We start from the raw sequence: 115343 nt of genomic DNA, 5'->3' as shown, positions 1-115343 counted from the left end.
CGTCCTGGCTCCGTGGATCGCCAGCTGGCGCGCATCAAGCAGTGGCGTGAGATCTGCCCGGATCTGACCCTGCGCTCCACCTTTATTGTCGGCTTCCCGGGTGAAACCGAAGAAGATTTCCAGATGCTGCTCGACTTCCTGAAAGAGGCGCGTCTGGATCGCGTCGGCTGCTTCAAGTACAGCCCGGTTGAAGGCGCAACGGCCAACGAGCTGGCGGACCAGGTACCGGAAGAGGTAAAAGAGGAGCGCTGGAACCGCTTTATGCAGCTGCAACAGCAGATCTCTGCTGAACGCTTGCAGGAGAAAGTGGGCCGCGAAATTCTGGTGATTATCGACGAAGTGGACGAAGAAGGCGCGATTGGCCGCAGCATGGCGGATGCGCCTGAAATCGACGGCGCGGTGTACCTGAACGGCGAAACACAGGTTAAGCCGGGTGATATTATTCGCGTGAAGGTTGAAAACGCGGATGAGTATGACCTGTGGGGTAGCCGGGTTTAAACACCCTGCTTCCCTTTTGTAGGCCGGGTAAGGCGTAGCCGCCACCCGGCACATTTCACTGCACTACCCCTTAATCCTCTGATCCAGCGCGTCGCGCAGCCCATCCCCCAGCAGGTTAAACGCCAGCACGGTCAGGAAAATCGCCAGGCTCGGGAAGATCGCCACGTGTGGCGCAATCACCATATCCGCCCGCGCCTCGTTCAGCATCGCCCCCCACTCCGGCGTCGGCGGCTGTGCCCCTAACCCCAGAAACGACAGGCTGGCCGCCGAGATAATCGACACGCCTATGCGCATGGTGAAATAGACCACGATAGACGAGACCGTTCCCGGCAGAATATGGCTGAACAGGATGGTGGCATCGCTGGCTCCCATGCTGCGCGCCGACTCGATAAAGGTCTGCTGCTTCAGCACCAGCGTGTTGCCACGTACCAGACGCGCGAAAGCGGGAATCGAGAATACCGCCACGGCGATAATGACGTTCGCCATGCCGCTGCCCATCACCGCCACCACGGCAATCGCCAGCAGAATACCGGGAAAGGCAAACAGCACGTCGCAGATACGCATGATGATGCGGTCCCACCAGCCTTCGTAGTACCCGGCCACCAGCCCCAGCACGGTGCCAATTGCTGCGCCCATCAGCACCGCGAAGACCCCGGCCGCCAGTGAGATCTGCGCCCCTACCAGCACGCGGCTGAATATATCGCGCCCGAGCGAGTCCACGCCAAACCAGTGCATCATCGACGGACCATCGTTCAGCCGGTCGTAGTCGAAGTAGTTTTCCGCATCAAACGGGGCTATCCAGGGGGCGATAATCGCCACCAGGATCAGCAGTAACACAAACAACCCGGCGACCATAGCGACGGGCTGACGACGGAATCGACGCCAGAACTCAACCCACGGGGTGCGAATATGGTCCGGCCTGATCCCCGGCATAGCGTTTAAAATGGCCTGGCGACGCCAGTTCAGTAATCGCATCTTACTTATACCTGATGGCCGGGTTAATGGCGGCGTAAAGCACATCCACCACTAAGTTGATAAGAATAAACTCCAGCGAGAAAAGCAGGACTTCAGCCTGAATAACCGGATAGTCACGCATATCGACCGAGTCGACCAGCAGGCGCCCCAGCCCCGGCCAGTTAAAGACCTTCTCAACCACGATAGAGCCCCCCAGCAGGAAGCCGAACTGTAGCCCCATCATCGTGACCACCGGGATCATCGCATTACGAAAACCATGCTTCAGAATGACCCATTTCTCACTCACCCCTTTTGCCCGCGCGGTGCGAATGTAATCTTCGCTCAGCACGTCGACAAACGAGGCGCGGGTAAACCGGGCCATAACCGCCGCAACGGCCGCGCCTAGCGTCATAGAGGGCAGAATGTAGTGCTTCCAGGTGTCGGCCCCGACGGTCGGCAACCAGCCCAGCTCGACGGAGAAAATCTGCATCAGCAGCATGCCCAGCGCAAACGCCGGGAAAGAGATGCCGGTGACCGCCAGCGCCATACCGAGCTTATCCGGCCAGCGGTTGCGCCAGACGGCGGCGACAATCCCCGCGCCCAGGCCAAAGACAACCGCCCAGCTCATACTGGCAATCGTTAACCAAAAGGTAGGCATAAAGCGGCTGGCAATCTCCTCCGACACCGGACGACGCGACACCATTGAGATGCCGAAATCGCCCTGAAGGACATTGCCAATGTAACGCAGAAATTGCCTGTACAGCGGCTGATCAAGACCGAGCTGTTTACGCACCAGTTCAATAACCGTCGCATCCGCTTCCGGTCCGGCAATCAAACGCGCCGGATCGCCGGGCAGCATATGGACAAACAAAAACACCAGCACGGCCACAATCAGCAGCGTCGGGATAAGCCCCAGCAGGCGTTTACACACATAATTCAGCATGAGTTTTATTTCAAATCCGCGTCATCAAAGCTAAAGCCCGTATCCGGCATGATGTAAAAACCGGTCAGCGCTTTGTTGTGGGCTGAGACCAGTTTTTCCACCACCAGCGGCACCCACGGCGACTCTTTCCAGATAATGTCCTGCGCCTCTTTGTACAGGCGTGCTTTCTCTTCCGGTTTGGTGGTTTTCAGGGCATCGGCCAGATCTTTATCCACCTGCGGATTACTGTAGAACGCGGTATTGAACAGCGTTGGCGGCCAGTTCTGGGAAGCAAACAGCGGCGACAGGGACCAGTCCGCTTCTCCGGTTGAAGCCGTCCAGCCGGTGTAGAACATCCGCACGCCGCTCTCTTTCTGTCCTTTGCCTTCCACTTCCGCCGCTCGCTGTCCGGCATCCATCGCCGTAACCCTGGCTTTAATGCCCACCTGCGCCAACTGCTGCTGGGTAAATTGCAGCACCTTCTGCGCGGTACTGTGGTTATGCGACGACCACAGCGTAGTGCTAAAGCCGTTCGGATAGCCCGCCTCTTTCAGCAGTTCCCGCGCTTTCGCCGGATCGTAAGGCCACGGCTGATAGCTTTGCGCGTACTCAATGGTTGGCGGCATCACGCCCGTCGCCGGGGTGGCGTAGCCGGCAAAGGCCACCTTCACCAGCGCCTGGCGGTTAATGGCGTAGTTGATGGCTTCACGCACCTTCGGGTTATCAAACGGTTTCTGCGTGACGTTCATGCTGATGTAGCGCTGCATAATCGACGGGCTGGCCACCAGTTCCAGCTTGCTGTTTTTCGCCAGCAGCGCCGCCTGTTCGTACGGGATCGGGAAGGCAAACTGCGCTTCGCCGGTTTGCAGCATTGCGGCGCGGGTGTTGTTGTCCACTACCGGCCGCCAGGTGATGGTATCCAGCTTCGGCAGCCCCTGCTGCCAGTATCCGGCGAATTTTTTCACCTTCACAAAATCGGTCTGGTTCCAGGTGAGCAGTTCGTACGGTCCGGTCCCCACCGGGTGGAATCCAATCTCTTTGCCGTATTTTTTCAGGGCGGCGGGGGAAATCATCGCCGTCGCGGGATGCGCCAGGATATTGATGAACGCCGAGAACGGCTCTTTGAGGGTGATCTTCACCGTCGCCGGATCAACCACCTCGGTTTGGGCGATATTTTTATACAGGTTGTAGCGTTTAAGACCGTTTTCCGGATTGCTGGCACGATCCAGGTTGACCTTAACCGCCTCGGCGTTGAAGTCGGTGCCATCCTGGAACTTCACGCCGGTACGGAGCTTAACGGTATAGACCAGCCCGTCGTCCGACACGGTATAGCCTTCCGCCAGCACGTTTTTCAGCTTCATTTTGCGGTCCAGGCCGAACAGCCCCTGGTAGAAGGATTTTGCCACCGCCTGAGAAAGAGTGTCGTTGGCATCATACGGATCCAGGGTCGTGAAGTTAGACCCCACAGCCACCACCACATCTTTCGCCGCGAACGCGGGGGCGGCGGCCAGCGCAGCCGCCACGCTCGCGGCCAGCAGCCATTTACGAGCAACAAAAGGAACCATTGTGTTCTCCTGCCTGTTGTAAGTTATAACCGCGAGAATGCATTGCCCTGACGCGGTGGTGCGACAAAATGACCGGGTCCCACCTCACGCAGCGCCACGCGCTCCAGGGTTTCGCCCCGTTTACGAATATTGCTCGGCATTTCGTCCTGCAACAGCACGCGCTGGGCGTGACGATGCTCAGGATCGGCAACCGGTACGGCAGCCATCAGCTTGCGGGTGTACGGGTGCTGCGGGTTTTCAAACACCGCCCGACGGGGGCCGATTTCAACAATTTGCCCCATGTACATCACCGCCACGCGATGGCTGATCCGCTCCACCACCGCCATATCGTGGGAGATAAACAGAAACGCAATGCCCAAATCCCGCTGTAAATCGAGCAGGAGATTGATAATTTGCGCGCGGATAGAGACATCCAGCGCTGACACGGACTCATCCGCAATCACCACTTTCGGATTGAGGGCCAATGCCCTCGCAATGCAGATACGCTGACGCTGACCGCCAGAAAATTCGTGCGGATAACGCCAGGCATGCTCCGGCTTCAGGCCCACGCGCTCCAGCAGCCATGCGACGCGGCGCTGCGCGGCTTCACCGTCGAGCAGGTTATGCACCCGCAGCGGCTCCATAATCGAGTACCCCACCGTATGGCGCGGATCGAGCGACGCATAAGGATCCTGGAATATAAACTGAATATCCCGGCGCACCGCCTGCAATTTACTGTTAGGGAGCGTGTCGATGCGCTCACCGTTGAAGGTGATGCTCCCCTCCTGCGACGCCACCAGCCTGAGCAGCGCCCGCCCGGTGGTGGATTTACCGCAGCCGGACTCCCCCACCAGCGCCAGCGTTTCGCCCGGCCAGAGATCAAAACTGACGTTTTCAACCGCATGCACTTCGCGCTTCACGCGATTGAGGATCCCGCTACGCAGCGGGAAACGGGTCACCAGGTCACGCACTTCGAGGATTGGCCTGCCGGGAACCACCGTATCCTGCTCGGTTTCGTCTTCCTGCTGGCCCTGTTCGGTCTGTGAGAACAGCGGAAAACGGCGCGGAAAATCACTGCCATTCATGGCCCCCAGACGCGGGACCGCCGCCAGTAGCGCTTTGGTATAAGGATGCACCGGCGCATGAAAGACCTGCTCCACCGTGCCGGTTTCCACGGCATTGCCCTGATGCATAACCAGCACCCGATCGGCAATATCCGCCACCACCCCCATATCGTGGGTGATGAAAATCACCCCCATCTCCATCTCCTGCTGCAACACCTTAATCAGTTGCAGGATCTGGGCCTGAATGGTGACATCCAGCGCCGTGGTGGGTTCGTCCGCAATGAGCACCGCCGGACGGCACGACAGCGCCATCGCAATCATCACCCGCTGGCGCATGCCGCCGGAAAGCTGATGCGGATAGCGGGACAAAATCGCGTGCGCCTCAGGGATACGCACCAGCTCCAGCATCCGTTTTGCTTCGTTGAGCGCCTCATCACCGCTCAGTCCCTGATGCAGGCGGATAGATTCGGCAATCTGCTCGCCCACCGGAAAAACCGGGTTCAGGGAGGTCATCGGCTCCTGAAAAATCATCGCAATATCTGCCCCGCGCACCCCCTGCATCTGGGACGCACTCAGCTCGTTGAGATCGATAACCTGACGGTTGCGACGGCGCAACAGCATCCGCTCGCTGGTGACCTGCCCGCCCGTCTGCTCAAGCAGACGCATCAGCGCCAGCGCGGTAACGGATTTACCGGAACCTGATTCGCCAACAATCGCCAGCGTCTCGCCGCGCCTGAGCGAAAACGATAAATTCTGTACTGCGGGGATGAACTGCCGCTCTTCCTGAAACGCAATATTCAGTTGGTGGACAGCCAGCACTTCGCAGTTGTCCAGCTCTTCACGGTGCGGCACGCAATGCCCCCTTATTCACGATAAATGCCTGTGCTGGGCGCATCGCCGGCATACCCCCACGCCCGGTACATCCCTTCACTGTTGAACGGCAGAGCCACGTTGCCCTCCCGATCCACCGCAATTAAGCCGCCAATCCCGCCCAGCGCCGGCAGTTTCTCCATCACTACCCGCTCGCAGGCCTCACTCAGGCTTAATCCGCCGTAATCCATTAGCGCGGTAATGTCGTAGGCCGCCAGCGCGCGGATAAACACTTCGCCGGTGCCGGTGCATGACACCGCCGCGGTGGCGTTATTGGCGTAACACCCGGCCCCCGGCAGCGGGCTGTCGCCGACGCGACCGGGAAGTTTGTTGGTCATACCGCCTGTCGACGTCGCGGCGGCGAGATTACCGGCTTTATCCAGCGCCACCGCGCCTACCGTGCCCATTTTACTGCGTTCATCGAGCGGCGCGGCATGGTCCAGCTGCGTCATCCCCGCTGTACGGGCCTCCAGCAGTTGCCGGTAACGCTCCTCGGTGGAAAAAAGATCGGGCGAGACCGTGTCCATCCCGTGCTCGACGGCAAATTTTTCCGCCCCCGCCCCGGCCAGCAGCACATGCGGGCTTTGTTCCATCACCAGACGCGCGGCCAGCACCGGATTACGCAGACGGCTGACGCCCGCTACCGCGCCCGCCTTCAGGGTGACGCCGTCCATCACGCAGGCATCCAGCTCGTGCGTTTCATCGCGCGTAAAGACCGAGCCAATACCGGCATTAAACAGCGGGCACTCCTCCAGCAGACGTACCGCCTCGGTCACCACGTCCAGCGCGCTGTCGCCCGCTTCCAGCATCCGCTGGCCTGTTTCCACAATGGCGTTCAGCGCATCAATATAACGCTTCTCCTGCTCGGGACTGAGCTGTGCACGGGTGATTGCCCCGGCACCGCCATGAATTGCGATAACCGCTTTACTCATTTCGCATCACCCATTAGCCTGGCTGGCTGCTTTTTCTATAAATATCATTATCGTCGACGAATCTTCAGATGATTTTTGAATATAGAAAGACGCAACTGTGATGTAAAGCGTACACCCATCGGGTCATACAGTTAGCCGCACTTTTCTGCCATAATGAGCGCTTTCGTTGTTACTCCGCAGGAGCCCACCATGGATTTTACCGCCGGACTGATGCCGCTTGAGACGGCACTCTCGCAGATGCTTGACCGCATTACTCCACTGCACGACGTTGAGACACTGCCGCTTGTGCGCTGTTTTGGCCGTATTGCCGCGCGCGATATCGTCTCGCCGCTGAACGTGCCGGGGTTCGATAACGCGGCGATGGACGGCTATGCCGTACGTCTGGCGGATCTGCAAACGGGTCAGCCGCTGCCGGTGGCAGGTAAAGCGTTTGCCGGGCAGCCGTTTAACGGTGAGTGGCCAGCGGGCACCTGCGTGCGCATTATGACCGGGGCACCGGTGCCAAAGGGCTGTGAAGCCGTGGTGATGCAGGAAGAGACCGAACAAACGGACGACGGCGTGCGCTTTACCGCCAGCGTCAAAGCGGGACAGAATATCCGCCACATCGGGGAAGACATTACCCTGGGCGCAACGGTCTTTGCCGCCGGGCAAAAGCTGACGGTCGCCGAACTGCCGGTGCTGGCATCGCTTGGCATCGCGGAGATTGACGTGGTCCGCAAAGTGCGCGTGGCGGTGTTCTCCACGGGAGATGAGCTACAGCTTCCGGGTCAGCCGCTGAACGAGGGGCAGATTTACGACACCAACCGTCTGGCGGTGCACCTGATGCTTGAGCAGTTGGGCTGCGAGGTGATTAACCTCGGTATCATTCCTGACGATCCGCAAAAACTGCGCGCGGCGTTTATCGACGCTGACGCCTCTGCCGACGTGGTGATCAGCTCCGGCGGCGTATCGGTTGGCGAAGCGGATTACACCAAAACCCTGCTTGAAGAGCTGGGTGAAATCGCCTTCTGGAAGCTGGCGATTAAACCGGGCAAACCGTTCGCGTTTGGCAAACTTCCGCACAGCTGGTTCTGTGGCCTGCCGGGTAACCCGGTCTCTGCCGCGCTGACCTTCTACCAGCTGGTGATCCCGCTGCTGGCGAAGCTTTCAGGCAACAATGCCAGCCCGCTGCCGGAGCGTGTGCGCGTGCGGGCGGCAACGCGCCTCAAAAAATCACCGGGCCGTCTCGATTTCCAGCGCGGCATTCTGGCGCGCAACGCCGACGGCGAGCTGGAGGTGAGCACCACCGGGCATCAGGGTTCGCACATCTTTAGCTCCTTCAGTCAGGGTAACTGCTTTATCGTGCTGGAGCGCGATCGCGGCCACGTTGAGGCGGGCGAATGGGTTGAAGTGGAACGCTTTAACCACCTGTTCGGAGGCTGACATGACGGTGGAACTGAGCGACCCGGAGATGATGCGCTATAACCGCCAGATCGTGCTACGCGGGTTTGATTTCGAGGGCCAGGAAGCGCTCAAGGCGGCCAGCGTGCTGGTTGTGGGCCTGGGCGGGCTGGGCTGCGCAGCGACGCAATACCTGGCTGCGGCGGGTGTCGGCCGCATGACGCTGCTGGATTTCGACACCGTGTCGGTGTCCAACCTGCAACGCCAGACGCTGCACAGCGACGCGACGGTCGGTCAGCCTAAAGTGGAATCAGCACGCACGGCGCTGGCGCGCATTAACCCCAACGTTCAGTTCACCCTGATTGACGCGATGCTGGATGACGACGCGCTGTTTGCCCAGATTGCACGGCATGACCTGGTGCTGGACTGCACCGATAACGTCGCCATTCGCAACCAGCTCAATGCGGGCTGCTTTGCCCGTAAAACGCCGCTGATTTCCGGCGCGGCCATCCGCATGGAGGGACATATCACCGTCTTCACCTACGCTGAAGGAGAGCCCTGCTACCGCTGCCTGAGCCGTCTGTTTGGCGAGAATGCGCTGACCTGCGTCGAGGCGGGCGTGATGGCGCCACTGGTTGGCGTTATCGGTTCCTTGCAGGCGATGGAGGCGATCAAAGTGCTGGCGCACTACGGCACGCCCGCAGCGGGTAAAATCGTGATGTATGACGCGATGACCTGCCAGTTCCGCGAGATGAAGCTGATGCGTAACCCGGGGTGTGAGGTGTGCAGCAAATAAAAAAGTCGGGTGGCGGCTTCGCCTTACCCGACCTACAACGGCCCGAGCGTAGGCCGGGTAAGCGTCAGCGCCACCCGGCAACCGCGATGCAAACGTAGGCCGGGTAAGCGTTAGCGCCACCCGGCAACAGCATCAGACAGACGTCCGCCCAAACGCCCCCTGCCAGTCCTGCTCAAACTTCACAATTGCCGCATCCACGGCCGGAGAGGTAATAAACTGCTGCGCCACGTCCAGCGGCAGCGTGATGGATTCGCACCCTGCCAGCAGGCAGTCCAGCGCCTGGCGCGGGGTTTTAAAGCTCGCCGCCAGCACTTTTGACTGCGGGGCATGCAGGGTCAGCAGCTGTTGCAGTTCGACTACCGTCTGGATCCCGTCCCCGCCCTGCGCGTCCACGCGGTTCACATAAGGAGCCACATACTCAGCCCCCGCCAGTGCGGAGAGCATCCCCTGTGCTGCGCCGTACACCGCCGTACCCAGCGTCGGGATCCCTTCTGCTTTCAGCATTTTGATCGCCGCCAGCCCTTCAGCGGTCACGGGCACTTTCACCACCAGGTCATTGATTATCGCGCGCAGCTTACGTGCGTCTTCCACCATTCCCTCGGCGGTCTTCGCCATCACCTGAGCGAACAGCCGGCCCTTGCCGCCCAGCGCGTCGTGCAGCGCGGGCAGCAGCTCTTCCAGAGGCGTTTTACCCGCCGCCACAATGCTTGGGTTAGTGGTCACGCCCGCCAGCGGGAAGATACGCGCCAGCTTTTTGACTGCCGCAACGTCAGATGTGTCGAGATAAAGTTCCATGATGTCACCCTCAAAATTAGCCTGCACTTACCCTATCACAGCAAAACCTGCTCAGGAATTGACCCATATCAAGATAACTTTCATTCGAAAGTAATTTAATCTTCATATGTAATTCGAGGGCAAGAAAATGATCTTCAATATACAGCGTTACTCCACCCACGACGGTCCCGGTATTCGAACCGTGGTATTCCTGAAAGGCTGCTCGCTGGGCTGTCGCTGGTGTCAGAACCCGGAAAGCCGCTCCCGCACGCGGGACGTCCTGTTTGATGCCCGCCTGTGCCTGGACGGCTGTGACCTGTGTCAGCAGGCCGCGCCGGGGTGTGTTGAACGCGCGCTGAACGGGCTGGTCATTCATCGTGAGAAGCTTAACGACGAGACGCTCACTGCCCTTACCGACTGCTGCCCGACCCAGGCGCTTACCGTCTGCGGTGAAGAGAAGCAGGTGGAGGAGATTATGGCCACCGTGCTGCGCGACAAGCCCTTCTACGACCGCAGCGGCGGCGGGATCACCCTCTCCGGCGGCGAGCCGTTCATGAACCCGGCGCTGGCACATGCCCTATTTAAAGCCAGCCATGAACAAGGCATTCATACCGCCGTTGAAACCTGCCTTCACGTCCCCTGGCATTATATCGAGCCGTCACTGCCGTATGTCGATCTGTTCCTGGCGGACCTGAAGCATGTGGACAGTGACGTATTCAAACAGTGGACCGATGGCTCAGCCAGACGGATCCTGGACAACCTGAAGCGCCTGGCTGCCGCCGGGAAAAAAATCACCATTCGCGTGCCGCTGATCCAGGGCTTTAACGCCGATGAAACGTCGGTTACCGCCATTACCAATTTCGCCGCCGACGAACTCGGCGTTCACGATATTCATTTTCTGCCGTATCACACGCTGGGCATGAACAAATACACCCTGCTCGGCCAACCCTACTCTGCCCCTGACAAACCGCTGGATAACCCTGCCCTGCTGGACTTTGCGCAGCAGTACGCCTGCCAGAAAGGGTTAACCGCGACCTTACGAGGATAAACCTATGACAACCCTGAATCTCAACACCCTCAGCGAGCGCATTAAGGCGCACAAAACGGCGCTGGTGCATATCGTTAAGCCGCCGGTCTGTACCGAGCGCGCACAGCATTATACCGAAATGTATCAGCAGCATCTGGACAAGCCGATCCCGGTACGTCGCGCACTGGCGCTGGCGCATCACCTGGCAAAACGCACCATCTGGATCAAACACGACGAGCTGATTATCGGTAACCAGGCAAGCGAAGTGCGCGCCGCGCCGATTTTCCCGGAATATACCGTCTCCTGGATTGAGAAAGAGATTGACGATCTGGCGGACCGTCCGGGTGCGGGCTTCGCGGTCAGCGAAGAGAACAAGCGCGTCCTGCATGCGATCTGCCCGTGGTGGCGCGGCCAGACGGTGCAGGATCGCTGCTACGGTATGTTTACCGACGAGCAGAAAGGCCTGCTGGAAACCGGCATCATCAAAGCCGAAGGCAACATGACCTCCGGCGACGCGCACCTGGCGGTGAATTTCCCGCTGGTGCTGGAGAAAGGGCTCGACGGCCTGCGCGCGAAAGTGGCCGAGCGCCGGTCGCGCATCAACCTGACGGTGCTGGACGATCTGCACGGCGATCAGTTCCTGAAAGCCATTGATATCGTGCTGGAAGCCGTAAGCCTGCACATCAAACGCTTTGCCGACCTGGCGCGTGAAATGGCCGCGACAGAAACCCGCGACAGCCGCCGCGACGAGCTGCTGGCCATGGCGGAAAACTGCGACGTGATTGCTCACGAGCCGCCAAAAACCTTCTGGCAGGCGCTACAGCTGTGCTACTTCATTCAGCTAATCCTGCAAATTGAGTCCAACGGTCACTCCGTCTCCTTTGCCCGTATGGACCAGTACCTTTACCCGTACTATCGCCGCGACGTGGAGCTGGACCAGAGTCTGGATCGCGAGCACGCCATTGAGCTGCTGCACAGCTGCTGGCTGAAGCTGCTGGAAGTGAACAAAATCCGCTCCGGCTCGCACTCCAAAGCCTCTGCGGGCAGCCCGCTGTATCAGAACGTCACCATCGGCGGCCAGAAGCTGGTCAACGGTGAACCGATGGACGCGGTCAACCCGCTCTCTTACGCCATTCTCGAATCCTGCGGCCGTCTGCGCTCCACCCAGCCGAACCTGAGCGTGCGCTACCACGCGGGCATGAGCAACGACTTCCTCGACGCCTGCGTGCAGGTGATCCGCTGCGGCTTCGGGATGCCGGCGTTTAACAACGATGAAATCGTCATCCCGGAATTTATCAAGCTCGGCGTGGAACGAGAGGACGCGTATGACTATGCGGCGATTGGCTGCATCGAAACCGCCGTCGGCGGCAAGTGGGGCTATCGCTGCACCGGCATGAGCTTTATCAACTTCGCCCGCGTGATGCTGGCGGCGCTGGAAGGCGGTCGCGACGCCACCAGCGGCCAGGTGTTCCTGCCGCAGGAAAAAGCGCTTTCTGCCGGTAACTTCGGGAATTTTGATGAGGTCATGGCGGCGTGGGATAACCAGATCCGCTACTACACCCGCAAATCCATTGAGATCGAGTACGTGGTGGACACCATGCTGGAAGAGAACGTCCACGATATTCTCTGCTCGGCGCTGGTGGACGACTGTATCGAACGCGCGAAAAGCATTAAGCAGGGCGGCGCGAAGTATGACTGGGTTTCCGGCCTACAGGTGGGGATCGCCAACCTCGGCAACAGCCTGGCAGCGGTGAAGAAGCTGGTGTTTGACCAGGGCGTTATCGGTCAGCAACAGCTGGCGGCGGCGCTGGCGGATGACTTCGAGGGGCTGACCCACGAGCAGCTGCGCCAGCGCCTGATCAACGGCGCGCCGAAGTACGGCAACGACGACGACAGCGTGGACCTGCTGCTGACCCGTGCCTACGAAACCTACATTGAAGAGCTGAAGCAGTACCATAACCCACGCTACGGCCACGGCCCGATTGGGGGTAACTACTATGCGGGCACGTCGTCTATCTCCGCAAACGTGCCGTTTGGCGCAGCAACCATGGCAACGCCGGACGGCCGTAAAGCCCACACCCCGCTGGCGGAAGGGGCAAGCCCGGCCTCCGGTACCGACCACCTCGGCCCGACGGCGGTGATTGGCTCCGTGGGTAAACTGCCGACGGAAGCGATTCTCGGCGGCGTGCTGCTAAACCAGAAGCTGAACCCCTCGACGCTGGAAAACGACAGCGATCGCCAGAAGCTGATGGTGCTGCTGCGCACCTTCTTCGAGGTGCATAAAGGCTGGCACATTCAGTACAACATCGTCTCCCGCGAAACGCTGCTGGAAGCGAAGAAACACCCGGATCAGTATCGTGACCTGGTGGTGCGCGTGGCGGGCTACTCGGCGTTCTTCACTGCCCTGTCGCCAGATGCGCAGGACGATATTATTGCCCGTACTGAGCATACGCTGTAAAAAAACGCCCGGTGGCGCTTCGCTTACCGGGCCTACATTGTCCCCCCGTAGGCCGGGTAAGGCGAAGCCGCCACCCGGCTTTCTGACTTTCATTCGAAATTAAATTTGTGCTCCCCGTCACCTTGTTATTAGAATGTTTCAAACGCAGTGACCCAGGAGCACAGTATGACCGTAAAAGTTATCGTCACCGATATGGACGGAACTTTCCTTGATGATGCCAAGCAGTACGATCGTGACCGCTTCCAGGCACAGTTTGAGCAGCTTAAAGCCCGCGACATTGAATTTGTTGTCGCCAGCGGCAACCAGTATTACCAGCTCATCTCCTTCTTCCCGGAGCTGAAAGATCAGATCTCCTTCGTCGCGGAAAACGGCGCGCTGGTCTTCGATCACGGCGAACAGATTTTCCACGGCGAACTGACGCGTCATGAGTCGCAAATCGTCATTGGCGAGTTGCTAAAAGACAAAGGGCTGAACTTTGTGGCCTGCGGGCTGGAGAGCGCGTACGTCAGCGATAAAGCACCAGAAGCGTTCGTGAAGCTGATGTCGAAACACTACCATCGCTTAAAACCCATCAGCGATTACCGCGAAATTGACGACGTGCTGTTTAAATTCTCCCTGAACCTGCCGGACAGCGATATCCCGAATCTGGTTGATAAACTGCATGTCTCCCTGGACGGCATCATGAAGCCGGTCACCAGCGGCTTCGGTTTTGTCGATTTGATTATCCCCGGCCTGCACAAGGCCAACGGCATCAGCCGCCTGCTTAAACGCTGGAAAGTCTCACCTCAGGCGTGCGTCGGCATTGGCGACAGCGGCAACGATGCGGAAATGCTGAAGCTGGTGAAATACTCCTTTGCGATGGGCAACGCGGCGGACAGCATTAAAGAGGTCAGCCGTTACACTACCGACGATAACAACCATCAGGGCGCGCTGAATGTGATTCAGGCCGTGCTCGACGCGCACTCCCTGTTCGACGCCTGATCCCCCTACCTGCCGGAGCCTCGCTCCGGCCTCTCACTCTTTTCCCATCCTGTGGCACCCGTCAAGGTTTTAAACTTGCATTAACTTTTTTTTAACTTAAAGTATCACTTGTAGACACCTTTACTTTCGAATGAAAGATGCGAGGCAGTTATGACCTTTACCAGCGAAACGTTGCCAGCGGACCATAAAGCGGCAATCCGTCAGATGAAACGTGAATTACGCGCGCAGATCGGCGACGTGCAGGCGCTGTTCGACCGGCTCAGCGATAAAATCGCCACCCGCGTGGCGGAAATCAACGCTCTCAAAAACAAAGGCGAAACCGTCTGGCCAGTGATCCCTTTTGCCGACGTGAAAAACGGCACGATCACCACCGAACAGCGCGAAGCCGTTAAACGTCGCGGCTGCGCGGTGATCAAAGGCCACTTCCCGCGCGAGCAGGCGCTGGCGTGGGATCAGTCGATGCTCGACTACCTCGATCTGAACAAATTTGACGAGGTGTACAAAGGACCCGGCGATAACTTCTTCGGCACCTTAACGGCCTCTCGTCCGGAGATTTATCCGATCTACTGGTCTCAGGCGCAAATGCAGGCGCGCCAGAGTGAAGAGATGGCGCAGGTACAGTCATTCCTGAACCGTTTATGGACATTTGAGAGCAACGGTAAACAGTGGTTCGACCCGGACGTGAGCGTGATTTACCCTGACCGCATCCGCCGCCGCCCGCCGGGAACCACCTCGAAAGGACTTGGCGCACACACCGATTCTGGCGCGCTGGAGCGCTGGCTGCTGCCCGCTTATCAGCAGGTGTTCGCCCGCGTGTTTGACGGCAACGTCGAGAAATACGATCCGTGGAATGCCGCGCATCGTACCGAAGTGGAAGAGTACACCGTCGATAACACCACCAAATGCTCGGTGTTCCGCACCTTCCAGGGCTGGACGGCGCTGTCGGATATGATCCCCGGCCAGGGGCTGCTGCACGTGGTGCCGATCCCGGAGGCAATGGCTTACATTCTGCTGCGTCCGCTGCTGGACGACGTGCCGGAAGACGAGCTGTGCGGCGTGGCGCCGGGGCGCGTGCTGCCGATTTCTGAGAAGTGGCATCCGCTGCTGATCGAAGCGTTAACCAGCATTCCGGCGCTGGAAGCCGGTGATTCCGTGTGGTGGCACTGCGATGTGATCCACTCCGTCGCGCCGGTGGAAAATCAGCAGGGCTGGGGCAACGTGATGTATATTCCTGCCGCGCCAATGTGCGAGAAGAATCTCGCCTATGCGAAAAAGGTCAAGGAAGCGCTGGAAACCGGCGCGTCACCGGGCGATTTCCCGCGCGAGGATTATGAGAAAAGCTGGCAGGGCCGCTTTACCGTGGCCGATCTCAACATCCACGGCAGGCGCGCGCTGGGCATGGCTTAACCGTCGTACAGCCCTTCCCGCTCTACGGCGGTACGTCGTTTCCCCTGACGTATCCGCCGGACCGACTCCCGCACGGTCAGCGTGCCGTTTAGCAGCAATGTTCCTACCGGCGCATCCGGGCGCATCAGCCGCTGCTGGAGCATATGCACCGCTTCCGTTCCCAGCTCATCGCGCGGGACATGCACCGCCGTTAAGGGCACATCCTGAATCGCGGCCAGATTAAACCCGTCAATGCTCATCACCGAGACATCCTGCGGCACGCGCAGACCGTGTTTTTGCAGCGCGCTGATGGTCCCCGCCGCCATAAAATCACCACCAACCAGAAACGCCGTCGGCAGGTCCTTCCCTTTCTGCTGGTGAAGCCACTCGCTCACCAGCTGCTCCGTCTCTCTGGCGCTGAAGCTGGACACCATCAGCAGGTCGCGCCTGTCGCTGAACCTGAGGTTATGACCGTGCCACGCGTCGCGGATCCCGGACAGGCGCAGCTCCATGGTGTAGCGACGCAGGCACAGCACGTTCATCACCTCCCGGTGCCCCATCTCGAACAGGTACTCTGCCGCCCGCTCGCCAATCGCGCGATGATCCGGCGCGACGGCGGGCAGGCGCATGTGGCGGTCCCGGCAGTTAATCAGCATACAGGGTTTGCCCACGTCTACCGCCAGATCGTGGATATGCGGATCGTCGATACCAAGGAGGATCGCCGCCTGGGTGTCCGCTTCGTTCATGCGGGCCAGAAACAGCTGGGCATCGCTGTCGTTCTCCTCCAGCGCACAGTAACGCAGACGCACCTCGTGCGAGGCCAGCCCTTTGCTCACGCTCTGGATGACGCGGTAGTAAAAGATGTCGGACCGCTCGTCAAACGCCCGCTGCGGGGCAAACACCACCAGGCTGTTAAGCAGCAGACGCCCCGCCGCCATGCCGTCCATTACCCCCAGCTCCCGCGCGCACGCCAGCACCTTTGCCCGTGCTTTTTCGCTGGTGTTTGCCTTCCCCGCCAGCACGCGAGAAACGGTGCTGATGGAGAGCTGCGTCCGGGCGGCGATTTCGGTGATTTTAAGCCTTTTGTCCATTTTGTGATCTGGCTCCGGATGTGAAATGAAAAAATTTTCACAACTTGTTTATCAGGTAATAACTTGCGAGAAGGCCATAATGCCGAAAATTAAACCTCGGTTATGAGAAAGTTTGCACAAAATCCACTATTCCCTGCCCAATTTCTTTCTTAAGGTGAACCTGTCACACAACTTCCATACTAGTTGTATAGCAGCTTAGCGCTCTAAAACAGATAACTTTCAAACGCCTGACGCTGTGTGACACCTGAACCTTTGTCCCCTTACCGTCCGTCTTGTGGAGAAGAAAATGAGTCAGGACATCAATAACACCGTTGCGACAAGCAAAACACGTCGCGTCATCAGGAACCTGCGCTGGTACGTACTGGTGCTGTTTCTTCTCGGCGTGACCGTTAACTACATCACCCGTAACTCGTTAGGTATTCTCGCCCCTGAGCTGAAAGAGAGCCTCGGGATCACCACCGAGCAGTACTCCTGGATCGTCGGCGCGTTCCAGATCGCCTACACCATTTTCCAGCCCCTGTGCGGCTGGCTGATTGACGTTATCGGCCTGAAAATCGGCTTTATGGTCTGCGCCGGGATCTGGGCGCTGATGTGTATCTTCCACGCGGGCGCCGGAAGCTGGCTGCACCTGGCGATTCTGCGCTTCTTTATGGGTGCGTCCGAAGCCGCCGCCACGCCAGCGAACGCCAAAACCATCGGCGAATGGTTCCCGAAATCAGAGCGCCCTGTTGCCGCAGGCTGGGCGGGGGTAGGCTTCTCCATTGGGGCCATGCTGGCCCCGCCTATCATCTACTTTGCCCACGCGTCGTTCGGCTGGCAGGGTGCGTTTATGTTTACCGGCGTGCTGGCGCTGCTGTGGGTGATCCTGTGGTGGGCGTTTTATCACAACCCGGAACAGCACCCGAACCTGAGCCGCGATGAGCTGGCGTTTATCAAGCAGGATAACGAACCTGCGCCGGTCAAACTGCCCTTCCTGACCGCGCTGAAAACCGTCTCGAAGAACAAACGGTTCTACGGCATCGCCATCCCGGCCTTTATGGCGGAACCGGCCTGGGCCGTGCTGAGCTTCTGGGTGCCGCTGTACCTCGCCAAAGAGCACGGCATGGATTTGAAACAGATCGCGATGTTCGCCTGGCTGCCGTTCCTGGCCGCCGACCTCGGCAGCGTCGCGAGCGGCTACCTGACCCGGCTCTACACCCGCTGGTTTGGCTGCACCCGCGTCAACTCGGTGGTAGCCAGCTCCGTCACCGGCGCGTTTCTGATGATTTCTCTGGCCGTCGTGGCCGTGACCCGCGACCCGTATATCACCATCGTGCTGATCTCTATCGGCGGCTTCGGGCACCAGATCATCTCCTGCATGCTGAGCGCCCTGGTCGTGGAGTCGTTCGACAAAGGCCAGATGGCGACCGTCAACGGCATGCGCGGCTCGGCGGCGTGGATCGCCAGCTTCCTGTTCTCACTGTTAATCGGTGTGACCGCCGACAAAATCGGCTTTAACCCGCTTTTTATTGCCATGGGCTTCTTTGACCTGATTGGCGCTGTCTTCCTGGTAGCATTTATTGCTGAACGTCGCGCCAAGCGCGCCTGATAGTGGATGTATTGCATATGAAAACCCTGAAAAACTGGACCGTAGATAAGCAGTCAGCAAACCATCTGGAACTGCTGGTCGATAATCAGCACCGCCTGTGTCTGTATGTGCTGGAAGAGAATCTGTTCCGTGTGCTGATCAAACGTAAAGGCGAACTGGCGCTGAACCGCACCTGGAGCATCGCGCCGGAACAAGATGTGCCGTGGGAAGGCCGCCGTCGTGACGATGTCAGCGGCTTCACCTGCCCTGCCTGGACGCTGACGCAGCAGGACGACACGTTAACCGTAGCGACTGAACAGCTGCGCGTCACCGTCCACCAGCCGCTGTGGCTGGAGTGGCACTACCGCAATGAGGCGGGCGAGTGGCAGCCGCTGGTCAATGACCGCCCGACCAGCGCCTACCTGCTGAACGCCCACGGTGACGGCGTGGCGCACTATCTTAGCCGTCGTAAGGATGAACGTTTTTACGGTCTGGGTGAGAAAGCGGGTGATTTACAGCGCAACGGCAAACGCTATGAGATGCGTAACCTGGACGCGATGGGCTATAACGCGGCCAGCACCGATCCGCTTTACAAGCACATCCCGTTCACCCTCACCCGTCGCGATGACGTGAGCTACGGTCTGTTCTACGATAACCTGAGCAGCTGCTGGCTGGATCTGGGTAACGAGATCGACAACTATCACACCGCCTACCGCCGCTGGCAGGCGGAAGCGGGCGATATTGATTACTACATCTTTACCGGCAAGCGTGCGCTGGACGTGACGAAAGCCTTCGTGCGCCTGACGGGGAAAACGCTGTTTGGACCGAAGTGGAGCCTGGGCTACAGCGGCTCGACCATGCACTACACCGACGCGCCGGATGCGCAAAACCAGCTGATGAACTTCATCCGCCTGTGCGATGAGCATGCCATTCCGTGCGACTCGTTCCAGCTCTCCTCCGGCTATACCTCGATTAACGGCAAGCGCTACGTCTTTAACTGGAACTACGACAAAGTGCCGCAGCCGAAGGTGATGAGCCAGGCGTTCCACGACGCGGGGCTGCGGCTTGCGGCCAACATCAAGCCGTGTCTGTTGCAGGATCATCCCCGCTACAGCGAAGTGGCGGAACGCGGCCTGTTCATTCGTGATTCAGAAACCGATGCGCCTGAACGTTCCAGCTTCTGGGATGACGAAGGATCGCACCTTGACTTTACTAACCCGCAGACGGTGCAGTGGTGGCAGAACGGCGTGACCACGCAGCTGCTGGAGATGGGCATCGACTCCACCTGGAACGACAACAACGAGTATGAAGTGTGGGACGGGGAAGCGCGCTGCTATGGCTTCGGTCAGGAGATCGCCATCAAGCACATTCGCCCGGTGATGCCGCTGCTGATGATGCGCGCCTCGCTGGAAGCACAGCAGCGTTTTGCGCCGGAAAAGCGCCCGTATCTCATCTCCCGCTCCGGCTGCGCCGGGATGCAGCGCTACGTCCAGACCTGGAGCGGCGATAACCGCACTAACTGGGACACCCTGCGCTATAACATCCGCATGGGGCTGGGCATGAGCCTGTCCGGACTGTTCAACGTCGGTCACGACGTCGGCGGTTTCTCCGGCGACAAGCCGGATGCCGAGCTGTTCGTGCGCTGGGTACAGAACGGCGTGATGCACCCGCGCTTTACCATCCATTCGTGGAACGATGACCATACCGTGAACGAGCCGTGGATGTACCCGGGCGTCACGCCTGCGATTCGCAGCGCCATTGAACTGCGCTACCGCCTGCTGCCGTATCTCTACACCCTGCTCTGGCAGGCGCACGCCGACGACGAGCCGATGCTGCGCCCGACCTTCCTCGATCATGAGCACGATGCACAGACCTTTGAAGAGTGCGACGACTTCCTGCTGGGCCGTGACCTGCTGGTGGCCAGCGTCGTCGAAGCCGGGCAGCGCGAGCGCCGCGTCTGGCTGCCGGATAACGAAACCGGCTGGTACGATTTTTACACCCACGCATGGTATGCGGGCGGCCAAGCGATCGTCCTTGATGCGCCGCTGGAAAAGCTGCCGCTGCTGGTGCGCGCCGGTGCCGGTTTGCCGCTCAGCGAACGCATCCGTCACGTGAGCGCCGATAAAGACGATACCCGTGAGCTGAAACTGTTCCCGGTGAAAGGCGTCGGCACCACCTCCGGGCTGCTGTTTGAGGATGACGGCGAAAGCTGGGGCTACCAGAACGGCAACGCGCTGTGGGTGGAATGGGAGATGGAGTGCGACGGCGCAAGTATCAACCTGAAGGTGAATGCGCGCGGCGACTATCGTCCGGCATGGAAGGCGCTGAAGGTGTCATTACCGGCGGGGGAAAAACGTACGCTGCGGGTGAACGGGGTTGAAGGGGGCGAGTGGGTGGTCTGAACAATGCCGGGTGGCGGCTTCGCCTTACCCGGCCTACAAACTGATCCGTAGGCCCGGTAAGCGAAGCGCCACCGGGCTTTTTTTTAGCCGTCGATACCTTTACTGCGCAGGTAATCTTCGTAGTTACCGGTGAAGTCCACCACGCGCTCTGGCGTAATTTCGATCACGCGGGTCGCCAGCGAGCTGACGAACTCCCGGTCGTGAGAGACGAAGATCAGGGTGCCCTGATACATCTCCAGCGCCATGTTCAGCGACTCAATAGATTCCATATCCAGGTGGTTAGTCGGTTCGTCCATCACCAGAATATTCGGTTTTTCCATCATCAGCTTGCCGAACAGCATACGGCCCTTTTCACCACCGGAGAGCACTTTGGCGGGCTTTTTGATGTCGTCCTGGCTGAACAGCAGACGCCCCAGAATGCTGCGTACCGCTTGTTCGTCGTCGCCTTCCTGCTTCCACTGGCTCATCCAGTCGAAGACGGTCAGATCGTTTTCAAACTCATATTCATGGTCCTGCGCGTAGTAACCAATCTGCGCGTTTTCAGACCATTTCACGGTACCGTTATCCGGTTGCAGTTCACCGACCAGGGTTTTCAGCATCGTGGATTTACCCACGCCGTTGGCGCCGAGGATGGCAATCTTCTCGCCCACTTCCAGCAGCAGGTTGAAGTTTTTGAACAGCGGGCCTTCATCGAAGCCTTTGGTGAGGGCTTCCACTTCCAGCGCGTTACGGAACAGCTTCTTGTCCTGCTCGAAGCGGATGAACGGGTTCTGACGGCTGGAGGCTTTAACCTCTTCCAGCTTGATTTTGTCGATCTGACGGGCACGCGACGTTGCCTGGCGCGATTTAGAGGCGTTGGCGCTGAAGCGGCTGACGAAGGATTGCAGGTCAGCAATCTGCGCTTTCTTCTTGGCGTTGTCGGCCAGCAGACGCTCGCGCGCCTGGGTTGCCGCCGTCATGTACTCATCGTAGTTGCCCGGATAAACGCGCAGCTCGCCGTAGTCCAGATCCGCCATGTGAGTACACACCATGTTCAGGAAGTGACGGTCGTGCGAGATGATGATCATGGTGCTGTCGCGATCGTTCAGCGTCTGCTCCAGCCAGCGGATGGTGTCGATGTCCAGGTTGTTCGTCGGTTCGTCGAGCAGCAGGATGTCCGGATTAGAGAACAGCGCCTGCGCCAGCAGCACACGCAGCTTCCAGCCTGGCGCGACTTCGCTCATCGGGCCGTAGTGCTGTTCAACCGGAATACCGACGCCCAGCAGCAGTTCGCCCGCACGCGCTTCCGCAGAGTAGCCGTCCATTTCGCCGTATTGCGTTTCCAGGTCGGCCACTTTGTAACCATCTTCTTCGCTCATCTCAGCGAGACCGTAGATACGATCGCGCTCCTGCTTCACTTCCCACAGCTCCGCGTGCCCCATGATCACGGTGTCGAGCACGGTGAACTCTTCGAAGGCGAACTGATCCTGACGCAGCTTACCGATGCGCTCGTTAGGGTCGAGCGACACGTTACCGAGCGTTGGCTCCAGGTCACCGCCGAGGATCTTCATAAAGGTGGATTTTCCGCTACCGTTGGCACCAATCAGGCCGTAACGGTTGCCGCCGCCAAATTTGACGGAAATGTTTTCGAACAGCGGCTTACTGCCAAACTGCATAGTGACGTTGCTGGTAACTAACACGGAGAGATTCCTGCGAAAAGTGTGATAAACGCGGCATTATGCCACAATTCCGAATTGAGATCCCGTGTTGCGGTAATCCACTAAACTTTAACAAAATCGAAAAAAATGTGATTTCGTACACATCTGAATTCCCAGTTAACGGGAATGCACATATAATGCGCTCCCATTACCGATTCAGACTTATCAACTCATCGCCAGAATGGCTTAGATACCTCGCATAACATGAACATGAAATTAACAACGCTTTTTGCGGCGGCGTTAGCCGTAGTAGGTTTTTGTAAGACCGCGTCTGCGGTGACGTATCCCCTGCCGACAGACGGAAGCCGTCTGGTGGGTGAAAACCAGGTGGTGACGGTGCCGGAAGGGAACTCTCAGCCGCTGGAATACTTCGCGGCGCAGTATCAGCTCGGTCTGTCGAACATGCTGGAGGCGAACCCGGGCGTTGACCCGTATCTGCCGAAAGCGGGTACCGTACTCAACATTCCACAGCAGCTGATCCTGCCGGATACCGTGCACGAAGGTATCGTGATTAACAGCGCCGAAATGCGTCTGTATTACTACCCGAAAGGCACCAACACCGTGATCGTGCTGCCTATCGGTATCGGTCAGCTGGGTAAAGACACTCCGCTGAACTGGACCACCAAAGTGGAGCGTAAGAAAGCGGGCCCAACCTGGACGCCGACCGCCAAAATGCACGCTGAGTACATTGCTGCCGGCGAACCGCTGCCAGCCGTTGTGCCTGCCGGCCCGGATAACCCGATGGGTCTGTACGCGCTGTACATTGGACGTCTGTATGCCATTCACGGTACTAACGCCAACTTCGGTATCGGCCTGCGCGTAAGCCACGGCTGCGTGCGTCTGCGTAATGAAGACATCAAATTCCTGTTCGATAACGTGCCGGTCGGTACGCGCGTGCAGTTCATTAACGAACCGGTGAAAGCGACGTCAGAGCCGGACGGCAGCCGTTACATTGAAGTGCATAACCCGCTGTCCACCAGCGAAGATCAGATCAACAACAACGAAATCGTACCGATTAAGCTGACCAGCGCGGTGCAGTCCGTCACCTCTCAGGCGGATGTTGACACGACCATCGTTGACCAGGCGATTCAGAACCGTTCCGGTATGCCGGTGCGTCTGAACTAATCGTGAGAATTAAAAAAGCGGGCCGCGGGGCCCGCTTTTTTTTATCCGTTATTCACGATAACGATGCCGCCATGGTCATAGCGATAGTGACAATGGGCGTACTCCAGCGGCGTACCATCTTCAAGATAGATCACCTGCTCTACCTCCAGCACCGGGTCGGTTGGCTCGCAGACAAGGTGTTGCATATCCAGCGCACTGGGCTTCAGCGCCCGCACCACCCGATACGATCCCATGATCTTCAGCCCCAGCGTCTCCTGTACATACCGGAATACCGAACTTTCAAGATGGGTTTTGTTCAGACCGGGCACCAGATTGAGCGGCATTACCGTAGCGTCCAGAGACATCGGCTCACCGTTCAGTAAACGCAGACGGATAAAGTCATAGATCGGCGTATCCGGATTTATCATCAGCGATGCCTGCTCTTTCTCGTTCGGGAAGCGCAGTTCGAAGTGCACCACCTGACTCGTCACCGTGCCTAAATGTTCCCAGGTTTTGGTCGCCCCGAAGTAGTCGCTGCCGGAGAGATCCCACTGGGAAAGCTGGAGGAAATTTTTGCGGATGAACGTGCCCTGCCCCTGTCGGGTATAAACCAGCCCTTCTACGATCAGCTGACGCATCGCCTGCTGAATGGTCATCCGGCTGGTGCTGAACTCCGCCGCCAGCGCAAACTGGTCCGGCAGAGGTTCATTGGCGGCGTACTGCTGGGTGATAATGCGTTTCTTAATTTCCCGCGCTATGGTGATGTACTTCGCCGCCATCGTCCTTCCTTAAATTAGTGTTCTGTCCCGCTGTTTTTCAACGCCACTCGCTCGGCAACTTTGAGGAAAGGCAGGTAGAAGAATACACCAAATACGATGATTGCCAACTGCACCACCACCGCCCGCCAGTCCCCCGCCGTCGCCAGCCAGGCGCTGAGGATCGGCGGGGTCGTCCACGGGATCATCACCACGCAGCGCGACATGAGCCCCAGCGTGGTACAGAGCCACGCAAAGTAAATCCCGATAGCGGGCAGCAGCACAAACGGGATCATTAGCGGCAGGTTAAAGACTATCGGCAGGCCGAAAATCACCGGCTCGTTGATGTTAAACAGACCCGGCGCCAGCGACAGACGCGCCACCTGCTTCGCTGATTTCTGTCTTGAGAAGATGAAGATAGCAATCAGCAATGAGATTGTGCTGCCCGTCCCGCCCACCATGCCAAAGGTCGGCACAAAGATGTTGTTGATGATGTGCGGGATCGGCTGGCCGTTGGCAAAGGCCAGCATATTCTCATTGGTATTGATCAGCAGGAATGGCTCCAGCACCACGCTGTTGACCACCGACTGATGAATACCGAGCGTGAACAGGAAGTTACCGAAGCTGTAAATGAAGATCGTCCCGGGCAGGCTGGTGTTGATCAGCCGCAGCGGCTGCTGAATAAATGTCGTAATGAGATGGATCAGATCCGTGTGCAGCACGTTCGCCAGTATAGCCGCCAGCACCGCAAACAGGGAGAGCGTGAGGATCGTCGGGATCAGCGCGGTAAAGGATTTGCTCACCGCTGGCGGTACGTTCTCCCCCAGCGAAATGTGCAGCGCCTTCAGCCGTGAAATGGCGATAAACAGCTCGGTTGAGAGCAGCCCAATCAGCACCCCGGCGAAAATCCCGGTGGAGCCGATATTGGCGAACGTCAGCACCTGGGTAACGTTTACCGTGGCGTCGCTGCCGACGGGGGTAATCTGTAAGCGCATCGGCATCATGATGATGAAACTGCTGACGGCGATAACCACTGCCGAGACCGGATTGTCGAAATCTTTGTTGCGCGCCAGCGACCAGGCGATCATCGGCGCCAGCAGCAGCGCGGCGATGTTCAGCGTGCCGTTGATGATCGCCTCGCCCCACACCTTAAACTGCGTGAGCGTGTCGCCCTCTAAGATCCAGGGGAACACCACGTTATTCACCAGCACAGCCAGACCGGCGAGGATGAAAATCGGCATTACCGTGGCGAAGGCATCGCGCAGGGAGCGAAGATGCACCTGGTTTGCCAGGCGCGCCGAGAACTCAACAAATTTATCGACAAAAGACTGCATGTGCGGTGTTATTTTTGTTTCAGACATAGCGGATAGTTCCCATCAATCAGTCACAAAAACGGCCCGGCAGCGTACGGCTTACATCTCGCGTCCGTTGGTATGGATAACCTGTTTTAACCACGCATAGCTCTTCTTCGGCACGCGCTTCAGGTCTTTCAGGTCGTGATTTTCACGGTTGACGTAGACCACGCCGTAGCGCTTGCGCATGTCACCCTGGGAGCTGAGAATGTCAATCAACCCCCAGCCGAGATAGCCCAATACCTCTGCCCCGTCCTCGAACATCGCCTCTTTCATGGCCTCGATATGCGCCCGGTGGTAGTCGATGCGGTAGGTATCCTCTATGGGGTTTACGCCATCCCAGGACTCAATCACCCCAATGCCGTTCTCAATCGGGAATACTGGCATCCGCCAGTCGTTGGCATAGCGGGTGATGATGGTGCGAAAGCCCAGCGGATCGATCTGCCAGTTCCACTCGGTGGCCTTCAGGTACGGATTGTTTTTCTCGCCGTGCAGCAGGTAATAGTTCACCGGCGTGCCTTCCGGGATGGCATCGCTGTCCAGCGTTTTGCTGGCGTAGTAGCTGAAGGCCATAAAGTCGTTCTTCGTTCGCGCAAACAGCGCGAGATCGTCTGCGCGGTAGATATCGCCGAAGCCTTCCTGCTCCACCACCGCCATCACCGCCGGGCTGTAGCCCTGGCCCGCGAAGACGCGCAGCAGGTTCTGGTTGAGGAATTCGTCGTACTGCTGGGCGCAGAAGATGTCACGCGGTTTGCAGGTGGCCGGATAAATCAGCTGGTGCGCCAGCATGCCGCCCATCAGCTTGCCCGGCTTAGTCTGGTGCAGGTACTCGGTCAGCGCCATGTGCGCCACCATGGTGTGATGCTGCACTTCGTACAGCTCGCGCAGGGTTTCCTCCCCCTTCATATAGCCGGAGATGCGGAAGGCTATCGGCATGTGGAAAATATTCTGCTCGTTAAAGGTCAGCCAGTACTTCACCCGGTCACCGTAGCAGTCGATCATCTTTTTGCCGTAGCGGATAAACGCCTCCACGACGCAACGATCATTAAATCCGTTGTACTCCTGCGCCAGCGCCAGCGGCATATCGAAGTGGTAGAGGCAGACCATCGGCTCGATACCGCGGGCGATCAGATCGTCGATAAAACGGTCATAAAACGCGATGCCTTCGGCGTTGAACTCGCCGTCACCCTGCGGGCAGACGCGGCTCCAGGAGATCTGGAAGCGGTAGCAGTTCATGCCCAGATCCTGCATCAGGTCGAAATCTTCCCGGTAGCGGTGGTAGGAGTCGGTGGCCACTTTCCAGTCAGAGATATTTTCACCGGCTTCGCGAATGTCGTACACCGACATCCCCTTTCCGCCCTCATTCCAGGCCCCTTCCGTCTGCATGCTCGACACCGAGTTGCCCCATAAGAAGTTGGCTGGCAGTGATTGATTCATGGTTGCCTCCTATATGACTAGTCATTTAAATGATATGACTAGTCATATACCCGGAGATGAAATTTCGATCAAAGGGGAGGAGCGATTTTTGTGAGATGGGTTTGAATAATGACGAGGGATGTCTTGCGAACTGCGCCCTGGCAGCAAGTCATATTGCTGCCAGACGTAAATGAGTCTGCGCAATTCAGGGGAAAGATACCGAACCGCCGAACTCCATATAGATTTTTGCCAGATTATTTAACTGGTTAAAGCGATTTTCATACAGTGCCAGTTCGGCCTGACGGCGTTTCTCCTGAGCATCAAGCCAGAAAGAAATTCGCACCGCGCCCTGGCGATAGCGAACTTCGTTTAACCTCTCTGATTTTTTCGCCAGTTCCAGGCCTTCACGTAGAAGCGTCTCCTGTTCCAGGAGTTGATGACGCAAAGCAAGCGCATCTTCTATGCTACTCATCGCCTTGTAAAGTTCCTGTTTAAACTCCAGAACCCGTTGCTCGTAGTCGTTGCGGGCAATCTTCACGTCCATGCCCCTTTCTCTCCATTCCAGGAACGGCAGGGTCAGGTTTGCTCCAACAGAGCCTACAGGATTTTCCAGGAAGGCCATAAGGCTGCTGCTGCTGGTGCCAAGCGAGCCGGTCAGACTAAACGCTGGATAAAATGCAGTACGCTGGACATCAACGGTGGCCAATGCTTCCCGTACCCGCCACTCTTTAGCGCTGATATCGGGTCGATGCCGCAGCACGTTGACCGGGATCTTTCCACTGACCTGCGGCAGTGGTCCCATTGGTAACGCTTTCGGTTCGACTATCGCGCTGCCCGGCGCGGTTCCAAGCAAAACGGCTTGCTGATTGAGCGCCTGTAAACGTTCATTCTTCAACGCCGCCAGCCTGTTTTCCTGCGAAAGCACGCCCTGCTGAGCATCCACAACATCCAGAGAGGAGGCACCGCCCGCGGCATAGCGCGCGTTAGCCAGGCGCAGCGTCTCTTTTGCATAGTCGATGCTTTGTTGCAGGACAGACAGCTGCTGGTTAATAAAGCCTAAGCGCCAGTAATTATTACTGGCATTTGAAAGCAGCGTCAGGCGTGCAGAACGCAGATCCTCTTCCGAGGCAAAACGTGCCCACGCCTTCGCATCGCGCTGCCGCGCTATTTTGCCCCACAGATCCAGCTCATAGCTGGTATTAATACTGGCAACGCTGCCCCTGCTCCAGTTGGCTGAGCTGTTCAGCTGTTTTTTACCGTCAAGCGCGAGCGAACCTTTTAGTCCCGGATCGTTTGTGATGCCAATCCGCTCTTCTTCCAGGCGGGCGCGATAAACACGCAATACTGCTCCAGCGACATCGTTATTGCGCACCATCACCTGCCGCAGCCAGCCGTCGAGGTCTGGATCGTTAAAGGCCTGCCAGTCGAACGGCATCCTCTCCTCCGCAGCATCCGCCTGATACCAGTTGGCAGGGTATTTCACCTCAGGAGGCTGATAGTCGCTTTTCAGAGAGTCGGCGCAGCCAGCACTAAGCAGGACAGCAAGGCATACCGTTAAAGGGGATAATATTTTCATGGGTTACTCGCTGGCCAGTGAAACGACCGGATCCATCCTTGCTGCCTTGCGGGCAGGGAGATAACCAAAGATCATGCCGATTAAAGTTGAGCAGAAGAATGCGGCAGCAGCGGCCTGCCACGAATAAATGGCGGTGAAAATGCCCCCTGCCAGCGCGGTGAACAGCGCTCCGGCGGCATACGACAGTGCAATACCTAACACTCCGCCTATTAGACATACCAGCACAGCCTCAATCATAAACTGCTGCATGATATCGCCCTGACGCGCACCGACCGCCATTCGCACGCCAATCTCATGGGTCCGTTCCGTAACCGACACCAGCATGATATTCATCACCCCAATGCTGCCGATCATCAGCGAGATGCAGGCCACCATCAGAATCAGGATGCTAAACGTCATTGAGGTCCGTTCGATTGATTGTCGAATCTGCTCGAAATTATAAAGCTGGAAGTCTTTCACGCCGTGGCGTTGAGTGAGAAGCTGAGAAATAGCGCTGACCGCTGCCTCGTTGGCAACATCATCCTTAAGCCTTACGCTGATGCTGGTCAACACCGGTTTTCCTGTCATTCGATACATCACCGTGCTGTAAGGCATCCAGACGTTAATGCGATTAGGCGCATAGCTTCGGCTGTTCCCTTTGGCGATGCCGACAACCCGTGCAGGCACGGAACCCAGAAAAACGATTTGCCCAAGTGCCTTGAGTCCCGCATCGTCAAATAACGCCTTGCGGGCGTTTTCATCAATGATGACTTCCTGCGAGGCATTTCGATCGTCCTGGAAAGTTGATCCCTGCAACAGTTCAATACCGTTCACGCGAAAATGATCGCGCCCAACGCCATTGATCGTGGCGGTAGCGGATTTACCCAGAAAGCGAATGTTGTCGGAAGCGTTAACTTCGGGGCTGACGCTGTCAACAAACCCCTGCTTTGCTAATGCTTCGGCGTCTGCCGGGACCAGTGTACGAATGGCTTCAGTGCTGTCGTCAAAGAAATCCCTTCCCGGGTAGATGCTCACCACGTTGGTTCCAAGCTCCTTGATATTATCAAGGGTTCGCTGTTTCGCGCCTTCTCCCAGTGCCACCACCGTAACAACCGCGGCGATACCAAAAATAATGCCCGTCATGGTTAACGTCGTGCGCAGGCGATGCGCATTCATCGCTTTTAACGCCATGTGCAGGGATTCACGGGTACGGTCAACAATACTTTGCCACCAGCTTTGCTGAACGCTGTCAGGTCGTTTAAGGGCAACCCCGGAGGTAACACGACTGCCGGTATCAGAAATAATTTCACCGTCACGCAGCTCAATAATACGGTTAGCATGCTGCGCTACCTTCATATCATGTGTCACCATAACCACGGTATGGCCACGCTGATTCAGTTCACTGAGTATTGACAGTACCTCCTGACCGGACTGCGTATCCAGCGCGCCGGTGGGTTCATCCGCCAGAATGATTTCACCGCCGTTAATCAGCGAGCGGGCAATACTCACACGCTGCTGCTGGCCGCCTGAAAGCTCTCCCGGTTTATGATGTTCACGACCTTCCAGCCCGAGTCTTCCAAGCAATGTCGCCGCGCGCAGACGGCGTTTTTCGCGCTCACTATTGGCATAAATCGCCGGAATTTCAACGTTACTTAACGCGCTCAGGTCGGGCATTAAATGATAACGCTGGAAGATAAAACCGATGTGCTCACGGCGGATCCTTGCCAGATCGTCAGGTGAAAGCTGGGCGGCATTTTGACCGCTGATAAAGTAATCGCCACAATCAGGGACATCGAGACAGCCCATAATATTCATCAGGGTTGACTTACCGGAACCGGAGGCGCCGATGATCGCGACCATCTCCCCAGCAGCGATAGTCAAATCAATCCCTTTAAGCACGGTGAGATCCTGTCCACCGTTCCTGTAGGTGCGGCTGATGCCCTTGAGTTCTATGATATTACTCAAGATACAAACCCTTCCCCGGGCGATTTTTCACCCGGCTGCGATAACACAACATGTTCCCCGACTTTTACACCGTCCAGGATCTGGATATCCACACTGTTAGTAATGCCGGTTTTGACCTCACGGGTTTCCAGCCGGTTATCACTGGTCAATATCTGCACCTGCTGTTTGTTGCCACTCACCTTGTGCACAGCCTGAATCGGCACCAGTAACGTATTTTTAGCTTCTCCAGCCAGCAAGGTCACCTGTGCTGTCATGGCAATTCGCAGCCGATTTTCTGGATTGGGGACATCCAGCAGCGCGTTGTAGTACACCGAAGCATTTGACGTGCCTGACCCTGAGGCTGAGCTACTGCTGGCAAGGCTATCATCTTTCATAACCGACTCAGGTGCCAGTTCAACGGTACGTAACGTGGCGTCATAATGCTTATCCGGCTCAGAGAAAATGGTGAATCTGGCTTTCTGTCCCGGTGAAATTCGCGTGATATCCGCCTCAGAGATCTGGGCTTTAATTGTCATCACGTCCAGACGTGCGAGTTTGATAATGGTCGGCGCACTTTGGCTGGAGTTAACCGTTTGGCCCTGTTGGGTGACAACGGCAATAACAATGCCGTCCATGGGAGCAACAACTTTTGTATAACCCAAATCGACCTTTTTCTTGTCGACATCAATTTGCGCCTGGACGAGTTTGGCATTCAGGGCCGATAGCTCAGCGCGGGTACTGGCCAGCGTGGTTTCAGCCGTTTCGAAATCTTCTCTCGAGCTGGCATCCTCATTTAACATCTGGCGCTGGCGCTTAAAACGCAATGAGGCTTGCTTCAACTGCGCCTGCTTAGCCTGAAGGTCCGCTTTTACCACGTTGAGAGCAGCTTCTGCGTTGCGTAAATCATTCCGCTGCGGCACGTCATCAATTTCAGCGATGAGCTGTCCTTTAGTGACACGATCGCCTAACTTCACCTTCAGCGACTTAACCTGGCCAGAAACCTGTGCCCCAACGTTGACCCGCTCAATCGCATCAATTCGACCGGTAGCAAGTACGGCGTTTTCAATATCGCCGATGCGTACTGGAGCGGTAACATACTCAGGAACCTCGGGGCTTCTCAGGAAAAAGAACAAGGCGATGCTAAAAATAATTAGCAGAGCCGCAGCACAGGTCATTACGCGTCGGACAGGGAATTTTGTTAACATTACGCAGGTTTTCCATAACGATAAACAGCAGTGAATCAGGCATCATAGTAACATCGCCAGTATTTACTGGAGGTAAACCCGCGCTATTTGGTGAAGTAGCGTCATCGTAGACCCCCGCCATCAATTACACAGAATCACCAGGTCCGCCTGTAAACCGCCGCAAGCGTGGGATTTTGTGCCTAAATCCACAGAGTCCCCTTTTGCTGAGCCCTACCTGCGATTTTTCCCATAATCGATTCATTGTGCATTAAGTGCTTAATTATAGTTGCAACCCACATATGATAATAGTAATTATTATCATTAGCATTTGCACTGATGGTTTATCTGGCAAGGTATACAGAGGTATCAGGAAACAAGCCTCTCCAGGTTTGTTGAACGGTCTCACACTCAACAAATGCATCTGAACACCGCGGCGTGGCAGCACGACGCCTGGGCTGTTCAAAAGGACAACGGCGCGTAAGCGTTAATGGAAGCCGGGACAAGGAATTCCCGATTCACCAGCCTACGTCACGGAATAGTCAGCGACAGGACCGTTCGTAAGGCTGGTGAAACTCAAAAAGGACGCAGCGTCTGTCAAAGCAGGCTTAACGAAAATTAACGTCCTGCTGCTGGCATATGACTGCGTCGACTTCCTGATTTAGTTCGTCAAGCGGAGAGGGATTTTCTCATGCGTATTTTGTTTGTAGGCCCGCCTCTCTATGGGCTGCTGTATCCTGTGCTGTCTCTGGCACAGGCGTTTCGCGTTAACGGCCATGAAGTGCTGATCGCCAGCGGAGGAAAATTCGCCCAAAAAGCGGCAGAAGCAGGGCTGGTGGTATTTGACGCCGCACCCGGTTTTGATTCTGAAGCTGACTATCGCCGCCGCGAGGCACAGCGAAAAGAAAGCAACATCGGCACAAAAATGGGCAACTTCTCATTCTTCAGCGAAGAGATGGCCGACCACCTGGTGGAGTTTGCCGGACACTGGCGGCCCGATCTCATCATCTACCCGCCGCTCGGCGTCATCGGGCCTCTGATTGCCGCCAAATACGATATACCGGTCGTAATGCAAACCGTCGGCTTCGGCCATACGCCCTGGCATATCAAAGGCGTAACGCGTTCGCTCGCGGACGCCTATCATCGCCACGGCGTTGGGGCCGCACCGCGCGATATGGCCTGGATCGACGTAACACCACCGAGCATGAGCATTCTTGAAAACGACGGAGAACCCATTATTCCCATGCAGTACGTCCCGTACAACGGCGGCGCGGTGTGGGAACCGTGGTGGGAGAGGACGCCCGACCGTAAACGTCTGCTGGTGAGTCTCGGTACCGTCAAACCGATGGTCGACGGCCTTGACCTGATCGCCTGGGTGATGGATTCCGCCAGTGAAGTCGATGCCGAGATCATCCTGCATCTTTCGGCCAATGCGCGGTCGGATCTGCGCTCACTGCCCTCAAATGTTCGCCTGGTCGACTGGATACCCATGGGAGCCTTCCTGAACGGCGCAGATGGCTTCATTCATCATGGTGGCGCGGGCAATACCCTGACGGCACTGCACGCCGGTATTCCACAGATCGTCTTCGGCCAGGGTGCCGATCGCCCGGTAAATGCCCGCGCTGTTGTCGAACGCGGCTGCGGGATCATCCCCGGCGACGACGGCCTGTCGAGCAGCATGATCAATGCTTTCCTCGACAATCGCGCGCTTCGCGACGCCTCTGAAGAGGTAGCGGCGGAAATGGCAGCGCAACCCTGTCCGAGCGAGGTGGCGAAAAGCCTGATCGCGAGGGTACTGAAAGGGTAGCCACTACGCCGTCATGACGATCATACGCCAGCACGCATCCAGGAGATACGCCCGTAACAATGCGGGACCGGATCGGGCTGGCGCTTTTTTTTGCACAGCGATCCGACTTGGATCCTATTGTTTACAGACGGAGGAGGCTTAATGCCTGCGACTCACTCTCCCACTCCTGCGCGGTCCTGGATAGTTCGCCTGGCACGCGTGTGCTGGGAACGTAAGAAACTTAGCATCATCGTAGTGGTAGCGTCGGTCTCGACCATTCTGCTGGCCGCGCTGACGCCGTTGCTGACAAGGCAAGCGGTGAACGACGCGCTGGCGGGCAATCCGACTCGTCTGCCGTGGCTGGCCTGCGGGCTATTGCTGATTGCCTTTTTTGATTTCATCGGTAACTACGTGCGCCGCGGTTATGCCGGGGAGCTCTCGCTCTGGGTGCAGCACACCCTGCGAGGACGGGCATTCGACAGTATTCAAAAACTTGACGGCGCAGGCCAGGACGCACTGCGCACCGGGCAGGTGATTTCACGGACCAACAGCGAACTGCAGCAGGTGCATACCCTGCTACAGATGTGCCCGGTGCCGCTGGCGGTGTTCACTTATTACATTGCCGGCATTGCCGTGATGCTGTGGATGTCACCCGCCATGACGCTCATCGTCGTGTGCGTACTGGCATGCCTGGCTATCACTGCGCTGCGCGCGCGTCGCCGGGTCTTTGCGCAAACCGGGCTGGCCTCGGACCGACTGGCAAATCTCACCGAACATATGCGCGAGGTGCTGGCGCAGATCTCAGTGGTAAAATCCTGCGTGGCGGAGCTGCGTGAAACGCGCTGGCTGGATCGCCAGTCGCGGCAGATGGTGCGGGTACGCATCGGCGCGGCCATCTCGCAGGCGATGCCAGGTGCCACCATGCTGGCGCTCCCGGTGCTCGGGCAAATCGTCCTGCTGTGCTACGGCGGCTGGTCGGTTATGCACGGGCGCATCGATCTCGGCACCTTCGTGGCGTTTGCCAGCTTCCTCGCGATGCTGACCGGGCCAACCCGTGTACTGGCATCGTTTCTGGTTATCGCCCAGCGCACCCAGGCGTCCGTGGAGCGCGTGTTTGCTCTGATCGACACCCGTTCGCAGATGGAAGACGGGACGGAGGCGGTTAACGGTCAGGTTATCGGGCTGCAACTGGAGAATATGAGCTTCGAGTACCGTGGCGGCAGACGCATCCTCAGCGATGTCTCCTTTTCCCTGCACGCCGGTGAAACGGTGGCGGTAGTGGGCGCATCGGGTTCCGGGAAATCCACGCTGCTGATGCTGCTGGCGCGTTTTTACGATCCCAGCGCCGGAGAGATATGGCTCAACACCAGCGCAGGCCGACAGAACCTCCGCGATCTCAGGTTGGAGGCGCTTCGTCGTCGGGTAGGCGTTGTGTTTGAGGATGCTTTTCTGTTTGCCGGTACGGTGGCGGAAAATATCGCCTACGGGCACCCTCAGGCAACGGCGGACGACATTCGCCTCGCGGCGAGGGCAGCAGGAGCCAGCGATTTTATCAACGCCCTGCCGAAAGGCTTCGATACCCAATTAACCGAACGCGGTACGAATCTTTCCGGCGGACAGAGGCAGCGAATCGCGCTGGCACGGGCGCTCATTACCGCGCCGGAAGTGTTGATCCTCGATGACACCACCTCGGCGGTCGATGCCGGTACTGAAGCGGAGATCAACACCGCGCTGAGTCGCTATGCTGACGAAAAGCATATGCTGCTGGTGATTGCCCGACGCCGTTCGACGCTTCAGTTAGCCAGCCGGATTGTGGTGCTGGATAAGGGCCGGGTGGTGGACACCGGAACCCAGGCAGAACTTGAAGCGCGCTGTCCGGCGTTCCGCGCGCTGATGACCGGCGACGGCGATTTCCTCGCGCCTTCCCACAGTGGGCCTAACGGATTGTGGCCGACCGTACCAGCGGCACAAGACGATGCGGCGCAGACGGGGGATAAAGGCTTTGTCGCCCGTATGACGCGCGTGCCGGAAAATGCAGTACAGCAGGCGCTGGCCGGTAAAGGCCGCAAAGTCACGTCGCTGCTGAAGCCCGTGGCGTGGATGTTCGTCATCGCCGCCCTGCTGATCGCCCTCGATTCGGCGGCAGGCGTCGGGGTACTTATACTGCTGCAGCGCGGCATTGACTCCGGCGTTGCCACAGGCGATATGTCGACTATCGGCCTCTGTGCCCTATTCGCCCTGTGCCTGGTGGCCGTGAGCTGGTGCTGTTATTCACTACAGACTGTCTTCGCCGCCAGAGCGGCAGAGTCAGTCCAGCATACGGTGCGCTTGCGCAGCTTCGGCCATATGCTGCGTCTTGGTCTCCCCTGGCATGAAAAGCATGTCGATTCACGTCTGACCCGCATGACCGTAGATGTGGACTCTCTCGCCCGCTTTCTGCAAAACGGCCTTGCCGGTGCAGCCACCAGCCTGGTGACAATGTTCGCCATCGCCGCCGCCATGTTCTGGCTCGACCCGCTCCTGGCGCTGACGGCATTAAGCGCGGTGCCAGTGGTCGCACTGGCAACCTGGATTTATCGCCGCCTCAGCTCCCCTGCTTATGCGCAGGCGCGGCTGGAAATAGGCAAAGTCAACAGCACCCTGCAGGAGAAAGTCTCCGGCTTGCGCGTTGTGCAATCGCATGGCCAGCAGGAACAGGAAGCCGCCCGGCTGCGCGCGTTATCGGATCGGTTCCGTGCGACCCGCGTACGTGCGCAAAAATACCTTGCCGTCTATTTCCCGTTCCTGACCTTCTGCACCGAGGCCTCCTATGCCGCCGTTCTTCTGGTGGGTGCATCGCGAGTCGCCGAAGGCGAAATGACCGCCGGGGTGCTGGCGGCTTTCTTCCTGCTGCTGGGGCAATTCTATGGGCCAGTGCAGCAGTTATCAGGAATTGTCGACGCCTGGCAGCAGGCGACGGCCAGCGGCAAACATATCAATGAACTGCTGGCGACCGAAGGCACAGAGAACATCGAGCCCTCTTCCGTACCGCCCGCCACCGGCGCGCTGCATCTTGATGAGGTCACGTTCAGTTATCCCGACAGTCCTGAACCCGCGCTGAACAAACTTACCCTGACAATCCCTGAGGGAAGGGTCGTCGCGGTCGTTGGTCGCAGCGGTGCGGGTAAGTCAACGCTGATTAAGCTGATCGCCGGATTGTATTCCCCCACCCACGGCAGGATCAGCATTGGCGATCGGATAATTGATGATGCCTCGCTTGCCGATTACCGTCGCCAGATTGGGCTGGTCGATCAGGATGTGGCGTTGTTTAGTGGTGATATTGCGGAAAACATTCGTTATTCACGGCCATCCAGTACCAATGACGACGTTGAGATTGCCTCTCAACGGGCAGGGCTGTATGAGACGGTGCGCAATCTGCCGCAGGGATTCCGCACACCGGTGAATAACGGCGGTGCCGATCTGTCCGCAGGTCAGCGCCAGCTGATTGCGCTGGCCCGCGCACAACTGGCGAATGCTCACATCCTGCTGCTCGATGAAGCCACGTCACGCCTGGATCGCACATCCGAAGAGCGATTGATGTCATCGTTAACAGACGTCGCGCACACCGGGAAGCACCTGGCGCTGATTGTGGCGCACCGTCTGACCACCGCGCAGCGCTGCGATCTGATTGCCGTTATCGATAAGGGGCAGCTTGCGGAATACGGCACCCACGAACAGCTGTTAGCGGCCGGCGGCCTCTACACCCGCTTGTGGCATGACAGCGTCGGCAGCTCTGTTCCCCATCGCCAGCACGACATCACGGGGGAAATCGTGGAAGAGTGATTGCGCACGTAAGACATTACAAAACACGCGCTAAAGCGGCTGTTCCCGGAATAGCCGCTTTAGCTATTTATACTGACACCCTTCATATTCAAAGAGAGTGAATGCTGAACATGCAACAACATCCCTCTGCTATCGCCAGGCTGCGCAGCCAGCTGGCAGCAGGTCACATTGCTAACCTTTCTGACTTCTGGCGAGACGCTGAGTCGCTAAATGTACCGCTGGTGACGCCAGTCGACGGAGCGAAAGACGAGCGTGATGTGACATTTCTGTGGCGCGCCAGGCACCCTCTACAGGGCGTTTATCTGCGTCTGAATCGGGTGACGGATAAAGAGCACGTGGCGAAAGGGATGATGACCGCCCTTCCCGCGACGGATATCTGGACTCTGACACTGCGTTTACCCGCAAGCTACTGCGGCTCCTATTCGCTGGTGGAAATCCCCCCCGGCACCCCGGCCGAGACGATTGCACAGTCCGGAGGCCGCTTTGCTACCCTCGTCGGGCACGCCGATCCGCTAAACAAAACGCCGGGGATCAACGTTCGGGGAAGCACACAGGAGTCGGTGCTGGCGCTTGATAAAGCCCCCGCCCAGTCCGAATGGCGCGGCGGGTCACCCAGCGGACAATTGCTTACCTCGGCGCGCACTCTCGCCGGGGAATCGCGCCGGGTTCGGCTCTATCTGCCGGACGTTGATGTTTCGCAGCCCCTCGGCCTGGTGGTACTGCCCGATGGTGAAACCTGGTTCGATCACCTTGGCGTATGCGCGGCAATTGACGCCGCCATAAACAACGGACGCATCGTGCCTGTGGCTGTACTTGGCATCGACAATATCGATGAACACGAGCGAACTGCGATACTCGGCGGGCGCAGCGAGCTGATAAAGGATATCGCCGGCCAGTTGTTGCCGACGATCCGCGCCGAACACCCACAGCGGCGGTGGGCAGACCGTTCGCGCACCGTGCTGGCCGGACAGAGCCTCGGCGGGGTCAGCGCGCTCATGGCCGCTCGTTACGCACCGGAAACGTTCGGGCTGGCGCTCAGCCACTCCCCTTCGATGTGGTGGACGCCAGAGGGTGCCAGCCGGCCAAACGTGTTCAGCGAAACCGATACGTCATGGGTGAGCGAACATCTGCTTTCTGCCCCGCCGCAGGGCGTGCGCATCCGCCTGTGCGTGGGATCGCTGGAAGGTTCGACGGTACCCCACGTTCAGCGGCTGCATCAGCAGTTGCTTACCGCTGGCGTCGACAGCCATTGCGCAATGTATACCGGGGGTCACGATTACGCATGGTGGCGCGGCGCACTGATTGACGGGCTTGGTTTACTCCAGGGTTGACTTGACCCGCGAACACTTTCAGGCAACTGTACAGGCTTCCTGAATAAAGAAAATGTCACCTGCGGAAAAGGAATAAACATCAGATGTATGCCCGCGAGTATCGCCCAACACGCTCACGCAAGGCGCTTGTCACTCTTCTTTCTGGTCTCACCCTTATCTGGAATGCGCACGCTTTCGCAAAGCCGGATATGCAGCCACTGGGGCCGAATATCGCCGATAAAGGCTCTGCGTTTTACCATTTCAGCGTCAACTCGTTCGACTCCGCCGATGGCAGCCGCCATTATCGGGTATGGACGGCCGTGCCAAATAAAGCCGCACCGGCGTCGGGCTACCCGATTTTATATATGCTCGACGGCAACGCAGTTATGGACCGCCTGAACGAAGACCTGCTCAAACAGCTGGCAGAAAAATCACCGCCGGTGATTGTGGCTGTCGGGTATCAGACCAACCTCCCCTTCGATCTCAACGGCAGGGCCTACGACTATACGCCAGCAGCAGAAAGCGGCAAAACGGATACCCGCAACGGGCGTTTTAGCCGTAAGAGTGGGGGTAGCAACGACTTTCGCCAGTTACTGGAAACGCGTATAGCGCCAAAGGTGGAACAGGGATTGAATATCGATCGGCAGCGTCGCGGCCTGTGGGGGCACTCCTACGGCGGCCTGTTCGTGCTGGATGCATGGCTGTCTTCCCCTTATTTCCGGACGTATTACAGCGCCAGCCCGTCGTTGGGCAGAGGCCATGATGCGCTACTGAGCCGCATCACGGCGGTTGAGCCGTCGCAATACTGCGCCAGGCGCCTGATGATAATGGAAGGTTCGGCGACACCGGGCGATAACCGGGAAACACATGCTGCCGGAGTGCTGACGAAAATTCATGCCACCCTCGCCACGCTGGAAGATAAAGGCGTCAATGCCGCCTTTTGGGATTTCCCAAACCTGGGACACGGGCCGATGTTCAACGCCTCCTTCCGCGGAGCGCTGTTAGATATCAGTGGTGAAAACGCAGGTAACACAGCAGGCTGTCATTCATTAAGCCGCTAAACACTGCCCGCCTTGACGCGGGCAGTACGCCTCTGGCACTACGATCAGAATGACGCGGTTACACCGGCATAATAAGCCCGACCAGGCTCGTTATAGGTATTCGCCCCTTCGGAAGATCGGTAAATCTGTTTATCTAAGATATTGCTGACACCAACGTTAAGACGCAGATTTTTATTAATATCGTAATTGAAGTTCGTCCCCACCAGCGAATAAGCGCCCAGCTCTTTACCTGACAGACCGCCAGTATCTTCACTACGAGTTTCCGAATGAGTACGCGGTTTTTGTCTGCCGTATAACGTCCAGTTGACGCTGGCAGAGAACGCCTGGGTGATGGTCCAGTCAAGCGAGTTATTAATGGTGTATTTCGGGATGATCGACAGCGGATTACCGGTGTCTTTTTGCTCCGAGGTGATCATCCAGGTGGCATTGGTATTCCAGTTCAGACGATCTTTCACCAGCGGGAACGCCATGCTGGCTTCGATACCGTCCACCAGCGCTTTCCCGCCGTTCTGCCACTGGAGAATATATGCGCCGGAAGCGGTTTGCCCGATAACATTATCCCCGGCCACGATCTTATTCTGGTAGTCATTGCGGAAGTAGGTCACGCTGGCATGGTAATCTTCCCAGGCGAACTCCAGCCCAATTTCTTTATTGATGCTAATTTCCGGATCGAGATCTTTATTACCGATCAGGTAGCAGCCGCCCGATGTAATATCTTTTGGACAACCGTTGCCTTTCGAGTAGAGCAGATAACCTTCGCTGGATTGATACAGGTTTGGTGCTTTAAAGGTTCGGGCAATCCCCGCTTTGACTTTGAAGTAATCCCCCAATTCCTGCGAGAGGTTCAGGCTGGGGCTGAAGTTACCGCCGGAATCGTTGAGATAATCAAAGCGCAGGCCGGGAATGATATTCGTGCCGGGAACCGGCTCATTATTATCTTCAATATACAGCGCACTGATTTGGGAATGGTTTTTACTGCTGCGATCCGCAGCCGAGCCAGAAATGCCGCCGATATCACTGTCATCCACGGTCAGGCTGGTAGAGGAAGGATCGTCGAGCTCATCGCGGCTCCACTCCGCACCCACGGTCAGCGTTTGATCGACCAGCGCATTCAGCGGAATATTAAGCTCGCCGCTGGTTCGCCAGGAGCTCAGGCGATTGGTCGTGAACTTTTCATCCGCCGAAATACGCCCTTCACCGCCACCGGATAATCCTTCATTCATGCGGGTGTTATTGGTTTTCTCGTAATAGACACCAAAACGGCTTTGACCCCAGTCCCAGATACCATTGTGCGTAACGCCATAATTCTGCCGGTAAAGGCGGTTCGTCTCCTCGCCGGATTTCGCCAGGCTTTCAGTGACGGCACTGGAAGAACTATTTTGCGTATCGCCCGCATAGATATTCCCCTGGCGGCTATATCCGGCTTCGAAATCGATAATTTGCTGCGGATTTAATTTCCACGAGACAACGCCGTTGATATCTTTGTTGCGCACCCCTTCATGCCCGGCCGCGTTTTTCGTACCGGCCGAGGAGTTAATATCCCAGCTGTCGGCATCGGTTTTATTCAGGTTTCCGTACAGGCGCATGGTCAGCGCATCGCCAGCCAGCGGCCCGCTAAGGCTGAAGTTGGCGCGACGCGTAGCGCCTTCGTCGCTGCTTTCCGGCTGGTTGGTGTATAACGACAGCGAACCGTGCCAGTCGTTGGTAGGGCGTTTGGTAATGATGTTCACCACCCCGCCCGCTGCGCCCGAACCGTAGCGTGCCGCCGCAGGGCCGCGGATCACTTCAATACGCTCAACCTGTTCCGGTGGCACCCAGTTGGTGTCGCCGCGGGTATCACGCTCTCCACGCCAGCTATAACGCACGGCGTTGCGCGACGTCACCGGCACACCATCAATTAAAATTAAGGTGTTCTCCGGCCCCATGCCGCGAATGTCGATCTGGCGGTTATTACCACGTGTACCCGAGGCGCTGTTGCCGGTCAGATTGACACCGGGCATTTTGCGAATAATATCGGAGAGATCGTTGACCGGAGGGTTCTTTTTAATATCTTCGCTGGTAATAATCGACACGCCCGGCTGCTGTTTGAGTACCTGCTCAGCGGTGGCTTCCACCACCAGGGTCTCGTCGTTATCATCGGAGGATTTTGCCAGTGATACCTGACTGTTCAACCCTGCCAGGAGCGCAGTGAGCGGCCAGAAGATCTTGATAATTCTCATACCCATTCCCTAATACATGCCTAACGTAAAAGTGATCGATCGTTAAGCTCACATCCTTGCCAGATATTTTAAACTGCCATTATTTTTATAATAAGAATGATAATTAATATCATTTGGAGAGGGTTAAGGCAATCCTTAATACACGGATGCGCGCATTAATGAAACGCACGCATTGGCCCGGAGTGATTCTTCCCGGGTACCGCCCTGTGCGTTCGTAAAGCTGGCATACTGAAACAGCGGAAGAAGAGAACAGCCCATTGGTATTTCGTGTAGTGAAATAACGTTAATATGTCATTACAAGGGAACGCAGCCCCGGTAAGCGCAAGCGCCACCGGGGAAAGAAAGGTTTTTGTTGCGCTAACTGATTGCGACGGTACTCGCCCTGGCGCTCCAGCATCCAGCCAGGATACTCGCGCGGCAGCGCGCTGACCGCATCCAGCTGTTTCAGCTCATCATCGCTCAGCTGAATGCCGGTTGCGGCAATGTTGTCATCCAACTGATCGACCCGTTTCGCCCCGATGATGACGCTGGTCACCGCCTTCTGGTGCAGCAGCCACGCCAGCGCGATTTGCGCCACGGAAACGCCTTTACTTTCGGCAATGGTACGCATCACGTCCACGCAGTCGAAGGCGCGATCTTTATTCACTGGCGGGAAGTCGAACGCCAGGCGACGACTACCGGCCGCGCTCTGCCCGTCGCGATCGTATTTTCCGCTCAGCAGACCACCCGCCAGCGGGCTCCATACCATCAACCCGACGCCTTCGCTCTGCATCATCGGCACCAGTTCGCGCTCAAGGTCGCGCCCGGCGATGGTGTAGTACGCCTGCAATGAGGCAAAACGCGCCAGCCCCAGACGCTCAGAGATGCCGAGCGCTTTGGCAATCTGCCATGCCGCCCAGTTCGAGACGCCGATATAGCGCACGTGACCGTGCTGCACAAGATTATCCAGCGCGTAAAGCGTCTCCTCGATGGGGGTCGCGGGGTCGAAACCGTGCAGCTGATAGAGATCGATATGATCCAGCTGCAAGCGACGCAGGCTCTCCTTCACGCCGCTGATGATGTGATAGCGCGAGCTACCGCGCGAGTTCACCCCCGCTGTGCCGGTTTCACCGAACACCTTGGTGGCAACGACCACGTTTTCGCGCGGAATTTTCAGGTTCTTCAGCGCCTGCCCGGTGATCTCCTCTGAACGCCCTTCCGAGTAGACATCTGCCGTGTCGATAAAATTGATCCCGGCGTCCAGCGCGCGGCCCACCAGCTGCTCGGCGTCGCTTTGCTGAAGCTGACCAATTTTGCCCCACATGCCGCCTTCACCGCCGAAGGTCATGGTGCCGAGGCAGAGTTCAGAAACAAACAGTCCGGTATTGCCCAGTTTTTGATAACGCATAACGCTTTCCTCGCATGTCGATTGGGTGTCTGTTAGTTATACCCGCCCCCCAGCCATCGCGAATGTGGCGTTCCTGTCCGTTTCTTGCCCAATCCTCTGAATCTATCCGCGTGGGGCGTCGCCAAAGACGCTGTAGTCTGGCAGCCGCACCTGCTGATACGGCTCCCAGCCGCCGCCGAGGGCTTTGTAGAGCGCCACCAGATCAAGCGCGCTCTGCACCTGCGCCTGCGCCCGCTGCTGTTCGGCCTGAGCGAGCTGACGCTGGGCGTCCAGCACGTCAATAAAGCTGGCGATCCCCTGCCGGTAGCTGTCGCTGGCGAGATCAAAGGCGTTTTGCAGCGCGTCGATGGTTTTCGCCAGGCCCGCTTCACGCTGCTGGTCGGTGCGATAGCTCACCAGCGCGTTTTCAACGTCGCCGAGCGCCGTCAGTACCGTCTGGCGATAGTCCAGCACTGCCGCCCCCTGCTGCGCGCGCGCCACCTTGACGCTGGAAACCAGCCGACCGCCCTGGAAAATCGGTATGGAAACCTGCGGGCCAAAGCTGTAGAAGTGGCTGCTCCAGTCGGTCAGCCAGTTAGATTCACTGTTGCGCAGGCCAAACTGTCCGGAGAGGGTAAAGCTCGGGAACAGTTCTGCCACCGAGACGCCAATCTGCGCCGTGGCGGCATGGAGATTCGCCTCGGCTTCGCGCACGTCCGGGCGACGGCGGGCCAGCGTCGACGGAATACCGGTCTGCACAATATCCGGCAGCGCGGGCATCGGCTGCACGGATTGCAGTTCGGCATCCAGCGCGCCCGGCGGTTTGCCGAGCAGGATCGCCAGCCCGTTCATCGCCTGGCGTTCCTGCGCCTGATACTGCGGCAGCTGCGCTTCAAGATTGCCCAGCTGCGCCCGGGCGTTCTCCACGTCCATCTGCGGCGACAGCCCGCCCCGCTGGCGGCTTTCGGTCAGATCCAGCGTCTGCTGTGCGCTTTCAATTTGCGTATTAAGCGTGGCAATGATGCTCTGCGCCCCACGCAGCTGTAGCCACGCCCGCGCCACTTCGGCTTCCAGCGAGACCAGCGCATCGTTACGCTGCTCGATCGCCGCCCGCTGCTGCGCCTCAGCCGCTTCTACCTGACGGCGCACCTTGCCCCACAGGTCGATTTCCCACTGGGCGTCGAAGCTGCCCTGATAGAGGTTTATCGGCTGCGTCAGCGGGCCTAACGCGCCCCGCAGTTCAGGATCGACATTATTCAACTGGTCATACACGCCGTGGGATTTCAGCTCCCCTTCCAGCCCAAGCTGCTGGCGCGTCGCCTGCACATTGCCATTCACCGACGGGAAAAACGCCCCGCCGGCCTGGTTAATCTGTTCGCGCGCGCCGGCAATGCGTAATACCGTTTGCTGTAGCGTCAGATTCCCGGCGATGGCGCGTTCAATCAGGCTGTCGAGCTGCGGCGAGCCGAAGGTTTTCCACCAGCGCGGGTTAGTGGCCGCGGAGGAAGTTTGCGATTTCACCGCGCTGTCGCCCTTATCGTTCCAGTGCGTGGTGGCGGGCGGTGCAGGCTGTTGGTAGTCCGGCCCGACGGCGCAGCCCACCAGCAGCATCATTATCATCAGGGGGTGTAAACGTCTGTGTATCATCAGTGTGCTCCTGCACTCCCCTCGCTCTTAACCGGCGAGAGCAACAAACAAAACGGAATCAGTAATAGGGCCACCGCGCTCAGAATGGTGAAGACGTCGATGTAGGCCAGAAAGCGCGACTGCTCGATCATCGTCTGGTACATCCGCCCGGTGGCAATGCCGGTCGGATCGCCCACCTGAGTGGTGAAGTTCTGGATCGCCTGGGCGCTTTCGCGAATCGCCAGCTGGAACTGCTCGTTAAACGGCGAAGCGTGGTAAGCCAGATGCGCGCTGTGCGCCTGCGAGCGCTCGGTGATCGCCGCCGTCGAGAGCGAAATCCCAATCGAGCCGGCCACGTTGCGGAACATGGTAAACAGCGCCGCCGCGTCGGCGTTAAGCCGCCTCGGGATCGAGATAAAGGCGATGGTGGTCAGCGGCACAAACAGGAACCCCAGCCCTATCGACTGCGCGCTGCGGAACAGCACCAGCGTTTCGAAGTCGATATCCGGCGTCAGCGTGCGGGACCAGAAGAACGACACCGCCAGGCAGGTAAAGCCGAAGGCGATGATCCAGCGCGTCTGCACCACCGGCATCAGCTTCAGCACCAGCGGGATGGTCAGCACAATCAGCACCGCGCCGGGCGAGAGCACCAGCCCGGACCAGGTGGCGGTATAGCCCAAATCCTGCTGCGCCAGCTGCGGAATAACCACCGAACTGCCGTACAGGATCATCGCCATCCCCGCCATCAGCAGGCTGGAGATCGCAAAGTTGCGGTCCTTCATACAGTGCAGATCCACCACCGGCTTTCTGGCATACATCAGCCAGTAGATCGCGCCGATAATGCCGACCAGCGTCAGTACTGCGAAGGTGCGGATAAAGTTCGAATAGAACCAGTCATCATCTTCGCCCCGGTCGAGCATCACCTGCAAACAGCCAAGACCGAGGGCGATCAGGCCGATCCCCGTCCAGTCGACGGTGAGCTTCTCTTCCGACTTTTTCTCCCACGGCGGATCTTCCAGCAGCTGATAGATGGCCAGCACCGTCACAATCCCTACCGGGATATTGATAAAGAACACCCAGCGCCAGGAGTAGTTATCGGTGATCCAGCCCCCCAGCGTAGGGCCGAGTACTGGCGCGACGATAATGGCAATGGATGAAAGGCCAAAGGCTTTACCCCTGTCCTCCGGCTTGAAGTAGTCGAGTAGCACCGACTGCTGGGTGGGCTGCAACCCGCCGCCAAAGAAGCCCTGCATCACGCGGAACAGGATGATTTGCCATAGCTCGGTGGCGATGCCGCACAGGAACGAGCAGATGGTGAACATCACAATGCAGATCAGGAAGAACTGCTTGCGACCAAACAGGCGGCTCAGAAAGGCCGAAATCGGCAGCACGATGCCGTTCGCCACCAGGTAGCTGGTGAGCACCCAGGTGGATTCGTCATAGCTGGCCGAGAGCGACCCCGCGACGTGGGGCAACGCTACGTTGACGATGGTGGTGTCCAGAATTTCCATAAACACCGCCAGGGTGACCACAATCGCCACCGCCCACGGGTTACTGGCGGGCTTCCAGTTATCGTGGCTGTGATCCGTCATTCCACGGTGACCTTCGGTTCAACCGACAGCCCCAGAGGCAGCGGCTTGTTCGGATCCAGCCCTTTATCAATGACGATTTTCACCGGCACGCGCTGAACGATCTTCACAAAGTTACCGGTGGCGTTTTCCGACGGGAAGGCGGAGAAGCGCGAGCCGCTGCCCTGCTGGATGCTGTCGATATGGCCTTCCAGCTCCATATCCGGCCAGGCATCGACGGACACGGTCACTTTGTCGCCCGGCTTCATGCGCTCAAGCTGCGACTCCTTGAAGTTCGCCACCACCCACACGTTCGGGGAAACCAGCGAGAACAGCGCCGTACCTGCCTGCACCAGCGTACCGGGCTGGACGTTGCGTTTGGTGACAAAACCGTCGAACGGGGCGCGGACTTCGGTGTAAGAGAGGTTCAGGTTGGCGGTTTCCAGCTGCGCTCTGGCCTGATCGACCTGCCGTTCGCGGGCTTCGACGTTGGTCTCCTGCTGGCGGATTTGCAGCTGAACCTGCTCCGCCACTTCCAGCTGCGCCTGCGCGCTGGCCAGACCCGCCTGGGCACTCCGCAGTTGAGCGTTCGCGGCATCGATACTTTGTTGCGTGGTCGCGCGCGGGTCAACGCCGCGCTGACGGCGGTACTCCGCCTGCGCGTTGGCCATATCCGCCTGAGCTTTCAGTACCTGGGCTTTGGCTTCATCGCGCTGGGCGGGATATTGCACCTTCGAGAGCGCCAGCTGCGCCTGCGCCTGGTGCAACTGCGCAACCGCCAGCCCAAGCTGGGCCTGGGCCTGATCGCGCTGGGCGGTGGTATCACGCGGATCGATCACCACCAGCACATCCCCTTTCTTCACGCGCTGGTTATCCCGCACGCGAAGTTCGGTGACGTAGCCTGCCGTTTTTGGGGCAATGGTCACTACGTCGCCGTCGGTGAAGGCGTCGTCGGTGGTCTCTTCGTTACGGGTTAAAAACCACCAGACCAGCGCCACAATCACCATCACGATGACCACGATGCCAAGGATAATTAACGGTTTTTTCCCCGGGCGCTTGCGCTCGTTATTGTTTTGATCCTGCTCGTCAGCAGGTGGGTTTTGATCTTCTGCCATAGTTCAGCAACGGTCCTGTCAGTGAGCGGCATCACACTATGCCGTTCACTAAAGCTAGGACGTTGCTATACATTTGCCAGGAAAAACTGACAAATTGCGCACTATATGAGAAGGAATAGTCCGAAACCGACCGCCGCTGACCAGAGCAGCATCGGGATTGACCATAAATGGAAGCGCCACCAGATGCGGCGATCGTTGGCCATCCGCAGGGCGATGAGGTTAGCCAGCGAGCCAGGCAGCAACCCAAAGCCGCCGACGTTGACCGCCCACGCCAGCAGTACCGTTGGGGGAACATAGTTAAGCAGCAAAATGGTGGACGGCACGTTACTGATCACCTGCGAGAGACCAATCGCCGTCAGCCATAATCCCGGCTGCGACAGAACGCTAACGCTATGGAGAACGTTCTGCAATACCGGGAGCTGGATCAGGAGATGGACGTCAATAAACATCGCCATAAACACCAGCAGCAGCGTCCAGTCAACGCTCACCAGCACCCGCCGGGCGAGGAACAGGAAGCCGCACGCCACCAGCAGCGCGCCCGCCAGCGCCTGGTTTAACTCCAGAGCGATAAGGAAAACGATATACAGCCCCAGGCAGCTCCAGACGAGACGCGGCTGCCACTGGGGGCCGGTTGTACCGCTGTGGTACTGCAACGATTTATTCGGGAAAGCAAACCAGCCCACCGCCAGCAGCGACGCCACGATCGCCAGCGCCAGCGGCGCCATCTGCCCGGTAAACGCGGTAAACGACAGGCCGGAGCGTCCCCACAGCAGAATGTTCTGCGGGTTACCGATCGGCGTGAGCAGCGAGCCCGCATTGACGGCCAGCGCTTCAAAGATAATCAGACGGGTAACCGGTATTTCGCACAACTTACGCAGCGTGAGCGTAAGCGGCACCACGATAAAAAGCGCCACGTCATTAGTGAGAAACGTCGACAACAGCGCCGCCGAAAAGACCATGAACAGGGCCAGCTTGCGCTCGGTGGCGAAGCGGCGCACCATTTTGCGCCCCAGCACGTCAAAATAGCCGCTCAGCTCCACGCCTTTGGTGAGCATCATCAAACCGCTCAGGGTAATAATGGTGCGCCAGTCTATGGCCGCCGGCCAGGTGTGCGGCGTGAAGGGCACAAAGACGCTGAGCCCAACGCCAGTGATCAGTAAAAGATGGAAAAAGCGATCGCGTTTCAGGGCCTGCAAACCGGGGATGTTCATTCAGCGGAGGGACCGTATTTGAGCGTAAACTCGCGGAACTTCAACAGCGTCTCCTCGCTGACGTGGTGTTCCATACCTTCGGCATCCCGACGGGCAATTTCCGGGCTGACGCCCAGCACCAGTAAAAAATTCTCGACGATCTGGTGTCGCTCGCGGCTCTCCTGCGCCAGCTTCTCGCCCTCAGCGGTGAGAAACACCCCGCGCCAGGGGAACATTTCGATCAGCCCGACCGACGCCAGACGTTTTAACATTTTGGCAACGGTTGGCTGCGACACCCCCAGGCGTGCGGCCATATCCACCTGGCGCGCTTCTCCAACCTCACGGATCAGATCAGAGATCAGTTCGACATAATCATCAATCAGCTCCCGGCGGTGCGCCTCACGCACCTGGCGGAAGCCTTCCACATGCTCTTCAACGTTCACCAGTTGCGTCGTTTTTTTTGTTGTTGGCTTACCTGCGCGACGGTTCATTGTGCTTCCTCAATGGGGTTGACGCTTCCAGCGCCCTGTAACGGAGCGCACATTGTAAACCATAGCTCTACAAGCACAAAAAATTAACGAATTAGCCATAGCTATACAATATAGCCTGTGCTATATCTGTATGTAATGCAGTCACCCTTCACGGATCGAAGGGATCATGAATCAGGAGGTCTTATGAATGAATTCAAGAGGTGTATGAACGTGTTTACCCACTCTCCTTTTAAAGTGCGCCTGATGCTGTTGAACATGCTGTGCGATATGTTTAACGCCAAACCGCAGCAGGACGACAATTCTTCCCACTAAGCGGCGTCGCGGTACGCCGCTTCATTTTCCCGTCACACTTACGTTGTAAACTGGCCTGTTCCCGATTATTTTTGCGGATTTGCAGCCCCCTTCGCAAAACATCTGTTTAGCAACTGTTGACCTTAATTCACGCTCGCACTATCTTCTTGCAGCCCTGCACAATTTGCGGCTCGCTGAAGCGGACCTCTCATTCCCTTTCCACGCACTGTCCGGCAGGCTTTGACCCTTGACGCCAGGGTGAGCACATGGCGTTTTCGTGATAGTGATCTATGAACGTAACCCTGATTGATACACTTGTTACCCGCAGCCGGGCCTTAAGCCCGTGGACGGGATTCTATTTTTTGCAATCGCTGTTGATTAACTTTGCTCTTGGCTACCCCTTTAGCCTGCTTTATGCCGTCGGATTCACCTGTATTCTTCACCTGCTCTGGCGAAGCGCACCGCGCGTGCAGAAAGTGCTTATCGGGATCTGTTCTCTGATTGCTGCCGCCTATTTCCCGTTTGGCCAGGCCTATGGCGCGCCGAACTTTAATACTCTGCTGGCGCTCCACTCCACCAATATGGAAGAGTCCACAGAGATCCTGACGATCTTTCCTTGGTACAACTACGTGGTTGGCCTTTTCATTTTTGCCCTCGGCGTGATTGCGGTTCGTCGTAAGCCCGTCGGGAAAAAGGCATGGGGTAAAATTGAAAGCCTGTGCCTGGCCTTTAGCGTGGTGACGTTTTTTGTTGCACCGGTACAAAATCTGGCCTGGGGCGGCGTGTTTAAGCTTAAAGATACCGGGTATCCGGTGTTTCGCTTCGTCAAAGACGTGGTGGTGAATAACGAGGAAGTGCTCGACGAGCAGGCGCGTATGGCCGAGCTTTCCACCATGAAAGATACCTGGAACGTGCTGGCGGTGAAACCGAAGTATCACACTTACGTGGTGGTGATCGGGGAAAGCGCGCGTCGCGATGCGCTCGGCGCGTTTGGCGGTCACTGGGATAACACGCCGTTTGCCAGCGCCGTTAACGGTACGCTGTTTACCGACTACGTGGCGGCCAGCGGCTCGACGCAGAAATCACTCGGTCTGACGCTCAACCGCGTGGTGGATGGAAAACCGCAGTTTCAGGATAATTTTGTCACCCTGGCCAACCGGGCAGGTTTTCAGACATGGTGGTTCTCTAACCAGGGACAGATCGGCGAGTATGATACCGCCATCGCCAGCATCGCGAAGCGTGCCGACGAGGTACAGTTCCTGAAAAGCGGTGATTTCGAAGCCGATAAAAACACAAAAGATGAAGCGTTGCTAAAAATGACGGCGCAGGTCTTTGCTACTCAGCGCACCCAGCCGCAGCTGATTGTCCTGCACCTGATGGGGTCACACCCGCAGGCATGCGATCGTACCGGGGGAAAATATGCGGAGTTTGTGCAATCCAAAGAGACCTCGTGTTATCTCTACACCATGACGCAAACCGACGATCTGCTCAGCAAGCTGTACGCACAGCTGCGCAACAGCGGCGACAGCTTCTCGATGGTCTATTTCTCTGACCACGGTCTGGCATTTAAGGAGCGCGGTAAACAGGTGCAGTATCTGGCACACGATGACAAGTTCCAGCAAAACTTCCAGGTACCGTTTATGGTGCTGTCGAGTGATGACAAAACGCATCGCATCATCAAAGCGCGCCGTTCCGCGAACGATTTCCTGAAATTCTTCTCACAATGGACGGGGATTAAGGCGAAAGAGATAAAAAATGATTACCCGTTTATCTCCGGGAAGAAGGGCCCGCCAGTTTACATTACCAACTTTAAGTTACAGAAAGTCGACTATAACCATCTTGGGACGGATATTTTCGATATTAAGAGTAAGTAATTTCTGCCGTTTCGTGCGGGCTGATGCCCTCACCGGCCCTCTCCCACGGGGAGAGGGTACAAACAAAAAAAATCCGCCACATTGGGCGGATTTTTTACTGGCTCACCGAAGTGATTAGAAGCGGTAACCTACGCCCGCGATCCAGGTGCCAACGTCAACGTTGCGGATACGGCTCTGCTCATAGGAGAAGTCCAGAGCAACGTTTTCGATTGGGTTGAACTGCATACCTGCGCCATAGGAGAAACCATAGTCGCTGTTGCTTGCAGTACGGTTCAGACCCTGGTTTTCGGTCTGCTGGAATTTACCGTAGCCAACACCTACAACACCGTAGATGCTTGCCCAGTCATTCAGGCGGTAAGCAGGACCCGCGGTGATGCCGTAGTACTGACCTTTATTGTAAGAGCCATTTTCAGTACGATCTTTCTCGGTGTAAGTGAAAGAACCGATCACACCCAGCGGGTTGTTGTCTTGCTCGTAACGGTACTTCAGGTTGAAACCGTTGGTTTTGTTCATCACGCCCTGCATATCGCTCTGAGCGTAACCACCGGTTACAGTAGAAGTTGCCGCTACAGCGGTACCTGCGGAAACAGCCAGAACAGCTGCCAGTGCTGAAAGACATGCAATTTTTTTCATAACCACCTCAAATGTGCTTCAAGTAAGTCCGTAAGTTTTAAATATATCAAAAAATTCTGTGAAACTCTTTGTCATTCACGATGTCTAATGCGACCTTTCCTGTAACAGAACATTTCCAGCACCAGCTATCTCGTTCAAATAACTCCAGATTTTCACCTGTAAATGCTAATAGTGCGCGTCATCGCCATTTAGTTCATCCAGATTATTCCTAATCTTTCAGGCGATAAAATCATCAACGTTTTCTCATTTTACGGATTTTCCCTGGATTTTTTTTCAACAGTAGCTCAACCGTTGCAGCTTATTTCCATTACACTGCGACTTTTACCTCATTTGACATAAATTGACAGGAGAAAGGATGCCAGGTTTACCTCGTAAATCGTCGGTCTGGATGCCGGTGGCAGTCATACTTATCGCGATGATGTCCATACAAAGCGGCGCGTCGCTGGCAAAATCGCTGTTTCCGCTGGTTGGTGCGCCCGGCGTCACGGCGCTGCGTATCGCATTAGGCACCCTGATCCTCGTGGTTGTTTTTAAACCCTGGCGGCTACGGTTTAAAAAGGAGCAGCGACTGCCACTGCTTTTTTATGGGCTGGCGCTGGGAGGGATGAACTACATGTTCTATCTCTCTATTCAGACGATCCCGCTGGGGATCGCGGTCGCGCTTGAATTTACCGGCCCGCTGGCGGTTGCCCTCTTCTCTTCTCGTCGTCCGGTAGACTTTATCTGGGTCGTACTGGCCGTGCTGGGGCTATGGTTCCTGCTGCCGCTCGGGCAAAGCGTTTCACAAATCGATCTGACAGGAGCAGCTCTGGCGCTGGGCGCGGGGGCATGCTGGGCGGTGTATATTCTCACTGGCCAGCGTGCGGGGGAAGAGCACGGCCCCGCGACGGTCGCCTTAGGCTCGCTGATTGCCGCCGTTATCTTTGTCCCGATTGGAATGGCACAAGCGACAGACTCAATATGGCAATGGTCAATCCTGCCGGTTGGGCTGGCGGTTGCCATTCTCTCCACGGCGCTGCCCTACTCTCTGGAGATGATCGCCCTGACGCGCCTGCCCACACGCATTTTTGGTACGCTCATGAGCATGGAGCCCGCGCTGGCCGCCATCTCAGGAATGATTTTCCTCGGTGAAACCCTGACCCTGGTACAAACGCTGGCGCTCTGTTCCATTATCGCGGCGTCTATGGGCTCCACCCTGACCATGCGTCCGGAACCTAAAGTGGAAAAAATAGACCTCAACTAAGCCTTAAATTCTGCATGGCTAACCCGCCATGCAGAATATACGCCACGTCAGTAGCTCAAATAATTTCTTACAAACTCTCTCATATTGCCAAAATATTTCACTTGCTCGCCTTCCGGGAAAGCGAATTAAGATTGATCTGTATCAATTTAAATAAACCACTTACTTTTCAAATATTTGATAATACAACCTTCCTTTCGCTATTAAACCGATAGGCAGAGCCAAACCGCAGAGAAAAAATCCGGTGCTATACTTAGTCCCGTAATTACCTGGGACACAAACATCAAGAGGATATGAGATTATGAGTACCGCTAAACTGGTGAAAACGAAAGCGTCTAATCTGCTTTATACCCGTAACGATGTATCGGATAGCGATAAAAAAGCGACCATCGAGTTGCTGAATCGCCAGGTGGTCCAGTTCATCGATCTTTCGCTGATCACCAAACAGGCCCACTGGAATATGCGCGGTGCAAACTTTATTGCCGTTCATGAAATGCTGGATGGCTTCCGCACAGCACTGGTGACTCACCTGGATACCATGGCCGAACGCGCCGTACAGCTGGGTGGCGTGGCACTGGGTACCACACAGGTGATCAACAGCAAAACGCCACTGAAAAGCTATCCGCTGGATATCCATACCGTTCAGGATCACCTGAAAGAGCTGGCGGATCGTTATGCGATTGTGGCGAACGATGTTCGTAAAGCGATTGGCGAAGCCAAAGATGAAGATACCGCTGATATCTTCACTGCCGCATCACGCGACCTGGATCAGTTCCTGTGGTTCATCGAGTCCAACATCGAATAATCCCTGCGGATTGTCCGAATAACCCTCGCCCCTGGCGGGGGTTTTGCACATTTATGGTGCGCACTTTTGCCCGCAACGGCCGCAAAAGTGAATAAAATGTAATAATCACCTCACACTACCGTTAACGGAAGATTGTTTTTTCGTCAGATTCTGCGCTAAATATCCCCCTGTCAGAAGACCTTAACGAAGCGCACCAAAACGGTGCTCCATTCTGGTGCAACCTGGCAAAATTGCCACGCTTTTTGTGCAATGCGTGACATCATCCCCTTTGCAAAACAACAGCTTGTAAAATTGGCACGATTTTTTCATTGTGCCTGAGGTTCTCGCAGGGGATCGCCCCGTGGATATAAAAGGAAATGCTATGAAGTCTGTATTAAAAGTTTCACTGGCTGCACTTACCCTGGCGTTTGCGGTGTCCTCGCAGGCTGCCGACAAACTGGTTGTGGCGACTGACACGGCGTTCGTACCGTTTGAATTCAAACAGGGTGATAAATACGTTGGTTTTGACGTGGATCTGTGGGCCGCTGTCGCAAAAGAACTCAAACTGGATTACACCCTGAAGCCAATGGATTTCAGCGGCATTATCCCGGCACTGCAAACCAAAAACGTTGACCTGGCGCTGGCAGGCATCACCATTACCGAAGAACGTAAAAAAGCCATCGACTTCTCTGACGGCTACTACAAAAGCGGCCTGCTGGTGATGGTGAAAGCGGATAACAACGACGTGAAAAGCGTGAAAGATCTCGACGGTAAAGTGGTCGCCGTGAAGAGCGGAACCGGCTCCGTTGATTACGCGAAAGCCAACATCAAAACCAAAGACCTGCGTCAGTTCCCGAACATCGACAACGCTTACATGGAACTGGGCACCAACCGCGCTGACGCGGTGCTGCACGACACGCCTAACATCCTTTACTTCATCAAAACCGCCGGTAATGGCAAGTTCAAAGCGGTAGGTGATTCCCTGGAAGCTCAGCAGTACGGTATTGCGTTCCCGAAAGGCAGCGACGACCTGCGTAACAAAGTTAACGGCGCGCTGAAAACCCTCAAAGAGAACGGCACCTATAACGAAATCTACAAAAAATGGTTCGGTACCGAGCCTAAATAATTTCACCTGACTTCAGGTTTGTAACGCCCGGTGGCGCTTCCGCTTACCGGGCCTACGTTTTTTGTTTTTCACCACGGTATACAGGAATACATCATGCAGTTTGACTGGAGCGCCATCTGGCCTGCCATTCCTCTCTTGCTTGAAGGCGCTAAAATGACCCTGTGGATTTCGGTCCTCGGTCTGGTTGGCGGGTTGATTATCGGTCTGGTGGCCGGTTTCGCCCGCACCTACGGCGGCTGGATTGCAAACCACATCGCACTGGTTTTCATCGAAGTGATCCGCGGCACCCCCATTGTGGTGCAGGTCATGTTCATCTACTTCGCCCTGCCGATGGCCTTCACCGACCTGCGCATCGACCCGTTCAGCGCCGCCGTTGTCACCATCATGATCAACTCCGGCGCCTACATTGCGGAAATTACCCGCGGTGCAGTGCTGTCGATTCATAAAGGCTTCAGCGAAGCCGGCCTGGCGTTAGGTCTTTCCCGTCGCGAAACCATTCGTCACGTGATCCTGCCGCTGGCGCTGCGCCGCATGCTGCCGCCGCTGGGTAACCAGTGGATCATCAGCATTAAAGACACCTCGCTGTTTATTGTTATCGGCGTGGCCGAACTGACCCGTCAGGGCCAGGAGATCATCGCGGGTAACTTCCGCGCTCTGGAAATCTGGAGTGCGGTCGCCATTGTCTATCTGATTATCACGCTTGTCCTGAGCTTTGTTCTGCGTCGTCTTGAAAGAAGGATGAAAATCCTGTGATTGAATTTAAAAACGTTTCCAAGCACTTTGGCCCAACCCAGGTGCTGCACAATATCGATTTGAACATCAGGCAGGGCGAAGTGGTGGTGATCATCGGGCCGTCCGGTTCCGGTAAATCCACCCTGCTGCGCTGCATTAACAAGCTTGAGGAGATCACCAGCGGCGATTTGATCGTCGATGGTCTGAAGGTTAACGATCCGAAAGTGGACGAGCGCCTGATCCGCCAGGAAGCGGGCATGGTGTTCCAGCAGTTCTACCTGTTCCCGCACCTCACGGCGCTGGAAAACGTGATGTTTGGTCCTCTGCGCGTGCGCGGGGCCAGCAAAGCGGCAGCGGAAGCGCTGGCAAGAGATCTGCTGGCGAAGGTTGGTCTGGCGGAGCGTGCCCACCACTATCCTTCCGAGCTGTCCGGCGGCCAGCAGCAGCGCGTGGCCATTGCCCGTGCGCTGGCGGTGAAGCCAAAGATGATGCTGTTCGATGAGCCAACGTCGGCACTCGACCCGGAGCTGCGTCACGAAGTGCTGAAAGTTATGCAGGATCTGGCGGAAGAAGGCATGACGATGGTGATCGTTACCCACGAAATCGGCTTTGCCGAAAAGGTGGCGTCCCGTCTGATCTTCATTGATAAGGGCCGTATCGCGGAGGACGGGAATCCGCAGGCGCTGATTGCGAACCCACCAAGCCAGCGCCTCCAGGAGTTCCTGCAACACGTCTCCTGATAGCCACACCCAGAGCCGGGCATGCCCGGCTTTTTTACGCCGGATTGTTCCCAAAAACTCCCCTCCGCTCCCCGCGCTCTATACTTATCATTTTGCACGATATTTTTGTCGGAGGACGCCGTGCCGTGGATCCTGTTGCTACTGTTTAGCCTGTTTAGCGCGCCATCACTTGCTGTAACCCTTCCCGGCGTTACCACCGGAGCCACCGCCACCCAGCAAAATGCGCCGCCAGAGCCAGACGCTGAAAAGAAAAAAGCCGCCTACGGCGCGCTGGCCGACGTGCTTGAGAACGACACGTCCCGACAGGAGCTGATCGATCAGCTGAGGAAGGTGGCCGCCACGCCGCCTCAGGATCCGGTTCCTGCTATTGCGCCGCCGGAAGCCGAAGAAGAAAAAACGGTGCTGGAAAACGTCACCGACATCAGTCGCCGCTACGGGGAAGCCCTGTCGTCGCGTTTTGCCCAGCTCTATCGCAACCTGGTTGGCACCTCACATAAGCCTTTTAATCCTCACACCTTTTCCGCAGCCGCCACCCAGTTTGCCATTCTGGCCGGCGCCGTCTTCATTTTTTACTGGCTGTTGCGCCTGTCTGTCTGGCCGCTTTACCGGAAAATGGGCCAGTGGGGGCGCAAAAAGAACCAGCATAAAAGCAGCTGGCTGCATCTTCCGGCAATGATTACCGGGGCGTTTGTCATCGATTTGCTGCTGCTGGCCCTGACGCTGTTTGTCGGCCAGATGCTGGCCGACCGACTTAATACCGGAAACAAAACCATCGCGTTTCAGCAGGGACTGTTCCTCAATGCATTTGCCCTGATTGAGTTCTTTAAAGCCCTCCTGCGGCTGATCTTCTGCCCGCGCGTGCCGGACCTTCGCCCCTTCGCCATTTCGGATCAGAGCGCCAAATACTGGGCGGTGCGGCTCAGCGTGCTGAGCGGGTTGATTGGTTATGGCCTGCTGGTTGCCGTGCCGATTATTTCCAACCAGGTTAACGTGCAGTTCGGCGCGCTGGCGAACGTGCTGATCATGCTGTGCATTACCGTCTGGGCGCTGTACCTCATCTTCCACAATAAAAAAGCGATCACCGACAGCCTGCTGCACCTGGCCGATCGCTCCCTCTCCTTTTTCAGCCTCTTTATTCGTGCCTTTGCACTGGTGTGGCACTGGCTGGCCAGCGCCTATTTTATTGTGCTCTGTTTCTTCTCCCTGTTCGATCCAGGCAATAGCCTGAAATTTATGATGGGGGCGACGTTCAAAAGCCTGGCGATTATCGGCATCGCGGCCTTTGTCTCTGGCCTGCTCTCCCGCTGGCTGTCGAAAACGATCACCCTGTCGCCGCAGGTTCAGCGTAACTACCCGGAACTGCAAAAGCGGGTAAATGGCTGGATGACGGTATCCCTGAAGGTGGCGCGTATTCTGACGGTCTGCGTGGCCATTATGCTGCTGCTGAACGCGTGGGGGCTGTTTGATTTCTGGAACTGGCTGCATAACGGCGCGGGGGAAAAGACCGTTGATATTCTTATTCGTATCGCGCTGATCCTGTTCTTCTCCGCCGTCGGCTGGACGCTGCTGGCAAGCCTTATCGAAAACCGTCTGGTGTCGGATGTCCACGGCAGGCCGCTGCCGAGCGCCCGCGCCCGCACGCTACTGACTCTGTGCCGCAACGCGCTGGCGGTTATCATCAGCACCATCACCATCATGATTGTGCTGTCGGAAATCGGCGTGAATATCGCCCCGCTGCTGGCGGGTGCCGGTGCGCTTGGGCTGGCGATCTCCTTTGGTTCGCAGACGCTGGTGAAGGATATTATCACCGGCATTTTTATCCAGTTTGAGAACGGGATGAACACCGGGGATCTGGTGACCATAGGACCGCTCACCGGCACGGTGGAACGAATGTCCATTCGCTCCGTCGGCGTACGTCAGGATACCGGCGCGTACCACATTATTCCGTGGTCATCGATCACCACCTTTGCCAACTTTGTGCGCGGCATTGGTTCGGTGGTGGCGAATTATGATGTCGATCGTCATGAGGATGCAGATAAGGCGAAGCAGGCGCTGCGGGATGCGGTGAGCGAACTGATGGAGATGGAGGATATTCGCGGGCTGGTGATTGGTGAACCGTCGTTCGCGGGTATCGTCGGGCTGACGAACACTGCCTTTACCCTGCGCGTGTCGTTCACCACCCAGCCCCTTAAGCAGTGGACGGTGCGCTTCGCCCTCGACAGCATGGTGAAAAAACACTTCGATCTGGCGAACGTGAGAGCGCCGGTGCAGACGTATCAGGTATTGTCGCCGCCCGCTTCGCCGCTGCCTCCGCAGGAGCCGACGCTGTAACCGAGCCGGGTGGCGGCTTCGCCTTACCCGGCCTGCGATGGGGGGCTATTTGCGGCGTTTGTTATCGTCCATAAAGGTCCAGGCGATAAAGCGGCTCTGCTTCTGGCCCTGCGCCATCTCTTTTTTGACTACCTTCACCGCGCCGACGTCGGTCAGCGCGCGGTAAAGCGGCGGCAGGTTATCGCCGCGGGAGACCAGCGTGGTAAACCATTTCACCTGACGACCGAAGCCCTTACTCTCGGCAATCATGCGCAAAATAAATGCCACTTCCCCGCCCTCGCACCACAGCTCCTGCTGCTGGCCGCCAAAGTTCAGCGCGCCGTCTTCAGCCTGGCCCAGGTTACGCCGCTTGCGTTCACTTCCCGCACGTGCGGAGGCGGCGGAGTCGTGGAAGGGCGGGTTGCACAGGGTGGCATCATATTGTTCGTTCTTGTGAATAATGCCGTTGAAAATAGCAGCGGGATCCTTTTGACGACGCAAACGAACGGCCCGGCTTAACCCTGGGTTAGCGTTGATAATGGCCTGTGCGCTGGCAAAGGCCTCGGCGCCGATCTCGCTGCCGGTAAACCGCCACTGGTACTCATGTGCGCCTATCAGGGGGTAGATCAGGTTCGCGCCCGTACCGATATCAAGCACGGTGGCCTGTTTCGGCACCACGCCGCCATTATCATCCGCCAGCAGATCGGCAAGATGATGGACATAATCCGCACGTCCTGGCACCGGTGGGCAGAGAAAGCCATCCGGGATGTCCCAGTGCGTAACGCCATAAAAATGGGCCAGCAGCGCTTTGTTCAGCGTCTTAACCGCCAGCGGATCGGCAAAGTTTACCGACGGTTCACCGGCTGGTGTCTGAACAATAAAATCCTGCAATTCCGGGCAGCTCAGGCACAGGGCTTTCATGTCGTAGCGGCTACGGTGGCGGTTACGCGGGTGCAATCCCGGCTTTTGGGAAGTCATGGCATTCTCCTTTAGACAGCCGCGTAAGATACCCTGTGACGGCGCGGGGGTAAATATCTGTCTGCGCTGCACAAAAAACCGACGAAAATCAGCAACCTGTATGTCTATGATCTGTCAGCAAATTGTCAGAATTTATCGTTCAAAAAATAAGCAGATCATCATCAAATTTTTGCGCTAAATCACGCGCGTCAGGCTTCTAAACTTAAGAGGAATCACCTGTTGTTTCCCCTGAGGATGTGATTATGAAAAAGTATCTGACCTTTATTATTGCGGGTGCGCTGGCAGGCGCATCGTTCTCAGCCTGGTCCGTTCAACCTCTGACCGACAGCAACGACACCAGCCAGCTACGTGCGGCCGGGACGGTCTCTGTCAGCCGGGCAAGCAACCTTGATGACCTTCAGGACAAGCTGGCCGAAAAAGCGCGTCAGGAAGGGGCTAAAGGCTTCGTGGTGAACGCCGCCGGTGGCGATAACCATATGTACGGCACCGCGACCATCTATAAATAACGCCCTCTTTTCCCACACTGCATCTGCCAGGCAGATGCAGTTCTCATTTCCTTCCTTCGCCTTGACTGTGCGTTTTTTAACCCCATATTAAGATAAATGGCTTAAACAGATCAGGAGAACATGATGGCTTCCGGCTGGGCGAATGACGACGCCGTTAACGAACAGATCAACAGTACCATTGAAGATGCGGTCGCGCGTGCTCGCGGTGAAATTCCGCGCGGCGAAAGTTTGACGGAATGCGAAGAATGCGGGGATCCGATTCCTGAAGCACGGCGTAAAGCCATTCCTGGCGTACGGCTATGCATTACCTGTCAGCAGGAGAAAGATTCAAAAAATGCGGCACATTCAGGATATAATCGTAGAGGATCGAAAGACAGCCAGTTACGTTGACTTTCCTTTACCGAAGTTAACCGCGCCAGCCGTTTACTTTACGCTCACGACTTTTAGCGAAACGCGTAGCAAAACGTGCCCTTCCGATGGCTTCTGTAAAGCGCATCCCCAAGAAATGTCAATTGCGCTTCTGAATTTATTAATAATCAATAAGTTATTTGTCATTCAATTTTTTTGAGTAACCACGTCAATTCTCTTCGATTTTATCTTCCACTAAAAACCGTGATACTTATCACATCGACGGAACATCGTCCCCTTAACAGAATAACCTGCGAGAATTGACCTATGAAAACCATCAAATATGCTGTTGCCGCTGTTGCCCTGTCCGCTCTGTCTTTCGGCGCTTTCGCCGTAGAGCCAGTCTCCTCTACTCAGGCACAGGATCTGAACAAAATCGGGGTGGTGAGTGCTGAAGGCGCGACCACGCTGGACGGTCTGGAAGCCAAACTGGCGGAAAAAGCTGCCGCTGCCGGCGCAAGTGGATACACCATCACCTCCACTAACGGTAATAACAAACTGAGCGGTACCGCGGTTATCTACAAGTAATCGAACGAATTATGCTCCACCCTCACCCTACCCTCTGGTGAGATGCTCCAACCCTCATTGACCCTGTTGTTGTTACCCTTGTTTGCCCGTCCGCCACTGGACGGGCTTTTTTTGCTTAAAACGACTGCGCCACGCGCTGCAACCCGGCTTCCACGGACGCCACTTCCCCTGCCGCCAGCAGACAGCAGGCCATTTGCAGCTTGATAGACTGCGGAACCGGCACCTTTCCGGCCAGACACTGTACGATCCAGTGCGCGGTGACTTGCGGATCTTTCGACTCAGGCAGGATCACATCGCTGTTCTCTTCCCCACGTTCGAGCACGACCCGCGTCCCGGCAGGCTCAATCAGCATCAGCTGTGGACAACGCTGCGGGTTGGCGTAAACCTCCCCTTCAGTCCCGTGCATCAGCAGCGCTCGCCCGCCGATTTCGGCAAAGAATTGACCGACCCGCGTCACGTACTCCGGATGGGAGACGCTGGAAAGACGCAGCGCGGCGTCTTCGGCAAACGGCGTCGCCAGCTTCGCCAGGGTGTGGGCGCTGTTACGCACCCCCATGCGCCAGCGCATGTCCAGCTGCTTTTCCAGCGGCGGGCAGAGCGCGCGCACGGGAATATAGACCGGCTGGTTCCCCTCCAGCTTTGCCTGCGCCTGGCCAGCATGGAGAGTGGGTTCGATGCCTAATAATTCCAGAATGGTTTCTGTCAGCACGCGCGTCGGATCTTCGCTCACGCCATGCACCACCACCGGGAAACCGAGTTTCTGCAACAGAATAGCCAGCAGCGGCGTGAGGTTTGCCTGCTTACGCGCGCCATTGTAGGTCGGGATCACAATCGGCATCGGCTTCGTGACGGGCGGGGTTAAACGCATCGTCTGCGACTGCATGGCCTCATAAAAACCGCGCATCTCCGCCTCACCTTCCCCTTTGATGCGCAGCGCAATCAGAATGCCGCCCATTTCCAGATCCGGCACGTCGCCATTCAGCATATGCGTGTACAACGCACGGGCCGTTTCCTGGTCCAGATCGCGAGCATGGTTTTTCCCACGCCCTACCTCTTTGATAATTTTGCGGTAATCCACGACATTTCTCCTGACAGCATCATCTTGTTAACAATATAGCCCGATGAACACGCACCCGATAGTGTTTTGTGATCATTATCAACCTGCTGTTTTCAGGTAAAAAAATAAACTCAAGCACTATTTGCATTATTTGTGATTGGAACTAAAGATTCGTACCTGCCCTTTTTTTGATTAAATAAACATCGGAAAGTTATTAAGGGTCAACGGTAAAAACGTCCAGGCAACGTTTTTGCCAGAAACACATTGGGATTTACTATGAACAAGGTTGCATTAGGGTTGTTTATCGCCACAACGGTGGGGTGTGCTGCATCCGCATTTGCGGAAACCAACGGTGAAGGGCAGATTAATTTCACCGGAGAAATTATCGATTCTGCTTGCCAGGTCGTGAATGGATTAAGTAATCCATTAGATGTTCAGTTAGGAAAAGTATCTAAAACGGTATTTACCGGCGCAGGCTCTACCAGCACACTCACGAAGTTTGATATTAAGTTAACCAATTGTCCGGAAACCGTAACCTCGGCTGCGATTAACTTCGGTGGTACCCCGGATGCGGATAATAATGCCACGCTGGCATTAACGCCCGATACCGATGCGGCTACTGGTGTAGCTATTCAGCTAATGGATGCTTCCGGGCAGCCTGTCACTCTGTATACCCCTTCGAAGCAATATCCTTTAGCCTCCGGAACGGAGGTTAACGACCTGGAGTTTGGTGCGCGTTATATTCAAACTCAGGCGGCAGTCACTGCGGGCCCTGCTAACTCTGTATCGACCTTCACCGTTATTTATAACTGATCTTATCAATCCTGAGATATTAATGCTCTTGCGGGCATTAATATCTCATCTTTTTATTGAGAAATCTTTATGCGCCACGGTTATTTACTGAGCACTCTTTTACTGGTAGCAGCCTCGGCACAGGCGGGTGTCGTGATCAATGGCACCCGTCTGGTCTATCAGGGAGATAAAAAGGAATCATCTCTTGGTCTTTCAAACCCAGATACCACGGATTATCTGGTGCAGTCCTGGGTCGATTCCGGTGGTAAAAACCTGGCCAAAGCACCGTTCCTGATCACCCCGCCGCTTTTCCGACTGGATGCGAAAGAAGATAACGTACTACGCGTGGTGCGTACGGGAGGAAATTTACCGGAAGACAGGGAATCTCTGTACTGGCTGAATATTAAAGCGATCCCGTCCTCAAAGCATGTTGAAGGCGTAAATACGCTGCAAATTGCCATTAACACCCGAATTAAATTGCTCTATCGCCCGTCAGCGGTAAAAGGCAAACCAGAAGATATGGCCGATAAACTTGAATGGCATCGTGAAGGGAATGATTTAGTGGTGAATAATCCCACGCCTTTCTATATGAATTTTCAGGCCGTCACCCTGAATGGTCAGAAAATCACGAAAGCCACCTGGGCTGTACCGAAAACTGAAACGCATTTTGCTTTACCTGGCAATGTCGGAGGCTCGACCGTCGTGTATTCCATTATTACGGATTACGGCAGCATCAGCCAGACATGGTCTAAACCCGTTCATTAATAATATTGCCCGGTAATAAAATCATCATGTACAGCCATAAAAAGCCGTTCACCTGCCGATTTTCGTCATTGCTGATGACTTTTTGTTGCCTGGCAATGGCGATCTTTGCGCAGCAGGTTTTGGCTGATGATTATTTTAACCCTGCCCTGCTGGACATTGATAACCCGCAGCAGGAAAAGACCGATCTGTCTGTCTATGAAAAAGGTCCCGGTCAGGCGCCAGGTAAATATCAGGTCGCGGTATTTATCAATAACAATAAAATTGATACCCGTGACGTGACCTTTAACGTAGTTAAAGATCCGCAGGGCACCAGCACGCTTCAGCCTTGTTTTACACTGGACGAATTAAAGAGCCTCGGGATCAAAACGCAAAAATATCCGCAGCTGAGGGCAGAAGGTCAATGCGCCGATCTACACGCCATCCCTTCGGCATCCGCGACCTTTCGCGTGCGCAATCAGCAGCTGCTGCTGAGCATTCCGCAAAAGGCGCTCGGACAGGTGCCACGCGGTTACATCGACCCGAAAGAGTTTGACGAAGGGATCAACGCGGGCCTGCTTAATTACAGCGTCAACGCCAGCCAGAGCCATGCGCGCCAGCAGGGTGAAGAGGATAGCAGCAGCCAGTACGTTAACCTGCGTCCCGGCTTCAACCTCGGGGCATGGCGCGTTCGTAACTACTCCACCTGGAATCGCAGCACCACGGGCCACGAGGAGAAACAGAAATTCACCTCCGTTTATACCTATGCGCAACGCGATATGGTGGCGATGAAAAGTGACGTGACGGTGGGCCAAAGCACCTCACCTTCCGACGTTTTTGACAGCGTCCCCTACACCGGCGTGGAGCTGAAATCCGACAACGACATGCTGCCGGACAGCGAAAAAGGCTATGCCCCTATTATTCGCGGCACCGCCCACAGTAACGCGCTGGTGATGGTCCGCCAGAACGGGTACGTGATTTATCAGAACACGGTCGCGCCGGGCGCATTCGAAATTAACGACCTCTACCCCACCGGCAGCAGCGGCGACCTCCAGGTCACGGTGAAAGAAACTGACGGCAGCGAAAGTCATTTCGTGGTGCCGTTTGCCTCCGTGCCGGTATTGCAGCGTGAAAAAAACCTGCGCTACAGCGTAACCGCCGGGCGTTATCGCTCTTATGACAAAGACGTTGAAAAGACCCCGTTTGCCCAGGGAAGCGCCATCTACGGTTTACCTCACGGCTTCACGGCCTACGGCGGCGTGCAGCAGAGCAGCCATTATCAGTCCCAGGCGCTCGGCGCCGGGAAAAACATGGGCGATTTGGGGGCGTTCTCCATTGACGTGACGCGCGCCAGAGCCCTGCTGAAAAAACAGCAGTCCAGCAAGGGCCAGTCGTGGCGCGTACGCTACAGCAAAGATTTCGCCGGTTCAGGCACTAACTTTTCGCTTGCGGGCTATCGCTATAACAGCAAGGGGTTTTACACCCTGGACGACACTATGGAATCGTATACCCGCGCCGACGACTGGTCTGCTCCCCAGCAGCGCCGCGCCCGTACAGAAGCCACCATTGACCAGACGCTGCCAGAAGGTTGGGGGTCGGTGACGCTGAGCATGGTGAAGGAAACTTACTGGAGCCAGAGCCAGAACATGACCTCCCTGAGCGTCAGCTACAACAACAGCTGGCACGGCGTGAGCTACAGCCTCAGCTACAGCATGAACAAAAACACCCACGACAGCGATGAAGACGGTAATGAGGTAACAAACGACAACCAGTTCTCGCTGAGCGTTTCGGTTCCGCTGGATCGCTGGATGCATAATACCTGGGCCACGTACAACCTGAACAACACCAAAGATGGCACCACGCAGAACATCGGTCTTAACGGTACGGCCCTGAAAGAAGACAACCTGAACTGGAATATCCAGGAAGGGCTGAGCAGCACCGGCAGCGGTAACTCCACCAGCATCAACACCGATTACAAAGCGACCTACGGCGAAGTGAGCGCAGGCGTCAGTCAGGATAAGTATCAGCAGACCCTGAACGTCGGTTTGCAGGGCGGCGTGGTGGCCCACGCTAACGGGATAACCCTGAGCCAGCCGCTCGGTGAAACCATCGCGCTGGTGAAAGCGCCAGGTACGCACGGCACCCATATCACCAACCAAACAGGCGTGGAGACTGACTTCCGTGGCTATACCGTCGTGCCGTTCGTGACCGCGTATCGCCATAACACCATCGCACTGGATACCGAAACGCTGCCGGAGGATGCCGACGTCACCCACGCGGCGCAAATTGTGACGCCGACCCGAGGGGCCGTGGTGCGCGCCAGCTTTACTACCCGCGTGGGTAATCGCGTCCTGATGACGCTTACACAAAATGGTAAACCGCTGCCCTTCGGCGCAACGGTCACCACCGGGGATAAGGACAGCGAATTTATTGTCGGAAATGACGGCCAGACTTACCTCTCGGGTCTGCCACAGCAAGGGCATCTCAGCGTTTCCTGGGGACAGGAGGCGAGCGAGCACTGCGTCGCTGACTATGCGCTAACGGATGAGAAAGAGAAAACCAGCATCATTAACGCTGCCGCGCAGTGCCATTGATTACCATTCAGGCTAACGATTATGCAAATGATTAAACAGTGCTTTTTATTACTGGTTCTGGGAACCGCCGCGTTATTTATGCCGCATGCGAAGGCGACCTGCACCACGCCGGATCTGCCCAAAATGATTAACGTGGCCTCCATCTCTGTCCCCACGACGCTGGCCGTTGGCGCAACTATCCCGGGTACAGAGCAAAGCGTTCATGTTGCCGGGCACTGCGATCAGAGTATCGACAGCGGTCTGGAAATTGTTTCCTGCTACTACGGCACCGGCGCGGAAATTCCTGGGCTCAGGGGCGTTTATGATTCCGGCGTACCGGGGATTGGGGTCGCACTAATGAACGATCAGGGTCAGCGAATCAGCGGAGCAGGCGGAGTACAGTGCGATTCACGCGGAACGCCTGTTGCCTATGTTTCTACCGATGGCACACAGTCGTTTAACTTTGACGTCACGCTTGAACTGGTGAAAACAAGCGACGCCGTGACATCCGGCACGCTGGTGCAGTCTCAGACCGAATTCGGCATTGGCGTTTTTGGCCATGAAGGGATCGGCAGCCCTAATCATATTGCGTATGCAGGTAACGTCATTTTGCATCAGGTCACCTGCTCTGTTTCGCCAAAAAATCTCACCGTTAATTTGGGCGATTTTCCCGTCAGTGATTTTATGAGCGTGGGGTTTTTATCCAGCCCCGCTCAGACGTTTAATATCACCGTTAACTGTGACACAACCGTTCAGCCTGAGCTAAAAATCACCAGTGCTAACGGGTACGAAACGGCATTTGAGGGAGTGATCAAACTGACGAAGCAGACGGGCATGGCAAGGGGCGTCGGGGTAAGAATGCTGTTTGATGACCATATCGCGACCTTTGACTCCTACGTCAACACCCAAAGCCAGGCCGTTGCCAATGAAACGCTGGATATCCCCTTTCAGGTTCGCTACGAGCAGACCAGCGATGTGGTGACGCCCGGCCCCGCCAACACCATAGCAACCATCACTCTCGCCTATAAGTGACAAATATGAAAAAGACAATCGCGTTTCTGGCGGTGGGCTTACTGGCCCAGGCTCACGCAGACGACATTCAGATCCAGATGACGGGAAATATTTACGCCAATACCTGCGTCATTGACAGCGCCAGCCGCAACCTGACGGTGGACTTAGGCCAGGCGGTGTCGGGCAGTTTTAGAGACGTGGGGGATACCGGCGAGTGGAAAGACTTTTCCCTGTCAGTATCGCACTGCCCAGCCACGCTGGCGCTTGCCACGGCCTTTTTCTATGGCCAGGCAGACAGCGTGCATCCGACCAAATTTGCCAATATCGGTAGCGCAAAGGGACTAGCGCTGGAGCTGGCAGACCGACAGGACAAAATACTGATTGCCCCGCAGGCCGCCTTTAACGCCGCCATCAATCCGAGCGACCACACGGCAACCTTTCCTCTGTCCGCACGCTACTACGCCACCTCAATGCCCGTCACTGCCGGGACGTTCAACAGCGTGATTCAGGTGACATTCACTTACCAGTAGGACCGCGCCTCTTTGCACGGATGCTTTTTGTACGCCCGGCAGAGGGTTTTGCCGGGCGTTTTTTTACCTCCGGCACTTCTGGCTGCTCAATCGGGAAGATCGGCAGCGCATTCAGCAGCCGCTGGCCATAGTTTTTGGTAAGCAGGCGTTTGTCATAAATCACCACCTCGCCCCAGCAGCCGTGGCTACGGATCAAGCGCCCGACCTGCTGGATCAGGTTAAACGACGCCGCAGGCAGGCTTTGCACTTCAAACGGATAACGGTTAAGGCTTTTCAGCCATTCGCCTTCGGTGATCACCACCGGGCTGTCGATGGGCGGGAAGGCAATTTTATGGATATGCACCTGCGTCAGGTAGTCGCCTTTTAAATCCAGCCCTTCCGCAAAGGACTGTAGCCCCACCAGCACGCTACGCTCGCCGTTATCAATGCGTTTACGGTGGGTTTCCACCAGCCGATAGCGCGGCTGATCGCCCTGCACCAGCAGGAGTAAGCGCAGATCGGTGACGTGCTCCAGGAAGCGTTGCATCGCGCGGCCGCTGGCAAACAGCACCAGCATACCGGGGTATTTTTTACTCTCAACCTGCTCGCGGAAGTAGGCCGCCATTTCCGCAATATGCTGCTCTTCGTTATCGATAAGCGGCTCATAGTTCATGCGCGGGATCACCAGCTTGCCCTGCTCACAGTGGTTGAACGGCGAGTCCAGGGCCACAAAACGGTCCCCCGCTTTCTCTTTCAGGCCGCTCATTTCCTGCAACCTTGAGAAGCTGTTCAGTGAACGCAGGGTTGCCGACGTCACTACCACGTGCGGCACGCTGCGCCAGATCAGCTTTTCCAGCTGATCGGCCACGCGGATGCCCACGCAGTGGAAGAACAGATGTACCTGTCCGTCTCGCACTTCGCGGGTGGCCCACTTTGTCACTGGCGCCCCGGACGCCTGCGCCATCGAGGCCAGCCGCCAGAGTTTGCTCTGCGCCTCAAACATGCCCAGCGCGCGGTTCATTTGCAGCAGAATGCGGTGCAAGCGCACCACGTCATGGGTACCGGTTTTCTCGCTGAGATCGTTTAAGAACATCTCCGCCAGCCCGCGCAGCTTTTCAAGGTGCTTCGCCAGCTGCTGGCAAATCTCCATCACTTCCTGTGGCAACTCCCCCATCGCAAAGCGGTGTTCCGCTTCCTGGGTGGCGGGAAGATACAGGTCAAGGATGTTATTCAGCGAGGCGATGAGGCCGTACACCTCTTCACAGTGCTCGCTCAACCGCTCCGGGACCGCCAGCGGCGGCGTGGTTTTCGGGCGGAACTGCTCCATGCAGGTTGCCACCAGCTTGCAGAACAGATCGAGTTGCAGGCGAAACCACGGGGCGGTAATTTCCGCACTCATCTCCAGCGCATCCCGCGCCACGTCGGGCAGATGATGACCTTCATCCAGCACCAGCAGCAGGTTTTTGGGCTCCGGCAGGACCGCTTCACTCTCCAGGGCAGCCATCACCAGCGCATGGTTGGCGACAACCACCTCCGCTTCCTGAATCTCACGCCGGGCGACAAAGAACGGGCACTCGCGATAGTAATGACAGTTGCGGTTCAGGCAGCTCGCTTTATCGGTGCTGAGCCTGCGCCACAGGTCGTCGCCGATCGCCTGGCTGGTGTGATCCCGCAGGCCGTCCCACCTGTAGCCGTCGAGATCGGCCTTTAGCTTTGCGCACTGCTCCTGCTCCGCCTTGTTGTTTGGCGTCAGCTCGTCATCAAGAAACGCGAGCAGATCCTGCTGGGAGGGTTCACTGCTGGCCAGCGCCGCCAGATTGCGCGGGCAGACGTAACGCCCGCGACCAAAGGCGGCGGTGAAGCGTAAATCCGGGATAATTTTGCGCAGCAGCGGCAAATCTTTGCTGAAGATCTGATCCTGCAAGGCCACGTTAGCGGTACTGACCACCAGCGTTTTGTCTTCTTCCCGCGCGATGGCAATGCCGGGAATGAGATACGACAGGGTTTTCCCGACGCCGGTCGGGGCTTCAATCGCCAGATGTCGTCCGTCGTCCCCGGCGAGCGTTTTTGCCACGTCGGCAATCATCTGCCGCTGCGGGGCTCGGGGGATAAAGTCGGGGATCTGCTGTTGTAGCGCCTTATACCATGCGCCAATTTGCGCCTTGAGCGCAGCGGTTAAAGCCATCGGAAAACCTGAAATACTGTATAAACAGCCACTATTGTGGCACTTTCTCTCCGCTGCCGCAAAAAGAAAAGCCCGGCTTTACGACCGGGCTTCCAGATTACTGCGGGTTAGCAGGTTTACGCGGGCGGCGTCGGCGCTGCCCCTCGCCTGCCGGTTTCCCTTCGCCGCTACGCCACGGGTTTTCACCGGCTGGTTTGCTGTCGTTATTACGACGCGGCGGTTTGCCCGAAGATTTCGGCGCGCCACCTTCGGCACGACGCGGCTGCTGGCCGCGACCACCGCCGCCCTGACCGCGCCCGCCACCCTGACGACCGTTCTGAATTGGCTCGGCTTTGATCGACGGGTCCACTTCATAACCCGGGGTTTCAATGCGCGGGATCTCTTTCTTCAGCAGGCGTTCGATGTCGCGCAGCAGCTTGTGTTCATCCACGCAAACCAGAGAGAGCGCTTCCCCGGTTGCCGCCGCGCGTCCGGTACGGCCGATACGGTGAACGTAATCTTCCGGCACGTTTGGCAGCTCGTAGTTCACCACGTGCGGCAGCTCTTCAATGTCCAGGCCACGAGCGGCGATGTCGGTTGCCACCAGCACGCGAATGTCGCCGGATTTAAAATCAGCCAGCGCGCGGGTACGCGCACCCTGACTCTTGTTGCCGTGGATCGCCGCGCTGCGAATACCGTCTTTATTGAGCTGTTCCGCCAGGTGGTTAGCGCCGTGCTTGGTGCGGGTAAAGACCAGCACCTGCTGCCAGTTGCCCTGGCCGATCATCTGGGAGAGCAGTTCCCGCTTGCGCTTCTTATCCACAAAGTGCACGTGCTGCGTCACCTGCTCGGAGGCGGTATTGCGGCGCGCGACTTCCACTTCCAGCGGGTTATGCAGCAGCTTTTCCGCCAGTGCCTTGATCTCGTCGGAGAAAGTCGCGGAGAAGAGCAGGTTCTGACGACGCGTCGGCAGCTTCGCCAGCACGCGGCGAATGTCGTGGATGAAGCCCATATCCAGCATACGGTCGGCTTCGTCCAGCACCAGAATTTCGATGTTATCGAGCTTCACCGCGTTCTGGTGTTCCAGATCCAGCAGACGCCCCGGCGTTGCCACCAGCACGTCCACGCCGCCGCGCAGCTTCATCATCTGTGGGTTAATGCTTACCCCGCCGAAAACCACCAGCGAACGAATGTTGAGGTAGCGGCTATATTCACGCACGTTCTCGCCAATCTGGGCCGCCAGTTCGCGGGTTGGGGTGAGGATCAGCGCACGCACCGGACGACGGCCTTTGGCGTGCGGCTGGTTTTTTACCAACAGCTCCAGCAGCGGCAGGGTAAAGCCTGCGGTCTTACCGGTACCGGTCTGCGCGCTTGCCATCAGGTCACGGCCCTGCAAAACGGCCGGAATGGCCTGCTGCTGGATAGGGGTTGGCTCAACGTAGCCCTGCTCTGCGATGGCGCGCAGAATTTCCGGGTTCAGACCAAGGGAATCAAAAGACATAAAAACTCCGAACCGCCCCGACCATCACAGGTGTAGTTTTCAGGGAGATATAACGAATAGAAGGACAAAAACCACAATGTCGCGAAGGAGCGGAGTGTAGCAGCTTTTGTGACGTGGCGCATAAAATATCCCCGGCGATGACTCGACGTTTGCGCAAATCAGGCATAATCTTAATCAATCGATTGATTAATTTTTAATGCTGCTATGAATACAACCCCAACGACAACCAAAGGCGAACAGGCGAAAAGTCAGCTTATCGCCGCCGCGCTAGCGCAGTTTGGCGAGTATGGTCTGCATGCCACCACGCGGGATATCGCCGCTCAGGCCGGGCAGAATATTGCGGCCATCACCTACTATTTTGGCTCAAAAGAGGATTTATACCTCGCTTGCGCCCAGTGGATCGCGGATTTTATCGGCACCAGCTTTCGCCCGCACGTGGAAGAAGCCACCGCGCTGTTCAGCCAGCCAGAGCCTGACCGGGCTGCCATCCGCCAGCTGATCCTTAACGCCTGTCACAACATGATCCGCCTGCTGACGCACGACGATACGCTGAACCTGAGCAAATTTATCTCCCGCGAGCAGCTCTCCCCCACTACAGCGTACCAGCTGGTGCACGATCAGGTGATCGCCCCGATGCACAGCCATCTGACCCGGCTGATCGCCGCCTATACCGGACGGGACGCCAGCGATACCGACACCATTTTGCATACCCACGCCCTGCTGGGCGAAGTGCTCGCCTTCCGTCTGGGGCGTGAGACCATCCTGTTACGTACGGGCTGGACACAATTCGATGAGGATAAAGCCGCGCAAATTAGCCAGGTCATTACCTGTCACGTTGATCTGATCCTGCAAGGCTTAACGCAAAGGAGCCAGAAGTCATGAAAAAACCTGTCGCCATCATTCTGGTGGTTGTTGTGTTACTTGCTGCGGGAATCGGTGGCTGGCTGTGGTATCAGAGCCAGCAGGATCGTGGCCTGACGCTGTACGGCAACGTGGATATCCGCACCGTGAACATGAGCTTCCGCGTCGGCGGACGGCTGGCCTCGCTGAACGTTGACGAAGGCGATGCCATCAAAGCCGGGCAGACGCTGGGAATGCTGGACAAAGCCCCGTTTGAGAACGCGCTGATGCAGGCAAAAGCAGGCGTCTCCGTCGCACAGGCGCAATACGACCTGATGCTGGCGGGCTACCGTGACGAAGAGATCTCCCAGGCGGCCGCTGCCGTTAAGCAGGCAAAAGCCGCCTATGACTATGCGCAGAATTTCTATAACCGTCAGCAAGGCTTATGGAAAAGCCGTACTATTTCCGCCAACGACCTGGAAAACGCGCGCTCATCCCGCGACCAGGCACAGGCGACGCTGAAATCTGCCCAGGATAAGCTAAGCCAGTACCGCACCGGTAACCGTGCGCAGGACATTGCCCAGGCGAAGGCCAGCCTTGAGCAGGCGCAGGCGCAGTTAGCCCAGGCGGAGCTGGATCTGCACGACACCACGTTAGTCGCCCCGTCTGACGGCACGCTGATGACCCGCGCCGTGGAGCCGGGCAGCATGCTCAGCGCGGGCAGCACCGTGTTAACGCTCTCCTTAACCCGTCCGGTGTGGGTGCGCGCTTACATTGATGAGCCAAATCTGGGCCAGATGCAGCCGGGCCGCGAACTGCTGCTCTATACCGACGGTCGCCCGGACAAGCCGTATCACGGCAAAGTGGGCTTCGTCTCCCCTACCGCCGAGTTCACGCCAAAAACCGTTGAAACCCCGGACCTGCGTACCGACCTGGTGTATCGCCTGCGCATCATCGTCACCGATGCGGACGACGCGCTGCGTCAGGGCATGCCTGTTACCGTGACCTTAAACGACGGGGAACGACATGAATGATGCGGTTATCCAGCTCAACAATCTGGTCAAACGCTTCCCGGGAATGGCTAAACCGGCGGTCGCGCCGCTGAATTGTACGATTCAGAAAGGCTATGTGACCGGGCTGGTGGGGCCGGACGGCGCGGGTAAAACCACGCTGATGCGGATGCTGGCGGGATTGCTGAAGCCGGATGAAGGCAGTGCCAGCGTGCTTGGCCTCGATCCGATCAAAGACGACGCGGCGCTCCACGGCATGCTCGGCTATATGCCGCAGAAGTTTGGTCTGTACGAAGATCTGACGGTAATGGAAAACCTCAACCTGTATGCCGATCTGCGCAGCGTTACCGGCGAAACCCGGCAGAAAACCTTCCAGCGTCTGCTGGCGTTTACCTCCCTCGGCCCGTTCACCGACCGGCTGGCGGGCAAACTTTCCGGCGGGATGAAGCAGAAGCTGGGGCTGGCCTGCACGCTGGTGGGCGAACCGAAGGTGCTATTGCTGGATGAACCCGGCGTGGGCGTGGACCCGATTTCCCGCCGCGAGCTGTGGCAGATGGTGCACGAGCTGGCGGGTGACGGCATGCTGATCCTCTGGAGTACCTCTTACCTTGATGAAGCAGAGCAGTGCCGCGACGTGCTGCTGATGAATGAAGGCGAACTGCTCTATCAGGGCGAACCCACCGAGCTGACGCAAACCATGGCCGGGCGCAGTTTTCTGCTGCACAGCGCGCAGGAGTCCAACCGCAAGCTGCTGCAACGGGTACTGAAGCTGCCGCAGGTGAGCGACGGGATGATTCAGGGCCGTTCGGTGCGCGTGATCCTCAAAAAAGAGACTACCGCCGACGATATCCGCCGTGCGCAGGGTATGCCTGAGATCGACATGACAGAGACCGCGCCGCGCTTTGAAGATGCGTTTATCGATCTGCTGGGCGGGGCGGGAACCTCAGAATCACCGCTTGGCGCCATCCTGCACACGGTGGAAGGCACGCCGGGCGAAACGGTCATTGAAGCGAAATCGCTCACCAAAAAATTCGGCGATTTCGCCGCCACCGATAACGTCAATTTTGCCGTGAAGCGCGGCGAGATATTTGGCCTGCTCGGGCCGAACGGCGCGGGGAAATCCACCACCTTTAAAATGATGTGCGGCCTGCTGGTACCGACCTCCGGCAAAGCGCTGGTGCTGAACATGGATCTCAAAGTCAGCTCCGGCAAGGCGCGCCAGCACCTGGGCTATATGGCGCAGAAGTTTTCGCTCTACGGCAACCTGACGGTGGAGCAAAATCTGCGATTTTTCTCCGGCGTCTATGGCCTGCGGGGACGGGCACAGAATGAGAAGATCGGCCGCATGTGCGACGCCTTCGGCCTGACCGATATCGCCTCACACGCTACCGACGCTCTGCCTCTTGGCTTCAAACAGCGGCTGGCGCTGGCCTGCTCACTGATGCACGAGCCGGATATCCTGTTTCTTGATGAACCGACTTCAGGCGTGGACCCCCTCACCCGCCGCGAATTCTGGCTGCATATCAATAGCATGGTGGAAAAAGGCGTGACCGTGATGGTCACCACCCACTTTATGGACGAGGCAGAGTATTGCGACCGCATCGGGCTGGTCTATCGCGGCAAGCTGATTGCCCACGGCACCCCGGATGACCTGAAAGCGCAGGCCGCCGACGACGCGCAGCCAGACCCGACCATGGAGCAGGCGTTTATCACCCTCATCCACGACTGGGATAAGGAGAATGCCCATGCACAGTAATGCGATTTCGTGGCGCAGGGTGCGCGCGCTATGCATTAAAGAGACGCGCCAGATCGTGCGTGACCCCAGCAGCTGGCTGATTGCGGTGGTGATCCCCCTGCTGCTGCTGTTTATTTTCGGCTACGGGATTAACCTCGACTCCAGCAAGCTGCGGGTCGGGATTTTGCTGGAGCAGCAGAGCGAAGAGGCGCTGGACTTCACCCACGCCATGACCGGCTCGCCCTACATCGATGCCGCCATCAGCGACAACCGGCAGGAACTGATCCAGAAAATGCAGGCCGGAAAAATTCGCGGTCTGATCGTCATTCCGGTCGATTTTGCCGCCAATATGGCACGCCCGGGCGCCGATGCGCCAATTCAGGTGATCACCGACGGCAGCGAGCCGAACACCGCCAACTTCGTGCAGGGCTACGCGGAGGGTATCTGGCAGCTCTGGCAGATGCAGCGCGCCGAAGACCGGGGGGAGGAGTTTGAACCGCTGATTGACGTGCAGACGCGCTACTGGTTTAACCCCGCCGCCATCAGCCAGCATTTTATTATTCCGGGGGCGGTCACCATCATCATGACGGTGATTGGCGCGATCCTCACCTCGCTGGTGATCGCCCGCGAATGGGAGCGCGGCACCATGGAGGCGCTGCTCTCGACCGAAGTGACGCGCGTCGAGCTGCTGCTCTGCAAGCTGATCCCCTACTACTTCCTCGGCATGCTGGCGATGCTGCTGTGTATGCTGGTCTCGGTATTTATTCTTGGCGTGCCGTACCGCGGCTCGCTGGTGCTGCTGTTCTTTATTACCAGCCTGTTTTTGCTCAGCACGCTGGGGATGGGACTGTTAATTTCCACCATCACCCGCAACCAGTTTAACGCCGCACAGGTGGCGCTTAATGCCGCCTTCCTGCCGTCGATTATGCTCTCCGGCTTTATCTTCCAGATAGACAGTATGCCGGCGGTGATCCGCGCCGTGACCTACATCATTCCGGCGCGCTACTTTGTGAGCACCCTGCAAAGCCTGTTCCTGGCGGGAAATATTCCGGTGGTGCTGATTATCAACACCCTGTTTTTGCTGGCGTCGGCGGTGATGTTTATCGGGCTGACGTGGATGAAAACGAAAAGAAGATTAGATTAGCCATCGGATTTTGTAGGTCGGGTAAGCGCAAGCGCCACCCGACAGGAGGACGACGCGATGTTTCACCGTTTATGGACATTGATCCGCAAAGAGCTGCAATCCTTGCTGCGCGAGCCGCAGACCCGCGCCATTCTGGTGCTGCCGGTGCTGCTTCAGGTTGTACTGTTTCCGTTTGCCGCCACGCTGGAGGTCACCAACGCCACCATCGCCATTTACAACGAAGACAACGGCAAGCATTCCGTCGAGTTGACGCAGCGTTTCGCCCGCGCCAAAGCCTTTACCCATGTCCTGCTTCTGGAAAGCCCGCAGGCGATCCAGCCCACCATCGACACGCAGAAAGCATTATTGCTGGTGCGCTTCCCGGCGGACTTCTCCCGCAACCTGGACACATTCCAGACCGCGCCGATGCAGCTGATCCTCGACGGACGTAACTCCAACAGCGCCCAGATTGCGGCGAACTATTTGCAACAGGTGGTGAAGGATTACCAGCAGGAGCTGATGGCAGGCAAACCCAAACCCAACAACAGCGAGCTGGTGGTGCGCAACTGGTACAACCCGAACCTGGACTATAAATGGTTTGTGGTGCCGTCATTAATCGCCATGATCACCACCATTGGCGTGATGATTGTCACCTCGCTGTCCGTGGCGCGCGAACGTGAGCAAGGTACGCTGGATCAGCTGCTGGTCTCACCGCTCGCCACCTGGCAGATATTTGTCGGCAAGGCGGTGCCGGCACTGATTGTCGCGACGTTCCAGGCCACCATCGTGCTGGGAGTGGGAATATGGGCGTACCAGATCCCGTTTGCCGGATCGCTGGCGCTGTTTTACTTCACGATGGTAATTTACGGCCTGTCGCTGGTGGGGTTTGGGCTGCTGATTTCCGCGCTCTGCTCAACGCAGCAGCAGGCGTTTATCGGGGTGTTTGTCTTTATGATGCCGGCGATCTTGCTTTCAGGGTACGTTTCGCCAGTGGAGAACATGCCGGTGTGGTTACAGGATTTGACGTGGATAAACCCGATTCGTCACTTCACGGATATCACCAAGCAAATCTATCTGAAGGATGCGAGTCTGGATATTGTGTGGGGAAGTTTGTGGCCGCTACTGGTCATCGCGGCCACAACGGGCTCAGTGGCCTATGCGATGTTTAGACGAAACATCGCGTAGTTTTTTCTCTTTGGTGAGCAATGACACCACCGCAGGCCCTGCGAGGATAGCCAGACCCGCCAGGGCCAGCAGCAGGTTGTTTTGCAGCACGCGTGACAACAGCCACAGGACGATCATTGCCGCACCAAAATACCAGGTGGTGGTGAGCTCTTCGAGCACATCACCCACTTCACGCCAGCGCGCGTCGTGGTGACGCTGTAAAAACAGCATCGACAGCACGGTCACGCCGTAAACCACGCATAACCCTAAGCCGACACGCACCAGCGTGCCGCTCATCCAGCCCATCACCAGTACGGCCACGACCAGTAAATGCAACATTATCTGCCAGCAACTCAAACCGGTTGCGACACGAACGCGTTGTTGCCACTTCATGGCTTCTCTCCTGAAGGATTTTTCTCTGCTAATTCAGACTACCGCACTTTACGGAAAATTCCGTAACGCCGCATCTTTTTGTGACGCCTACTACACTTTATTTTCATCGGGATAGTCACCCAGGAAGGTGTTTATGAGCAAAAAAACGCAGCATTTCTCGCTTAAGGTGCTGACGATAAACATTCATAAGGGCTTCACAGCATTTAACCGCCGCTTCATTTTACCGGAGCTGCGCGACGCGGTACGCACCGTCAGCGCCGATATTGTCTGCCTCCAGGAGGTCATGGGCGCGCACGAAGTGCACCCGATGCATTTCGAAAACTGGCCCGACACGCCCCACTACGAGTTTCTGGCGGATACCATGTGGAGCGACTACGCCTACGGGCGCAATGCGGTCTACCCGGAGGGGCATCACGGTAACGCGGTGCTGTCGCGTTTTCCTATCGAGCATTATGAGAACCGCGACGTCTCCGTTGGCGAGAGCGAAAAACGCGGGCTGTTATACTGTCGTATCACCCCCCCGGCGCTCGATTTTCCCATTCATGTGGGCTGTGTTCATCTTGGCCTGCGTGAAGCCCACCGTCAGGCCCAGCTACAGATGCTGGCAGACTGGACCAATGCGCTGCCGGAGGGCGAGCCCGTAGTAGTGGCCGGTGATTTCAACGACTGGCGACAGCGGGCCAACCATCCGCTGAAGGTGAAGGCGGGGCTGGAGGAGATCTTTACCCGCTCACGCGGTCGTCCCGCGCGGACGTTTCCGGTGCGCTTCCCCCTGCTGCGCCTTGACCGCATTTACGTAAAAAATGCCCACGCCAGCAGCCCGACGGCGCTGGCTTTACTCAACTGGCGACATCTCTCCGACCATGCCCCACTCAGCGCGGAGATCCACTTATGAAATGCACATGGCAGGAAGGTAACCGTATTACGCTGCTGGAAAATGGCGATAACTTTTATCCGGCGGTTTTTGAGGCGATTAGCCACGCACAGCAGAAAGTCTTTCTGGAAACGTTTATCTGGTTTGAAGACGACGTGGGCAGGCAGTTGCACAGCGCACTGCTGCATGCCGCCCGTCGCGGTGTAAAAATCGAGGTTCTGCTCGACGGATATGGTTCGCCGGATCTCAGCGACGAATTTGTTAACGAGCTCACCGCCGCAGGGGTGGTGTTCCGCTATTACGATCCCGGCCCGCGTCTGTTCGGCATGCGCACCAACCTGTTCCGTCGAATGCACCGCAAAATTGTGGTGGTGGATGAAACGGTGGCCTTCGTTGGCGGCATTAACTACTCCGCCGAGCATATGTCGGATTACGGTCCCGAAGCTAAACAGGACTACGCGATCCGTATCGAAGGACCGGTGGTTCAGGACATCCAGCTGTTCGTGCTGGAAAACTTACCCGGCAAAGAGGCCGCTCGCCGCTGGTGGCGACGCCGTCATCGCCCGGAAGAGAACCGCAAGCCCGGCGAGGCGCAGGCGCTGTTCGTCTGGCGGGATAACGAGGAGCACCGGGACGATATCGAGCGTCATTACCTGAAGATGCTGGCGAATGCGAAGCGCGAGGTGATTATCGCCAACGCCTATTTCTTCCCCGGTTACCGGATTTTGCACGCCATGCGCAACGCGGCCCGACGCGGCGTGAGCGTGAAGCTTATCGTGCAGGGTGAGCCCGATATGCCGATTGTGAAGGTGGGCGCGCGTCTGCTCTATCGCTATCTGGTCAAAAGCGGCGTGCAGATCTATGAATATCGCCGCCGCCCGCTGCACGGCAAAGTCGCCGTGATGGATGACCACTGGGCGACCGTTGGCTCCAGCAACCTCGATCCGCTGAGCTTATCGCTCAATCTGGAAGCGAACCTGATCATCCACGATCGCCAGTTTAATCAGACCCTGCGCGATAACCTTCAGGGACTTATCAATAAAGACTGCGTGCGTGTGGATGAGTCTATGGTGCCAAAACGGAGCTGGTGGAACGTGGGCATCGGCGTGGTGGTGTTCCACTTCCTGCGCCACTTCCCGGCCATGGTGGGCTGGCTGCCCGCGCATACGCCGAAACTGGCGCTGGTGGATCCGCCTGTGCAACCCGAAATGGAAACCCAGGACCGCGTAGAGGCGGAAGATGGAGGGAAAACCTGATGTCGAAATCTCATCCTCGCTGGCGGCTGGCGAAAAAAATCCTGACCTGGCTGTTCTTCATTGCCGTCGCGGTCCTGCTGGTGGTGTATGCCCAAAAGGTGGACTGGGAAGAGGTGTGGAAAGTTATTCGCAACTACAACCGGACAGTCCTGCTGGGGGCCGTTGGGCTGGTGATTGTGAGCTACTTGATGTACGGCTGCTATGACCTGCTGGGACGTGCCTACTGCGGACATAAGCTTGCCAAACGGCAGGTTATGCTGGTGTCATTCATCTGCTATGCCTTTAACCTGACGCTGAGCACCTGGGTGGGCGGGATTGGTATGCGCTATCGCCTGTACTCCCGCCTTGGCTTACCGGGCGGCACCATCACGCGTATTTTCTCCTTAAGCATCACCACCAACTGGCTGGGGTATATCCTGCTGGGCGGGGTGATTTTCACCATCGGCGTGGTGCAGCTGCCTGCGCACTGGTACATCGATGAGGCTACCCTGCGCATCCTGGGCATCGTACTGCTGCTGATCATCGCCGCCTACCTGTGGGCCTGCGCCTTTGCCAAACGTCGTCACATGACCATTAAAGGCCAGAAGCTGGTGCTGCCGTCATGGAAGTTTGCCGTCCTGCAAATGGTGGTTTCCAGCGCTAACTGGATGGCGATGGGGGCCATTATCTGGCTGTTGATTGGCGAAGATGTGAACTACTTCTTCGTGCTGGGCGTGCTGCTGGTAAGCAGTATTGCCGGGGTGATTGTGCATATTCCGGCGGGTATTGGCGTACTGGAAGCGGTGTTTATCGCGCTGCTTGCGGGGGAGCATGTGTCTCACGGGACGATTATCGCCGCCCTGCTCGCGTACCGCATGATCTACTACTTCCTGCCGCTGGCGCTGGCAACGGTCTGTTATCTGGTGCTGGAGAGTCGGGCGAAGAAGCTGCGCGCGAAGAATGAGAGGATGTTAGCGAAGTGAATAAGTCGGGTGGCGGCTTCGCCTTACCCGACCTACGGTTCGCCTTTCGTAGGCCGGGTAAGGCGAAGCCGCCACCCGGCATAACAATCCTAGCGACGGTTGCCAAAAATACGCAGCAGCATCAGGAACAGGTTGATGAAGTCCAGATAAAGCGTCAGCGCGCCCAGAATCGAGTATTTGCGCAGGTTTGAACTGTCGCGAACATCAATTTGTTCACCGATGTTTTTCAGCTTCTGGGTGTCATAGGCGGTTAAGCCCACGAAGATCACCACCCCGATATAGGTCACCGCCCACATCAGCGCGTCACTCTTCAGCCACAGGTTCACCAGCGACGCCAGCACGATCCCTATCAGCCCCATAAACAGCATGTTGCCGAAGCCGCTCAGGTCACGTTTGGTGGTGTACCCGTACAGGCTCATCACACCGAACATCCCGCCGGTCACCACAAAGGTGCTGGCGATGGAAGAGTAGGTGTAAACGATGAAAATACTGGAAAGCGTCAGCCCGGTCAGCGCCGAATAGAGCATAAACAGCGTGGTCGCCATACCCGCGCTGAGCTTGTGCACCAGCCCGGAGAGCACGAACACCAGCGCCAGTTGCGCAATAATCAGCCCAAAGAAGGTGATTTTGCTTGAGAAGATAAACATCATCAGTTCAGGCGTGTTTGCCGCATACCACGCGATAAACGCGGTAAGCAGCAGGCCAACCGTCATCCAGCCATACACCTGAGCCATGTAGGTTTGCAGCCCGCTACGGGTCTGCTGAACTATCGAATCGGAACGCGGAAATCGGTCCATGATTCACTCCTGATTAAGTAAACACACACGTTAAGAGTAACACATCCGCGTAAACCAACTACCAACGGCTGGCGGCATGTTTATCGCTGTCGCGTGATTCCACCCAGCGCTCACCTTCCGGCGTCGCTTCACGCTTCCAGAACGGCGCTTTGGTTTTAAGGTAATCCATGATGAACTCCCCCGCCGCAAAAGCACTCCCGCGATGGGCGCTGGTGACGCCGACAAACACAATCTCTTCGCCGGGCCACATTTCGCCGATGCGATGGATAACCGTAACGCGCCCTAGTGGCCAGCGGCCTCGCGCCTCTTCCACAATGGCCGCCAGCGATTTTTCGGTCATTCCCGGATAGTGCTCCAGCGTCAGCGCTTTTACGCTGTCGCCGAGATTATGATTACGCACTTTCCCGGTAAACGTCACGACCGCGCCGTCTTCGTCGCGCCCGGCCAGCCAGTCATATTCCGTGCCCACGTTAAAACGCTCATGGCCGACCAGAATTCGGGTTTCCGTCATCTTAACCCCCTGTGACCGGCGGGAAGAAGGCCACTTCGTCCCCATCGGCCAGCGGGTGGGTCAACTCCACCAGCGTCTGGTTCACGGCGGCCAGCAGTTTGCCTTCGTCCAGCGCCAGCGCCCAGCGGTCGCCTTGCGCCGCCAGATGCGCACGCAGGGCGGCGACATTTTCGAAAGAGCCGTCCAGCGTCAGGCTGTCGGTATTGACCAGCTCACGGACCTGGGCAAAAAAGAGCACCTTAATCATGGCTTTCCACCTTAAAATCACCGGATTTGCCGCCGCTTTTTGCCAGCAGACGCACCGGGCCAATCACCATATCTTTCTGTACCGCTTTACACATGTCGTAGATGGTCAGCGCCGCCACGGAGGCCGCCGTCAACGCCTCCATCTCCACGCCGGTTTTCCCGGTTAAGCGGCACAGGGACTCGATACGCACACGGTTATGCGCCGGCTGCGCCTGCAAATTTACCTCCACTTTGCTGAGCATCAGCGGATGGCAGAGCGGGATGAGGTCCCAGGTACGTTTAGCGGCCTGAATACCGGCGATGCGGGCGGTGGCAAACACGTCACCCTTGTGATGGCTGCCGTCGATAATCATCGCCAGCGTCTCCGGCAGCATGGTGACGAACGCTTCAGCACGCGCCTCGCGCACCGTTTCGGCTTTGGCGGAGACATCCACCATATGCGCTTCGCCAGCGGCGTTTATGTGGGTCAGTTGTGACATAGCTTATTTCTTTAAATGGGGATGAAAATTACACGGACGGGTACGGGCATCCAGCTGCGGGGCAATAATGTTTTCCCACGCGGTGCGGCAGGCTTTGGTCGACCCCGGCATGGCGAAGATCAGCGTCTTATTCGCCACCCCCGCGACGGCACGGGACTGAAGCGTAGAGGTGCCAATCTCTTCAAAGGAGAGCATGCGGAACACTTCGCCGAAGCCTTCCACTTCGCGATCGAACAGCGGGAGCAGCGCTTCCGGTGCCTGGTCGCCTGCGGTAAAGCCGGTGCCGCCAGTGATCAGCACCACCTGGACGTCATCACCCGCAATCCACTGTGAGACCTGAGCGCGAATGGCGTAACGGTTTTCTTTGACGATCGCTTTATCAACAATCTGGTGTCCGGCTTCGTGTGCCGCCTCGCGCAGCCAGTGGCCAGAGGTATCATCCTCTTCACCACGACGTTCGGAAACGGTAAGAATAGCAATGCGTGTCGGGATAAATTCCGCGCTTACCTGACTCATCTTCTGGTTCCTTCTAAAGCCTGATTACCCGCCGATATAGGACAGGTTCTGAGTAATGCCGGTGTTGCCCTGATGCAGGAAATGGGTCTGCTTTTTGTGCGTCAGCGCCTCGGAAATACGTGCTTCAAGCGCGTCCTGCTGGGCGTCATCTTCCAGCAAATCGCGTAGATCGACGCCGCCATCCCCGAACAGGCAAAGATGGAGCTTGCCGACGGAGGAGACGCGCAGGCGGTTGCAGCTGGCACAGAAGTCTTTTTCATAGGGCATGATCAGGCCGATTTCGCCTTCATAATCCGGATGACAAAAGACCTGCGCCGGGCCATCGCTGCGCTGGCGGATCTGGTGGATCCAGCCGCGTTTCAGCAGTTCGTCGCGCAGAACCATGCCGGAGATATGATGGCGACGGAACAGCTCGCTACCCTCCCCGGTCTCCATCAGCTCAATAAAACGCAGTTGAATGCGGCGCGGTTTGATCCACGCCAGGAAAGTGTCCAGCTGATGGTGGTTCACATCACGCATCAACACGGTATTGACTTTGACCTTGTCGAAACCGGCGGTGAACGCGGCATCGATGCCGTCCATCACCTGCTGGAACTTATCCTGGCCGGTAATGGCGTGGAACTGACGGGCGTCCAGGCTATCGACGCTGACGTTGATCGCCGTCAGCCCCGCATCGCGCCAGTTCGCCACGTCACGCGCCATGCGGTAACCGTTGGTGGTCACCGCGATCTGGCGGATACGTTCGTTTTCACGCACGGCGGCAATGATGTCAGGGAAATCACGGCGCAGGGAGGGCTCTCCCCCGGTAAGACGCACTTTTTCCGTGCCAAGTTCAGAGAACGCGCGCGTGACGCGGCGTACTTCATCCACGGAGAGAAAGCCATTATTGGTGACGCTGCCCGGCTTGTAGCCATCGGGCAGGCAGTAGGTGCAACGGAAGTTACACACGTCGGTAATCGACAAACGTAAGTAGAAAAACTTACGCGCGAAAGCATCAGTAAGTTGTGAAGCCATGTACACCTTTCCAGATCGGGAGGCACAGTCATTTCTTTCTGTACCCTGGTGGCAAATCCGCCACGGCCAGGGCGCCATATCTCTCGACACAGGCGCCAGGGCTAGAGTGTATGTTTTCAGTTTTGAAAACGGGGTTATGGCGATAGTAGCGTGGAAATCGCCACTTCGCCATTGTCGCTTTTCGCTATATAAATTTATATATAACGATGTTATTGTGCATTTTCACTACAGAATACGCAAAAACAGCGCTTTCGCATTGATATACGTCATTATGGTTTGTGAGAGGCATCGTCTTTTAGGAGTAGTTGCGTTACTGTGACGCAAGCTTAACAGGATAAGGAATAGGTATGCGCAATCGCACTTTTGCGGATCTGGACCGCGTGGTCGCTCTTGGCGGAGGTCACGGTCTGGGACGCGTGATGTCGTCGTTATCGTCACTGGGCTCGCGCCTGACGGGCATCGTGACAACAACGGACAACGGCGGCTCAACCGGGCGGATCCGACGCGCTGAAGGCGGGATTGCCTGGGGTGACATGCGCAATTGCCTCAACCAGCTTATCACGGAGCCTAGCGTGGCCTCGGCGATGTTTGAGTACCGTTTTGGCGGAAATGGTGAACTTTCAGGCCATAACCTTGGAAATCTGATGTTAAAGGCGTTGGATCACCTGAGCGTGCGCCCTCTGGAAGCGATCAATTTAATTCGTAACCTGTTAAAGGTGGATGCATTCCTGATCCCGATGTCCGAACAGCCGGTGGATTTAATGGCGATCGATGCCGACGATCACGAAGTGTATGGTGAAGTGAATATCGACCAGCTTCTTCTTCCGCCAAAAGAGCTAATGACCTACCCCAGCGTACCCGCAACGCGTGAAGCGGTAGAAGCGATTGCCGAGGCCGATCTGATCCTGATTGGGCCGGGAAGTTTTTATACCAGCCTGATGCCGATCCTGCTGGTGAAAGAGCTGGCGCAGGCGCTGCGCAGAACGCCTGCGCCCATGGTCTATATCGGTAATTTAGGCCGCGAACTCAGCCCGGCGGCGGCAAGCCTGTCGCTGGCGGATAAGCTGGACCTGATGGAACAGTACGTTGGTAAGAAAATTATCGATGGTGTCGTGGTCGGGCCAAAAGTGGATGTATCGGGGATTGGCGATCGCGTGGTGGTGCAGGAGCCGCTGGAAGCCAGCGATATTAAATATCGCCACGACCGCCATCTGCTGCGCGAGGCGCTGGAAAAGGCGATTCAGGCATTAGGTTAGGTTCGTTTTGTGCGGCCTGATGCCCTCACCCCGGCCCTCTCCCACAGGGAGAGGGAGAAAACGCCACCGGGCAAAAAACTACGATGCCGCAATAAACAGATCCCGCAGCTGATGCAACTGATCGCGGATTTGCGCGGCCTCTTCGAACTCCAGGTTCTGCGCATGCTGCATCATCTGCCCTTCCAGCTCGTGGATCTTCTGCTGCAACGCTTTCGGCGTCAGCGCGACGGTATCCTCTTCCACCACTGAACGGGCCTTGCTGCGGCCTTTCGCTTTGGTCTTCGCAATGTTCTGACCCAGCGCCAGGATATCCACCACCTTCTTGTTCAGCCCCTGCGGCGTGATGCCGTGCTCTTCGTTGTAGCGCTGCTGCTTCTCACGACGACGTTCCGTTTCGCCAATCGCTTTGGCCATCGACGGGGTGATTTTATCCCCGTACAGGATCGCCTTCCCGTTGACGTTACGCGCGGCGCGGCCAATGGTCTGGATCAGCGAGCGCTCGGAACGCAGGAAGCCCTCTTTGTCCGCGTCCAGAATCGCCACCAGCGACACCTCAGGCATATCCAGCCCTTCTCGCAGAAGGTTAATACCGACCAGCACGTCGAACTCGCCCAGACGCAGATCGCGGATGATCTCCATACGCTCCACGGTATCGATATCCGAGTGCAGATACCGCACCTTCTCGCCGTGTTCTTCCAGATACTCCGTCAAATCTTCCGCCATACGTTTGGTGAGCGTGGTAACCAGCACGCGCTCGTTGATGGCGGAGCGGGCACGTATTTCCGAGAGCAGATCGTCCACCTGCGTCGCCACCGGACGCACCTCGATAATCGGATCCAGCAGCCCGGTCGGACGCACCACCTGGTCCACCACGTCATCACCGGATTTTTCCAGCTCGTAGTTGCCCGGCGTGGCCGATACGTAGATGGTCTGCGGAGCAAGCGCCTCAAATTCTTCAAACTTCATCGGACGGTTGTCCAGCGCTGACGGCAGTCGGAACCCGTACTCCACCAGCGTCTCTTTACGCGCGCGGTCACCGCGGTACATCCCGCCGATCTGGGGGATCGTAACGTGGGATTCGTCGATCACCAGCAGGCCGTCCGCCGGAAGGTAGTCAAACAGCGTCGGCGGCGCTTCGCCCGGCCCGCGCCCGGAGAGGTAGCGCGAGTAGTTTTCGATGCCGGAGCAGTAGCCCAACTCGTTCATCATCTCCAGATCGAACTGGGTACGCTGGCTCAGGCGCTGCTCTTCCAGCAGCTTATTGTTCGCCAGTAGCACCTTGCGGCGGTCCGCCAGCTCGGTTTTGATCTCTTCCATCGCCTGCACAATACGCTCGCGCGGCGTTACATAGTGCGTTTTCGGGTAGATGGTGAAGCGCTGGATCACCGACTCGACGTGACCGGTCAACGGATCGAACAGCGACAGGCGTTCAACCTCTTCGTCGAACAGCTCCACGCGCAGCGCCATATCGTCCGACTCCGCCGGGAAGATATCAATCACCTCGCCGCGCACGCGGAAGGTCCCGCGCTGGAACGCCTGATCGTTACGGGTGTACTGCAACTCCGCCAGACGGCGCAAAATCGCACGCTGATCGATGATCATCCCCTGCGTCAGGTGCAGCATCATCTTGAGATAGAGATCCGGATCGCCCAGGCCGTAGATCGCCGACACCGAGGCCACCACCACCACATCACGACGCTCCAGCAGCGCCTTGGTCGCCGACAAACGCATCTGCTCGATATGTTCGTTCACCGAGGCATCTTTCTCGATAAACGTGTCGGAGCTGGGAACGTAGGCTTCCGGCTGGTAGTAGTCGTAGTAGGAGACGAAATACTCCACCGCGTTTTCCGGGAAGAACTCTTTCATCTCACCATACAGCTGCGCCGCCAGCGTTTTGTTCGGCGCGAGAACCATCGTTGGACGCTGGAGATCGGCAATGACGTTGGCAATGGTGAAGGTTTTGCCCGAACCGGTAACCCCCAGCAGGGTCTGGTGCGCCAGCCCGTCCTCCAGCCCCTCTTCCAGGCGACGAATAGCCTCGGGCTGATCCCCGGAAGGACGGAAAGCAGAATTCAGTTTAAACGGTTTACTCATGGGCGACGACCTGATGACAGAATAAGCGGCAGGTGAGTAATTTTACTCGTTGTGGCCAGGATTGCCAGTAAAAAACACTGGATGAAAAACCAGTAGCGTGTCAGGATATTTAGCGTAGCGCAGAGAGGATTAGTGCGTTCGCGAGCCAAATTTCGACTGTGACAAAATAAAACACCAGCCTCAGGGGGTTATCCCCAGAACTATTACTTTTTTAACATTTGTCAAGGGCGGTTATGAAAGTTTTATGGCAACAGGTCTCGCTGGCGTTGAGGGAATTGCTTTTATCTAATTCGTTAAAAAATAAAGACTAATTTATTAAGCCGCGTTTCGCATCAATTTGGTTGTAACCCGCGTATTCTCTCGCTTATCGCGGGTTTTCTAACTCTAATGCACAAGGTTATCCACAGGAATAGTGGATAACTGCCTCCAGCCCGTACAGCATGCACTCCAGCAAATTCCCGGTTTTTCCCACGAAGCGGCAGTAAAAAATTTTTATCACTCTTTTTTGCCTGGAAAACGTTCATTTTTTCATAAGCGACTGGCGAGATCTTAATCACAATTCTGTCATTTCTCCTGCACCACAATTCGACATACGCAGCACCGGGAGTGTGCAATTCGTATAAACGTTCAGCTTTTGATAGTGAGTTATTCCTAAAAATGGCCTTTTTTTAATCATTATGAAGTTCCTGGCAGGCGTTTTGCAGACATCACTCTGTGCATCACCCCACACATTTTTAAGGAGAGAAAGATGTTGAGTCTGCGTGCTGTAAATCAGTTTTACGGAAGCCAACATACGCTATGGAACGTGAATATCGATTTCCCGCAAGGCATCTGTACGGGCATTGTTGGCCTGCCTGGCATGGGCAAATCCACGCTTATGAACTGCATTACCGGAAAGGTGCCCGTCGAGAGCGGCACCATCATCTGGCATGAGGCTGGCGCGCCGCCGCATAACTTGCTCAGCCCTGCGTCCGCATTCCCGGCGCCGCCGACGATAGGCTACGTCCCGCAGGATCGGCGAATATTTTCCCAGCTGACCGTCGATGAAAATCTGCATATCGCTATGCGGGCGACGGGGAAACCCGATCCGGCATCAAAAAGTGACGTGTATGCCCTGTTTCCGGAGCTCTATCCGCTGCGACAGAGCCGTGCCTCTGCGCTGTCCCCTGACGACCAGTATCAGCTGGCCCTCGCCAGTGCGCTGGTTAATCGTCCGCGCGTGTTGATTCTGGATGAGCCCATGCATGGCGCAGGGCACGGTTTCGCGCGCAGGCTGGGGCAGTTGCTGGTGCGGTTGAATCGGGAGCTGGGAATGACGGTGCTGTTAGCGGAGCAACAGCTGTCGTTTATCCGCCGGGTAGCGGATCGTTTCTGCATGCTCTATCGCGGACGTAACGTGGCACAGGGCCACGTTAACGAGCTGGATGACGACCTTATTGCGCACTGGATGGCGCGGGACATAAGGCGCTGAGGTCGAGATAGCGTCCGGTTTCCGCCTGCTCTGCGCCGTCGGCAAGCCACGGGATCTCGCCGAGAAACGGCGCAGGCAGCACCCGCTTCAGCGTCGCCAGATACTCAGCATGACGTTTACCCGGCGCTACCACGTCATTGGCAATCCACCCTGCCAGACGCAACCCGGCCTGCTGCACGGCCTGGGCGGTCAGCATGGCGTGATTGATACAGCCAAGCTTCACGCCAACCACCAGAATGACCGGAAGCTGCTCGGCCTGCACCCAGTCAGCAAATGTCTGCTCGTCGGACAGCGGGGTAAACCAGCCGCCAGCCCCCTCCACCAGCACCCAGTCGGCCTGTGTTTCCAGGACGCGTAACCCGGAAGAGAGCACCGAAAAATCAATCGGACGATCTTCATCGACGCTGACGATGTGCGGCGAGGTGGGTTCAGCAAAGGTATAGGGGTTCACCGCAGAATAGGCCAGCGTAAGGCTGCTGTTACGCTGTAGCGCCAGCGCATCGGTATTACGTAAGCCTTCCGGCGTCATCTCGCTGCCGGAGGCTACGGGCTTATACCCGGCCGTAGTTTTCCCCAGCAGACGCGCCGCCTGCAACAGCGCGGCGCTGGCAACCGTTTTACCGACTTCAGTGTCCGTGCCGGTAACAAAATAACGTTCAGTCACGTTCAATAATCCCATGAAAAAGATGATAAGAGAGCGGGAACCGGCCCCGCTCCTGCGGCCAGGCCAGCTCGAGACGCTGGAGTTGGCCGCGGGTAAGGGGTTTCTTCTCCCGTCCGGCGTGCAGGTGCGTCGCGCCTATGCCCTTAAGCGATCGCATGGCGCTTAGCGCATCGCTAAATTCGAGGGTGACGGTCTGGACCACGCTGCGATAGCGCCAGCCTGCCAGCGCCTGAGTGACCTGTTGGTGCGAGAGAAACCGGTTGGCGTGCGGCTGCGCATCCACTGCCCTCCACGCCTGATTCAGCTCTGGCAACGAACTTTCCAGCAGGGTGGTAAAGGCCACCGCTCCGCCGGGCCGCGCCACGCGGTATAGCTCGCGTAGGGCCTGCGGCAGGCTGGCGCACCACTGCACCGCCAGATGGCTCCAGACGAGGTCAAACAGCGCATCCTCCAGCGGGATGGCCTCGATATCGGCCACCAGATAACGGTCTGCTGACTGCTGCTGGCGGGCCTCATCCAGCATCTGCGCGGATAAATCCAGCGCCGTGACGTGGCTACCCGTTGCGCGCCAGTAGCGGCTATTGCCGCCAGGCCCGCAGCCAGCGTCGAGCACCTGCGCAAAACGCCCCTCACCGAGCGCGGCCAGCAGCCCGCGGGCGCTCAGGCGTTGCAGCTCATCGTGCTGTGAATAGCTTTGCGCTGCCCGGCCAAACGCGGCGGCAACGGCCTGTTTATTGACAGGAGACATACAGTGCCTCCAGAAGCGTATCGATATCCTGCGGCTCGTGCGCTGCCGTGAGCGTCAGACGCAAGCGCGCGGTGCCTGGCGGCACGGTGGGTGGGCGGATCGCCGTGACCCACTGCCCGCGCTCTCGTAGCGCCTGTGCCAGCATCAGCGCCCGATGGTTTTCACCCACAATCACGGGCTGAATGGCGCTGTGCGAGTCGGTAAGCCGGTAAGGCAGTGCGCTTACCCCCCGGCGAAAACGCTGAATATGGTCGGCCAGGCGCGCCCGGCGTTCAGCGCCGTCTTCGCCGCGGATCACCGCAAGCGACGCAGAGAGCGCCACGGCCTGCGCCGGGGGCATGCTGGTGCTGTAGATCAGGTGCCGGGCGAACTGCACCAGGTAATCGGCCACCGGCTCGCTGCACAACACCGCGGCGCCGCTGACGCCAAAGCCTTTGCCGAAGGTGACCACCAGCAGTTCCGGCCTGACGCGTTGCTGGTGCGCGCTTCCGCGCCCCTCCTCGCCGGTGACGCCAATGCCGTGGGCATCGTCGACCAGCAGCCAGGCGTTCTGCTGTTTTGCGACGTCATGCAAGGTGGCAAGGGGCGCGCTGTCGCCGTCCATGCTGAATACCCCTTCCGTCACCGCCAGCTGAAGCCCTGAACAGGGTTTACCCAGCAGGACGTTCAGCTGAGAGGCATCGTTATGGGCAAAACGCCGCAGCTGCGCCGGGCTGAGACTGGCCGCTTCAAGCAGGGACGCGTGGCTCAGGCGGTCCGCGATGATGCGGTCGTCTTTGCCCATCAGGGCGGCAATCACCGCCTGATTCGCGGCAAAACCGGAGATAAACAGCAGCGCCCGCGGGTAGCCCAGCCAGTCGGCCAGCTCTTCCTCCAGCGCCTGATGCGCCGTGGTGTAGCCGCTGACGTGCCCGGAGCCACCGCTGCCCACGCCGTAACGATCCGCGCCCTGCTGCCAGGCGCGAACGATCTGCGGGTGCTGGCTCAGGCCCAGATAATCGTTGCTGGAGAAATTACAGAACCGCTCTCCTTTCCGGGAGAGAAAACGGCCTGCACCGTTTTCCACTACCCTGCGCACCCGAAACGCATCCGCCGCCCGCCGCTCGTCGAGCGCGGTCCTGATACGTGCCTGCCAGGTCATACGGCTGCCGCGTTGTAGAACTGGTCGGTGTCGGCGTTAAAAATCTGCTGCTCCAGCTGCTGCTGTTGCTCGTTATCCCCCGCCTGTACCTCGGTCTGGTGTGGGTTCAGCCCCAGCTTGCGGAACAGCTGGACATCTTTGTCCTCTTCCGGGTTTGGCGTGGTCAGCAGTTTGCAGCCGTAGAAGATGGAGTTGGCCCCGGCCATGAAGCACATCGCCTGGGTCTGCTCGCTCATCTGCTCGCGACCGGCAGAGAGGCGAACGTAAGAGGTCGGCATCATAATGCGCGCCACCGCGATGGTGCGGATGAAATCGAAGGCATCCACGTCCTCGTTATCCGCCAGCGGCGTGCCTTTTACCTTCACCAGCATGTTGATGGGCACGCTTTCCGGCGGGGTCGGCAGGTTTGCCAGCTGTAACAGCAGGCCGGCACGATCTTTTACCGTCTCGCCCAGTCCCACGATCCCGCCGGAACAGACCTTGATCCCCGCATCACGCACTTTATCCAGCGTGTCCAGACGCTCCTGATAGGTGCGCGTGGTGATGATGTTGCCGTAGAACTCCGGCGAAGTATCGAGGTTGTGGTTGTAGTAATCCAGCCCCGCCGCCGAGAGACGCTGCGCCTGCTCTTCGTTCAGCGTACCAAGGGTCATGCAGGCTTCAAGCCCCATCGCCTTCACCCCCTTCACCATCTGCTCCAGATAGGGCATGTCGCGGTCATGCGGATTTTTCCACGCCGCGCCCATGCAGAAGCGGGTCGAGCCAGCGTTTTTGGCCTTGCGCGCGGAGTCGAGCACCTGCTCGACTTCCATCAGGCGCTCGGATTCGAGACCGGTTTTATAGCGCGCGCTTTGCGGGCAATATTTGCAGTCTTCCGGGCAAGCCCCGGTTTTGATCGACAGCAGCGTGCTGACCTGAACATGACGCGGATCGAAGTGCTGGCGGTGCACCTGTTGCGCCTCAAACATCAGCTCCAGGAAAGGTTTGTTAAATAATTCAGTGACTTGCGACATCGTCCAGCGTGCGTGGTGAGCCATCGGGCTTCTCCAAAGGGTTTTGTTAATTGTCGGTTCGGTTTATACTTGTAAACCTAAAACTTTTCAAAATGGTTTACAAGTCGATTATGACCCAGGACGATCTCGCCTTCGACAAGCAGCATATCTGGCACCCTTACACCTCCACGACCCGCCCCCTTCCCGTCTATCCGGTAGCCTCGGCCCACGGCTGCGAGCTGCATCTTGCCAGCGGCGAGCGGCTTGTTGACGGGATGTCCTCCTGGTGGGCGGCGATCCATGGCTACAACCACCCGCGACTAAACGCGGCGATGAAAGCGCAGATTGACCAGATGTCACACGTGATGTTTGGCGGGATCACGCATCAGCCCGCGGTGGATTTATGCCGTCGCCTGGTAGCGATGACGCCTGAATCGCTGGAGTGCGTTTTCCTGGCCGACTCCGGCTCGGTGGCCGTGGAAGTGGCGATGAAAATGGCGTTGCAGTACTGGCATGCGAAGGGCGAAACGCGCCAGCGGTTCCTTACCTTCCGCAACGGCTATCACGGCGACACTTTCGGCGCGATGTCGGTATGTGATCCGGACAACTCCATGCACAGCCTGTGGAAAGGCTATCTGCCGGAAAACCTGTTTGCGCCAGCCCCGCAGAGCCGCTTCGACGGCGAATGGGACGAGATGGACATGGTGGGCTTCGCGCGGCTGATGGCGGCCCATCGCCACGAGATTGCCGCCGTTATTCTCGAACCGATTGTGCAGGGCGCGGGCGGAATGCGGATGTACCATCCCGAGTGGCTGAGGCGCATTCGGAAGATGTGCGACCGCGAAGGGATCCTGCTGATTGCCGATGAGATCGCCACCGGCTTTGGCCGCACCGGGAAATTGTTCGCCTGCGAGCATGCGGGGATCGCGCCGGATATTCTGTGCCTGGGGAAAGCGCTCACCGGCGGCACCATGACGCTCTCCGCCACGCTTACCACCCGCCAGGTTGCCGATACCATCAGCGACGGCGACGCGGGCTGCTTTATGCACGGCCCGACGTTTATGGGCAACCCGCTGGCCTGCGCCGTGGCAAGCGAAAGCCTCGCCATTCTGGAAAGCGGCGCATGGCAGACGCAGGTGGCGGCGATTGAGGCGCAGCTGAAGCAGCAGTTAAGCGCGGCGGCGGAGGCGGAATACGTCGCGGACGTCCGCGTACTGGGCGCCATCGGGGTAATCGAGACAACGCATCCGGTGAACATGGCCGCGTTGCAGCGCTTCTTCGTTGACCAGGGCGTGTGGGTGCGACCTTTCGGTAAGCTGATTTACCTCATGCCGCCGTACAGCATTTCTGCGGATCAGCTCCGCAAGCTGACCGGGGCAGTGGTTGAAGCCGTTAACACTTCAGCGCATTTCGCGATTTAACCCCATGCGTTACACTTTCTGAATGAGTGAGTAACGAGGGAAATCGGATGAAAATCATCAGTAAAGATTTGCGCGACGGCGAAAAGCTGCCGGAACGTCACGTGTTTAACGGGATGGGTTATCAGGGGGATAATATCTCTCCCCATCTGGCGTGGGACGATGTGCCAGCGGGAACCAAAAGTTTTGTCGTGACCTGCTACGATCCGGATGCGCCAACCGGGTCGGGCTGGTGGCACTGGATCGTGGCAAACCTGCCCGCCGACACGCGCGTGCTGCCGCAGGGCTCCGGTTCCGATCTGGTTGCTCTGCCTGACGGTGCGATTCAGACGCGCACTGACTTTGGCAAAGCGGGCTACGGCGGCGCGGCGCCGCCAAAAGGGGAAACGCACCGCTATATCTTCACCGTGCACGCGCTGGATGTGGACAAGATTGAGGTCGACGAAGGGGCGAGCGGTGCGATGGTAGGCTTTAACGTGCATTTCCATTCGCTGGGTAGCGCGTCGATTACGGCGATGTATTCGTAAAAAAAGCCGGGTGGCGGCTACGCCTTACCCGGCCTACATTTCGCACTCGTAGGCCCGGTAAGCGCAGCGCCACCGGGCATAAAATCACAGCACCGAAGGTAACAGCCCCACCAGCCGTCCTTCCTCCAGAAGCTGCATCGCCTTATCAATATCCGGCGCAAAGAAGCGGTCGTCATCGTAGTGCGTAACGTGCTCGCGCAGTTCCTGGCGCGCCTGCTCCAGCAGCGGGCTGGATTTTAGCCCTTCGCGCAAATCAATACCCTGACACGCCGCCAGCCACTCCACCGCCAGCACGCCGCGGGTGTTAGAGGCCATCTCCCAGAGACGACGCCCGGCAGCCGGGGCCATCGAAACGTGATCTTCCTGGTTGGCTGAGGTTGGCAGGCTGTCCACGCTGTGCGGATGCGACAGGGCTTTGTTCTCGCTTGCCAGTGCCGCGGCGGTGACCTGGGCTATCATGAAGCCCGAGTTCACGCCGCCGTTGCGCACCAGGAATGGCGGCAGCTGGGACATGTGCTTATCCATCATCAGCGCGATTCGACGCTCAGACAGCGCCCCGATTTCGGCAATCGCCAGGGCGATATTATCTGCGGCCATCGCCACCGGCTCGGCGTGGAAGTTACCGCCAGAAACCACCTCGTTTTCCTGAGCAAATACCAGTGGGTTATCGGACACCGCATTGGCTTCGACCAGCAGCACTTCTGCCGCCTGGCGCAGCTGCGTCAGGCATGCGCCCATCACCTGCGGCTGACAGCGCAGGGAATATGGATCCTGCACCTTCTCGCAGTTATGGTGTGATTCGGCAATGTCGCTGGTATCGGTAAGCACGTGGCGGTACATGGCGGCGGCATCAATCTGACCGCGCTGGCCGCGCACCTCGTGGATGCGGGCATCGAACGGACGACGCGAGCCGAGCACCGCCTCAGTGGTCAGTGCACCGCACACCACCGCCGAGGCGAACAGATCTTCCGCTTCAAACAGACCGCGCAGCGCGAAAGCGGTCGACGCCTGCGTGCCGTTGAGCAGCGCCAGCCCCTCTTTTGCCGCGAGGGTGATCGGCGTTAAGCCAGCTTTTTTCAGCGCCTCTTTCGCAGGCAGCCACTCCCCTTGCCAGCGCGCCTGGCCTTCACCCAGCAGGAGCAGCGACATATGCGCCAGCGGCGCCAGATCGCCGGAGGCGCCGACGGAGCCCTTCGCCGGGATCCACGGATAAACTTCCGCATTGACCAGCGCCATCAGCGCCTGGATCACGCTCAGACGAATGCCGGAAAACCCACGCGCCAGGCTGTTGATTTTCAACACCATCATCAGGCGGACGATCTCATCGTCCAGCGGCTGGCCAACCCCCGCCGCGTGCGACAGCACCAGCGAACGCTGTAAATTCTCCAGATCGTGCGTGGCGATGCGGGTCTGCGCCAGCAGGCCAAACCCGGTATTGATGCCGTAGGCGGTGCGCCCCTCCGCCACAATCGCCTCCACGCAGGCCACGCTGTCGTTAATGGCACGGTGGGCGCTTTCATCAAGGGAGAGTGTCACCGGCTGACGCCAGACGTGACGCAGCTGTTTGAGCGTCAGCGAGCCGGGAGTAAGTGTTAACGCGTTCATGCAGGCTTTCCTTGTGTGGCGGGGATCATCGGCAGGTTCAGGCCCTGCTCTTTGGCACAATCAATGGCAATCTCGTAACCCGCATCCGCGTGACGCATCACGCCGGTTGCCGGGTCGTTGTGCAGCACGCGAGCGATACGCGCGGCCGCTTCATCAGTTCCGTCACAGACGATGACCATCCCAGAGTGCTGGGAGAAGCCCATCCCGACGCCGCCGCCGTGGTGCAGCGATACCCAGGTCGCGCCGCTGGCGGTGTTCAGCAGGGCATTCAGCAGCGGCCAGTCGGAGACCGCATCCGAGCCGTCGCGCATGGCTTCGGTTTCACGGTTCGGACTGGCGACAGAGCCGGAGTCCAGGTGGTCGCGGCCAATGACGATCGGCGCGGAGACTTCGCCGCTGCGCACCATTTCGTTAAAGGCGAGGCCGAGTTTTTGCCGCCACTCCAGCCCGACCCAGCAGATACGCGCCGGCAGGCCCTGGAAGTTAATGCGTTCGCGCGCCATATCCAGCCAGCGATGCAGGTGTTCGTCATCGGCGACAATCTCTTTCACTCTGGCGTCGGTTTTGTAGATATCCTCCGGGTCGCCGGACAGGGCAACCCAGCGGAATGGCCCAATGCCGCGGCAGAACAGAGGACGAATATAGGCGGGCACGAAGCCGGGGAAGTCAAAGGCGTTAGTCACCCCCATCTCTTTCGCCATCTGGCGGATGTTATTCCCGTAATCAAAGGTCGGAATACCCATCTTACTGAAGGCCAGCATCGCGGAGACGTGTTCCGCCATGGCGCGTTTGGCCGCCAGTACCGTGCCCTCAGGATCGGTTTCCGCTTTTTGCTGGTAGTCTTCCCACGTCCAGCCTTTTGGCAGATAGCCGTGGAGCGGATCGTGAGCGCTGGTCTGGTCGGTGACCAGGTCCGGACGCACGCCGCGCGCCACCAGTTCCGGCAGAATATCCGCCGCGTTGCCGCACAGGGCAACCGACACGGCTTTGCCTTCAGCGGTGTACTTTTTGATGCGCGCCAGCGCGTCATCGAGGTTGTCGGCCTGTTCATCGACATAGCGGGTACGCAGACGGAAATCGATGCGGCTCTGCTGGCACTCAATGTTCAGGGAGCACGCGCCCGCCAGCGTCGCGGCCAGCGGCTGCGCGCCGCCCATGCCGCCCAGTCCGGCGGTGAGCACCCAGCGGCCTTTCAGTGATCCGTTATAGTGCTGACGGCCCGCTTCCACGAAGGTTTCATACGTGCCCTGCACAATCCCCTGGCTGCCGATGTAGATCCAGCTACCCGCGGTCATCTGGCCGTACATGGCCAGCCCTTTTGCGTCCAGCTCGTTGAAGTGTTCCCACGTTGCCCAGTGCGGCACCAGGTTGGAGTTGGCAATCAGCACGCGGGGCGCATTTTTATGGGTTTTGAATACGCCAACCGGTTTGCCGGATTGCACCAGCAGCGTTTCGTCGTTTTCGAGATTCGTCAAAGACTCAACAATCGCGTCATAGCACGCCCAGTTGCGCGCGGCGCGGCCAATGCCGCCATAGACCACCAGCTCGTGGGGATTTTCTGCTACCTCAGGATCAAGGTTGTTCATCAACATGCGCAGCGGTGCTTCGGTGAGCCAGCTTTTTGCGGTGAGCGTGGTGCCGCGCGCGGCGCGGACATCCTGCTTGCGGTATTTATCTGACGACATTGTGTGTTCCTCATAAGGGACAGGTGATGCATTTAGATATACTTGTATAGACAAGCACACACAAGGTCGGATTTAACAAAAAAGATACAATTTTGCTATATTGCGTTAGCGATCACGCTTATAAAACTTATGACATAAAGTGGCCCTGCAACCGGTAGCGATTCCCCGGGAATAGCAGCTTCGCATGCGACACAATTTGCGAGGACGACCAGGTACGACGGCGGATCAGCAGACAGGGATCGTGCTCTTTAATACGCAACAGCTCGCACTCCTGCGGCGTGGCGCGCACGGCTTCCACGATATGCTCCCCTTCCGTCAGCGGGGCGACGAGCGAGAGATACGCATGCGGTGTGGTTTGGGTGTAATCCTGGCTCAGGTAATCCGGTATCCGCTCCGCGTTGACGCAGCGATCTTCAATCTGGACCGGAATGTCGTTCTCATAATGCACCATCACCGAATGGAAAATCCGGGTGCCCTCGGTAACGTTCAGCTCGATGGCTTGTTCGGCGCTGGCCTGCGTCTCTTCAAGCACCAGCACCTCGCAGTGGTGCTGATGGTTGCGGGCGGCAATTTCATCGGCAATGCTGCGGATTTCAAACAGCGCCGACTGTCCTTTTGGCTCGGCGACAAAGGTTCCGACACCCTGCAAACGCACCAGCAACCCTTCATCGGTCAGTTCACGCAGTGCGCGGTTGATGGTCATTCGGCTAAAGCCAAACTGCGCCACCAGCTCGGCCTCGGACGGAATGCGGTCGTGCGGGCGCCAGACGCCGGCGGCGATTTTTTCGCTGATCGCCTGCTTCACCTTTTCGTAAAAAGGCGCGGGAGGGCTCGGCTGCGGCAGGGGCGAGCGTGAAAACATCATGACTCCTTGAATGTTGTTATGCCCACCAGTGAGCAATTTGCCAGGCCAGTCGGGCGGCGAGCTTAGCGCCCTGTCCGTCCCGATCGTAGTGCGGATTAAATTCCACCAGATCCGCCGCCTGTAGTTTACCGCTTCGGCAGATACGCTCAATCACCGGGAACAGATCCAGCGCCGGGATCCCCAACGCCGCAGGGGCGGACACGGCGGGCATTTCTGCGGCAGGCAACACATCAAGGTCAACGGTGAGATAAACCCGGTCTGCCTGCGCAAGCACGCTATCCAGCGCGGATAGCGCATCCCGGCGAAAATCGAGATCTTCAACCAGCGTCACGTTCAACCGCTCAGCTTCCTCCCACAGCGCCTGAGTATTCGCCGCACGGCTTACCCCCAGGCAGGCGTAGTGAAACACCCGCGACTGAGACGCGCAGTAGTGCGCCAGCTGGCGGAACGGCGTGCCGGACGTTGCCCGTTCGGCCTTGCGTAAATCGAGGTGCGCATCCAGGTTGATCACCGCAAGGCGATCGTTCGGAAAGGCGTCCAGCACGCCGCGCCCGTGCGCCCAGGCGGTTTCATGTCCACCACCGAAAACCAGAGTACGCATCCCGGATTGCTGGCACGCGGTTATGGCCTCGCTCAACGCCTGCTGTGCCGCCTCCAGCGCGTGGCCTTCAACATAAATAGCGCCCATATCCACGAGGCGTGCATGCCCCTGATGGCTCGCCATATTCGCCAGCGCGCCACGCAACACATCGGGCGCCTGTGCAGCACCGGGCCTGCCCTGGTTACGCTTAACCCCTTCATCACATTCAAAGCCCAGCAGGGCGATGCCTGACGGCGCGGGAGAAAAGTGTTCGCGCTGCTGTATGGTCTGGAAGAGACGTTTCGCGGTGCTGGACTCGGCGCTGTCGTCACGACCCTGCCAGACCTGCGGAGAGACGGGATGCCACAGTTTCATGCTACCTGCCCCCGAAACACGCGTTGATACATAGGATTCCGCCCCGGCTCGTAAACCATCTCAACCGGATGATTCGCCTCCCAGACGACGAAATCAGCCACATAACCTGGCTTTAACTGCCCGTGCGTCGCACCACGTCCTAGCGCCTGCGCCGCATGCCGCGTCACGCCAGCCCAGGCCTCTTCCGGCGTGAGGCCAAACTGGACGCAGGCCATGTTCATTGCCAGATGCAGGCTGGCAAACGGGCTGGTGCCCGGATTGTAGTCGGTAGCCACCGCCATCGGCACGCCCTGCTCTCTCAGCTGCGCCACCGGTGGACGCTGGCGCTCCTGAAGAAAATAGAACGCGCCGGGGAGCAATACCGCCACCGTGCCGCTTTGCGCCATCGCCTGAATACCTGCATCATCGAGATACTCAATATGATCGGCCGACAGCCCTTTATACTGGCTGACCAACGCCGCGCCGCCGAGATTCGACAGTTGTTCTACATGCCCTTTTACCGGGATCCCGAGCGCGGCGGCGGCCCGGAACAGGCGCTCGGTTTGCGCCGGGGTAAAGCCGACGTTTTCACAAAACACGTCCACCGCTTCAAATAACTCTTTTTGCCACAGCGTGGGCATGATCTGCTCACAGACCAGCGCCAGATAGGCATCCGGATCCTGTCGGTACTCGGCAGGAACGGCGTGCGCGGCCAGCAGCGTCGGGCTGATATCGACCAGATTATTCAGGCTGAGCTGGCGGGCAACCAGCAGCATTTTCTCTTCGGCTTCGGCATTCAGTCCGTATCCCGATTTGATTTCAACGGTCGTTACGCCTTCATTCATCAGCCGCTGGAGTCGCTGCTGCGCCACCGTCAGGAGCGTTTCCGGCGAACTGTTGCGGGTGGCCGTGACCGTGGCGTTAATTCCGCCGCCCTGCGCGCTAATGGTCTGATATGACACGCCGTTAAGCCGTTGCTCCCATTCCGCTGCGCGATCGCCGCCGAACACCAGATGGGTGTGGCAATCGATCAGGCCGGGGGTAACCAGACGCCCGTCGAGATCGACACACTGACGATGCCCGGAGGGGATCTCGGATTCAGGAATAATGGCCAGAATCGTCTGGCCGCGCACAACGAGGGCATGTTGTTCTCTCAGGCCGTAGGGCTCCGCCTCACCTGTCGCCAGGGTTGCCAGTCGCGCATTTCGCCATATCACATCATCGGGATGAAGCTGCTGCATGTGCCTTCCACTTGTCATGGGTTGTATAGACATTTATTTTCATCTGCCGCCTGCTGTCAACCGCATTGAGGGAAAATGTTATTTATTTGTGATGACTTTCCCGTCGCCTGCGGGCAAAAATGCAACTTTTCCGGTTTTTATCTTCCCGTTTCGCTCAACTTAGTATAAAAAAGCAGGCTATTTCGTCTATCCAGATAAGACTTGCATACCCAGGAGCATTACCTTGAATATTTCCAGGATTTCCCGTCTGGCGTTGGCACTCGCCTTTGGCGTGACTTTATCCGCTTGCAGTTCAACACCACCGGATCAGCAACCTTCTGAGCAGGTTGCTCCGGGCACCGCTTCCCGTCCGATCCTGTCAGCGGCTGAAGCGAAGAACTTCACCCGTGCGCACTATTTCTCGGCGATGGATCCCAATGCAGCCCCGTGGACGCCTTCTTCTATTAACCTGCCGAAACAGCCAGACTTCGTTGTCGGCCCGGCCGGGGCAGAGGGCGTTACACACACCTCTATTCAGGCAGCCGTTGATGCCGCAATCACCAAACACAGCGCATCTCGTCAGTACATTGCCATCCTGCCGGGTGAATACGAAGGAACCGTTTATGTTCCGGCGGCACCGGGAAGCATTACGCTTTACGGCCTGGGCGAAAAAGCGGTCGACGTAAAAATTGGCCTGGCGATTGATTCAGAGATCGACAGCACCACCTGGCGCCATCTGGTGAACCCGGCCGGTAAATACATGCCAGGTAAACCGGCGTGGTATATGTTTGATAACTGCCAGCGCAAGCGTGCCGCCACCATTGGCGTGATGTGCTCGGCGGTATTCTGGTCACAGAACAACGGCCTGCAATTGCAGAACCTGACCATTCAGAATACCCTGGGCGACAGCGTTGACGCAGGTAATCATCAGGCCGTGGCGCTGCGTAGCGATGGCGACAAAGTACAGATTAACAACGTCAATATCCTGGGCCGCCAGAACACCTTCTTCGTGACCAACAGCGGCGTGCAAAATACCCTTCAGAACAACCGTCTGACGCGTACTCTGGTCACCAACAGCTACATTGAAGGCGACGTGGATATGGTCTCTGGCCGCGGCGCGGTGGTATTTGATAACACCGACTTCCGCGTGGTGAATTCACGTACGCAGCAGGAAGGTTACGTCTTTGCCCCGGCCACGCAGTCTAACCTGTTCTATGGCTTCCTGGCCGTGAATAGCCGCTTTACTGCTGCTGGCGATGGCGTGGCGCAGCTTGGTCGCTCTCTGGACGTGGACTCCGCCACTAACGGCCAGGTCGTGATCCGCGACAGCGTGATTAACGAAGGCTTTAACATGGCGAAACCGTGGGCGGATGCGGCGATCTCGAAACGTCCTTTCTCCGGCAACACCGGCACGATGGATGATAAAGACAACGTGCAGCGTAACCTGAACGACGCTAACTTTAACCGCATGTGGGAATACAACAACCGCGGTCTGGGTAGCAAAGTGGTTGCTGAGCCGAAGCAGTAAAATGCATGCTGCCGGGTGGCGGCTGCGCCTTACCCGGCCTACCTCATGCATTAACCGCGCATAAAAAAACCTCGCATTTGCGAGGTTTTTTTCGTCTGCGGATCAGTGAGCGTTAATCACAACCCACATCGGCCCTTGTCCGACCGCATAGCGTCCTTTCTCTTCCAGCAGACCCTGCACGCCCTGGATTTCATAGAGCGCGATGTGGTGGGATTTCTGCCCCGCCGCAATCAGGTATTTGCCGCTGTGGTCGACATTAAAGCCGCGCGGCTGGGTTTCTGTTGGCTGGAAGCCCTCAACTGCCAGAACGCTGCCGTCTTCGGAGACGCTGAAGACGGTGATCAGACTGGAGGTACGATCACAGGCATACAGGTGACGGCCATCCGGCGTGATGTGAATGTCTGCCGCCCAGCGTGTGTCGGAGAAATCAGCTGGCATCATGTCCAGCGTCTGTACGCACTCGATCTGCCCGTTAGGATCGTTCAGCTCCCACACGTCTACCGAGCTGTTCAGCTCGTTAACGACATAGGCATACTGCTGATTCGGGTGGAAGACCATGTGGCGCGGGCCTGCGCCTTCCACGGTGGTGACTTCCGCCGGGCTCTGCGCGACCAGATGGCCGTCATCGCTCAGGGTGAACAGGCAGATGCGGTCCTGCTTAAGCGCTGGCACCCACAGCGTGCGGTTATCCGGCGAAATGTTGGCGGAGTGGCAACCTTCGAGCCCTTCTACCACGTCGACGGTTTCAACGGGAATACCGTCTTCCAGGCGGGTGACGCTCACGCAGCCTGCATTGTAGGAGCCGCTGAAGATAAAGTTGCCTTTATGGTCAGTGGAAATATGGGTCGGGCTGCCCGGCAGCGGGGCTTCTGCGGTATAGGTCAGCGCGCCGTCATCAGGGGAGATGCGGTATGCCAGCACGCGGAATTCCGGGCGTACGCCGACATAAAGAAAACGTTTATCCGGGCTGACGACCATCGGCTGCACCTGGCCTGGCACATCAACAACCTGAACCAGCGTAAGCGAACCTTCTGTATTCAAACGCCAGACATGGATCTGCTGACTTTCAGGACTGGCGGTATAAACGGTTTGTTTCATGAATACTCCTGATTATTTTTAACGGTGAATGCTGAATTGTAGTCCGGGATTTTGCAGGGTTCCGCTCTCGGTGTACCATCCCGACAGACCTTAAATTCAACATTAACCCGGAAGAAAAAATGACCTCGCGAGTGATTGCCCTGGATTTAGACGGAACACTGCTTACCCCTCAGAAAACGCTGCTCCCCTCTTCTCTTGAGGCCCTCAAAAGAGCCCAGGAAGCGGGGTATCAACTTCTCATCGTAACGGGTCGACATCACGTAGCCATTCATCCTTTTTATCAGGCACTGGGCTTAGATACACCTGCAATTTGTTGTAATGGCACCTATTTGTATGATTATCAGGCAAAAAAGGTTTTAGCCTCCGATCCGCTTCCCGTTACGCAGGCGCTGCAATTGATTGATTTACTGGATGAGCATGCCATTCACGGCCTGATGTATGTGGACAACGCCATGGTGTATGAACGCCCTACCGGCCATGTGATCCGCACCAGCAACTGGGCTCTGTCTCTGCCGGAAGCGCAGCGTCCGGTGTTCACTCAGGTTTCCTCCCTGCGCCAGGCGGCGGAAGACGTCGACGCAATCTGGAAATTTGCCCTGACCGATGAAGACACCGCCAAACTGAATACTTTCGCAAAACATGTCGAGCATACGCTGGGTCTGGAATGTGAATGGTCCTGGCACGATCAGGTGGATATCGCCCGCAAAGGCAACAGCAAAGGAAAGCGTCTGACCCAGTTCGTTGAATCGCAGGGCGGATCAATGCAGGACGTAATTGCCTTCGGCGATAACTATAACGACATCAGCATGCTGGAAGCGTCCGGAACGGGCGTGGCGATGGGTAATGCCGATGACGCGGTGAAAGCGCGCGCTGACGTGGTGATTGGCGATAACACCACCGACAGCATCGCGCAGTATATTTATACCCACCTGCTGTAATCAGGCGGTTATGGAAACGCTCTTGATTTGCGCGTAAAGCCACAGGCCAGGCTTGATGCCTAGCTCATCCCTGGCCCACGGGCTGATGCGCGCCCACAGCGTTCTGTTGCCTACTTCCAGCTGCACTTCCACCTGGCCGTTATCATCAAAACACTGCGCCACTTTTGCGCGCAAAATATTGCGGATACTGGTTTGCAGCGGCGGTTGCAGGACCAGGGAGACATCCGACGCCTGAATGCGGATCCGTAACGTGGACTGAATCGGCGTATCGATTTTATTCACCCACAAATGCTGATCGCCCAGCGCCAGCGCGGTCATCGCGTAGTGCGGATGGTGCTCCAGCACGCTCACCTTCAGAATGCTGCTCTGCTGCTCCTTTGGCAGCCATGGATGCATAACGCTGCTGCCCCACACCTCCTCCAGATTGCCGAATGCCTTCACCCTGCCCGCTTCCAGCACCAGCACTTTGTCGGCCAGATGTAAAATCTCATCCAGCGAATGGCTGACGTAGAGCATTGGCACATTGATTTCCCGCGCCAGACGTTGCAGATACGGCAGCAGCTCGCGCTTGCGCGGAATATCCAGCGAGGCCAGCGGCTCATCCAGCAGCAACAGTTCCGGCGCGGTTAACAGGGCGCGGCCAATCGCCACGCGCTGTTTTTCACCACCCGACAGCGACGACGGCAGACGATCCAGCAGCGGTTCGATGCCCAGCAGCGCCACCAGCTTATCGAACTGTCCGGCCATGTTTTTTGCCATGCCGTAACGCAGGTTCCCGCGAACGCTGTAGTGCGGAAACAGGCGCGCATCCTGAAACACATAGCCGATACGGCGTTTGTCCGGTGACAGGCAGACCTTCTTCTCCGCGTCATTCAAGACGCGGTTATTTAACACAATACGGCCAGACTGGGGACGCGTCAGGCCGCTAATCGCATTAATCAGCGACGTTTTCCCCGCCCCGGACACGCCAAAAATGGCGGTGATACCGCTGGCAGGCAGCGTTTCGTTCAGCGTCAGGGTGTGGCTGCCCAGGGTTTGCGTAAAGTTGAGTTCCAGCATCACGATTTCCCCATCCGTTCACGGCTGAGGCGCGCCAGCCACTCAGATACCAGCAGCGAGACCAGAGCGAGCACAATCGAAATAATACACAGCCGGGCCGCCGCACCTTCGCCGCCCGGGGTCTGAATCAGGGTATACATGGCCGACGGTATGGTCCGCGTCTCGCCGGGAATGTTCGACACAAAGGTGATGGTCGCGCCAAACTCACCCAACGAGCGGGCGAAGGCTAACACCGTACCGACGATAATGCCCGGTAACGTGAGCGGAAGCGTAATGGTCAGGAATACCCGCCAGCGGCCTGCGCCCAGCGTGCGGGCGGCCTGTTCTAACCGGATATCCACCCCTTCCAGCGCCAGGCGGATAGCGCGCACCATCAGCGGGAAGGACATTACTGCCGCGGCCAGAACCGCGCCGCGCCAGCTGAAAGCAAAGGTCAGTCCGAACCAGTCGTACAGCCATTCGCCGATAAAACCGCGCCGCCCCATGGAGATCAGCAGCAGATATCCGACCACCACAGGCGGTAAGACAAGCGGAAGATGGAGAACACTGTCGAGCAGGGCTTTGCCTGGAAACTTCACGCGAACCAGTAACCAGGCAAAGAACACCCCAAAGGGCAAACTCAGCGCAACCGCCAGGGAAGAGACTTTCAGGCTCAGCAGCACGGCCTGCCATTCAGGTTCGGTCAATATCATTCGTGAGTCGTAAATCCGTAACGTTTAAAGATCGCGGACGCTTCCGGCCCCTTCAGGTAGTCAACAAAGGCCGTCACGGTCGCATTTTTATGTCCATCAACTATCGCAACAGGATATTCTACTTTCTTATGCGAGTCTTCCGGGAAGGTGCCCACCACCTTCACACCTTTACTGGCGACGGCATCGGAGCCGTAAACGATCCCGAGTGGCGCTTCGTTACGCTCCACCAGCGCCAGCGCGCCACGCACATCTTCTGCGGGAGCCAGCTTCGGCGATAAGGTCTCCCATGCACCCAGTTTTTGTAGCGCTTCTTTCGCATAAATCCCGGCAGGAACATGCTCCGGATCGCCTACCGCCAGACGGCCACCGTTGAGCAGACGGGTCCAGTCCGTCTGTTTGTTGATGGCGATGTCGTCCTGCTTGCTGTTTGTGGGCGCGACCACCACCAGGCTATTTCCCAGCAGCGTTTCGCGGGTAGCCGTATCAACAGATTTTTTCTCCACCGCGTAATCCATCCATTTCTGATCGGCAGAGATGAACAGATCCGCGGGTGCCCCCGCTTCAATCTGGCGGGCCAGCGTGGACGAGGAGGCAAACGACGAGACCACCTCGACGTTTTTCTCTTTTTTGTATACCGCAGCAATATCCTGCATCGCGTTAGTCAGCGACGCCGCCGCAAAGACCGTGATTTTTCCTTCATCCGCCAGTGCGTGGGCGGTGAGTGAGAGAGTCAGCGTTGCCCCTGCGAAAAGGCGTACCCATGAACGTGCCATTTGAAGCTCCTGTGCGTGTCGTTATATACAAATAAATATAACGACATATCGCAGGTGTTCCTAGCGCTAAATCGTACCCATTAATGCGTAAACTCAAGGAACGTTGTAAAAGATATCGGCGGGAAAGGAATAAACTTGAGAGCAAAACGCCCGGGCTGGCCGGGCGTTTTGGAGGAAATCATTGCTGCTTTTTAGGCTGGTCACGACGATGACCAATGTTCGAAAAGACGTTGAACACTTCACCCAGGCCGTAGATGGCACCGAGGATGATAGCCATCACTACTGGCACCATGATTACCGCGAATACCAGACTTTTCAACAACTCTAACATGGTTTTCTCCAGATCTTGTGAACGGCTTATTCTACCCTGAAAAGTAAGAAAAACATCCCCTTTTGTGCGGTGCGCTTTCCGCCCCCGGGCATTTGGGTCACAATAGCCTTTTTACCGGGACACTGTTATGCAGGCCGAAATTCTCCTCACCCTACGACTTCAGCAGAAGCTTTTCGCCGATCCGCGACGCATCGCCCTGTTAAAACAAATAGAACAAACTGGCTCGATTAGCCAGGGAGCCAAAAACGCCGGCATCAGCTATAAAAGCGCCTGGGATGCGATTAACGACATGAACACCCTGAGCGAACACACGCTGGTTGAGCGCGCCACCGGCGGGAAAGGCGGCGGCGGCGCCGTGTTGACGCGTTACGGGCAACGTCTGATCCAGCTCTACGATTTACTGGCGCAGATCCAGCAAAAAGCATTTGATGTGCTGAGCGATGACGACAACCTGCCGCTGGACAGCCTGCTGGGCGCCATCTCCCGTTTCTCTTTGCAGACCAGCGCCCGCAACCAGTGGTTTGGTACGGTGACGGGGCGCGATCATTCGCAGGTGCAGGAGCATATAGAGATCCTGCTCGCGGACGGTACGACGCGTCTGAAAGCCGCCATCACCGCGCAAAGTGGTCAACGCCTTGGGCTGAACGAAGGTCAGGAGGTGCTGGTATTACTCAAAGCGCCCTGGATCAGCATCGCACTCAACCCTGAGCAGGCCGCAGAGGCCGACAACCAGCTACGCGGGCGTATCAGCCACATCGAGCGCGGCGCAGAACAATGTGAAGTGCTGATGACCCTGCCGGATGGACAGTTGCTCTGCGCCACCGTTCCGGTGAACGACGCGACCGAATTAGACGAAGGTGCTGTGGTGACCGCATATTTCAATGCAGACAGGGTAATTATCGCCACATTGTGCTAAGCGCATTGACAACCCTGCTTACACTGAGTATCCCTGACATCTGTTGCTGCAAAAAATGGGATAACACATGTCATCATTGCATATTTCGCAAGGCACGTTTCGTCTTAGTGATACCCGTACCTTATCGCTGCCAGAGTTAACCCTTCGCGCCGGAGAAAGCTGGGCGTTTGTGGGCACGAATGGCAGCGGAAAATCCGCGCTGGCCCGCGCTCTGGCAGGCGAATTAACCCAACTGAAGGGTGAACGTCGGTGCACCTTTACCCGGCTGACGCGCCTTTCCTTCGAACAGCTGCAAAAGCTGGTCAGCGATGAGTGGCAGCGTAACAATACCGATTTGCTCAGCCCCGGCGAAGAAGATACCGGCCGCACGACGGCGGAAATTATCCAGGATGAGATAAAAGATCCTGCCCGCTGTCAGCAGCTGGCGGAGCAATTTGGCATTACCGCCCTGCTTAATCGCCGCTTTAAATACCTTTCAACCGGTGAAACGCGCAAAACGCTGCTGTGTCAGGCGCTGATGAGCGAGCCGGAACTCCTGATCCTGGATGAACCGTTTGACGGACTGGATGTGCAATCCCGCGCGCAGCTGGCAGCGTTGCTGGCGTCGCTTAACCAGCAGGGATACACGCTTGTGCTGGTTCTTAACCGCTTTGATGAGATCCCGGATTTCGTACATTATGCGGGCGTGCTGGCGGACTGTAGCCTGACCGAAACCGGCGAGAAAGCCGTACTGCTTCGGCAGGCGCTGATTGCGCAGCTGGCGCACAGCGAGAAACTGGACGGTATTGCCCTGCCGGAGCCGGATGCGCCTTCAGCACGCCACGGGCTGGACCCTGACCAGCCGCGCATTGTGCTGCGCGATGGGGTGGTTGCTTACGACGATCGCCCTATTCTTAATCACCTCAGCTGGACGGTTAATCCTGGTGAGCACTGGCAGATCGTCGGCCCCAACGGAGCGGGTAAATCCACGCTGCTGAGCCTGATCACCGGGGATCACCCGCAGGGATACAGCAACGATCTCACCCTGTTCGGCCGTCGCCGCGGCAGCGGGGAAACCATCTGGGATATCAAAAAGCACATCGGCTATGTCAGCAGCAGCCTGCACCTGGACTACCGGGTGAGCACCACGGTGCGAAATGTGATCCTCTCTGGCTTCTTCGACTCCATTGGTATTTATCAGGCGGTATCCGACAAGCAGCACAAGCTGGCGCAGCAGTGGCTGGATATTCTGGGTATGGATAACCGGGTCGCCGATGCGCCATTCCACAGCCTGTCGTGGGGGCAGCAGCGGCTGGCATTGATCGTCCGCGCGCTGGTCAAGCACCCTACGCTGCTGATTCTTGACGAACCGTTGCAGGGGCTGGATCCGCTCAACCGTCAGCTGATCCGCCGCTTTGTGGATGTCCTGATTAGCGAAGGTGAAACCCAGCTGCTGTTTGTGTCCCACCATGCTGAAGATGCCCCGTCCTGCATCACCCATCGGCTGGAATTTGTCCCTGACCGCGAGCAATACCGCTACCTGCTGAGCAAAATCGATTAACGCGTGGAGGGCGCTGCCCTCCGCTTTTCAGACAACCTGCAACAATACATCTCTATCTCTTTGATCTACAATGCACTCAGTCTGTGAAAAAGCGCGTGTGAAAACCAGTGTAAACGATACCACTATTTTATCCCATGTCACACTTTTCGCGTCTCTGATATGCTATGGTTAATTCATACCATAAGCCTAATGGAGCGAAATATGCGAGTTCTGGTAACAGGTGGTAGCGGTTACATAGGAAGTCATACCTGTGTGCAACTGCTGCAAAGCGGCCACGATGTCGTCATTCTTGATAACCTGTGCAACAGTAAGCGCAGCGTGCTGCCGGTCATTGAACGCCTTTCGGGTAAACAGCCGACTTTCGTGGAAGGCGACATCCGCAATGAAGCGTTGATGACTGAAATCCTTCACGATCACGCGATTGAAACCGTTATCCACTTCGCGGGCCTGAAAGCGGTTGGCGAATCGGTGGCAAAACCGCTTGAGTACTATGACAACAACGTCAACGGTACCCTGCGTCTGATCTCCGCCATGCGAGCGGCCAACGTTAAAAATTTTATCTTCAGCTCCTCCGCGACCGTCTACGGCGATCAGCCAAAAATCCCTTACGTTGAAAGCTTCCCGACCGGTACGCCGCAAAGCCCGTATGGCAAAAGCAAGCTGATGGTAGAGCAGATCCTGACCGACCTGCAAAAAGCCCAGCCTGAGTGGAGCATCGCCTTGCTGCGCTACTTCAACCCGGTCGGCGCACATCCGTCAGGTGATATGGGCGAAGATCCGCAGGGCATTCCTAATAACCTGATGCCGTATATCGCGCAGGTTGCCGTAGGGCGCCGCGATTCCCTGGCGATTTTTGGTAACGATTATCCCACCGAAGATGGCACCGGCGTGCGCGATTACATTCACGTCATGGATCTGGCCGACGGCCACGTGGCGGCGATGCAGCAGCTGGCTGATAAACCGGGCGTGCATATTTACAACCTCGGCGCCGGGATCGGCAGCAGCGTGCTGGACGTGGTGAATGCCTTCAGTAAAGCCTGCGGCAAGCCGGTGAAGTATCACTTCGCTCCCCGCCGCGATGGCGACCTCCCGGCTTACTGGGCCGATGCCACCAAAGCGGATAAAGAGCTTAACTGGCGTGTCACCCGCACGCTTGATGAAATGGCACAGGATACCTGGCACTGGCAGTCGCGCCATCCGCAAGGCTATCCAGATTAAGGATTTGTCATGACGCAATTCAATCCCGTCGATCACCCGCATCGTCGTTTTAACCCGCTCAGCGGGCAATGGATTTTAGTTTCACCGCATCGCGCCAAGCGCCCCTGGCAGGGGGCGCAAGAGACGCCTGCCAAACAGACGCTGCCGCAGCATGATCCGGACTGTTTCCTCTGCCCGGGCAATACGCGCGTGACGGGCGATAAAAACCCGGACTACCAAGGCACCTTCGTGTTTACTAACGACTTTGCCGCGCTGATGACCGATACGCCAGACGCGCCGGAAAGCCATGACCCGCTGATGCGCTGCGAAAGCGCCCGCGGCACCAGCCGCGTGATCTGCTTCTCGCCCGATCACAGCAAAACGCTGCCGGAGCTGAGCGTGGAGGCGCTGAAAGAGGTGGTCAGCACCTGGCAGGCGCAAACCGCAGAGCTGGGGCAGAGCTATCCCTGGGTGCAGGTGTTCGAAAACAAAGGCGCGGCGATGGGCTGCTCCAACCCGCATCCGCACGGTCAGATCTGGGCGAACAGCTTCCTGCCAAATGAAGCCGAGCGTGAGGACCGACTGCAAAAAGCATATTTCGCCCAGAACGGTTCGCCGATGCTGGTGGATTACACCCAGCGTGAGCTGGCGGATGGCAGCCGTACAGTGGTGGAAACCGAGCACTGGCTTGCGGTGGTCCCTTACTGGGCGGCGTGGCCGTTTGAGACGCTGCTGCTGCCTAAAGCCCATGTTCAGCGCATTACCGAACTCAGCGACGCCCAGCGAGACGACCTTGCGCTGGCGCTGAAAAAACTGACCAGCCGCTACGACAACCTCTTCCAGTGCTCCTTCCCCTACTCCATGGGCTGGCACGGCGCGCCGTTTAACGGCGAAGAGAATCAACACTGGCAGTTACATGCACACTTCTACCCGCCGCTGCTGCGTTCTGCGACGGTACGTAAATTCATGGTGGGCTATGAAATGCTGGCGGAAACCCAGCGCGACCTGACGGCGGAACAGGCGGCAGAACGTCTGCGTGCCGTTAGCGACCTCCATTATCGCGAATCAGGAGTCTAAAAAATGAGTCTGAAAGATAAAACACAATCCCTGTTTGCTGAGAAATTTGGCTACCCTGCCACCCACGTTATCCAGGCGCCTGGCCGCGTTAATCTGATCGGCGAGCACACCGACTATAACGACGGTTTTGTCCTGCCGTGTGCCATCGACTACCAGACGGTGATCAGCTGCGCGAAACGCGACGATCGTCATGTGCGAGTGATCGCCGCGGATTACGGCAACGAAATTGACGAATTTTCCCTCGATGCGCCGATCGTGACCCACGACAGCCAGCAGTGGTCGAACTATGTTCGCGGCGTGGTGAAGCACCTGCAAAAGCGTAACAAGAATTTCGGCGGGGCCGATCTGGTGATCAGCGGCAACGTGCCGCAGGGGGCGGGATTAAGCTCTTCCGCATCGCTGGAAGTGGCGGTCGGCACCGTGTTCCAGCAGCTTTATCATCTGCCGCTGGACGGGGCGCAAATCGCCCTCAACGGTCAGGAAGCGGAAAACCAGTTCGTAGGCTGCAACTGCGGCATTATGGATCAGCTGATTTCCGCGCTGGGCAAGAAAGAACATGCTTTGCTGATTGACTGCCGCTCCCTCGGGACCAAAGCGGTTCCGCTGCCTAAAGGGGCGGCTGTGGTGATCATCAACAGCAACTTCAAACGCACCCTGGTGGGCAGCGAGTACAACACCCGTCGCGAACAGTGCGAAACCGGCGCGCGCTTCTTCCAGCAGCCAGCCCTGCGTGATGTCTCACTTGATGAATTTAACAAGGTTGCCCACGAGCTGGACCCGGTTGTCACGAAGCGCGTGCGTCATATACTGACGGAAAATGCCCGTACCGTAGAAGCCGCCTCCGCGCTGGCGAAAGGTGACCTGAAGCGGATGGGCGAGCTGATGGCCGAATCGCATGCCTCCATGCGTGACGATTTCGAAATCACCGTGCCGCAAATCGACACCCTGGTTGAAATTGTGAAAGCCACGATTGGCGACAAAGGCGGCGTGCGTATGACCGGCGGCGGATTTGGCGGGTGCGTCGTCGCCCTGGTGCCGGAAGAGCTGGTCCCTGCCATTCAGGACGCGGTGGCTAAACAGTACGAAGCCAAAACGGGCATCAAAGAAACTTTCTATGTCTGCAAAGCATCACAAGGAGCCGGACAGTGCTAAACGAAACACCAACACTCGCACCGGATGGTCTGCCGTATCGCCTGTTAACCCTGCGCAACAGCGCCGGGATGGTGGTTACGCTGATGGACTGGGGCGCAACGTTACTTTCTGCCCGCGTACCGATGCCTGACGGCAGCGTGCGCGAAACCCTGCTTGGCTGCGCATCGCCGGAGCAGTATATCGAGCAGACCGCTTTTCTGGGCGCATCCATAGGCCGCTACGCTAACCGCATCGCCAGAAGCCAGTTTACGCTAGATGGCGTAACGTATTCCCTGCTTGCCAGCCAGGGCGAAAATCAGCTACACGGCGGCCCGGAAGGGTTTGATAAACGTCGCTGGAAGATTGTGCAGCAAAATGACGGTGAGGTCTGGTTCTCTCTGGACTCCCTCGATGGAGACCAGGGCTTCCCGGGCAATCTCACCGCAACCGCGCGCTTCACCCTGACCGAAGATAATCGCATCGCCATTGAGTACCGCGCGACCGTCGATAAGCCGTGCCCGGTCAATCTGACTAACCACGCCTATTTCAACCTTGACGGTAATCAGACCGATGTCCGCAGCCACAAACTCCAGATCCTGGCGGATGAGTATCTGCCGGTCGATGAGATGGGTATCCCTTATCAGGGGCTGAAACCGGTAAGCGGTAATAGCTTTGATTTCCGTCAGCCGAAAACCATCGCCCAGGATTTCCTGAGTGATGACGATCAGCGCAAGGTGAAAGGCTACGACCACGCGTTCCTGTTGCAGGCGAAAGGCGATCTTTCTCAACCTGCCGCACAGGTCTGGTCTGCTGATGAGAAGTTACAGATGACGGTCTACACCACCGCCCCCGCCCTACAGTTTTACTCCGGTAACTATCTGGAGGGTACCACGGCGCGTGAACATGGCGCCTACGGCGCCTGGCAAGGACTGGCGCTGGAGAGCGAGTTCCTGCCGGACACGCCTAACCATCCTGAATGGCCGCAGCCGGACTGCGTGCTACGTCCGGGTGAAGAGTACGTAAGCGTCACCGAGTATCATTTCATTCCGCGCGCTTAATGTCCGGCGGCGCACGGGCCTGCGAATGTAGGCCGGATAAGCGAAGCGCCATCAGGCAAAAAAGACTGGCCCTCATCGCGAGGGCTTTTTTATCTCCGCCTTGCTGAAAATAGCGGCGATCGCAGACAAAATCATAACCCTGGATTCACATGCATCTTACACTCTCGAACTATTTTCGCTATGGTTAGGGTTAAGCGTTGCTGCTGGCACAGTCACGGCAATATAATGAGAATTGTTATCATTCAAAATGCTTGAGGAGTAAGAAATGGCTAATACTAAGCTTGTCCTGGTGCGCCACGGCGAAAGCCAGTGGAACAACGAAAACCGCTTCACCGGTTGGTATGACGTTGATCTGTCCGAGAAAGGCGTGAGCGAAGCAAAAGCGGCAGGTAAACTGCTGAAAGAAGAAGGCTTCACCTTTGACTTTGCTTACACCTCTGTGCTGAAACGTGCCATCCATACCCTGTGGAACGTTCTGGACGAGCTGGATCAGGCCTGGCTGCCGGTTGAGAAATCCTGGAAACTGAACGAGCGTCACTACGGTGCGCTGCAAGGTCTGAACAAAGCGGAAACCGCAGAAAAATACGGTGACGAGCAAGTTAAGCAGTGGCGTCGTGGTTTTGCGGTCACGCCTCCAGAGCTGAGCAAAGATGACGAGCGCTACCCGGGCCACGATCCGCGTTACGCGAAGCTGACTGAGGCTGAACTGCCGCAGACCGAAAGCCTGGCGCTGACCATCGACCGCGTTGTGCCTTACTGGAAC

Annotated in this window: 99 protein-coding genes and 1 riboswitch (2 of these 100 cut by a window edge); of the genes, 51 read left to right on the top strand and 48 right to left on the bottom strand. The window is 57.3% G+C overall.

What is annotated here, in order from left to right:
- A protein-coding gene (rimO, locus tag ACOTX5_RS08790; RefSeq protein ID WP_017693743.1) for a 30S ribosomal protein S12 methylthiotransferase RimO crosses the window boundary here: on the top strand, positions 1-498 show its 3' end. Its footprint begins 828 nt before the window's first position; only the last 498 of its 1326 coding nucleotides appear in the window; its start codon lies off the left edge, out of view; it ends in the stop codon at positions 496-498.
- A 63-nt stretch (positions 499-561) separates the two neighbouring features.
- Here the strand turns inward: rimO and gsiD are convergent, their stop codons facing one another.
- From gsiD to iaaA, 5 genes are read right to left on the bottom strand one after another with little or no spacing between them, the layout of a single operon-like run.
- The gene (gene gsiD, locus ACOTX5_RS08785) at positions 562-1473 is read right to left on the bottom strand and encodes a glutathione ABC transporter permease GsiD (protein WP_045911421.1); all 912 of its coding nucleotides are present in this window, start codon (positions 1471-1473) and stop codon (positions 562-564) included.
- Position 1474: 1 nt separating this feature from the next.
- Complete coding sequence (gsiC, locus tag ACOTX5_RS08780) at positions 1475-2395, bottom strand: glutathione ABC transporter permease GsiC (protein ID WP_006809475.1); 921 nt, start codon at positions 2393-2395, stop codon at positions 1475-1477.
- A 5-nt stretch (positions 2396-2400) separates the two neighbouring features.
- A complete protein-coding gene (gene gsiB, locus ACOTX5_RS08775; protein WP_045911422.1) occupies positions 2401-3939 on the bottom strand; it encodes a glutathione ABC transporter substrate-binding protein GsiB in 1539 nt (512 codons plus the stop codon).
- 23 nt (positions 3940-3962) lie between these two features.
- Positions 3963-5834, bottom strand: coding sequence for a glutathione ABC transporter ATP-binding protein GsiA (gene gsiA / locus ACOTX5_RS08770; RefSeq protein ID WP_023296179.1), 1872 nt, complete (start codon positions 5832-5834; stop codon positions 3963-3965).
- 11 nt (positions 5835-5845) lie between these two features.
- On the bottom strand, positions 5846-6784 hold the full coding sequence (iaaA, locus tag ACOTX5_RS08765; RefSeq protein ID WP_015571030.1) for a beta-aspartyl-peptidase: 939 nt from the start codon (positions 6782-6784) through the stop codon (positions 5846-5848).
- 189 nt (positions 6785-6973) lie between these two features.
- Between iaaA and moeA the strand changes: the two genes are divergently transcribed.
- Both moeA and moeB read left to right on the top strand, forming a co-directional pair.
- Positions 6974-8206, top strand: coding sequence for a molybdopterin molybdotransferase MoeA (moeA, locus tag ACOTX5_RS08760; protein ID WP_022650670.1), 1233 nt, complete (start codon positions 6974-6976; stop codon positions 8204-8206).
- Between the two features lies 1 nt (position 8207).
- Positions 8208-8960, top strand: a complete 753-nt coding sequence (moeB, locus tag ACOTX5_RS08755; protein WP_045911423.1) for a molybdopterin-synthase adenylyltransferase MoeB — start codon at positions 8208-8210, stop codon at positions 8958-8960.
- 132 nt (positions 8961-9092) lie between these two features.
- Here the strand turns inward: moeB and fsa are convergent, their stop codons facing one another.
- Positions 9093-9755: a fructose-6-phosphate aldolase gene (fsa, locus tag ACOTX5_RS08750; protein ID WP_017693747.1), complete on the bottom strand. Its 663-nt coding sequence runs from the start codon at positions 9753-9755 to the stop codon at positions 9093-9095.
- A gap of 127 nt (positions 9756-9882) precedes the next feature.
- Between fsa and ACOTX5_RS08745 the strand changes: the two genes are divergently transcribed.
- The 4 genes from ACOTX5_RS08745 (at position 9883) to ACOTX5_RS08730 (ending at position 15607) form a co-directional block, all read left to right on the top strand.
- Positions 9883-10782 (top strand): glycyl-radical enzyme activating protein, encoded by a 900-nt coding sequence (locus ACOTX5_RS08745; RefSeq protein ID WP_032671261.1) that lies wholly within the window; start codon positions 9883-9885, stop codon positions 10780-10782.
- A 4-nt stretch (positions 10783-10786) separates the two neighbouring features.
- Positions 10787-13219 (top strand): formate C-acetyltransferase/glycerol dehydratase family glycyl radical enzyme, encoded by a 2433-nt coding sequence (locus ACOTX5_RS08740; protein ID WP_047726853.1) that lies wholly within the window; start codon positions 10787-10789, stop codon positions 13217-13219.
- 165 nt (positions 13220-13384) lie between these two features.
- Entirely contained in the window at positions 13385-14200 is an 816-nt protein-coding gene (locus tag ACOTX5_RS08735) for a Cof-type HAD-IIB family hydrolase (RefSeq protein WP_017384898.1), read from the top strand.
- Between the two features lie 150 nt (positions 14201-14350).
- A complete protein-coding gene (locus tag ACOTX5_RS08730) occupies positions 14351-15607 on the top strand; it encodes a DUF1479 domain-containing protein (protein WP_045911426.1) in 1257 nt (418 codons plus the stop codon).
- On the opposite strand, the gene ACOTX5_RS08725 is transcribed toward ACOTX5_RS08730, so the two are convergent.
- A complete protein-coding gene (locus tag ACOTX5_RS08725) occupies positions 15604-16677 on the bottom strand; it encodes a LacI family DNA-binding transcriptional regulator (RefSeq protein WP_045911427.1) in 1074 nt (357 codons plus the stop codon). The two genes, ACOTX5_RS08730 and ACOTX5_RS08725, sit on opposite strands and share 4 nt — an antisense overlap.
- A gap of 286 nt (positions 16678-16963) precedes the next feature.
- On the opposite strand from ACOTX5_RS08725, the gene ACOTX5_RS08720 reads away from it, so the two are divergent.
- The gene (locus ACOTX5_RS08720) at positions 16964-18265 is read left to right on the top strand and encodes an MFS transporter (protein ID WP_015571039.1); all 1302 of its coding nucleotides are present in this window, start codon (positions 16964-16966) and stop codon (positions 18263-18265) included.
- A gap of 17 nt (positions 18266-18282) precedes the next feature.
- A complete protein-coding gene (locus ACOTX5_RS08715; RefSeq protein WP_045911428.1) occupies positions 18283-20646 on the top strand; it encodes a TIM-barrel domain-containing protein in 2364 nt (787 codons plus the stop codon).
- An 83-nt stretch (positions 20647-20729) separates the two neighbouring features.
- Here the strand turns inward: ACOTX5_RS08715 and ACOTX5_RS08710 are convergent, their stop codons facing one another.
- Positions 20730-22325 (bottom strand): ABC-F family ATPase, encoded by a 1596-nt coding sequence (locus tag ACOTX5_RS08710; RefSeq protein ID WP_023296172.1) that lies wholly within the window; start codon positions 22323-22325, stop codon positions 20730-20732.
- Between the two features lie 222 nt (positions 22326-22547).
- Here ACOTX5_RS08710 and ldtB point away from each other — a divergent pair, with 222 nt between their 5' ends.
- On the top strand, positions 22548-23468 hold the full coding sequence (ldtB, locus tag ACOTX5_RS08705) for a L,D-transpeptidase (RefSeq protein ID WP_015571042.1): 921 nt from the start codon (positions 22548-22550) through the stop codon (positions 23466-23468).
- A gap of 41 nt (positions 23469-23509) precedes the next feature.
- Here the strand turns inward: ldtB and ACOTX5_RS08700 are convergent, their stop codons facing one another.
- The 6 genes from ACOTX5_RS08700 to ACOTX5_RS08675 form a co-directional block, all read right to left on the bottom strand.
- A complete protein-coding gene (locus ACOTX5_RS08700; RefSeq protein ID WP_015571043.1) occupies positions 23510-24226 on the bottom strand; it encodes a GntR family transcriptional regulator in 717 nt (238 codons plus the stop codon).
- A 14-nt stretch (positions 24227-24240) separates the two neighbouring features.
- The gene (locus tag ACOTX5_RS08695) at positions 24241-25563 is read right to left on the bottom strand and encodes a PTS sugar transporter subunit IIC (protein WP_023296170.1); all 1323 of its coding nucleotides are present in this window, start codon (positions 25561-25563) and stop codon (positions 24241-24243) included.
- Positions 25564-25614: 51 nt separating this feature from the next.
- Positions 25615-26991 carry a glycoside hydrolase family 1 protein gene (locus tag ACOTX5_RS08690; RefSeq protein ID WP_045911429.1) on the bottom strand — a complete coding sequence of 459 codons (1377 nt, stop codon included), beginning with the start codon at positions 26989-26991 and terminating at the stop codon, positions 25615-25617.
- A 184-nt stretch (positions 26992-27175) separates the two neighbouring features.
- Complete coding sequence (locus ACOTX5_RS08685) at positions 27176-28546, bottom strand: efflux transporter outer membrane subunit (protein WP_045911430.1); 1371 nt, start codon at positions 28544-28546, stop codon at positions 27176-27178.
- Between the two features lie 3 nt (positions 28547-28549).
- Positions 28550-30490 carry a MacB family efflux pump subunit gene (locus ACOTX5_RS08680; RefSeq protein WP_023296167.1) on the bottom strand — a complete coding sequence of 647 codons (1941 nt, stop codon included), beginning with the start codon at positions 30488-30490 and terminating at the stop codon, positions 28550-28552.
- Positions 30487-31674 (bottom strand): efflux RND transporter periplasmic adaptor subunit, encoded by a 1188-nt coding sequence (locus ACOTX5_RS08675; protein WP_045911431.1) that lies wholly within the window; start codon positions 31672-31674, stop codon positions 30487-30489. The genes ACOTX5_RS08680 and ACOTX5_RS08675 overlap by 4 nt, the downstream gene beginning before the upstream one ends.
- Positions 31675-32341: 667 nt before the next feature.
- On the opposite strand from ACOTX5_RS08675, the gene iroB reads away from it, so the two are divergent.
- The 4 genes from iroB (at position 32342) to ACOTX5_RS08655 (ending at position 39629) form a co-directional block, all read left to right on the top strand.
- Entirely contained in the window at positions 32342-33457 is a 1116-nt protein-coding gene (iroB, locus tag ACOTX5_RS08670; protein WP_045911432.1) for a salmochelin biosynthesis C-glycosyltransferase IroB, read from the top strand.
- A 141-nt stretch (positions 33458-33598) separates the two neighbouring features.
- Positions 33599-37258: a salmochelin/enterobactin export ABC transporter IroC gene (iroC, locus tag ACOTX5_RS08665; protein ID WP_045911433.1), complete on the top strand. Its 3660-nt coding sequence runs from the start codon at positions 33599-33601 to the stop codon at positions 37256-37258.
- 101 nt (positions 37259-37359) lie between these two features.
- A complete protein-coding gene (locus ACOTX5_RS08660) occupies positions 37360-38589 on the top strand; it encodes an esterase family protein (RefSeq protein WP_045615134.1) in 1230 nt (409 codons plus the stop codon).
- Between the two features lie 83 nt (positions 38590-38672).
- Positions 38673-39629: an alpha/beta hydrolase gene (locus ACOTX5_RS08655; RefSeq protein ID WP_045911434.1), complete on the top strand. Its 957-nt coding sequence runs from the start codon at positions 38673-38675 to the stop codon at positions 39627-39629.
- A gap of 44 nt (positions 39630-39673) precedes the next feature.
- On the opposite strand, the gene iroN is transcribed toward ACOTX5_RS08655, so the two are convergent.
- The 7 genes from iroN to mntR form a co-directional block, all read right to left on the bottom strand.
- A complete protein-coding gene (iroN, locus tag ACOTX5_RS08650) occupies positions 39674-41848 on the bottom strand; it encodes a siderophore salmochelin receptor IroN (protein WP_126489763.1) in 2175 nt (724 codons plus the stop codon).
- Positions 41849-42131: 283 nt separating this feature from the next.
- Positions 42132-43235, bottom strand: coding sequence for an aldo/keto reductase (locus ACOTX5_RS08645; RefSeq protein WP_260471518.1), 1104 nt, complete (start codon positions 43233-43235; stop codon positions 42132-42134).
- Positions 43236-43337: 102 nt separating this feature from the next.
- Positions 43338-44861, bottom strand: a complete 1524-nt coding sequence (locus tag ACOTX5_RS08640) for an efflux transporter outer membrane subunit (protein WP_017384913.1) — start codon at positions 44859-44861, stop codon at positions 43338-43340.
- Positions 44861-46432 (bottom strand): DHA2 family efflux MFS transporter permease subunit, encoded by a 1572-nt coding sequence (locus ACOTX5_RS08635; protein WP_015571056.1) that lies wholly within the window; start codon positions 46430-46432, stop codon positions 44861-44863. The genes ACOTX5_RS08640 and ACOTX5_RS08635 overlap by 1 nt, the downstream gene beginning before the upstream one ends.
- Positions 46429-47523, bottom strand: a complete 1095-nt coding sequence (locus ACOTX5_RS08630; RefSeq protein WP_015571057.1) for an HlyD family secretion protein — start codon at positions 47521-47523, stop codon at positions 46429-46431. The genes ACOTX5_RS08635 and ACOTX5_RS08630 overlap by 4 nt, the downstream gene beginning before the upstream one ends.
- A gap of 101 nt (positions 47524-47624) precedes the next feature.
- Positions 47625-48734 (bottom strand): anion transporter, encoded by a 1110-nt coding sequence (locus tag ACOTX5_RS08625; protein WP_032102656.1) that lies wholly within the window; start codon positions 48732-48734, stop codon positions 47625-47627.
- Positions 48731-49204, bottom strand: a complete 474-nt coding sequence (gene mntR / locus ACOTX5_RS08620; RefSeq protein WP_047726847.1) for a manganese-binding transcriptional regulator MntR — start codon at positions 49202-49204, stop codon at positions 48731-48733. Before mntR ends, ACOTX5_RS08625 begins: the two co-directional genes overlap by 4 nt.
- Before the next feature lie 183 nt (positions 49205-49387).
- Between mntR and mntS the strand changes: the two genes are divergently transcribed.
- Positions 49388-49516 carry a manganase accumulation protein MntS gene (mntS, locus tag ACOTX5_RS08615; RefSeq protein ID WP_017384915.1) on the top strand — a complete coding sequence of 43 codons (129 nt, stop codon included), beginning with the start codon at positions 49388-49390 and terminating at the stop codon, positions 49514-49516.
- 269 nt (positions 49517-49785) lie between these two features.
- Positions 49786-51369: a phosphoethanolamine transferase gene (locus ACOTX5_RS08610; RefSeq protein WP_017384916.1), complete on the top strand. Its 1584-nt coding sequence runs from the start codon at positions 49786-49788 to the stop codon at positions 51367-51369.
- 114 nt (positions 51370-51483) lie between these two features.
- On the opposite strand, the gene ompX is transcribed toward ACOTX5_RS08610, so the two are convergent.
- Entirely contained in the window at positions 51484-52002 is a 519-nt protein-coding gene (gene ompX / locus ACOTX5_RS08605; protein WP_003858450.1) for an outer membrane protein OmpX, read from the bottom strand.
- Between the two features lie 355 nt (positions 52003-52357).
- Here ompX and rhtA point away from each other — a divergent pair, with 355 nt between their 5' ends.
- The 6 genes from rhtA (at position 52358) to ybiO (ending at position 58955) form a co-directional block, all read left to right on the top strand.
- The gene (gene rhtA, locus ACOTX5_RS08600; RefSeq protein WP_017384917.1) at positions 52358-53245 is read left to right on the top strand and encodes a threonine/homoserine exporter RhtA; all 888 of its coding nucleotides are present in this window, start codon (positions 52358-52360) and stop codon (positions 53243-53245) included.
- Between the two features lie 298 nt (positions 53246-53543).
- On the top strand, positions 53544-54047 hold the full coding sequence (gene dps, locus ACOTX5_RS08595; RefSeq protein WP_000100801.1) for a DNA starvation/stationary phase protection protein Dps: 504 nt from the start codon (positions 53544-53546) through the stop codon (positions 54045-54047).
- A 361-nt stretch (positions 54048-54408) separates the two neighbouring features.
- Positions 54409-55152 (top strand): glutamine ABC transporter substrate-binding protein GlnH, encoded by a 744-nt coding sequence (gene glnH, locus ACOTX5_RS08590; RefSeq protein ID WP_003858455.1) that lies wholly within the window; start codon positions 54409-54411, stop codon positions 55150-55152.
- Between the two features lie 93 nt (positions 55153-55245).
- Positions 55246-55905 (top strand): glutamine ABC transporter permease GlnP, encoded by a 660-nt coding sequence (gene glnP / locus ACOTX5_RS08585; RefSeq protein WP_045911437.1) that lies wholly within the window; start codon positions 55246-55248, stop codon positions 55903-55905.
- Positions 55902-56624 (top strand): glutamine ABC transporter ATP-binding protein GlnQ, encoded by a 723-nt coding sequence (glnQ, locus tag ACOTX5_RS08580; RefSeq protein ID WP_023296158.1) that lies wholly within the window; start codon positions 55902-55904, stop codon positions 56622-56624. Before glnP ends, glnQ begins: the two co-directional genes overlap by 4 nt.
- Positions 56625-56744: 120 nt before the next feature.
- Entirely contained in the window at positions 56745-58955 is a 2211-nt protein-coding gene (ybiO, locus tag ACOTX5_RS08575) for a mechanosensitive channel protein (RefSeq protein ID WP_032647784.1), read from the top strand.
- A gap of 45 nt (positions 58956-59000) precedes the next feature.
- Here ybiO and rlmF read toward each other — a convergent pair whose 3' ends face one another.
- The gene (gene rlmF / locus ACOTX5_RS08570) at positions 59001-59912 is read right to left on the bottom strand and encodes a 23S rRNA (adenine(1618)-N(6))-methyltransferase RlmF (protein WP_017384919.1); all 912 of its coding nucleotides are present in this window, start codon (positions 59910-59912) and stop codon (positions 59001-59003) included.
- Between the two features lie 242 nt (positions 59913-60154).
- Here rlmF and mcbA point away from each other — a divergent pair, with 242 nt between their 5' ends.
- The 3 genes from mcbA (at position 60155) to ybiJ (ending at position 61354) form a co-directional block, all read left to right on the top strand.
- The gene (mcbA, locus tag ACOTX5_RS08565; protein ID WP_003858470.1) at positions 60155-60418 is read left to right on the top strand and encodes a DUF1471 family periplasmic protein McbA; all 264 of its coding nucleotides are present in this window, start codon (positions 60155-60157) and stop codon (positions 60416-60418) included.
- Between the two features lie 123 nt (positions 60419-60541).
- Positions 60542-60808: a DksA/TraR family C4-type zinc finger protein gene (locus ACOTX5_RS08560; RefSeq protein ID WP_045911439.1), complete on the top strand. Its 267-nt coding sequence runs from the start codon at positions 60542-60544 to the stop codon at positions 60806-60808.
- 285 nt (positions 60809-61093) lie between these two features.
- Positions 61094-61354: a DUF1471 family protein YbiJ gene (ybiJ, locus tag ACOTX5_RS08555; RefSeq protein ID WP_003858474.1), complete on the top strand. Its 261-nt coding sequence runs from the start codon at positions 61094-61096 to the stop codon at positions 61352-61354.
- Positions 61355-61469: 115 nt separating this feature from the next.
- On the opposite strand, the gene ybiB is transcribed toward ybiJ, so the two are convergent.
- Positions 61470-62432 carry a DNA-binding protein YbiB gene (gene ybiB, locus ACOTX5_RS08550; RefSeq protein WP_045142370.1) on the bottom strand — a complete coding sequence of 321 codons (963 nt, stop codon included), beginning with the start codon at positions 62430-62432 and terminating at the stop codon, positions 61470-61472.
- 255 nt (positions 62433-62687) lie between these two features.
- Here ybiB and ACOTX5_RS08545 point away from each other — a divergent pair, with 255 nt between their 5' ends.
- The 5 genes from ACOTX5_RS08545 to ACOTX5_RS08525 all read left to right on the top strand — a co-directional run bounded on the left by ACOTX5_RS08545 (position 62688) and on the right by ACOTX5_RS08525 (position 68058).
- Positions 62688-63224 carry a fimbrial protein gene (locus ACOTX5_RS08545; RefSeq protein WP_017384922.1) on the top strand — a complete coding sequence of 179 codons (537 nt, stop codon included), beginning with the start codon at positions 62688-62690 and terminating at the stop codon, positions 63222-63224.
- A 69-nt stretch (positions 63225-63293) separates the two neighbouring features.
- Positions 63294-63968 (top strand): fimbrial biogenesis chaperone, encoded by a 675-nt coding sequence (locus ACOTX5_RS08540; RefSeq protein ID WP_032647779.1) that lies wholly within the window; start codon positions 63294-63296, stop codon positions 63966-63968.
- Between the two features lie 26 nt (positions 63969-63994).
- Complete coding sequence (locus tag ACOTX5_RS08535; RefSeq protein ID WP_139003163.1) at positions 63995-66538, top strand: fimbria/pilus outer membrane usher protein; 2544 nt, start codon at positions 63995-63997, stop codon at positions 66536-66538.
- 21 nt (positions 66539-66559) lie between these two features.
- Positions 66560-67549, top strand: a complete 990-nt coding sequence (locus ACOTX5_RS08530) for a fimbrial protein (protein ID WP_045334171.1) — start codon at positions 66560-66562, stop codon at positions 67547-67549.
- A gap of 5 nt (positions 67550-67554) precedes the next feature.
- Positions 67555-68058 carry a fimbrial protein gene (locus ACOTX5_RS08525; RefSeq protein ID WP_045334168.1) on the top strand — a complete coding sequence of 168 codons (504 nt, stop codon included), beginning with the start codon at positions 67555-67557 and terminating at the stop codon, positions 68056-68058.
- Here ACOTX5_RS08525 and dinG read toward each other — a convergent pair.
- Both dinG and rhlE read right to left on the bottom strand, forming a co-directional pair.
- Complete coding sequence (gene dinG / locus ACOTX5_RS08520) at positions 68045-70222, bottom strand: ATP-dependent DNA helicase DinG (RefSeq protein WP_017693770.1); 2178 nt, start codon at positions 70220-70222, stop codon at positions 68045-68047. The two genes, ACOTX5_RS08525 and dinG, sit on opposite strands and share 14 nt — an antisense overlap.
- Positions 70223-70319: 97 nt before the next feature.
- Positions 70320-71702, bottom strand: coding sequence for an ATP-dependent RNA helicase RhlE (gene rhlE / locus ACOTX5_RS08515; RefSeq protein WP_017693771.1), 1383 nt, complete (start codon positions 71700-71702; stop codon positions 70320-70322).
- 204 nt (positions 71703-71906) lie between these two features.
- Between rhlE and cecR the strand changes: the two genes are divergently transcribed.
- From cecR to ACOTX5_RS08490, 5 genes are read left to right on the top strand one after another with little or no spacing between them, the layout of a single operon-like run.
- Positions 71907-72584 carry a transcriptional regulator CecR gene (gene cecR, locus ACOTX5_RS08510; RefSeq protein WP_017384928.1) on the top strand — a complete coding sequence of 226 codons (678 nt, stop codon included), beginning with the start codon at positions 71907-71909 and terminating at the stop codon, positions 72582-72584.
- The gene (gene hlyD / locus ACOTX5_RS08505; RefSeq protein ID WP_023296152.1) at positions 72581-73576 is read left to right on the top strand and encodes a secretion protein HlyD; all 996 of its coding nucleotides are present in this window, start codon (positions 72581-72583) and stop codon (positions 73574-73576) included. Before cecR ends, hlyD begins: the two co-directional genes overlap by 4 nt.
- Positions 73569-75308, top strand: a complete 1740-nt coding sequence (locus ACOTX5_RS08500) for an ATP-binding cassette domain-containing protein (RefSeq protein WP_045911440.1) — start codon at positions 73569-73571, stop codon at positions 75306-75308. Before hlyD ends, ACOTX5_RS08500 begins: the two co-directional genes overlap by 8 nt.
- Complete coding sequence (locus tag ACOTX5_RS08495) at positions 75298-76431, top strand: ABC transporter permease (RefSeq protein ID WP_045911441.1); 1134 nt, start codon at positions 75298-75300, stop codon at positions 76429-76431. The genes ACOTX5_RS08500 and ACOTX5_RS08495 overlap by 11 nt, the downstream gene beginning before the upstream one ends.
- Before the next feature lie 57 nt (positions 76432-76488).
- On the top strand, positions 76489-77595 hold the full coding sequence (locus ACOTX5_RS08490; protein ID WP_017384932.1) for an ABC transporter permease: 1107 nt from the start codon (positions 76489-76491) through the stop codon (positions 77593-77595).
- Here ACOTX5_RS08490 and ACOTX5_RS08485 read toward each other — a convergent pair.
- The gene (locus tag ACOTX5_RS08485) at positions 77557-77967 is read right to left on the bottom strand and encodes a YbhQ family protein (RefSeq protein ID WP_003858499.1); all 411 of its coding nucleotides are present in this window, start codon (positions 77965-77967) and stop codon (positions 77557-77559) included. The genes ACOTX5_RS08490 and ACOTX5_RS08485 overlap by 39 nt on opposite strands.
- A 133-nt stretch (positions 77968-78100) precedes the next feature.
- On the opposite strand from ACOTX5_RS08485, the gene ACOTX5_RS08480 reads away from it, so the two are divergent.
- Genes ACOTX5_RS08480 through ACOTX5_RS08470 form a run of 3 tightly spaced genes read left to right on the top strand, consistent with a single transcriptional unit; the run spans position 78101 to position 81059 of the window.
- Positions 78101-78862 carry an endonuclease/exonuclease/phosphatase family protein gene (locus ACOTX5_RS08480; protein WP_017384933.1) on the top strand — a complete coding sequence of 254 codons (762 nt, stop codon included), beginning with the start codon at positions 78101-78103 and terminating at the stop codon, positions 78860-78862.
- On the top strand, positions 78859-80097 hold the full coding sequence (clsB, locus tag ACOTX5_RS08475; protein WP_015571079.1) for a cardiolipin synthase ClsB: 1239 nt from the start codon (positions 78859-78861) through the stop codon (positions 80095-80097). The genes ACOTX5_RS08480 and clsB overlap by 4 nt, the downstream gene beginning before the upstream one ends.
- Entirely contained in the window at positions 80097-81059 is a 963-nt protein-coding gene (locus ACOTX5_RS08470) for a lysylphosphatidylglycerol synthase domain-containing protein (RefSeq protein WP_015571080.1), read from the top strand. The genes clsB and ACOTX5_RS08470 overlap by 1 nt, the downstream gene beginning before the upstream one ends.
- 89 nt (positions 81060-81148) lie before the next feature.
- Here the strand turns inward: ACOTX5_RS08470 and ACOTX5_RS08465 are convergent, their stop codons facing one another.
- The 6 genes from ACOTX5_RS08465 to moaA form a co-directional block, all read right to left on the bottom strand.
- The gene (locus ACOTX5_RS08465) at positions 81149-81856 is read right to left on the bottom strand and encodes a Bax inhibitor-1/YccA family protein (RefSeq protein WP_015571081.1); all 708 of its coding nucleotides are present in this window, start codon (positions 81854-81856) and stop codon (positions 81149-81151) included.
- A gap of 58 nt (positions 81857-81914) precedes the next feature.
- Positions 81915-82367 (bottom strand): molybdopterin synthase catalytic subunit MoaE, encoded by a 453-nt coding sequence (gene moaE / locus ACOTX5_RS08460; protein ID WP_015571082.1) that lies wholly within the window; start codon positions 82365-82367, stop codon positions 81915-81917.
- 1 nt (position 82368) lies between these two features.
- Positions 82369-82614 (bottom strand): molybdopterin synthase sulfur carrier subunit, encoded by a 246-nt coding sequence (gene moaD, locus ACOTX5_RS08455; protein ID WP_003858510.1) that lies wholly within the window; start codon positions 82612-82614, stop codon positions 82369-82371.
- A complete protein-coding gene (gene moaC / locus ACOTX5_RS08450) occupies positions 82607-83092 on the bottom strand; it encodes a cyclic pyranopterin monophosphate synthase MoaC (RefSeq protein WP_017384934.1) in 486 nt (161 codons plus the stop codon). Before moaC ends, moaD begins: the two co-directional genes overlap by 8 nt.
- A gap of 3 nt (positions 83093-83095) precedes the next feature.
- On the bottom strand, positions 83096-83608 hold the full coding sequence (gene moaB / locus ACOTX5_RS08445) for a molybdenum cofactor biosynthesis protein B (protein WP_015571084.1): 513 nt from the start codon (positions 83606-83608) through the stop codon (positions 83096-83098).
- A gap of 24 nt (positions 83609-83632) precedes the next feature.
- Positions 83633-84622 (bottom strand): GTP 3',8-cyclase MoaA, encoded by a 990-nt coding sequence (gene moaA, locus ACOTX5_RS08440; RefSeq protein ID WP_017384935.1) that lies wholly within the window; start codon positions 84620-84622, stop codon positions 83633-83635.
- Positions 84610-84743: riboswitch (molybdenum cofactor riboswitch) on the bottom strand. It overlaps the preceding gene by 13 nt.
- Positions 84744-84969: 226 nt before the next feature.
- Between moaA and yvcK the strand changes: the two genes are divergently transcribed.
- Positions 84970-85878: a uridine diphosphate-N-acetylglucosamine-binding protein YvcK gene (yvcK, locus tag ACOTX5_RS08435; protein ID WP_017384936.1), complete on the top strand. Its 909-nt coding sequence runs from the start codon at positions 84970-84972 to the stop codon at positions 85876-85878.
- 78 nt (positions 85879-85956) lie between these two features.
- Here yvcK and uvrB read toward each other — a convergent pair whose 3' ends face one another.
- Positions 85957-87972: an excinuclease ABC subunit UvrB gene (gene uvrB / locus ACOTX5_RS08430; protein ID WP_023303330.1), complete on the bottom strand. Its 2016-nt coding sequence runs from the start codon at positions 87970-87972 to the stop codon at positions 85957-85959.
- A gap of 748 nt (positions 87973-88720) precedes the next feature.
- Between uvrB and ACOTX5_RS08425 the strand changes: the two genes are divergently transcribed.
- A complete protein-coding gene (locus tag ACOTX5_RS08425) occupies positions 88721-89443 on the top strand; it encodes an ABC transporter ATP-binding protein (protein ID WP_017384938.1) in 723 nt (240 codons plus the stop codon).
- On the opposite strand, the gene bioD is transcribed toward ACOTX5_RS08425, so the two are convergent.
- From bioD to bioB, 4 genes are read right to left on the bottom strand one after another with little or no spacing between them, the layout of a single operon-like run.
- The gene (gene bioD / locus ACOTX5_RS08420; RefSeq protein WP_023303329.1) at positions 89406-90107 is read right to left on the bottom strand and encodes a dethiobiotin synthase; all 702 of its coding nucleotides are present in this window, start codon (positions 90105-90107) and stop codon (positions 89406-89408) included. The genes ACOTX5_RS08425 and bioD overlap by 38 nt on opposite strands.
- On the bottom strand, positions 90100-90855 hold the full coding sequence (gene bioC, locus ACOTX5_RS08415) for a malonyl-ACP O-methyltransferase BioC (RefSeq protein WP_015571087.1): 756 nt from the start codon (positions 90853-90855) through the stop codon (positions 90100-90102). The genes bioD and bioC overlap by 8 nt, the downstream gene beginning before the upstream one ends.
- On the bottom strand, positions 90839-91996 hold the full coding sequence (gene bioF, locus ACOTX5_RS08410; RefSeq protein ID WP_045911442.1) for an 8-amino-7-oxononanoate synthase: 1158 nt from the start codon (positions 91994-91996) through the stop codon (positions 90839-90841). Before bioF ends, bioC begins: the two co-directional genes overlap by 17 nt.
- A complete protein-coding gene (gene bioB, locus ACOTX5_RS08405) occupies positions 91993-93033 on the bottom strand; it encodes a biotin synthase BioB (RefSeq protein ID WP_017694116.1) in 1041 nt (346 codons plus the stop codon). The genes bioF and bioB overlap by 4 nt, the downstream gene beginning before the upstream one ends.
- An 86-nt stretch (positions 93034-93119) precedes the next feature.
- Between bioB and bioA the strand changes: the two genes are divergently transcribed.
- Positions 93120-94409: an adenosylmethionine--8-amino-7-oxononanoate transaminase gene (gene bioA, locus ACOTX5_RS08400; RefSeq protein ID WP_045911443.1), complete on the top strand. Its 1290-nt coding sequence runs from the start codon at positions 93120-93122 to the stop codon at positions 94407-94409.
- Positions 94410-94456: 47 nt separating this feature from the next.
- Complete coding sequence (locus ACOTX5_RS08395; RefSeq protein WP_003858531.1) at positions 94457-94933, top strand: kinase inhibitor; 477 nt, start codon at positions 94457-94459, stop codon at positions 94931-94933.
- An 84-nt stretch (positions 94934-95017) separates the two neighbouring features.
- Here the strand turns inward: ACOTX5_RS08395 and hutH are convergent, their stop codons facing one another.
- From hutH to hutI, 5 genes are all read right to left on the bottom strand, one after another.
- Positions 95018-96538 carry a histidine ammonia-lyase gene (hutH, locus tag ACOTX5_RS08390; protein WP_045911444.1) on the bottom strand — a complete coding sequence of 507 codons (1521 nt, stop codon included), beginning with the start codon at positions 96536-96538 and terminating at the stop codon, positions 95018-95020.
- Complete coding sequence (gene hutU / locus ACOTX5_RS08385; protein WP_032671286.1) at positions 96535-98223, bottom strand: urocanate hydratase; 1689 nt, start codon at positions 98221-98223, stop codon at positions 96535-96537. Before hutU ends, hutH begins: the two co-directional genes overlap by 4 nt.
- 127 nt (positions 98224-98350) lie before the next feature.
- Positions 98351-99085: a histidine utilization repressor gene (locus tag ACOTX5_RS08380; protein ID WP_017384945.1), complete on the bottom strand. Its 735-nt coding sequence runs from the start codon at positions 99083-99085 to the stop codon at positions 98351-98353.
- A gap of 19 nt (positions 99086-99104) precedes the next feature.
- Positions 99105-100043, bottom strand: coding sequence for a formimidoylglutamase (gene hutG, locus ACOTX5_RS08375; RefSeq protein WP_015571092.1), 939 nt, complete (start codon positions 100041-100043; stop codon positions 99105-99107).
- Positions 100040-101263, bottom strand: coding sequence for an imidazolonepropionase (hutI, locus tag ACOTX5_RS08370; RefSeq protein ID WP_015571093.1), 1224 nt, complete (start codon positions 101261-101263; stop codon positions 100040-100042). The genes hutG and hutI overlap by 4 nt, the downstream gene beginning before the upstream one ends.
- Positions 101264-101486: 223 nt before the next feature.
- On the opposite strand from hutI, the gene ACOTX5_RS08365 reads away from it, so the two are divergent.
- Positions 101487-102770, top strand: a complete 1284-nt coding sequence (locus ACOTX5_RS08365; protein WP_045343747.1) for a putative acyl-CoA thioester hydrolase — start codon at positions 101487-101489, stop codon at positions 102768-102770.
- 102 nt (positions 102771-102872) lie between these two features.
- Here the strand turns inward: ACOTX5_RS08365 and pgl are convergent, their stop codons facing one another.
- Positions 102873-103868 carry a 6-phosphogluconolactonase gene (gene pgl, locus ACOTX5_RS08360; protein ID WP_040117391.1) on the bottom strand — a complete coding sequence of 332 codons (996 nt, stop codon included), beginning with the start codon at positions 103866-103868 and terminating at the stop codon, positions 102873-102875.
- 119 nt (positions 103869-103987) lie between these two features.
- Between pgl and ACOTX5_RS08355 the strand changes: the two genes are divergently transcribed.
- Entirely contained in the window at positions 103988-104806 is an 819-nt protein-coding gene (locus tag ACOTX5_RS08355; RefSeq protein ID WP_017384949.1) for a pyridoxal phosphatase, read from the top strand.
- Here ACOTX5_RS08355 and modC read toward each other — a convergent pair whose 3' ends face one another.
- The 4 genes from modC to ACOTX5_RS08335 all read right to left on the bottom strand — a co-directional run bounded on the left by modC (position 104807) and on the right by ACOTX5_RS08335 (position 107661).
- Complete coding sequence (gene modC / locus ACOTX5_RS08350; protein WP_017694124.1) at positions 104807-105865, bottom strand: molybdenum ABC transporter ATP-binding protein ModC; 1059 nt, start codon at positions 105863-105865, stop codon at positions 104807-104809.
- Positions 105865-106557 (bottom strand): molybdate ABC transporter permease subunit, encoded by a 693-nt coding sequence (gene modB / locus ACOTX5_RS08345; protein WP_003858545.1) that lies wholly within the window; start codon positions 106555-106557, stop codon positions 105865-105867. Before modB ends, modC begins: the two co-directional genes overlap by 1 nt.
- On the bottom strand, positions 106554-107330 hold the full coding sequence (modA, locus tag ACOTX5_RS08340; RefSeq protein ID WP_017384951.1) for a molybdate ABC transporter substrate-binding protein: 777 nt from the start codon (positions 107328-107330) through the stop codon (positions 106554-106556). Before modA ends, modB begins: the two co-directional genes overlap by 4 nt.
- Positions 107331-107508: 178 nt before the next feature.
- On the bottom strand, positions 107509-107661 hold the full coding sequence (locus ACOTX5_RS08335) for an AcrZ family multidrug efflux pump-associated protein (RefSeq protein ID WP_003858549.1): 153 nt from the start codon (positions 107659-107661) through the stop codon (positions 107509-107511).
- 127 nt (positions 107662-107788) lie between these two features.
- Between ACOTX5_RS08335 and modE the strand changes: the two genes are divergently transcribed.
- The 7 genes from modE to gpmA all read left to right on the top strand — a co-directional run.
- Complete coding sequence (gene modE / locus ACOTX5_RS08330; RefSeq protein ID WP_015571099.1) at positions 107789-108577, top strand: molybdenum-dependent transcriptional regulator; 789 nt, start codon at positions 107789-107791, stop codon at positions 108575-108577.
- 67 nt (positions 108578-108644) lie between these two features.
- Positions 108645-110117: a molybdate ABC transporter ATP-binding protein ModF gene (modF, locus tag ACOTX5_RS08325; RefSeq protein ID WP_017694125.1), complete on the top strand. Its 1473-nt coding sequence runs from the start codon at positions 108645-108647 to the stop codon at positions 110115-110117.
- Between the two features lie 201 nt (positions 110118-110318).
- A complete protein-coding gene (galE, locus tag ACOTX5_RS08320) occupies positions 110319-111335 on the top strand; it encodes a UDP-glucose 4-epimerase GalE (RefSeq protein WP_003858554.1) in 1017 nt (338 codons plus the stop codon).
- A 9-nt stretch (positions 111336-111344) separates the two neighbouring features.
- Complete coding sequence (gene galT, locus ACOTX5_RS08315) at positions 111345-112391, top strand: galactose-1-phosphate uridylyltransferase (protein ID WP_032671295.1); 1047 nt, start codon at positions 111345-111347, stop codon at positions 112389-112391.
- A gap of 3 nt (positions 112392-112394) precedes the next feature.
- Positions 112395-113543, top strand: a complete 1149-nt coding sequence (gene galK / locus ACOTX5_RS08310; protein ID WP_023324336.1) for a galactokinase — start codon at positions 112395-112397, stop codon at positions 113541-113543.
- The gene (gene galM / locus ACOTX5_RS08305; protein ID WP_045911447.1) at positions 113537-114580 is read left to right on the top strand and encodes a galactose-1-epimerase; all 1044 of its coding nucleotides are present in this window, start codon (positions 113537-113539) and stop codon (positions 114578-114580) included. Before galK ends, galM begins: the two co-directional genes overlap by 7 nt.
- 265 nt (positions 114581-114845) lie before the next feature.
- Positions 114846-115343 carry the 5' portion of a 2,3-diphosphoglycerate-dependent phosphoglycerate mutase gene (gpmA, locus tag ACOTX5_RS08300; protein WP_006809557.1) on the top strand. The gene runs 255 nt beyond the window's last position, so the window shows 498 of its 753 coding nt (coding positions 1-498); the start codon lies at positions 114846-114848; its stop codon lies beyond the right edge, outside the window.

It is taken from the genome of Enterobacter cloacae complex sp. IR5441 (genome assembly GCF_049238215.1).
GTDB lineage: Bacteria > Pseudomonadota > Gammaproteobacteria > Enterobacterales > Enterobacteriaceae > Enterobacter > Enterobacter hormaechei_C.
This window is presented reverse-complemented; position numbering and strand designations above follow the sequence as displayed.

Excerpts from the sequence above, each read along its gene's own strand:
- moaC (WP_017384934.1), bottom strand. The coding sequence starts at position 83,092 with ATGTCACAACTGACCCACATAAACGCCGCTGGCGAAGCGCATATGGTG.
- moaD (WP_003858510.1), bottom strand. The coding sequence starts at position 82,614 with ATGATTAAGGTGCTCTTTTTTGCCCAGGTCCGTGAGCTGGTCAATACC.
- gsiB (WP_045911422.1), bottom strand. The coding sequence starts at position 3,939 with ATGGTTCCTTTTGTTGCTCGTAAATGGCTGCTGGCCGCGAGCGTGGCG.
- hlyD (WP_023296152.1), top strand. The coding sequence starts at position 72,581 with ATGAAAAAACCTGTCGCCATCATTCTGGTGGTTGTTGTGTTACTTGCT.
- ACOTX5_RS08465 (WP_015571081.1), bottom strand. The coding sequence starts at position 81,856 with ATGGACCGATTTCCGCGTTCCGATTCGATAGTTCAGCAGACCCGTAGC.
- galT (WP_032671295.1), top strand. The coding sequence starts at position 111,345 with ATGACGCAATTCAATCCCGTCGATCACCCGCATCGTCGTTTTAACCCG.
- hutI (WP_015571093.1), bottom strand. The coding sequence starts at position 101,263 with ATGCAGCAGCTTCATCCCGATGATGTGATATGGCGAAATGCGCGACTG.
- bioF (WP_045911442.1), bottom strand. The coding sequence starts at position 91,996 with ATGACCTGGCAGGCACGTATCAGGACCGCGCTCGACGAGCGGCGGGCG.
- ACOTX5_RS08335 (WP_003858549.1), bottom strand. The coding sequence starts at position 107,661 with ATGTTAGAGTTGTTGAAAAGTCTGGTATTCGCGGTAATCATGGTGCCA.
- ompX (WP_003858450.1), bottom strand. The coding sequence starts at position 52,002 with ATGAAAAAAATTGCATGTCTTTCAGCACTGGCAGCTGTTCTGGCTGTT.
- ACOTX5_RS08535 (WP_139003163.1), top strand. The coding sequence starts at position 63,995 with ATGTACAGCCATAAAAAGCCGTTCACCTGCCGATTTTCGTCATTGCTG.
- ACOTX5_RS08610 (WP_017384916.1), top strand. The coding sequence starts at position 49,786 with ATGAACGTAACCCTGATTGATACACTTGTTACCCGCAGCCGGGCCTTA.
- gsiD (WP_045911421.1), bottom strand. The coding sequence starts at position 1,473 with ATGCGATTACTGAACTGGCGTCGCCAGGCCATTTTAAACGCTATGCCG.
- ACOTX5_RS08355 (WP_017384949.1), top strand. The coding sequence starts at position 103,988 with ATGACCTCGCGAGTGATTGCCCTGGATTTAGACGGAACACTGCTTACC.
- modE (WP_015571099.1), top strand. The coding sequence starts at position 107,789 with ATGCAGGCCGAAATTCTCCTCACCCTACGACTTCAGCAGAAGCTTTTC.
- ACOTX5_RS08540 (WP_032647779.1), top strand. The coding sequence starts at position 63,294 with ATGCGCCACGGTTATTTACTGAGCACTCTTTTACTGGTAGCAGCCTCG.
- modC (WP_017694124.1), bottom strand. The coding sequence starts at position 105,865 with ATGCTGGAACTCAACTTTACGCAAACCCTGGGCAGCCACACCCTGACG.
- hutH (WP_045911444.1), bottom strand. The coding sequence starts at position 96,538 with ATGAACGCGTTAACACTTACTCCCGGCTCGCTGACGCTCAAACAGCTG.
- mntR (WP_047726847.1), bottom strand. The coding sequence starts at position 49,204 with ATGAACCGTCGCGCAGGTAAGCCAACAACAAAAAAAACGACGCAACTG.
- ACOTX5_RS08500 (WP_045911440.1), top strand. The coding sequence starts at position 73,569 with ATGAATGATGCGGTTATCCAGCTCAACAATCTGGTCAAACGCTTCCCG.
- mcbA (WP_003858470.1), top strand. The coding sequence starts at position 60,155 with ATGAAAAAGTATCTGACCTTTATTATTGCGGGTGCGCTGGCAGGCGCA.
- iroC (WP_045911433.1), top strand. The coding sequence starts at position 33,599 with ATGCCTGCGACTCACTCTCCCACTCCTGCGCGGTCCTGGATAGTTCGC.
- bioC (WP_015571087.1), bottom strand. The coding sequence starts at position 90,855 with ATGTCTCCTGTCAATAAACAGGCCGTTGCCGCCGCGTTTGGCCGGGCA.
- ACOTX5_RS08480 (WP_017384933.1), top strand. The coding sequence starts at position 78,101 with ATGAGCAAAAAAACGCAGCATTTCTCGCTTAAGGTGCTGACGATAAAC.
- ACOTX5_RS08715 (WP_045911428.1), top strand. The coding sequence starts at position 18,283 with ATGAAAACCCTGAAAAACTGGACCGTAGATAAGCAGTCAGCAAACCAT.
- bioB (WP_017694116.1), bottom strand. The coding sequence starts at position 93,033 with ATGGCTCACCACGCACGCTGGACGATGTCGCAAGTCACTGAATTATTT.
- ACOTX5_RS08720 (WP_015571039.1), top strand. The coding sequence starts at position 16,964 with ATGAGTCAGGACATCAATAACACCGTTGCGACAAGCAAAACACGTCGC.
- ldtB (WP_015571042.1), top strand. The coding sequence starts at position 22,548 with ATGAACATGAAATTAACAACGCTTTTTGCGGCGGCGTTAGCCGTAGTA.
- ACOTX5_RS08470 (WP_015571080.1), top strand. The coding sequence starts at position 80,097 with ATGTCGAAATCTCATCCTCGCTGGCGGCTGGCGAAAAAAATCCTGACC.
- moaB (WP_015571084.1), bottom strand. The coding sequence starts at position 83,608 with ATGAGTCAGGTAAGCGCGGAATTTATCCCGACACGCATTGCTATTCTT.
- moaE (WP_015571082.1), bottom strand. The coding sequence starts at position 82,367 with ATGACGGAAACCCGAATTCTGGTCGGCCATGAGCGTTTTAACGTGGGC.
- gsiC (WP_006809475.1), bottom strand. The coding sequence starts at position 2,395 with ATGCTGAATTATGTGTGTAAACGCCTGCTGGGGCTTATCCCGACGCTG.
- ACOTX5_RS08640 (WP_017384913.1), bottom strand. The coding sequence starts at position 44,861 with ATGATACACAGACGTTTACACCCCCTGATGATAATGATGCTGCTGGTG.
- glnP (WP_045911437.1), top strand. The coding sequence starts at position 55,246 with ATGCAGTTTGACTGGAGCGCCATCTGGCCTGCCATTCCTCTCTTGCTT.
- ACOTX5_RS08495 (WP_045911441.1), top strand. The coding sequence starts at position 75,298 with ATGCACAGTAATGCGATTTCGTGGCGCAGGGTGCGCGCGCTATGCATT.
- rhtA (WP_017384917.1), top strand. The coding sequence starts at position 52,358 with ATGCCAGGTTTACCTCGTAAATCGTCGGTCTGGATGCCGGTGGCAGTC.
- ACOTX5_RS08675 (WP_045911431.1), bottom strand. The coding sequence starts at position 31,674 with ATGTTAACAAAATTCCCTGTCCGACGCGTAATGACCTGTGCTGCGGCT.
- ACOTX5_RS08635 (WP_015571056.1), bottom strand. The coding sequence starts at position 46,432 with ATGACGGATCACAGCCACGATAACTGGAAGCCCGCCAGTAACCCGTGG.
- ACOTX5_RS08530 (WP_045334171.1), top strand. The coding sequence starts at position 66,560 with ATGCAAATGATTAAACAGTGCTTTTTATTACTGGTTCTGGGAACCGCC.
- moeB (WP_045911423.1), top strand. The coding sequence starts at position 8,208 with ATGACGGTGGAACTGAGCGACCCGGAGATGATGCGCTATAACCGCCAG.
- yvcK (WP_017384936.1), top strand. The coding sequence starts at position 84,970 with ATGCGCAATCGCACTTTTGCGGATCTGGACCGCGTGGTCGCTCTTGGC.
- ACOTX5_RS08560 (WP_045911439.1), top strand. The coding sequence starts at position 60,542 with ATGGCTTCCGGCTGGGCGAATGACGACGCCGTTAACGAACAGATCAAC.
- ACOTX5_RS08740 (WP_047726853.1), top strand. The coding sequence starts at position 10,787 with ATGACAACCCTGAATCTCAACACCCTCAGCGAGCGCATTAAGGCGCAC.
- dinG (WP_017693770.1), bottom strand. The coding sequence starts at position 70,222 with ATGGCTTTAACCGCTGCGCTCAAGGCGCAAATTGGCGCATGGTATAAG.
- iroB (WP_045911432.1), top strand. The coding sequence starts at position 32,342 with ATGCGTATTTTGTTTGTAGGCCCGCCTCTCTATGGGCTGCTGTATCCT.
- ACOTX5_RS08490 (WP_017384932.1), top strand. The coding sequence starts at position 76,489 with ATGTTTCACCGTTTATGGACATTGATCCGCAAAGAGCTGCAATCCTTG.
- ACOTX5_RS08725 (WP_045911427.1), bottom strand. The coding sequence starts at position 16,677 with ATGGACAAAAGGCTTAAAATCACCGAAATCGCCGCCCGGACGCAGCTC.
- ACOTX5_RS08660 (WP_045615134.1), top strand. The coding sequence starts at position 37,360 with ATGCTGAACATGCAACAACATCCCTCTGCTATCGCCAGGCTGCGCAGC.
- ACOTX5_RS08735 (WP_017384898.1), top strand. The coding sequence starts at position 13,385 with ATGACCGTAAAAGTTATCGTCACCGATATGGACGGAACTTTCCTTGAT.
- ACOTX5_RS08395 (WP_003858531.1), top strand. The coding sequence starts at position 94,457 with ATGAAAATCATCAGTAAAGATTTGCGCGACGGCGAAAAGCTGCCGGAA.
- ybiJ (WP_003858474.1), top strand. The coding sequence starts at position 61,094 with ATGAAAACCATCAAATATGCTGTTGCCGCTGTTGCCCTGTCCGCTCTG.
- ACOTX5_RS08690 (WP_045911429.1), bottom strand. The coding sequence starts at position 26,991 with ATGAATCAATCACTGCCAGCCAACTTCTTATGGGGCAACTCGGTGTCG.
- ACOTX5_RS08485 (WP_003858499.1), bottom strand. The coding sequence starts at position 77,967 with ATGAAGTGGCAACAACGCGTTCGTGTCGCAACCGGTTTGAGTTGCTGG.
- modB (WP_003858545.1), bottom strand. The coding sequence starts at position 106,557 with ATGATATTGACCGAACCTGAATGGCAGGCCGTGCTGCTGAGCCTGAAA.
- ACOTX5_RS08685 (WP_045911430.1), bottom strand. The coding sequence starts at position 28,546 with ATGAAAATATTATCCCCTTTAACGGTATGCCTTGCTGTCCTGCTTAGT.
- pgl (WP_040117391.1), bottom strand. The coding sequence starts at position 103,868 with ATGAAACAAACCGTTTATACCGCCAGTCCTGAAAGTCAGCAGATCCAT.
- ACOTX5_RS08695 (WP_023296170.1), bottom strand. The coding sequence starts at position 25,563 with ATGTCTGAAACAAAAATAACACCGCACATGCAGTCTTTTGTCGATAAA.
- glnH (WP_003858455.1), top strand. The coding sequence starts at position 54,409 with ATGAAGTCTGTATTAAAAGTTTCACTGGCTGCACTTACCCTGGCGTTT.
- hutG (WP_015571092.1), bottom strand. The coding sequence starts at position 100,043 with ATGAAACTGTGGCATCCCGTCTCTCCGCAGGTCTGGCAGGGTCGTGAC.
- ACOTX5_RS08730 (WP_045911426.1), top strand. The coding sequence starts at position 14,351 with ATGACCTTTACCAGCGAAACGTTGCCAGCGGACCATAAAGCGGCAATC.
- iroN (WP_126489763.1), bottom strand. The coding sequence starts at position 41,848 with ATGAGAATTATCAAGATCTTCTGGCCGCTCACTGCGCTCCTGGCAGGG.
- modA (WP_017384951.1), bottom strand. The coding sequence starts at position 107,330 with ATGGCACGTTCATGGGTACGCCTTTTCGCAGGGGCAACGCTGACTCTC.
- modF (WP_017694125.1), top strand. The coding sequence starts at position 108,645 with ATGTCATCATTGCATATTTCGCAAGGCACGTTTCGTCTTAGTGATACC.
- dps (WP_000100801.1), top strand. The coding sequence starts at position 53,544 with ATGAGTACCGCTAAACTGGTGAAAACGAAAGCGTCTAATCTGCTTTAT.
- ACOTX5_RS08380 (WP_017384945.1), bottom strand. The coding sequence starts at position 99,085 with ATGTTTTCACGCTCGCCCCTGCCGCAGCCGAGCCCTCCCGCGCCTTTT.
- ACOTX5_RS08655 (WP_045911434.1), top strand. The coding sequence starts at position 38,673 with ATGTATGCCCGCGAGTATCGCCCAACACGCTCACGCAAGGCGCTTGTC.
- iaaA (WP_015571030.1), bottom strand. The coding sequence starts at position 6,784 with ATGAGTAAAGCGGTTATCGCAATTCATGGCGGTGCCGGGGCAATCACC.
- cecR (WP_017384928.1), top strand. The coding sequence starts at position 71,907 with ATGAATACAACCCCAACGACAACCAAAGGCGAACAGGCGAAAAGTCAG.
- galK (WP_023324336.1), top strand. The coding sequence starts at position 112,395 with ATGAGTCTGAAAGATAAAACACAATCCCTGTTTGCTGAGAAATTTGGC.
- rlmF (WP_017384919.1), bottom strand. The coding sequence starts at position 59,912 with ATGACTTCCCAAAAGCCGGGATTGCACCCGCGTAACCGCCACCGTAGC.
- ACOTX5_RS08645 (WP_260471518.1), bottom strand. The coding sequence starts at position 43,235 with ATGCGTTATCAAAAACTGGGCAATACCGGACTGTTTGTTTCTGAACTC.
- fsa (WP_017693747.1), bottom strand. The coding sequence starts at position 9,755 with ATGGAACTTTATCTCGACACATCTGACGTTGCGGCAGTCAAAAAGCTG.
- mntS (WP_017384915.1), top strand. The coding sequence starts at position 49,388 with ATGAATGAATTCAAGAGGTGTATGAACGTGTTTACCCACTCTCCTTTT.
- moeA (WP_022650670.1), top strand. The coding sequence starts at position 6,974 with ATGGATTTTACCGCCGGACTGATGCCGCTTGAGACGGCACTCTCGCAG.
- galE (WP_003858554.1), top strand. The coding sequence starts at position 110,319 with ATGCGAGTTCTGGTAACAGGTGGTAGCGGTTACATAGGAAGTCATACC.
- bioA (WP_045911443.1), top strand. The coding sequence starts at position 93,120 with ATGACCCAGGACGATCTCGCCTTCGACAAGCAGCATATCTGGCACCCT.
- hutU (WP_032671286.1), bottom strand. The coding sequence starts at position 98,223 with ATGTCGTCAGATAAATACCGCAAGCAGGATGTCCGCGCCGCGCGCGGC.
- ACOTX5_RS08745 (WP_032671261.1), top strand. The coding sequence starts at position 9,883 with ATGATCTTCAATATACAGCGTTACTCCACCCACGACGGTCCCGGTATT.
- uvrB (WP_023303330.1), bottom strand. The coding sequence starts at position 87,972 with ATGAGTAAACCGTTTAAACTGAATTCTGCTTTCCGTCCTTCCGGGGAT.
- clsB (WP_015571079.1), top strand. The coding sequence starts at position 78,859 with ATGAAATGCACATGGCAGGAAGGTAACCGTATTACGCTGCTGGAAAAT.
- moaA (WP_017384935.1), bottom strand. The coding sequence starts at position 84,622 with ATGGCTTCACAACTTACTGATGCTTTCGCGCGTAAGTTTTTCTACTTA.
- ACOTX5_RS08425 (WP_017384938.1), top strand. The coding sequence starts at position 88,721 with ATGTTGAGTCTGCGTGCTGTAAATCAGTTTTACGGAAGCCAACATACG.
- ACOTX5_RS08525 (WP_045334168.1), top strand. The coding sequence starts at position 67,555 with ATGAAAAAGACAATCGCGTTTCTGGCGGTGGGCTTACTGGCCCAGGCT.
- ACOTX5_RS08625 (WP_032102656.1), bottom strand. The coding sequence starts at position 48,734 with ATGAACATCCCCGGTTTGCAGGCCCTGAAACGCGATCGCTTTTTCCAT.
- ACOTX5_RS08545 (WP_017384922.1), top strand. The coding sequence starts at position 62,688 with ATGAACAAGGTTGCATTAGGGTTGTTTATCGCCACAACGGTGGGGTGT.
- ACOTX5_RS08700 (WP_015571043.1), bottom strand. The coding sequence starts at position 24,226 with ATGGCGGCGAAGTACATCACCATAGCGCGGGAAATTAAGAAACGCATT.
- ACOTX5_RS08630 (WP_015571057.1), bottom strand. The coding sequence starts at position 47,523 with ATGGCAGAAGATCAAAACCCACCTGCTGACGAGCAGGATCAAAACAAT.
- rhlE (WP_017693771.1), bottom strand. The coding sequence starts at position 71,702 with ATGTCTTTTGATTCCCTTGGTCTGAACCCGGAAATTCTGCGCGCCATC.